The organism is Phenylobacterium sp., from assembly GCF_965284355.1.
Taxonomy (GTDB): Bacteria; Pseudomonadota; Alphaproteobacteria; order Caulobacterales; family Caulobacteraceae; genus Phenylobacterium.
Genome location: NZ_OZ260078.1, coordinates 4,149,190 through 4,260,312 on the forward strand (window position 1 = coordinate 4,149,190; position 111,123 = coordinate 4,260,312).

The window sequence follows — 111,123 nt, forward strand, 5'->3', positions numbered from 1 at the left end:
CCAGGTGCTCGAAGACCGAGATCGAGAAGATCGCGTCCACCGAGTTCGGCGCGAACGCCTCCGAGAGGCGATGGACGTCCAGAACCTGGTCCACGCCTTCGCCCGGATGGACGTCGCATCCGACATAGCGCCCCGCGCCAGGGAAGAGGCCACGGCGGGTGACGCCGGTCACGTTGCGCGAGCCTAGCTCGACGATCGTGGGCGCATCCAATGAGGCCACGGCGGCGATGAACTGCGGGAAGACCGCGTCGTAAGGATCGGGCCGACGTCGCCATAGCGGGGCATGCAGCAGATCGACCACCGCCGCATGCGCCAGCGCCAGCCTGCGCTTGATCCGTGACATCGCGTCGGTCCCCCGATTCTGCCGGGGCAGAGTAGCGACCCAGCCCGGGCAGACCAGGGACGGCCTCACGGAGCCTTTGTGAACTCGGTTTCGATGATGACCTCGATCTCGTCGCCGACGCCGATGGTCGTGCCCGGCGCCGGGAGCCCTGCGGTCAGTCCAAAGTCAGAGCGCCGGAACTTGCCCCGCGCGGAGAAGCCGACACGGGCGTTAGGGTCCATCGCGCTGGGCTTGTAGCCGCCGTTGAAGGTGGTCTCGAGTACGACGGGCTTGGTGACCCCCTTGAGCGTCAGGTCGCCGGTCACGCGGGCGGTGCGCGGGCCCGTGGGCTCGACCTTGGTGGACTTGAAGGTGATCTGCGGATGGGCGGCTGCGCCCAGGAAGTCGTTCTGGATCTGGGCGTCGAAGTCGAGCTGCTTGGGATCGGGGTAGTTGGTCTGGAACGAACGGACGTCGATCGTGGCCGAGGCGCTCTGCGCCGCCGGGTTCGCCGGGTCGAAGTCCAGCACGCCGTCCACCTTGGTGAACCGCGCCGTGTAGAACGACAGGCCCATGTGCGAGATGCGGAAGTTCACGCTCGTGTGGCTGAGGTCCATCTTGTACTGGCCCGCCGGCGCATCGGCCGGAGCCTGGGCGACCGGCGCGGCCGTATCGACGGGCGCGGCGGCCGCGTCGGTCTTGGCGGCCCGCTCGGGGCGAGGCGAGCATGCGCTGAGGGCCGCGACGGCGACAATGAGGGGCAGGATGCGGGACATGGGGCGCTCCGGAGCTTTGGGACCCGCAGGACGTACGGGGCGTCCGTGATCCGACAAAGGCGCAGAGACGAAACACGCGTCGCAAGTTCTGGAAAACGGCTCCGCGGGTGCTGCGCAACACGCGGCGGCCGGAAGGGGCTGCGAGCCGGATGAGGAAGCGTAGCCACGGGTGCAGAGTGGCTGTCTCCCCCATCCAGCCGGCTGCAACAGCCGCCCTCCCAAGGGTCGGGAGGGTTTGGGGTTCAGATCTCGTCCGCCACCACGCGGACCAGCTCTACGATCTTGCGGCGAACGGCGGGTTCGCTGATGCGCGGGAACGCCGACATCAGCTCGATGCCTTCGGCCGACAGCATGAATTCCTGCGCAGCGTCGCGTTGCGCGGCGAGCGCTTCCTGGTCGCCCAGGCCGTCATAGAAATAGGCCACCGGCGTCTTCAGCGCCGCGGCGATTTCCCAAAGCTTGGACGCGCTCACGCGGTTCGCGCCGCGCTCGTACTTCTGGACCTGCTGGAAGGTGATGCCCAGCGCTTCGGCCAGACGTTCCTGGCTGACGCCCATCTCTTTGCGGCGCATGCGGATGCGCAGGCCAACGTGCCGGTCGACCGGGTGGGGGCCATCGCCCCGACCGATCTCGGCGGCCAGAACCGGTGCGCCTTCGGTCTCTCGTTCCAGAATGTTCGTCATGGCCCCCGACCAGGTGAGGCGGGAGCCACGCCACCCCCCGATGGAGTAGCTCCCGCGCCTGTACCTCCCCCGAGGTACGTCCATAAGTTGAGGCAGCGTGCAGCGGTTTGAAAACCGATGCCTACCCATTTTGGGGGCGGGGCGTGTTCTCGTTTCGGTCAGGCCGCTCCGCGGAGCGCCTGAACCTCACGCTCCCACTCGAAAAGAACGCCATAATCCGACAGTTGGGCGTACAGCCGGTGCAGGTGCGACTGATTGTCCACCATGTGCCGAAAGAACGGCTCGCGCGCGAGAATCCGGGTCGTCACCACATAGCCGTCCCCGTTTCGTTCACATCGGTCGTCGCTATGCAACCGGCCCAGGTGACGACGAATGGTTTCATGGGGCATGCCCAGTCGCTCGGCGATCGCCGATGCCCGGACGGGCCGGCGCTGGCCGTCGAGCGCCAAGGCCGCGGCGACTGGATTCGCGTCGGCCTCTTCGCCCTCGTCGTCGGGCAGATGCTCGGTGTTGGCATGTATGACCGCCATCAGAACGATGCCCGTCACGAGGTCGCCGATGTGCTGGTTGATAGGCTCGGCCAACCGCAGGACGTAGTCGGACGACAGCCGGGTCACCAGTCGGACTGGCGGGTTTGCGGGGTCGTAGATCGAGGTCTCGGGCCGAGCCAGGTCCTCGAGCAGACCGATCCCGCGCAGGCGGAAGTACAGTTGGCGGACCAGTTCGTAGTGGGCGGCTGACGCCATTCGGTAGAACGGCGAGTTCATGGGCGCCGTCGGGATGGTCACGCCACGCGGGTGGATGATTACGATTCCCAGCTCGGCCAGCGCGGCGATCCGGCGCCTCGCGGTCTCGAACGGGATACGCAGGGAATTGGCGGTGGCGCTGATGCTGACCGGCCGGCGCAGGTCGTCGGGCGGCGGCTGGTCCAGGGTGGCGTAGCGGGTCTGGAGTTCGGGATTGCGCGTGATCTGGGCGACGTTGGCCTGGCTGATCGCGCACAAGAGCAGGGCGTCGATGACGTCGCGGCCAAAGCCGCCCAGCTTGACCAGGTCGAGGGCGAAGCCGTTCGCGAGCCGGGCGGCCACGCGGAGTCGTGGATGCGGAGTGTCTCGCGACATGCCGACTCCCAGCGGCGGCTCGTGTCCTCCAAATTAGAACACGTTCTGTGAATAAGCCATCACCACCGTATCGGCGGTGATGCGGTGTTACCGGAAGCGTTCGAACCAGGCGAGGATCGCGCCGGCCTTGGACGCCGACTGCGACGGCCGGGCGGCGATGCCGCCGTGGCTGGCGCCTGGAACCCGGACCAGGGCCGTCGGCACCCCGCGCAACTGGAGGGCGGCGAAGTACTGATCGGCCTCGGACGGCGGCGTGCGGTCGTCGTTTTCGCCCACCACCACGAGGGTCGGGGTCTTGACGTTGCCGACCAGCGAAAGCGGCGAGCGGGCCCAGTACCCCTGCGGGTCCTCCCACGGCATCTTCCCGAACCAGTAGCTGGCCATGAAGGTGTAGGCGTCGGTCGTCAGCACCTGGCTGGTCCAGTTGATCACCGGCTTCTGGGTGGCCGCCGCGCGGAAGCGATCGGTCTTGCCGACAATCCAGGCCGTCAGCGCGCCGCCTCCTGAGCCGCCGGTCACGTACAGGCGCTTGTCGTCGACGACGCCCTTGGCGATCGCGGCGTCCACCACGCTCATCAGATCGTCGTAGTCCTGGCTGGGATAGTTGCGGTCGATCTCGTTGGCGAAAGCCTCGCCGTAGGACGTGGAGCCCCGCGGATTGGAGTAGACCACAATGTAGCCGGCGGCGGCGTAGAGCTGGATGTCGGTGGCGAAGCTGGGGCCGTAGGCGCTGAACGGGCCGCCGTGAATCTCCAGGATCAGCGGGTACTTCTTCGACGGGTCGAACCCTGGCGGGTAGGCGATCCAGGCGCCGATCGGCTTCTTGTCGTAGCTGGATGTGACGGGCAGGGCTTCGACCCTGGCCATCTGCTTGCCGGCCAGTAGATCGGCGTTGAGATCGGTGAGCCGCTGGGTCTTGCCGCCGCGCCAGATGGCGAGGTCGGACGGCCGCTCGGGATCGGCGTCGGTGAACGCCACGAGGCCGCCCTTGCTCACCGAGAACTGACCGCCGGTGTAGGGCCGGTCGAGGCCGCCGCCGCCCAGGCCCGAGAACAGGACCTGTCGCTTCCCGTCCAGGCCGACCCGGGCCAGCTGCACGACGCCCTGGTCATCGTAGGCGACGTAGAGGCTCTTGCCGTCCGGCGCCCACTGGTGGGCGCTGATGCTGCGGTCGAGGTCGGCGGTCAGCACGCGGGCGTTCTTGCCGTCGCGGTCCATAACGTGCAGGCGCACGTTCTCGTAGCCACGGCGCCGTACGTCATCGAAGCCGACGTAGGCGATCTTGGAGCCGTCCGGCGAGACAGTGGCGCCCGCGTCCGGGCCCACGCGATTGGTCAGACGGGTCAGCCCGCCCGTGGCCACGTCGACGGCGTAGATTTCCGACTCCTGCGGGTCGCGCTCCCAGTTGTCGGCGCGGTTGGTCGCGAAGAGCACCGACTTGCCGTCGCGGGTGAACTCGATCGGGCCGGCGTCGTCGAACTTGCCGAAGGTTATCTGCCGCGGCTGGCCGCCGTCGGCCGAGACGGTGAACAGATGGCGGTAGCCGGGCTTCAGGAAGCCCTCGCCGTCGGCGCGGTAGGTGATCCTGTCGATGACCTTCAGCGGATCCGCCCACTTGGCGCCCTCGGGGCGCCTGATCGGCGGGACCAGCGCGCGGCCCTCGTCCAGGGTCAGCATCGTGAAGGCGAGCGTCTTGCCGTCGGGCGACCAGGCGATGTCGTTGGGCGCCTGCTCCAGGCTCGCGACCCGCGCCGAGCGGCCCGACGCGATCCAGCGGATGTAGATCTGCGCGCCATTGGGCCCTGCCGAGACGTAGGCCAGCCGCGATCCGTCCGGCGACCAGCGCGGCGCCAGGTTCGTGTTGTCATCGACAACCAGCGGGGACTGCGCGCCGGTATTCGCGTCCACCAGCCAGATCGAGCGTCGGGCGCGGTCGGTCATGATGTCATTGGCGGCGCGAACGTAGGCGATGGCGCCCCCGTCGGGCCGCACCTGGGGATCACCGGCTTGCTGCAGGCCGAACAGGTCGCGCGCGCCGAACGTGCGAGACGGGCCGTCGCTCACCTGGGCCGAAACCCCCCCGGCTGCGGAAAGCACGAGGGCCGCCGCCAGAACCGCCAGACGCATGCGTCAACTCCCAATGACTCTGGCCGCGCAGATGAAGGATGCCAGCGGCCTTTGTCCAGAACTGTACGCCACACGCGCGCGAGTTGCCGACGCGCAACCTCAGATCGCGTTGATTCTGTGCGACAATCAGGACGCCTCCGGGCGGTCCGAACCGCTGCGCTGTCGCGCCGACTCGCTGCATAACGACGTTTCCTGCTCGCGCCGCCTGGAGACGATTGGCTTTGGCCACGTACTTTTTTGACCGGATCACGCCCGAGGAGGCGCTGGCCTACACCCCAGCGACGGATCGCCTCGTGTTCGCGACCGGCTCCGGCGCGCAGGTCAGCGTGTCGTTCACGACCCAGCTGGTGAACGGCGTCCTGACTCTCGACCTCAGCTTCGGCGGCCGGACTGTCACTCTGAGCGACGCTTTCCGACTTGAGACCGACACGGTCTTCCCGGACGGATCGCTGCTTTACGCCGGCTCGACCGGCAATGACACGCAGGCGGGAACCAACTTCGCTGACGGTCTCTACGGCGGGCTTGGTAACGACAGCCTGACCGCGGGCGACGGCGCCGACCTTCTTCAGGGCAACCAGGGCAATGACACCCTGGCGGGCGGTCTCGGCGGGGACGTGGCGTACGGCGGCCAGGGCAACGATTCCATCGACACCGGCGCCGGCGGCAACTTCGCCCAGGGAAACCTGGGCGACGACACGATCACCGGCGGAACCGACGCCGACACGCTGTTGGGCGGCCAGGGGAACGACCGGATCACCACCACGGGCGGCGCGGACTTCGCCAACGGCAACCTGGGCAATGACACGCTCATCGGTTCGACGGCGAGCGAGACCCTGTTCGGCGAGGGCGGCATCGATTCCCTCAACGGCGGCGGCGGCAACGACGTCCTGAACGGCGGGGACGCCGGCGACACCATTACGGCCGCGGCCGGGGCGGACACCATCGACGCCGGCGGCGGAGATGACCGGGTGACCGCCGGCGACGGGGTGAACGTGATCCTGCTCGGCGCGGGGTCCGATACGCTGTCCAGCGGCACGGGAGACGACGTCATCGACGCCGGCGACGGCATCGATACGATCACCGACACCGGCGGCGCCAACGCCATCCAGGGCGGCGCCAGCGATGATCGGATCACCACGGCTGGCGGCGACGACACGGTGTCCGGCGGCGCCGACAACGACACCATCAGCGACTCAGGCGGCAACAATTCCATCTCGGGCGACGCCGGCAACGATACGATCGGCACGGGCGCCGGCGCCGACACGGTGATGGCGGGCGACGGCAACGACACCGTCAACTCGGGGACCGGCGTCGATCTCGTGGACGGCGGAGAGGGGCACGATGTCCTGACGATCACCGGCGGCACGCTGACCGGCGGCGGCGGCTCGGACACACTGAATGGCGGCGCTGTCGCCAGTACGCTCGACGGCGGCGCGGGTGATGATCGCGTCAACGGCGGCGCTGCGAACGACATGCTGGTGGGCGGCGACGGCGCCGACACTGTGGTCGACACCGGGGGCGCCAACACCGTCCTGGGGGGCGAGGGCGACGACACTATCAACACCGGCGCCGGCGCGGACACCATCGATGGCGGTTTGGGAGCCGACACGATCAACGCGGGGGCCGGGCGCGACGTGCTGCGCGGCGGCGCGGGCGAGGACCTGTTCGTCATCAGCACGGTGGGGCACTCGAGCACGACACTGGGCCAGAGCGATGTGATCTTCGATTGGTCGCCGGGCGACATCCTCGATGCTCCGGGGATCGTCGTGAACCCGTCGACCTATGCCGAAATCGCCGCCCCGGACGCTGCGACGGCACAAACGCTGGCCAACGCCGCGATCTCCGGCGGGATCGATGTCGTGGCGATCCAGGTGGGCGCCGACGTGATCGTCTTCTTCGACTCAGGCAACAACAACGCGACGGCCGATGACGTGGTGGTGCTGGCTGGGCGGACTCTCGCCGACGTCGACTTCGGCGGCTTCGTCTAGCTGGCGAGGTCGGATCGTCACATCCGTTCGCCCGGCAGCGCGGCCGCCTGCTTCACCCAGACCGTGAACCGCGCCTCGTCGGGCAGGCCGCTCTCGGGCACATCGAGATAGCGGACGTCCTTCTGCCTTGATGTCCCCGGGGGGACCGGATCGAGCGACGCCCCCCGGAAGAAGGCGACCTTGATGTACCGGTTGAAGGCGTGGAAGCTCATGAACCACGTCTGGTCGTCCGCGCCGTACAAGGGCGAGTTCCATTTCACCGCCTTGCGCACGCCGGGAACCGCGGCCGTGATCAGCTCATCCAGCCGGCGCCCGATATCCTGCTTCCAGCCAGGCAGGGCCGCGATGTAGGCCTGGACCGGACCGTCCCCATCGCCCTTCGGGATCTGCGGATTGCCGCCCGAAAGCAGGACGGGCTTCCCATCTGTCGGCGGTGGTGCTTTGCGGGCCATGGTCTAGCCCGCGGCCCGCGTTCGGCGCGCCTTCAGCACGTAGGGCAGGGCATAGAGACAGAGGCCGCTCACCAGTAGCAGGATCAGCGGAACGAGCGCGAAAAAGCCCAGCCAGTTCGGCGGCGCGCCCTGGGTCATGGCGATCATGTAAGCGATCACGCCCAGGGTGAAGGCGATGGACAGCCAGCGATGGAGCTGTCGAACCCAAGTGTTCATGGGATCTCCTTGTCTTTGGTCGTTGTGGCGCAGGCTCAGTCGAGCCGGTCGGTCAGTTGTTCCAGGCTGTCGAAGAACTGCTTCCAGCCCAGGTGGGCGCCGCCGAAGGCCTGCTTCTGGGTCGGGCGGAAGCCCGCCTGTTCCATACGCAGGTGCGTGCCGCCTGCCGTCGGCGTCAGTGTGAAGGTGACGACGCTTCGCAGGCTGAAGGCCGGGTCGTCGTGATCGAAGTCCCAGCGGTAGGCCAGGGTGCGCCCGTCCTCGATCTCGAGCACCTCGCAGTCGAGCACGCCGCCCCATTCGCCGGTGAGCTTGAAGCGGTGGCCGACCTGGGGAACGAAGTCGTTCTTCATCAGCCACTCGGCGATCAGGTGCGGCTGGGTGAGCGCCCGCCACAGCTTGCCGGGCGGGTGCGCGAACTCGCGCTCCACGACGACGGTGCGGGTTGCGGTGGTCGGGTCGGTCACTGGTCCATCCTCGTCAGGAGATCGTCGAGATCGTCGAACCGGCCTTCCCAGAAGCCGGCCATCTGGCTGGTCCAGTCGAGGAGGGGGGCCAGTGCGCCGATCCTGGCGCTGTAGTGGGTCTGGCGGCCTTCGGGGCGGTCGTGGACCAGCCCGGCCTGCTTCAGGACGCTGAGGTGTTTCGACACCGCAGGCTGCGAGACCCCCGCCTGGGCGGTGAGCGCCGCGACGGTCTGCTCGCCCTCGCGACAGAGGCGCTCGAACAGCGCCCGCCGCGTAGGATCGGCGAGGGTCCGGAAGAGCGTATCATGGGTGGTCGCCATCGGATCGATAACTCGTCAGCTATTGATTAATCCATAACTGCAGGGCTATGAGTTCGTCAAGAGATGAACGCGGAGCTTGGAAAACGATGAAGAAAGGCGGACCCACGGACGGCCGGTCGCCGGAACAGCTGATCGACGGATGCATCGGCGCGTTGGGCGATTGGCGCGGTGAGACGCTGGCGGCGTTGCGTCAGCTGATCCGCGAGGCGGACCCGGAAATCTTCGAGGAATGGAAGTGGGGCGGGCCGGTCTGGTCGAAGGACGGCGTCATCTGCACGGGCGAAGCCTACAAGAAGGTCGTCAAGCTCACCTTCCTGAAGGGCGCTTCGCTGGACGACCTGAAGGGCCTGTTCAACTCCAGCCTCGAGGGCGCCACGCGGCGCGCCATCGACGTGCCGGAGGGGGGAGCGATCGACGGCGACGCTCTGCAGGTCCTGGTCCGGGCCGCCGCGACCGCCAACGCGGCGGCGCGCAAGCGCTGAGGGCGACTTTCCCGTGCGTTCGCGGACGGCCGGTGTATGATTCCGAAAACAAGTACGTGGAAACGCTCCGGAGCTTCACCATGCGCTACGCCGTCGTCCTCGCGTTAGGGACCGCGCTCGTCACCACCGGCCTCGGATTCACCGCCGCCGCCCAGACAAAGGTCCAGCCGGTGTCGGCCGCCGCCGACTCGTCGATCCCGCCGCCCGGCTGGAAGCGGCCCAGGAATGCGATGGGCCAGCCCGACCTTTCCGGCTACTGGTCGAACGCCACGCTGACCCCGCTCACCCGCAACCGCCGCATCTCGGACAAGGCGACGCTCACCGCCGAAGAGGCCAAGGCGTTCGAGAAAATCTGGGCCCAGGCGCTGGCCGAGTCGGATGCGCCGACCGACCAGAACGAGTCGACCGCCGAGGTGCAGGCCAAGCTGACCAGTTCGAAGCTGGTGGAGATCCGGCCCGACTTCATCGCCGCCGGCGGCGACACGGGCGGCTACAACACCTTCTGGATCGATCCCGGCACGCACATGGTCGAGATCAACGGTGTCTACCGGACCTCGATCCTCACCACCGAGAACGGCCTGCCGCCCCCCCGCAAGGCCGGCGCGCCTGCGCCGCGCGGCGGCGGGTTCCGCGACATCTACGACAGCTATGAGAACCGTTCGCTGGGCGAGCGCTGCATCTCGGGCTTTGGCCGCAACACCGGCCCGCCGATGCTGCCGAACGGCTATTACAACAACAACTATCAGATCGTGCAGACGCCGGACGCGGTGGTGATCGAGGTGGAGATGATCCACGACGCCCGCATCATCCGGCTGAACGGCACGCATCGCACCGACGGCCTCCGGCCGACGATGGGCGACTCCATCGGGCGATACGAGGGCGACACCCTGGTGGTCGAGACGACCAATCTGCCCGAGAGCCAGCAGTTCATGGGCTCGTGGAAGAACCTCAAGGTCACCGAATGGTTCACCCGGCTGTCGCCGACCAAGATCCTCTACCGGTTCCAGCTGGAAGATCCCGAGATGTGGGACAAGCCCTGGGGCGGCGAGTACACCTTCAGCACCCTGAACGGCCGGGTGTTCGAGTACGCCTGCCATGAAGGGAACTACGCCCTGCCGGGCATCCTGGCGGGCGCGCGGCAGAAGGAAAAGGAAGAGGCCGAAGCCAAGGCCAAGGCCGCTGCGGACGCTGCGGCCGCCGCGGAGAAGGCCAATGCGCCGCCCGCTAAGGGCAAGGCGAAGGCGGGCGGTGACTGAGGGCGTTCGCCAGGCGCCCAATAGCGCCCAGCCCGGCGAACGCCGGGGCCCAGATCCCAAGGCTGGGCGGTGGGCGGGATGCACTCGGCGCGCCAGGAACGCACTTCTGAGCCACGCTGATGTCGGCGAGGCGCAACAGTAGGCCCATTGACGCCTGCGCCGAGGCGGCTTGCGACGAGCATCTTCTCTAGTCTCGATTGATACTGAGCTCCGGTTCTCGATCGAGCATCGCGTTCATCAATTCGATCAAGCGGTCGCGGTCAGCCTCATTCCAGTCTGCGAAGTGCTCTTCCATCTTCCGGCGCCTGACCGCGGCGACTTGTGCGAGCAGATTTCTGCCCGCGACAGTCAGCGTAAGTTGGCGGGAACGCTGATCGCTCGGATCACTCCTGCGGGTTAGCAGCCCGAGCTGTTCCAGCCTGACGATCTGGCGGCTGACGGTCGAGTGGTCACGGCCGACGAGGTTGGCCAATTCGGCGACGTTGAAGTCCGGGTTCAGCGCGAGCCGCGACAACAACGGGAAGAGCGCCCGATCGAGCTGTACGCCGGAGGAAGCGAGCAATCTCGCATCGAGATCCAGCCGATTTACCCGGTCGGAGATCCCAATCAGCGCGCGGTGCAGGCGGTCTGTCCAGTGCATAAGTATGCATTATGCATATTCTTGTTGCGGTTCAACGCAGGTTTGAATAGGAGTCGATATATGCAAAACCCATATATATAGGCAGAGCATGCCCCAGGTCTTGATTGTTGGCGCGGGAGCCACCGGGATGACTCTCGCGATTGAGCTTCTGCGTCGCGGCGTCGCCGTACGCATCGTCGACGTAGCGGCCAGTTACTTTGCTGGCTCCCGCGGCAAGGGGATTCAGCCGCGCTCCCTCGAACTGCTCGACATGGTGGGGCTGGCGAGTGAGGTCATGGGCAGCGGTGGGCTCTACCCAGTCATCAAGCTTCACTTCGGTCCCATCGGGATAAGGGCTTGGTCGCTGGGCACGCATCATGCCCCCACCGAGGATCGCCCCTTCCCCAACCTGGTGATGCTGGAGCAATGGCGCACCGAGGAGATCCTGAGGGCGAAGATCGCTGCGCTAGGCGGCAGGATAGAGCTCGGCGTTGGGATTGAAGCGCTCGCCCAAACCGACAAGCAGGTGACAGTAACGCTGACCAATGGCGAGGCTGTGACGGCAGACTACGTGGCGGCCTGTGATGGAGGGCGCAGCCCGACCCGCGGCCTGCTGGGGCTCGAGCTTCATGGCTCCACGGTGGACGAAAACACCAGCATCGTCGCGGACCTGGAGATCGAAGGCCTCGACCGGGCGTTCTGGCACGCATACCCGCTGCGGCGAGGCGGAATCCACTCGCTCGCGCCGCTCCCCAACAGCGAGCTTTTTCAGTTGCAGGCGCCGGAGCAGATCGCCGTCGCCGGGTTGGAGAAGGGGGTCGAAGGCCTCACCGGCCGGACGGTCCGGAGCGTCGCCTGGCAGTCGCGGTATCGCCACCAGGCCCGGATGATCAATCGCTACAGGGTCGGGCGCGTGTTCATCGCAGGCGATGCGGCGCACATTCATCCCCCTTCGGGCGCGCAGGGGTTGAACACGGGGCTTCAGGACGCGTTTAACCTGGGCTGGAAGCTGGTCTCGGCGATCCGGACCGGAAGTCCGTCGATCCTTGAGACCTACGAGGCCGAACGCCTACCTGTGGCAGCCGCTGTCCTCGACCTGACCAAGGAACTGCACCTGACCATATCCAAGTCGCGCGGCGACCTCACCAACCAGTTGGGCCTCAGCTACCGCGGCGGTACGCTGGCGCAGGATTCGACCGCCGTGGACGGGCTCAGGCCGGGCGATCGAGTCCCCGACCAACGCTTGGCCGATGGGCGTCGCCTCTTTGAAGTCATGCGCCACGGAGGCGCGACCCAGATCATGCGCGCCGACCGCAACCACCTCCTCGTGCGACCGGATGGCTATCTTGCCGAGATCTCTACGGTGCAGGTGTCGTCATATCACGGGCACGAGGTCGTGCCGGTGGACGGCGCGCGCTAGTCGCGGCTCCTGGCTGGCGGCGGGTTATCGACGTCCGCCTTCTTCTTGCGGATCGAAACCGCCCACCTCAGCACACGTCGATAGGCTGGGCCCGGCATTCGCCGGGACGAGCAGAGCGTTGGTCAGCGCTGGATCAGCTCGATGACGTAGCCGTCGGGGTCTTCGGCCAGGCCGATAATACGGTTGCCGAATTCGGGAGAGGCCACCGCGTCGCGGCTGATCGGCAGGCCCTCGGCGCGGATCTTGTCCATCACGCCCTTCGCATCGGGGACGTAGAAGACGATCTTCACCGGGTTCGCCCGGTAGTTCCGGTCGGACCCGTCGGTCCAGTGCATCAGCACCACCGACGTGCGGCCGGGGTGGCCCACGATGGTCTCGTCCATATACGGCAGCTTGATGCGCTGCTGCACCGTCATGCCCAGGACGCGGACGTAGAAGTCTTCGGCGCGGGCCAGGTCGGCCACCCCGATGCCGACGGCGGCGAGGACCTCGGCGGCCTTGGCGGGACGGTCTGTGGCGGCGACGCTCATGGCATACTCCCCTTTCGAAGTTTGCCGGCACCTTCTACGCCACCGGCGCTGAGATCAAGCCGGCAGGACTGGCCGACCGGGCGGGGCGTCGCTACATCAGCGCCATGGCCGAAGCCTTCAACGATGTCGTCCTGCCCGCCGAGAAGGCCCAGCGCTATGCCGCCGTGGCCGAGGAGATCGCCTCGGTCCTGGACGGCGAGCCGAACCTGACGGCGCGGATGGCTACGGTCAGCTCGATGCTGGCCAACAGCTTCGACAGCTATTTCTGGGCCGGCTTCTACGTGGTCGACCCCACGAAGGAGGCCGAGCTGGTGGTCGGGCCCTACCAGGGCACCCTGGGCTGCATGCGGATCGCGTTCGGACGCGGGGTCTGTGGGACGGCGGCCGCGACGCAGCAGACCCAGCTGGTGCCCGACGTTCACGCCTTCCCCGGCCACATTGCCTGCGACGGTCGTTCGGCCAGCGAGATCGTGGTCCCCGTCTTCGATGCGGACGGCAAGCTGATCGCGGTGTTCGACGTCGACTCCGACCGGCCGGCGGCGTTTGACGAGACGGACCAGCAATGGCTGGAGCGGATCCTGGCGGCGACCTTTTCGCAACGGTAGGTGACGCCCGCGTCACCCACATTGTCTTCCGCAGCGGCGCCCCTCTTAGAACTCCCGGCGAAGCGCCGGGGACGGCGCAGACCTGCATTTGGGAGCTTTAAGATGGCCGAGGCCTATATCGTCGCCGCAACCCGCACCGCCGGTGGCCGCAAGGGCGGCCGCGTTCGTGGCTGGCACCCCTCCGACCTGGGCGGCGTGGTCCTGAACGACCTGCTGGACCGTACGTCGATCGACCCGGCCGTGGTCGAGGACGTGGTCATGGGCTGCGTGATGCAGGTGGGCGAGCAGTCGACCAACATCGCGCGCAACTCGGTGCTGAGCTCGCGCCTGCCGGAAAGCGTGCCCGGCACGTCGGTGGACCGCCAGTGCGGGTCGTCGCAGCAGGCGCTGCACTTTGCCGCCCAGGCGGTGATGAGCGGCACGATGGACGTGGTGATCGCCTCGGGCGTCGAGAGCATGACCCGCGTGCCGATGGGCCTGTCGGTGTCGCTGCCGGCCAAGGAAGGCTTCGGCATCCCGAAGAGCCCGCGCCAGGAAGAGCGCTATCCGAACATTCAGTTCAGCCAGTTCATGGGCGCCGAAATGGTCGCCGAAAAGTACGGCCTGACCAAGGACCAGCTGGACGAGTACGGCTACACCAGCCACCAGCGCGCCATCGCGGCCACGCAGGGCGGCGCCTTCAAGGACGAGATCCTGGCCATCGACGGCCTGGACGCCGAAGGCAACACCATCCGTCACGATAGCGACGAGGGCATCCGCTACGACGTCAGCCTGGAGGGCATGCGCGGCGTGAAGCTGCTGCGCGAGGGTGGCCGGATCACCGCGGCGACCTCCAGCCAGATCTGCGACGGCGCCTCGGGCGTGATGGTCGTGTCGGAGAAGGCGCTGAAGGAACACAACCTGACGCCGCTGGCCCGCATCCACCACCTGTCGCTGCTGGGCCACGACCCGGTGATCATGCTGGAAGCCCCGATCCCGGCGACCGAGCGGGCGCTGAAGAAGGCCGGCATGTCGATCGACGACATCGACCTGTTCGAGGTGAACGAAGCCTTCGCTTCGGTTCCGGTGGCCTTTATCCAGAAGCTGGGCGCCGACCCGGAGCGGGTGAACGTCAACGGCGGCGCGATCGCACTGGGCCACCCCCTGGGCGCCTCCGGCACCAAGCTGATGACCACGCTGCTCTACGCGCTGAAGGCGCGCGGCAAGAAGTACGGCCTGCAGACCATGTGCGAAGGCGGCGGCATGGCCAACGTCACGATCGTCGAGCGCCTCTAGCGTTCTGCGCAGAATTGCGGTTCTGAGGAGCGGCCCCCGGGTCGTGCCGCTGGCGCGACCCGCCCGGGGCAGGCTCGGGAGACCCCGGCCGTTTCCGTTTGCAGGGGTTGGACATGGCCGGACGGGTGATCGCGATCACGGGCGCCTTCGGGGTGCTGGGCCAGGCGGCGGCGAAGGCCGCGGCCGGGCAGGGGGCCAGGCTGGCGCTGATCGACTTCGCCAAAGACGCGCCGGCAGGGCTGCCCAGCGGATCAGACGTGTTGGTCCTGGGCGGCGTGGACCTGACCGATACGGTGCAGGCCGGCGCGGCGATGGACGCCGTGGCGGACCGGTTCGGCGGGATCGACGCGCTGCTCAACATCGCCGGCGGGTTCACCTGGGAGACGCTGCAGGACGGCTCGATCGCGAGCTGGCCGGCCATGTATCGGCTGAACGTGCTGACCGCCGCCAACGCCTGCCGTACGGCGGTCCCTCATCTGAAGCGCAGCCCCGCAGGGCGGATCGTCAATGTGGGCTCTGCGGCGGCGCTGAAGGCGGGGATGGGCATGGGCGCCTATGCCGCGGCCAAGGCCGGCGTCCACAGTCTGACCCAAGCGCTGGCCGAGGAGCTGAAGGGCGACAACGTGACGGTGAACGCCGTGCTGCCCTCGATCATCGACACCCCGACCAACCGGGCCGACATGCCGGACGCCGACTTCGCCGCCTGGGTCGCGCCCGACGACCTCGCCTCTGTGATGCTGTTCCTGGCCAGCGAGGCGGCGCGCGCTGTGACCGGTGCGCTCGTGCCCGTCACGGGGCGGGTCTGACCTCTGCAGCCTCCAACTCGCGGAGCCAGGCCAGGACGCGCGGCGCCGCCGCCAGCATCGAGGCGTCGTGGCCCAGCGGCCCCACGTCGATAGCCGTTACGTCAGCCCCTCGCGCCCGCATCGCGGCCGCCGCGCGGCGCGATTCGTCGGGCACGACGTCGATATCGCGCGAGCCGTAGTACATCCGCACGGGCGACCTTGGGGTCATCGTATGGACGCTGTTCCTGGCAAAGGACTCAGCGAGCCAGTGCGTCCCGTGACCACCGGCGGCGGCCAGGAACGCCGGGGCGAACATTTGCCGTGGGTCGCGAGGCAGGGTCTCAAGGATTTCCTTCGGGGGCGCGCCCGCGAAGAGGCGCTCGACGGTGGCGGCCATGTCAGGGGTAAGGGCGCTGTCGAGCCGCTGACCCAGATACGGGGCTTGGCCCCAGGCGGCGTACGCCAGGTACAAGGAATGCGATGGCGCGCCGCCTTTGAGCGCCGCCGGCACTGACAGGCCCATCAGATCAAACGCACCTGCCACAGGGGCGGCCCCGATGACCGGCCGACCCTCGCTCTCGAGCTGCTTGAGGGTCGCCATGGTGGCCCATCCACCTTCAGAAAATCCGGACAGGAAGACCGGTGCGTCAGGCGCCCCCTCGATCCGCTGCGCCGCTGAGATCATGGCCGTCACCGCTGGGGCGATGGCCTCAGCGATGTAGTAGGGATGGCGGCCGGGTGAGGCGCCCATGCCGGGATAGTCCGGCGCCACCATGGCGTAGCCGTTGCCGGCGAAGAGGATTGCCGCGGCAAGACCCGTGCCGTCCGGCTTGGATGGAACCGCCGACCGCGTGGTCGCGGTGCCGTGCAGAAACGCGGCAACCCGGCGGGCCGGCGCTCCCCTCGGCAAGGCCAGGAGCCCGCTCAGCGGGGCAAGGCCGGCATCGGGTCCGGAATAGGTCATCCGGTAGCAGTCCACCGCGTGCTCGACACTCATGCCCTTGACACCGGCCAGTGCGAGAAGCGCTCGGGCCTCGACGCGCGAGATCGTCAGGAGCGGCGTGAGTTCGACTCCAGAGGGCGCGGTCAGCGGCGGCGGACGGGCGCAGGCGCTCAGCATGGCCGTGAGTCCGAACAAGACGACGAGTGCGACCATCCGCATCATGGCCAAGTTCCCGAGCCAACATGGAGATCATGGCGAAACCGTCGACGGAGTCCAGGCGACTGACGGTCGGCCACAGAGGGGCGCTACGACCGTCATGTCACGTGAAAGCCGCACCAGACTTTCGAAATCGGAGCGATAGGTGAACGCTGGTAGCTTGAGCGCGCGAACCCTGGAAAGGTAGCGCTCTGGGAGGAAACCCCGAAGATGGGTCCTTGGCTAATCATCACCGCTGCGGTCGTGCCGCAGGCGGCAGAGGCGCAGGTTGCGCCTCCGTCCACTCAGCAGGCGGCGGCCGCACCGCCCGAGCGCGGCGTCATCTCCTATCCGCCGGCCTTCTTCGCCGACATCCGACCGGTCAGCGCTTACGACATGGTGATCCGCGTGCCGGGATTCACTTTCGACAAGGGCTCGACGGTCCGTGGCCTGGAAGGCTCGGGCGGCAACGTACTGATCGACGGCCATCCGCCGCTGGCCAAGAACGACCCCCTGGAAGACATCCTCAAGCGCATCCCGGCCGACTCGGTGGCGCGCGTGGAGTTGATCCGCGGCGGCGCGCCGGGCATCGACATGGAAGGCCGCTCGGTGCTGGCCAACGTCGTACGCAAACAGGTGGCCGGCTTCCGGGGCTCGGTGCAGCCCTATTTCGACGCGGTCTATGACGGCCGCTTCCTGCCCGGCGTCCGCTTCGAGGGGCAGTGGACCCTGCCGGGCGGACGGACGGCGGAAGTCAGCCAGACGTTCAGCACCGGCCACTTCCCGAACGACGAGAACGGCGACGGAGACCGCATTCGGTATGCGCCCGACGGCCGGACCCGGCTGATCGACTCCGAAGTCGACGCCGACCAGCACGGCCACCGCATCCAGAGCACAGGCGCCTTCACGACCCCGTTCCTGGGCGGGCTGCTCAGCCTCAACGGCGCGCTCCAGTTCAACTACGGGGCGCTGGAGCTCTATGACACCGACCGGATCTCAGGCGGCGTCGAGTACGAGAAGTCGCCCAACAAGCGGGGTCAGCACGAGGCGGGCATGCGCTTCAGCCGCCGGCTGAGCGATGCCGTCGGCCTCGAGGCCGTCCTGTTCCAGCAGGTGTTCATCCAGGACCAGCGCTCGCATTTCCAGGCGCCCACCCTGACGCGCGACTTCGCCCTCGATCGCAAGAACTACGAGACGGTCGGGCGGGTGCAGTTCAACGTCACGCCCAAGCCCGGCATGAAGATCGAGGTGGGCAGCGAGGGCGCCTACAACCGGCTGGACAGCCAGACGCGCCTCAGCGTCAACGGTCGGGCCGTGGCGCTGCCGGCGGGCGACGTCCTGGTTGAGGAGCTGCGCGCCAACGCGATCCTGCGCGGGACCTGGCAGGCGACGCCCCAGCTGACCCTGGAGGCCGGCGGGCGGCAGGAGGTGTCGCGGGTGACGTCCGAGGGCGACGTCACCCTGGAGAAGTCGCTGCATTTCCTCAAGCCGCGGGCGGCTGTGACCTGGAACCCGAATGCGCTGACCCAGGTGCGCATGCGCGTCGAGCGCGAGGTGGGCCAGCTCAACTTCGACGACTTCGTCGCTTCGCCGAATGTGGCCTCGACGGGCGTGGTCGTGGCCGGCAATCCCGACCTGACGCCACAACAGGCGTGGGTCTATGAGGCCACGGTCGAGCGGCGCTTCTGGAAGGACGGCTCGATCGTCCTGACGTATCGCCGGTTCGACCTTTCGGACGTGGTCGATCGGCTGCCGATCGTAAATTCGGCCGGCGTGGTGCTGGCCGACGCGCCGGGTAACATCGACTCCGGGTCAAAGAACGAGATCGCCGTCGGCCTTACCGCGCCGTTGGACCGCCTCGGCCTGAAGGCGGCGCAGCTCAAGGGCCAGGTGACCTGGCGCGACACCAAGGTGCTGGACCCGCTGACCGCCTCCAACCGCCAGATCTCCACGCTGCATCCGGTCGACTGGGAGGTCCATTTCAGCCAGGCGCTGCCTGAGTGGAAGATGACCTGGGGCCTCGACCTGCTGGGCGGGTTCCGCGAGCGTGTGTTCCGGCTGACCGAGATCGAGACCAAGAAGGTCTCGCCCTATCTGATCCTGTTCACCGAGCATCGCCTGGCGCCGGACCTGACTCTCCGCGTGGAGGCCAACGGCATCAACATGCGCGCCGCCAAACGCATACGCGAGGTCTATGCCGGACCTCGCAGTCTGGGACGCCTCACCTACACCGACGTCCGCGACCTGGAATGGGGCGGCAACCTGATGGTGCGGCTGCGCAAGACCTTCAGCCGATAGGCTTCGCGGTCAGTCCTGGGGGCTCAACGCACCGGCTCGGCTGAGCCCCCGGTCTGGCGCGCATCGTGGCCGCCGAACATCGTGGCCCCCGCCAGCGGACGGTTGCCCAGCGACAGCACCCGGCCGGTCGCCTGACCCGGCGCCTGGAGTGTCGGCGCGCCGGTGACGATGCCTTCCGCGATTCCCCACGGCCCCTCGTCGCTCAGTCGGTGGCCGCGGGCTTCCAGCAGGCGGCGCGTGTCGGGCGAGAGGCCGAACGGCTCGACCGAGATCACGTCCGGCAACCACTGTGCGTGGATACGCGGCGCATCGATCGCGGCTTGCACGTCCATCCCATGATCGATCATGTTGAGGATGGCCTGGAGCGTGATCGTGATGATCCGCGACCCGCCCGGACTGCCGATGATCAGCGCGACCTTGCCGTCCCTGGTGAGGATCGTCGGGCTCATCGAGCTGAGCGGGGTCTTGCCCGGCGCGACGGCGTTGTTGGCCCCCTGGACCAGTCCGAACATGTTGGGCTGGCCGATCTTCGCCGTGAAGTCGTCCATCTCGTTGTTCATGACGATGCCGGTGCGCCCGGCGACGCGATGGGCGCCGAACCAGTCGTTCAGGGTGTAGGTGACCGACACCGCGTTCCCTTGCGCGTCGAGCACGCTGTAGTGGGTGGTGTTACGTCCCTCGGCCGGCTGGGCCGGCGGGCCCAGGGCCGAAGACGGCGTCGCGCGCTCCAGGTCGATGCCGGCCCGCAGGCGCGCCGCATAGGCCGGGTCCAGCAGTTGCGCGACCGGGTTGGCCACGAAGTCAGGGTCGCCCAGCTTGTTGTTGCGGTCGTAGAAGACGCGCCGCAGCGCCTCGACCAGCACATGCACCTCGGCCGCCGAGCGGAAGCCCATGGCCGAAAGGTCATAGCCCTGCAGGATATTCAGCGTCTGGCAGATCGCCACGCCGCCTGAGCTGGGCGGTGGCGCCGAGATCACGTGATAGCCGCGATAGTCGCACTCGATCGGCTTGAGCTCGCGCACCTTGTAGGCGGCGAAGTCTTCGCGTGTGATGATCCCGCCGCCGGCCTGGCTGGCCTCGGCGATCGCCGCCCCGATCGGGCCCTTGTAGAAGGCGTCGGGGCCCTTGGACGAGACCAGCGACAGGGTCGCCGCGAGATCGCGCTGCACCAGCCGGTCGCCCTTGGTGAGGGGCTTGCCGGCGGGCAGAAAGATGCGCCGCATCGCGGGGTCTCGACCCAGTCGGCCGGCCTCCAGCGCCATGATCCCTGCGTCGCCCTGGCCGAGAACGAAGCCGTCGCGGGCCAGTCGGATCGCGGGCGCCATCAGGGCCGCTCGCGACATGGTGCCGTAGCGCACCCGGGCCGTCTCAAGGCCCATGACGGTGCCCGGCACGGCGACAGCCTTCCAGCTGTCGGTGGACAGGCCGGGGATCAGGTCGCCCTTCGCGTCCTGGAACATGCCCGCCGTCGCGGCGAGCGGCGCCTTCTCACGGAAGTCGAGGAAGGTGGTGCGGCCGTCGGCGAGGCGCACCGTCATGAAGCCGCCGCCGCCGATGTTGCCGGCCTGGGGGTAGACCACCGCCAGGGCGTAGCCCACGGCCACGGCCGCATCGACGGCGTTGCCGCCGCGTCGCAGGACGTCGGCGCCGACCTGGGAGGCGAGGTGCTGGGCGCTGACCACCATGCCGCCGCTGCCGGCGACCGGGGCGGGGGAGGCGGCCTGCGCGACGCCGGCCAGGAGGGCGCCGATCGAGGCGACCAGGGTCGCCGCCCATCGGCGGAGGGATGACGCTTGGAGGACCAGGGATCGCATCGGGGTTCCTACGGCGCCGGCGTCAGCTTCATCACGACGCCCGCGTCGCCCTCGACGGCCGCGCGGCTGAAGCGGAGCGGCACATAGGCGCCGGAGGCCCAGAGCGGGAACAGGTCGCGGTAGTGGACGCTCATGGGGTCGCCCGACTGGCCGGGGGTGTTGATGGCCATGGAGTTGTCCCAGGCGCCGACGTCCAGCACCACCCGCACCGACGCGCCTGAGGTCTGACGGAAGTCGTTCGGGCTCCAGGTCGCCGCCCGCGGCGTCGAAGACGAACCGGGAACCTGCTGCGGCCCCACGCTCATCTGGGCGGCCAGCTGAGGATCGGCCAGACCTGCCGCGGCGGGGACGAACCGGGCGTGGTGCAGGCGGCCCCACGTCCACGTAGACATGTCGGGCCCGAGGCGCCCTTTCAGCTCGACGATTGCGGCCTTCAGGCTGGCCTGCAGCACGGGCGCGCGAGCCTCGGGCGACTGGCCTTCCAGCCAGGTGAGCAGCGGGTCGGGCGAGCTGGCGCCGATCAGCGGCCGGGCGGCCTCCTTGGCGGCGACGGCCGAGACTGCGGCGCCCAGGTGCTTCACCGCCCAGGTCTCATAGAGGCTGGCCGCGACACTGTCGGTGGCCTCGTCGCCGTTCCAGGACTTCAGGTAGGTCAGCGCCTTCGTCACGTCGGGATCGGTGGACGTCAGCGGTTGCAGCAGCGCCACGCCGCGGCGCGCCTGGGGGCTGACGCTGTCGGTCTGCAGCGCCATGGAGTCGCCCAGGCTGATCTTCGGCAGGCCGTTCAGCACTTCATGGATGCGAATCGAACGGCTGGGGTCGGCCCATTCAAAGCCCAGCTTGCGCGCGGCGCGGGGGTACTCGGGCTCGGCCGGGATGTTCATGGCGTTGGCGGTGGCGAAGAAGCCCGCGGCGGGGTTCTTCACGACGGGCAGTTCGCCGTCCTTGCGGAAGCCAGCCCACTCGTAGCGGCCGTCCCCCGGGACCGGCGTCAGGCCATCCCAGTTGGGCCGGATCGGCGTGCGGGCTGCGACGGCCCACCCGATGTCGCCCTTCGTATCGGCATAGACCAGGTTCAACGGCGGGGCGCCCCACTTGTCGCGGGCGGTCTGGAAGTCGTTCCAGTCCTTGGCCCGCCACATCCGCGACGAGCCGAAGTAGCCGGCCAGACCCGGCTCGTTCCAGACGGTGCGGATCGCGAACGCGCGCGTGGCGTCCTGCCAGATCACCGGGCCGTGCCGCGTGAACCGGAGTTCGGCCGTCTGCGGAGCCCCGCCCTTGACCTCGATGGTCTCGCTGACCGTCCGCATCGGCTCGAAGCCGGCCTTGTAGCGATAGGCGTTCCCCCGCACCTCGTAGGCGTAGAGGTCTTCCTGATCGACGTAGTTGATGGTGATGCCGAACGCGGTGGTCCCGTTGTGGCCGAAGGAGACGCCGGGCAGGGCGGGCTCGCCGGCGCCGATGATCGACAGGCCAGGCGCCTCCAGGTGGGCGATGTAGCGCAGAGCCGGCGCGCCCACCGGGCGGTGCGGGTCGTTGGCCAGGATCGGGCGACCGGTGGCGCTGCGCGATGCGGCGATGGTCCAGTTGTTCGAGCCCTCGGCGGCCCGCTCGTCGATGACCTGCGCCAGTTGCTTGGGCGCTTCGGCCTGGGCGCTCTTGCTCAGCGGGGCGAAGCTGACGGGGTCGGTGGCCAGGACATAGTCGTTCAGCACGCCGGCCGGGACCGAACACGGGTCGAGGCCCTTCGGCATGACCAGCTTGCGCGCGGGCTCGAGTTTGCGGCGCAGGGCGTCGGCTTCGGGTCCGCCGGCGCACACGGTCAGGGCCCGGGCGACCTCGGAGGTCACGTTGCTGACCAAGGCGTGGCTGCGGATGCGCAGGATGTCTTCCGGGTTCCAGTCCTCGGGCTGGCTCTGGGTCAGCTCAAACTCGACAGGCAGCGGGCGCTGGCCACTGCGGACTTCGCCCACATAGGCGTTCACGCCGGCGGCGAAGGCCTCGACCGCCTCGCGGCCGATCGGATCGTACGACGCCCACTCGGCCGCCATGTCGCCCCGATAGAGGAAGAGGCGCGCCGCGCGGTCCTGGGCGACGTAGGCGGGGCCGAGGCTGGCGGAGAGGCGGCCCAGTCCGCGCTTGCGCCACAGGTCGATCTGCCAGAGCCGGTCGCGCGCGGCGTTCCAGCCCTGGAGAAAGAAGGCGTCGCGGGTGGTGGCCGCGTAGATGTGGGGAACGCCCCAGCGATCGACGATGATCTCGGCAGGCTGGGCCAGGCCGCGGACGGGCGCGGTTTCCTGGCGCACGGCGGTGGTGATCTCGGCATGGGCCGCGCCCGCGGCCAGCAAAACGGCCGCACCGGCGGCCAGACCCTTCAACATCCCCACGCTCCCCTGTTCGTTGCGGCGATTGTGGACCGGCCCGGGCGCATCCGTCCAATGGGACTCGCGTCGAAAGGCCCTCATGCTCAAGCTGGCCCTTGCGTTGCCGCGCGGGTCATCCGCTAGGGTCCTCTCCTCATCAGGAAGGAATACCCATGATCGGCTACGCCACTATCGGCACGAACGACCTGGAACGGGCCACCAAGTTCTACGACGCGGTGCTGGCTCCGCTAGGCGGCGCGCGCACGTTCGCCAACGGCGACCGCATGCAGTTCTACGGCAGCAAGGACACGCCCGGCATGATCGCCGTGAGCAAGCCTTACGACGAACAACCGGCGACGGCGGGCAACGGCTCGATGTTCGGCCTGCCGGCGGCGTCGAAGGAACAGGTGGATGCGGCTCATGCCGCCGCGATCGCGGCGGGCGGCACCTGCGACGGCCCCCCCGGCCAGCGTCTGCCGACGTTCTACGGCGCGTACTTCCGCGACCCGGACGGCAACAAGATCTGCGTCTTCAAGATGGGCTGACGCATGATCGGCTACACCACTCTCGGTGTCTCGGACCTCGAGCGGGCGCGGGCGTTCTACGACGCCGTGCTGGCCCCGCTCGGGGGACGCAGGACTCTCACGTACGAGCGCTCGCAGTACTATGGCGGCCCGGGCCGGGGCGCGATGCTGGGGATCACCCTGCCGTTCGACGGCGCCCCGCAGAGCGTCGGCAACGGCGTAATGGTGGCGATGTCGGCCGAGACCCCGGAGCAGATCCACGCCACCCACGCCGCGGCGATGGCGGCGGGCGCGGTCTGTGAAGGGCCGCCCGGCGATCGGGGCGGCGGCTTCTACGGGGCCTACTTCCGAGATCTCGACGGCAACAAGCTCTGCGTCTTCAAGATGGGCTGACCCGCCAGACGATGCCGCCGACGTCGTCGGCCACCAGGAGGGCGCCGCGGCCGTCGATGGCGACGCCCACAGGCCGGCCCTGGATCTTGTTGTCGGCATTGAGGAAGCCGGTGAGGAACGTCTGCGCCGGCATCTGCGGCCGGCCCTGCGCGAACGGCACGAAGACGACGCGGTAGCCGTTCAAGGGCTGCCGGTTCCACGACCCATGCTGGCCGATGAAGGCGCCGCCACGATAGGCCGCCGGGAAGGTCTCCCCACGATAGAACGTGAGACCCAGAGAGGCGGTGTGCGGCCCCAGGCCATAGTCCGGCCGGATCGCACGGGCGACCATGTCGGGCCGCTGCGGCTGCACGCGCCGATCGACGTTTGCGCCCCAGTAACTCCAGGGCCATCCGTAGAAGCCGCCCTCCTTCACGCTGGTGAGGTAGTCCGGCGGGACGTCAGGGCCGATCTCGTCCCGCTCGTTCGCCACCGTCCACATGACGCCCGTAGCCGGATCGAAATCGAGGCCATTGGGATTGCGCAGTCCGCTGGCGAAGATGCGGGTTCGTCCGCTGGCGATGTCATGGGCCCAGATGGCGGCGCGGCCTTCCTCGATGGCCATGCCCTTTTCGGCGATGTTGGAGTTCGAGCCCACGGTGGCGAACAGCTTGGCGCCGTCGGGGCTGGCCACGACGTTCTTGGTCCAATGGTGATTGATCCCGGCGGGCAAGGCGAAGACGGCGGCGCCGGGGCCGGTCACCGAGGTCTGGCCGGGCTGATAGGGGAAGCTCACGACGCCGTCCGCATTGGCGACGTAGAGCGTGGTTCCGACGAGGGTCATCCCGAAGGGGCTCTTGAGGTCGGTCGCGAAGACCGACTTGGTTTCGGCGACCCCATCCCCGTCAGTGTCGCGCAGCAGGGTGATGCGATTGGCGCTGGGGACGACCGAGCCCACCTTCTTCATCAGCATCTTCTGGAAGAAGGCGCGGACGCCCTTCTCTTCGGTTCCTGGCGGTTTGGGCGGGGCCGCGGCCTCGGCGGCCAACACGTCGCCGTTCGGAAGGACCAGCAGCCAGCGGGGATGGGCCAGCCCCTCGGCATAGCGGGTGACGGTGAATCCGTCCGGCGCCCTGGGCGCCGCGCCAGCGGGCCAGCGCACCACGTCCGGCACGCCGATGGAGGGGATCAGGCTGGTCTTCGGCGGGGGCAGCTTCGGGTTGGGGCCGAAACCCACGAACGGGTCGTCCGATCCAGGGGCGCTGCAGGCCGTCAGGCTCAGCGCGGCGGCAAGGGCCGGCCAGGGATGTCGCATCGGCGTCTCCAGGGATCGAACGAGGAGCAAACGCTTACGCCACGGCGCCGTTGCCTCACCCGGCGAAAGGGTGGTGCAGTGGGCGGAAAGGGGAGTGACATGGACCTGACGCTGACGCCGGAACTGGCGGCCTTCCGCGACGAGGTGCGGGCCTTCCTCGAAGCCCACAAGGATCACCACAAGGACGGCGCGCCCAACGATCCCAAAGCCTGGCAGCGCACGCTGATCGAAGCCGGCTATGCGGCGCGGACCATTCCGAAGGCCTACGGCGGATACGGCGCCGAGCCCGACATCCTGAAAGGCCGGATCATCGCCGAGGAGTTCATCGCCGCCGGCGCGCCCCGCGGCATGGCCGGGCAGGGCATCTCGATGCTGGTGCCGACCCTTCTGGAGGTCGGATCCGAGGAGCAGAAGCGGCAATGGATCGGCCCGACCCTTCGCGGCGAGGTGATCTGGTGCCAGGGCTACTCGGAGCCGGGCGCCGGCTCGGACCTCGCCAACCTGCAGACCAAGGCGGTCGAAGATGGTGAGGATTTCCTCATAAGTGGCCAAAAAATATGGACAAGTACGGCCGCGCAAGCAGACATGATCTTCTGTCTGGTCCGCACCGAGCCTGATGCGCCGAAGCATGAAGGGATCAGCTACATCCTCTTCCCGATGACCACGCCCGGCATCGATGTGCGGCCGCTCAAGACGATGACGGGCCATGCCGAGTTCAACGAGGTGTTCTTCACCGACGTGCGGGTGCCGCAGAAGAACGTCGTGGGCGGTCGCGGGCGGGGGTGGTTCGTGGCGAACACGACGCTCAAGCACGAACGCGGCATGCTGGGCGATCCGAACGCCACAGAAGCCCGACTCAAGGCGTTGATCGAGCTGATGAAATCCGAGACGGTCGACGGCCATCGGATCATCGACAATCCGATCTTCCGCGACCGGCTGATGCAACTGCAGGCCCGTGTCCTGTCGATGAAGTTCAACGGCCTGCGGACCCTGACCGATGACACGGCGGGTCTCGCGCGGCTGGTGGTGAAGCTGCAGGGCTGCGAACTGAACCACCAGGTGGCGGCGTTGGCGATCGATGCGCTGGGTGAGCTCGGGATCCTCTACCACGACGGCCCACACCTGCGCGCCAAAGGCGGCTGGCAGCGGAACTACATGTTCGACCTCGGCCTGATCATCGGCGGCGGCACGGCCCAGATCCAGAAGAACATCATTTCGGAACGCGGGCTGGGCATGCCGCGCGAACCCAAGACGGTGGGGGCGTAGATGCGGTTCGCATTGTCGGAAGACCAGACCCTGCTGCAGGACAGCCTGACCAAGGCCCTGGCCGACCTGTCGCCGCTCGAGCGTGTGCGGCGGTTTGCCGATGGCGGCGAGGAGACCGCGCCCGACATCTGGGCCGGCCTTTCCGAGCTGGGACTGCCGGGCCTCTTGGTTCCCGAGGAGCACGGCGGGTTGGGACTGGGTCTGCTGGAGGCTGCGCTGGCGGCCGAGGCGCTGGGGCGCGTCGTGGCGCCGACGCCGTTCCTGGGTTCGGCCGTCCTGGCGCCGCTGGCGCTGCGACTGGGCGGGAGCGATGAGCAGAAGCTCGCGTGGCTGCCGAAGCTGGCGGCGGGCGAAGCGACGGCTGGCGTGGCGATCTCCGAACCCATCGCCGGCGCCCGTGACGGCGCGGGCGTCACGGCGGATGGCGGGAAGCTGACCGGCACGGCGCTGTTCGCCCTGGACGCTGTGGGCGCCGACCTTCTGGTCGTCGCCGACCGCTCGGGCGGGCTGCACCTGGCGGCGAAGGCCGATGGTGTCGCGGCGCTACCCAGCATCGACGCGACGCGGCGGCTCTCGGAGCTGACGTTCAAGGGTGCGTCTGGCGAGGCGCTGGCCTCGAACCAGGCCCTGGAGCGGCTGCGCAACGCGGCCTGGGTCATGATCGCCGCCGACACCCTGGGGGCCTGCCAGACCATGCTGGATCGCGCCGTCGAGTACGCCAAGGAACGCAAGCAGTTCGGCCGCACCATCGGCAGCTTCCAGGCCGTGAAGCACCTTTGCGCCGAGATGGCCGCCGAGCTGGAGCCGGCCCGCGCGCTGGTCTGGTACGCGGCCTACGCTTTCGACAACGCGCCGGAGGACGCCTCGCTGATGGCCGCCCACGCGAAGGCTCATACCTCGGAGATCGGCCGCTTCATCGCGCGGACGGCGACCGAAGTGCACGGCGGCATCGGCATGACCGACCTCCTGGGCCTGCACTACTGGTTCAAGCGCATCGGCCAGAACCGCCAGCTGCTGGGCGGCCCCGAACGCGTGCGTGAGCTGGCGGCGCGGATGCAGGGCCTGGCGGCGTAGCGCGAGCTACCGCTTCACATGCTCGGGCTTACCCTTGCGCTTGGTCGAGGCCATCTCCTCGAGCTGCTTCTCCGACATCGAGATCATCGACTTCGACGCGCCCTTGAGCTGGCTCTTGGGCGTGTCGCCGCGCTTGGCCGACAGCGCGGCGCCTGCAGCCTTCTGTTGGGCTGCGGATTTCGCGGGCATCGGGCACTCCTTGATTGTAGGGACCCCCGATGAACCCCCACACTGCCGCGCGGGTTCATGGCGCAGGCTGCGGGGAGACAAGGGTTGGCCGATCCGGCGGAAACGACAGGCGAGCGGGCGCGGATACCGCGGCTCAGGGTGCGTCTGCGCGAACTCTACCACGGCGACAGCCCGGGCGCGGTGCGGTTCCGCCTGTGGGTGATCGCCATCGACCTGCTGCTGATCGCCTTCTTTGTCGCCGCGCCGTTCCTGCGCGACTCTCCGGCCTATCTGGTGGTGGACTACGCCGTGGCGCTGGTGCTGGCCATCGAGCTGGGCGCGCGGGCGCTGGCCGACACCAGCGTCAAGGCGTTCGCGCGGCGCTTCAGCGTCTGGGTCGACGTGTTCGTGCTCGTCACCCTGCTGTTCCCGCTGCAGCTCTTCAACCTGGCGTTCCTGCGGGTTCTGCGCCTGTGGTCGCTGTTCCACAGCGAGATCTTCTGGGACACGATCGGGCGGCGATACGACGACACGCGGGTGGAGGACGTCACCAAGTCGCTGGCGACCCTGGTCACCTTCGTCTTCATCGCGACCGGATTCGTCTACGCCAGCTTCGCCCGTTCGCACCCCGGCCTCGGCGGCTATGTGGACGCGCTCTATTTCACCGTGACTACGCTCACGACAACGGGCTTCGGTGACATCACACTGCCAGGCACCTACGGGAAGCTGCTGACGATCGTGATCATGATCAGCGGGATCACGCTCTTCGTCCGCTTCGCGCAGACCCTGATCCGCCCCTACAAGGTCAGGTTCCCCTGCCCAGCGTGCGGCTTGCAGCGGCACGATCCGGATGCGGTTCACTGCAAGGCGTGCGGCCTGTTGCTCAACATCCCCAACGAGGAATGATGACCGCCGGCTGATGCCCGCGGTGAAGCGCATCCCACGTGGAGCGCCCCTGCTCAAGGCGATCAACGATCTCCCTGCCTGGGGCGACAAACACGCCGAGGCGACCGCGGTCTGACGACCCGCTGAGGGCTGTCGTGCAACAAGTGCTGGCGAATGTTACGTCACAGGTGCACGTTGAGCGCACAACCTGTGGGAGTTTCCCTCATGCGCCTCACCCGAGAGTTCAAACCCCGGATCAGCGCCGCGGCCAGGGATGTGACCGCGTGAGGGTCACCCGGGCCGTCTGCGTCGCCTACGCCGCGACGTGCCTCGCCGCACTGATGTTGATCGGCGCCGGGGCCTTGGGGTGGTTTGGTCTCTCGCGCGGCTGGGCGGCCACCGTTGCAGACCTGCTGAGCATGCCCTGGAGCCTGCTGGTGGCGCAGATGTCCGACCCCGGTGCGGTCGGCAGGGTGGTTCTGGGCGCCGCGGCCATGACGTTGAACCTGGCGATCATCTTCTCGGTCGGACGCTGGCTGGCCGACCGCAGAGCCTGAGGCCAGCGCGACGGCCGGGCTGCAATAAACACGAACAAAACCACCGTTATCAGGTCGCGAGGATGGGGAGAGACAGTATGCGGCGGATCGTTGCGACGGCGTTCGTGCTGGCGGTGGGTGGAATGGCCCTGGCCGGCTTCGGTGGCGGCGCGCTGCAGGCCGCAGACCCGGCTCCGCAGACGGTCGACGACTTCCAGCTGACCGATCACACGCGCTTGGCGCACCGTCTCTACTACTTCGGCTATGCGCCCGCGATCGTGCTGATGACCCGCGAGAACGGTTCGGCCGCCTCGAAGGCCGGCGCGGCCGAGCTGCAGAAGCTGGCGGATCAGCACGGCGGCAAGGGCGTGCTGTTCTACCTGCTGGACTCCAAGCTTGGAGACAGCCGCGACGCGGCGGCCGCCGAGGCCAAGGCGCAGGGACTCAGCATCCCGATCCTGATGGACGAGCAGCAGCTGGTGGGCGAACAGCTGGGCGTGACCCGCGAGGGCGAGGTCTTCGTGATCAATCCCAAGACGTGGACCGTGGCCTATCGCGGCCCGGTCTCGGGCGCTGGAGCCGCGATCGCGGCGGTGGCGGCCGGCAAGCCGGCGCCGCAGGCGCGGGTGGCGATGACCACGGGGCGCGTCATCGCCTTCCCCGAGCGCGACCGGGCCGCGTCATTCGCCAGGATCTCTTACGCCAAGGACATTGCGCCGATCCTCCAAGACAAGTGCGTCACCTGCCACCTGAGCGGCGGCATCGGGCCGTTCGCGATGGACAGCTATGACGTCGTGAGGGGCTTCGCCCCGATGATCCGCGAGACGGTGCGCACGCGCAGGATGCCGCCTTATTTCGCCGACCCCCACATCGGCGCCTTCAAGAACGACCAGGGCCTTACCGCTCAGCAGACCAAGCTTCTGGTCCACTGGATCGAAGCCGGCGCGCCGCGCGGCGAGGGGGCCGACCCGCTGGTGGTCAACAAGACCCGCGTGGCGTCCGAGTGGCCCGAGACCCTGGGTAAGCCCGACGTGATCGTCGACCTGCCGGCCTTCAAGGTGCCGGCCAGCGGCATCGTCGACTACCAGAACATGCGGGTGGCCAACCCGTTCAGCGAGAACACCTGGCTGCGCGCCATCGCCATGAAGCCGGGCGACCGCCGCGTGCTGCACCACGTGGTCTCGAACCACCGGCCGACGCCGGGCACGCGGCCCACCATCCCGGGCGGCTCGGTGGGCTCGTACACGCCGGGCGCCCAGCCGCAGATCATGGGTGACAACTCGGGCGCGCCGGTGCCGGCGGGCGGCGAACTGAACTTCCAGATGCACTACACGACCATGGGGGCCGAGACGACCGACCGGAGCCAGGTCGGCTTCTACGTGCTGAAGGAGCAGCCCAAGTACGTGAAGCGCTCAGCCGTGATCGGCGACTTCGCGCTGATGATCCCGGCGGGCGCGGCGCGGCACAGGGAGACGGCGTACCTGACCTTCCCGGCCGACGCCTACCTCTACACGCTGTACCCGCACTCGCACTATCGCGGCTATCACGTCGAGCTGAAGGCCATCCTGCCCGACGGCAAGGAGACGATGCTGCTGTCGCTGCCCAAGTACGACTTCAACTGGCAGCGCGACTACGACCCGGTGAAGCCGATCCTGGTGAAGGCTGGAACCAAGCTGGTGGCCACCTGGGTCTACGACAACTCGGTCCACAACACGGCCAATCCCGACCCGAAGCGCAACGTCACCTGGGGCGAGCAGAGCCACGAGGAGATGATGTACTTCCGCGTGAACTATCGCTGGGCCGACGAGACGGTGACCAACCTGCGCAACGACCTGCAGCAGAAGCTGATGGGCTCACTGATGATCGGCGCGCTGGACGACAACGTCGACGGCCTGGTCCAGGCGGGCGAGCTGCGCGGCCGGATGGGCGCGATGCTGAAGGCCCGCTTCGCCGAGCTGGACCGCGACAAGAACGGCGGCCTCGACAACGGCGAGCTGCTGGCCATGGGCGGCCGCCGTGCGATGCGCGATCCGGTCGAGGTGCCTGACCTATAGGCGCGCCCAACGCAGGCGTCAGTAGTAGTCGCGCAGCACCAGGTTCACCGTTTCGCCGGTCTGCACCGTTACAGCCAGCGAGCTTCCCGCCGGCCCGTTGCGCAACGCCGTCAGCCCTGCGACCCCCAGCTCGGCGGAAGGCTTACCGTTGATCGCGGTGATCACCTGGCCGGCCTTGAGGCCCGCGGCTTCGGCGGGGGAGCCGGGCGCCACGAGGCCCAGGGTGAAGGCGCCCGCGGCGAAGCGGGTGACCAGGCCCGAGCGGTCCTTGGGGAACGGCTGGGTCACGACATCGGAGCGGGGGGTCAGCAACAGACGCTGGTTGGCGTAATCGGTGGTCAGCCGGAAGCGGCTGAGGATGGGCATGCCAATGTTGCCGGCGGTGCGGGTGTTGCCGAACGCCGAGCCGTCGTCCTCGCCGAAGATGGCGGGGATGTCGTGGAAGGTGACGCCGGCGAGCGTCAGCGACTTCACGGTCGCCACATCGCGGGTCTTGAGGCCGCCGACGGCCCCCGACAGGCTCTTGGATGATAGGCGGCCCTCCAGCATGCGCTGGGCCTTCCAGTGGCCCGGGAAAACCAGCAGCGGCGAACCGTTGCCCAGGTCGAAGTCCATGAGCACGGTCTTCCCCCCCTCGATCGTCGCCGGGATGGCGTGGATGCCGCCGACGCTGGTGACCGGCACCCGCACGGCGCCGGGCGCCGGCCTGAAGCGGGCCGGGTCCTGGAACGCGATCGTCTTGCCGGCGAAGTCGAGATCGACGGTGAGGGCGTTGAAAACCTCCTTGCCCAGGATCACCGGCAACGGCCTGCCGATCATGGCGCTGATCGGTTTCAGGTCGATGAGGGCCACGGTCACGTCGCGCAGTTCCACCTCGCCCAGCCGGATCGTCACGCCGCTGGCCAGTTCGGCGACGTCTCGCCCGCCGGTGCCGACGGCCGGCACGATCGCGGTGGGCTTGATGCCGATGTTCTCGGCGTAGGCCTTGTCCAGCACCGTGGCCTCGGCGCCGCTGTCGAGCAGGACATGCGTCTCGTGGCCATTCAGCGTGGCCGGGATGTAGATGCGCGAGCCCAGGTAAAACTCGAAAGGCAACGGCGACGTCGCCGCCTTATCGTCAATGAACGCGAACACCTTGCGCGACGCGGGGCGGGCGAAAGCCCTCGTGTCGGCTTTCGGGTCGATGTCGACCGAGGTGAGCGTGATGGTGGTCTCGATCGGGTCCTGCGCGAGCCGCTGAACTTCCTTGAAGGCCACCTTCACCCCTTCTACCACGCGCCAGTCGGCGTAGCGGGTGGTGATCACGTCGCCGTCCTCGGTCGTCCGGTCTGCGATCAGCGCGCCGGTGGCGGGGTCGAGCAGCAGATCCTGGCCGTTTCGATCATCGAAGGTGATGCGCAGCACCTGGACGGCTTTCCCGTCGAAGGTCTCGTCGGGCTGAAGCGTCAGCTTCGCGCCGCCCTGGCCCTGCAAGGCGTCGTCGAAGGCAGTGAGGCGGCGGCGGGCTGCGGCCTTGGCGGTGGCGGCGTCAGCGGTTTCCACCTGGCCGCTGAGGCTGATGGTCCAGCCGGTGTCGCCGATCAGGGCGCGGTGCGTGGCCGCCGAGCCCATGTTGAAGCGCTCAAGCGTGCGGCCGGGCTCAATTCGGCGCTCGATGGCGCCCCGGAAGCGGCCATTGTCGGTCGTCCCGCGCACAAGCAGGCCACGGGCCTTTTCGAAGGCGGGTCCGCCGCGCCAGGCGACATAGCGGGCGGCCGCGTCGCCCGCGGGATCGGCGCAGGCCGCTGTGGCGAAGAGCGTCAGGGCCGTGGCTGCGGAGAGAAACAGGGTCTTCATGGCGTATCTCGGGGGAGGCTAGGGGGAGGTTCAGTCGGCGAAGGCGGGGCCGGTCAGGTCGTCGAGGCCAGGCGGCCGCGAGCCGAACAGCGTGGGCTCGAAGGGCAGGGCCTGACCCAGTCCCTGGGCGCCCAGCACGATCTCGGCCGCCAAGCCCGAGTGTTGGACGCAAGCGAGGTACACGCTGTCGCTCCACACGCCGTGGCGACACCGCTCGCCGTCGCGCGAGATGAGCGCCGTCAGGTGTTCGCGCGCATCGGCCACGACGGTGACCTGCAGACCCGGCCAGGCGGCCAGCTGCGAGGGCGCGGTGTCCTGCAGCACGGTGGCGACCCCCGTGGCGTGCGGGGCGTAGATCTGGCCCACCACGCGCACGCCTCGAGCCGTGGCGAGGGCGAGTTCCGGCTCCAGCGCGGCGAACGGCTGAGGAAACAGGTCGAACAGCAACACCTCTCGGGCGGCCGCGATCATGGCCCGTGCGCGGGCCAGGACCTGCCCGGGGGTCTTGAGCGCATAGAGCCGGGCTTCGGCCTCAGGCGCCTTCAAGGTCATGAGCGCCGACAGCGCCGCCTGGCTGCGGTGTTCGAAGCGGGCCTGCAGCGCCGCGATCAGCTCCCCGGCCGGGACGGCGCGCCAGGTTTTCGCCTCGCCCTCGTCCACCAGCACCGCGCCCTTCTGCGAGAGCGTGTCGAGGGCCTGGTAGGTGTTGGCCGCCGCCTTGCCCACGGCCTTGGCCAGCCGGTAGCCGGTGGACGGCCCCAGGCGGGTCAGCTCACAGAACACCAGCGCCTCGATTTCGGTGAAGCCCAGGTCCAGCAGCGCTGCGGCGGGAGTCATAGTAGTCATGGCTACTACTATGCGAGCGCCGGTCGACGCGAGCCAGTTAAGCTGTCGTAATGTGGCGCTAGCGGTTCAAGCCGAGCGCCTTGTCCATCGCCGGGTCGGCCAGCGAGGCGGCCATGTCGCGGACGGATCGGCCCTCGTGGTTCTTGAGGTCCAGGCTGGCCCCGCGGCGGCGCAGGAAGGCGGCGGCGTCGAGTTGGCGCGCTTGCACGGCCTTCATAAGGGCGGTCTCCCCGTCGTCGTCCACGGCGTCGATGGGCACATCGCGCGCCAACAGGATCGCGAGCTGCCGTGGCTGGCCGGCGGCCGCGGCCTCGCGCAGTTGCTGGGCCACGGCTTCCGGCGAACTCGCGGACGCGATGCGCGCCCCCGTGACCACGACTTCCTCGATTTCCGACTTGCCCGCGGTGTCCGACGTCTCGGGGCGGGCTCGGGCGCGGGCGGGCGCCGTGATCTGCCTGGCGGCCTGGGCTGGGGCTACCCGGCGTTCCATCGCGGCGGCCGACGGGGGAGGTGGCGGTGGCGGCGGCGCCGCCGGCAGGGCCGCGATCTCGGGCTCGCGAGGTTCTGCGCTCGGCGCCACGGGCGCGATGCTGGGCGACGGTGCGTTCGGTTGGGGGACAGGTTTGGGAGCGGCGACCGCGGGCGGAACCGACGCGCCCCTCGGAGGCGTGGCCTCGGCCGCAGGCGGTGACTCGAGCGCGGCGGGCTGAGCTGGAGTCGGCGCGATTGGCGGCGCGATCGGCGGCGTGGTCGGCCGCTCGAAGGCCGGAGTCTGGTTGATCTGTACGGCGACGAACACGCTCACCGCCGCCACGCTGGCGGCGACCAGCCAGCCGCCATGACGCCAGGCTGTGCCGCGCGGGGCCGGCGCGGCGTCGGGTTCGGCGCCGGCTTCGGCCACGGCGGCCAGCACGCGGGCGCGGCGGGCGGCGCGGGCGTGATCGTCGTCCAGCATCGCCTCGGCCCGCACATAGGCCTGATCCATCGGGTCGTTGTCGCGCTCAGACATGGGCCGACCTTTCCCCCGCCAGGGCGTCCCGCAGCTTGGCCCGTGCGTACCGCAGGCGGCTCTTGACGGTCTCGAACGTCGCGCCCGTCACCTGGGCGATCTCCTCCAGCGACAGTCCCGACTGAGCGAACAGGATGAACACGCCGCGCTGTTCCAGGGGCAGCGCTTCGACGGCGGTGATGATCTCCTGGGCGAGTTCACGGGACTGCACCTGCTCCAGCGGCGACTGGCCGGGGTCGGGGACCATCATGGCCGCGTCCTCCTGGGCCGACGACAGGACGGCCACCTTCTGGCGGCGGAAGTGGTCCCAGACCTTGTTGCGGGCGATCGTGTACAGCCACGGAGGGAATGCGGAGCGGGCGGCGTCGAACGAGGCCGCGTTGCGCGCCACGGCGATCCAGGTTTCCTGGTGAAGGTCCTCGGCGGCGTCGGCATGGGCTGCGCCCAAGAGACGGCGGATGAAGTGGAAGCAGGCGCGGTCATGACGATCGTAGAGGCGGCCGAACGCCTGCGCGTCTCCCGCTCGGTGCGCGCGAAGCAGGGCGCCGTCGTCGGGTTCGTCCAGATCCATCAAGGCTGAGCCTACCCGCCCCATCGCCTCCCGTCCTAGGATCCACCGGCGGGATTGGGCGGATAGCCGTCCGCGGGGAGCGGTCGCGGTCGGCGGGATCTGACCAGTCTATCTATCGTCACCATGCACGGCTCCTGGGCCTCACATGACCAACTACGCAGCCCGTCGGCGGACGGGGTTGAGCGCCGTCGAACTTTCTTTGAATCAGGCGGCCGCGCGGAAGCGGGGGCTGCGGCCGGTCCAGCGCTTGAAGGCGCGTGAGAAGGCGCTGGGCTCGGAGAAGCCCACCAGGTAGGCGGTCTCGTTCACCGACACCTTCTGGCCATCGAGATAGTGCAGCGCCATGCGGTGACGCAGGTCGTCCAGCAAGCCTTCGAACGTGACGCCCTCGGCCTTGAGCTTGCGATAGAGTGTCTGGCGCGACAGCCTCATCTTCGCGGCGATGACGTCGACGCCCAGTTCGCCGGTGTGCAGCATCGGGATGGCGTGGGCCTCGACCTGGCCGCGAACGGTGCGCGCGGTCTCCAGTTCGGCCAGCAGCCGTTCTGCATGCTCGCTGAAGATGCCGAAGACATAGCGGCTGGCGCGGGCGACCTTGAAGTCCTGCCACACCTCATCGACCAGCATGCTGTTCTCGTGAGAGTCGAAGGTGACGGGCGCCTGAAGGATGCGCTGGTACTCTTCGACATGGGCGGGGCGCGGGTGGGTGACGCGGACCGCCTTCACGAAGGGACGCGAGCCGTCACCGAACTCCCGGCTGCCGCAGATCATCCGCGCGAAGGTGCTTTCGGTCAGTTCCGGGAATTCGTTGGCGTTCTTGCGCGTGTCGACGAGCCAGAGACCCTCGGCGTCCTTGCGCATCTGGAAGCGGTTTTCGAACCCGATGCCCTCGACCTCGACGACCAGTCGGCCATAGCGGTTCAGCTGGGCGAGCGCCTCGGTCATGGTGTCGGAGGCCCGCGCGATCAGGCCCACGACGGACAGCTCCGAGAGGTCCATCGCCTCGCCATAGAGCAGGGCCAGCGCCGGCTCGGCCGCGAGTTCCTGCCCGCTGCGCATCAGGGCCACGTAGTTGCCCATCGGGATGCGATTGTCCTGGTCCTCGAGGTCGTCGGCGCGGATGCCGGCGCGGGCCAGCAATTGCGCGCGATTGGCGCCCTTCGCGACGGCGAGGTTGAGGAGCCCCAGGGCATAGCCGGCCCCGACCGTGGTTCGGCTGACGGCGTCGGCGTTCTTGATGTTGGTTATCAGCATGGCCGCGCCTGCAAGGTCCCTCGTGACCATGGGTAAGCCACAGCTATGGTACGACGCAAGGTAGCTTGCATTAATCGTTCGTAACGTGACCGGGCATGACCCGCTAGGGCGCTGCGGGACAGTCACTCGGGGCAGGGCCGGGCGCGGCCTTGCGCCGGACCCACCACTCCACGCCCAGAACCAGCGCGCCCGTCGTACCGATCTGCAGCGCCACCGACAGCGGGTCGAAGGGTTCCGGCTCGGACACCGTCAGCAGAACGGGCTGGGCCAGGAGCGCGATGCCCAGGTTGTTGGCCAGATGGGCCCCCGCCGTGAATTCCACGCCGCCCAGGCGCAGCACGATCCAGGCCCAGCCGGCGCCCAGGGCCAGACGGGTCACGAAGCCGCCCAGGGTGAGGTCGCCATGGGCCAGCGAGAAGGCCACGGCGTTGATCACGATGACGGCGATGAGGCTGCGGGTCAGCGCCCGCGTCTGCTGCATCAGCCAGCCGCGGAACAGGATCTCTTCGGCCAGCGCCGCGCACCACAGGAAGCCCACGGCGGCGGCGATGTAGACCAGCCTGTCCCGGAACGAGGCGCCTGGGGTCGCCAGCGGCGACGTGTCGTCGGAGGGGTTGACCAGGCCGGACAGCCAGATCTCGGCCGCGACGACCGGTAGAAAGATGGCGAGGCCCACAAGCGCGTGCCGCCAGCGGAAGCGGGGCGCGGCGGTCAGGAAGGTGCGGATCGGCCGTCCGGCCCGCCGCGCGGCGATGGCGATGAACGCTGCCGCGGCGGCGATCGAAGCCCCGCCCACCATGGCGAGTTCGTAGGCGTAGGCGCCCAGGGTTCGCGCCGGCCACTCGCCCTTTGCCAGGAGGTCGACGGCGGTGGCGTAGCCGAGGTCGCCGGAGCCCGAGGCGACCCCCGCGCCGACCAGCGTCACCAGCAAGGCGACGACGAAGGCGGCGGCCAGGCCGGCCAGCCCGCCCAGCACCAGCGTCACGACGGCGTGAGGCAGGCCGCGCTCGACCGCGCTGGTCGTTTCCAGGAATGCGAAGCTTGTGGGACTTGGGAGCGCGTCAGCCATGTCGCGCCACCATAGCGCAGGCTTCCTGCAAGTTTCCTTACTGACGAGGCGTCAGATCAGTTTCAGGCCCAGCGTTGCGACGATCACGGGCAGGAGCAGGGTCAACTCGACCAGCGCCACCGCGTACATCGCCGCCAGCACCGGACGGCCTTCGCGTAGGTTGAACACGACACCGGCCGTGAGCGGGCCTGTGATCGGTCCCAGGAGAAGAAAGGGCGCTACTCGTTTCCAGCCGGCCAAGGCCCTGTCTCCATTCGACGCAACAGGCCCGAAGGCCTGCAAGATGCGGGCCTGCGCGGGCGGGCGACGACTAGCCTGTCACCGCCCGGAGCGCAGCCAGCGCGGTCGAGGCGCGGCCGGCCACCTCGGGCGATCTGAAGGCCAGCCCAATCCGCCGCCGTGGGCTGAAACCCGCCAAGGGGACAATGGCCACCCCGTCGTCGGCGTAGCTTTCGGCGGCCACGGTGATCCCCAGGCCGGCGCGGACCAGGGCCATCACCCGCTCGTCGTTGGTCGAGCGGAAGGCGAAGCGCGGGCGCACGCCGCGCTCGGTGAAGTAACGGCTGGTCTCGGCCAGCACTTCACACTGCCGCCGCACCATCATTGTCTCTCCGGCCAGCATCTCGCCGCGGATCTCCGCGCGACCGGCCAGCTCGTGCCAGACCGGCAGCGCGACGCCATAGCCCTCCTCGAACAGCGCTTCGGTGGCGAAGCGGGTCTCGCCGTCGCGCACGATCGTCAAGGCGACGTCGATGCGGTCGCGCTGCAGCCGGGCGACCAGATCGCGCTCGGCGCCTTCCACCAGCTCGATGGGCTCGGGCGCGTCCGAGGCGCGGATCGCCGCCACCAGCTGGCCGGCGACGCGGCCGGGGAGGGTGGACAGCACGCCGATCCGCAGCAGCGGCGCGGGCCGCGCATCGGCGAGCCGGGTCTCCAGCGCGTTGAACTCGCCTTCGATGGTGCGGGCATGCGCCAGCAACGCGACCCCGTCGGCGGTAAGCTGGACACGCTGGTTGTTCCGGAGGAACAGTCGTGTCCCGAGGCTGGCCTCCAGCTTGGCGATGCCCACCGAAAGCGTCGGCTGGGTCACGTTCACCTGGCGGGCGGCCTTGGAGAAGTTGCCGGCGTCGACCACAGCCAGGAAGTAGCGGAGGTGGTGCCGATCAATCATAGATCATGTCTATTCACTGCGTTTCGAGAATACAATTTTTCCGAATGTATGGCGCGGCCTAGACTGGCCGCCCCACAAGGCAGGACGCCCATGATCCCGAACCACGGACCGACGCTGGAGTTTGGCCTCGGCGAGAGCGCGGACATGATCCGCGACACCACGGCGCGGTTCGCGTCCGACCGCATCGCCCCGCTGGCGGCCGAGATCGACGCGACCAACACCTTCCCCCGCGAGCTGTGGCCCCAGATGGGCGAGCTGGGCCTGCATGGGATCACGGTGGAGGAAGAGTTCGGCGGGCTGGGCCTAGGCTATCTCGAACATGTCGTGGCGATGGAGGAGGTCTCGCGCGCCTCGGCCTCGGTGGGCCTCTCCTACGGCGCCCACTCGAACCTCTGCGTGAACCAGCTGCGCCGCTGGGGCACTCCGGAACAGAAGCGCCGCTACCTGCCCAAGCTGATCAGCGGCGAACATGTGGGCTCGCTGGCCATGAGCGAGGCCGGCTCGGGCTCGGACGTGGTGTCCATGCGCCTGCGGGCCGAGAAGCGCGGCGACCGCTACGTCCTGAACGGCACGAAGTTCTGGATCACCAACGCGCCGCACGCCGACACCCTGGTGGTCTACGCCAAGACCGACCCCGACGGCGCCTCGCGCGGCATCACCACCTTCCTGATCGAGAAGGGGATGAAAGGCTTCAGCGTCAGCCAGAAGCTGGACAAGATGGGCATGCGCGGGTCCGACACCGCCGAGCTGGTCTTCGAGGATTGCGAGGTCCCGGAAGAGAACGTCATGGGCCCGGTCGGCGGCGGCGCGGGCATCCTGATGAGCGGCCTGGACTATGAGCGCACGGTGCTGGCGGCGGGACCGCTGGGCATCATGCAGGCCTGCCTCGACGTGACCTTGCCGTACGTCCGCGAGCGCAAGCAGTTCGGAAAGGCCATCGGGTCGTTCCAGCTGATGCAGGGCAAGATCGCCGACATGTACGTCGCCCTGAACTCGGCGCGAGCCTACGTCTATGCGGTGGCCAAGGCCTGCGACGCGGGGATGACCACCCGCTTCGATGCGGCCGGCGCGATCCTGATGGCCAGCGAGAATGCGGTGAAGGTCAGCCTGGAGGCCATCCAGGCCCTGGGCGGCGCGGGCTACACCAAGGACTATCCGGTGGAGCGTCTGCTTCGCGACGCCAAGCTGTATGACATCGGCGCCGGCACCAACGAGATCCGGCGCTTCCTCATCGGTCGGGAGCTGGTCGGCGGATGAGAAAGCTGGACTCCCGGATCGACACCGGCTCGGCGGCCTTCGCAGCCAATGCCCAGCTGAACCGCGCGCTCGTCGACGAACTGCGGACGAAGTCGGGGCAGGCGGCCCTGGGCGGCTCGGCGCAGAGCCGCGAGCGACACACCAGCCGCGGTAAGTTGTTGCCACGTGACCGGGTGATGCGCCTGCTGGACCCCGGCGCGCCGTTCCTGGAAGTGGGCGGTTTGGCCGCCGACGGCCTCTACGACGACGAGGCGCCGGCCGCGGGCGTGATCACCGGCATCGGCCGGGTCTCGGGCCGCGAGGTCCTGATCATCGCCAACGACGCGACGGTGAAGGGCGGCGCCTACTACCCGATGACGGTGAAGAAGCACCTGCGGGCCCAGGAGATCGCGCTGCAGAACCGCCTGCCGTGCGTCTACCTCGTGGACTCGGGCGGCGCGAACCTGCCGCACCAGGCCGAGGTGTTCCCCGACCGCGAGCACTTCGGGCGCATCTTCTACAACCAGGCCCGGATGAGCGCCGAGGGCATCGCCCAGATCGCCTGCGTCATGGGCTCGTGCACCGCCGGCGGCGCCTATGTGCCGGCGATGAGCGACGAAACGGTGATCGTGCGCGGGCAGGGGACGATCTTCCTGGGCGGCCCACCGCTGGTGAAGGCCGCCACCGGCGAGATCATCTCGGCCGAGGAACTGGGCGGCGCCGACACTCACGGCCGCCGCTCGGGCGTGGTCGATCACGTGGCTGAGAATGACGAGCACGCGCTGACCATCGTGCGCCGCATCGTGGCCAACCTGAACACCACCAAGGTTCACGACCAGTACCTGGAGGCCCCCGAGCCCCCGGCCTACGATCCGCAGGAGCTGTACGGCGTCGTGCCCCAGGACGTGCGTGCGCCCTACGATGTGCGCGAGGTGATCGCCCGGGTCGTGGACGGCAGCCGGTTCGACGAGTTCAAGGCGCTGTACGGCACGACGCTGGTCTGCGGCTTCGCCCGCATCTGGGGCTATCCGGTCGCGATTCTGGCCAACAACGGCGTGCTTTTCTCGGAAAGCGCGCTGAAGGGCGCTCACTTCATCGAGCTGGCCTGCAAGCGGAAGATCCCGCTGGTGTTCCTGCAGAACATCTCGGGCTTCATGGTCGGCGGCCGCTACGAGGCCGGCGGCATCGCCAAGGACGGCGCCAAGCTGGTCACCGCCGTGGCCTCGGCCGAGGTCCCCAAGTTCACCGTCCTGATCGGCGGCTCGTTCGGGGCCGGCAACTACGGCATGTGCGGCCGGGCCTACTCTCCGCGTTTCCTGTGGACCTGGCCCAACAGCCGCATCAGCGTGATGGGCGGCGAGCAGGCCGCCTCGGTGCTGGCCACCGTCCACCGCGACGCCGACAAGTGGACGAAAGAAGAGGAAGAGGCCTTCAAGGCCCCGGTCCGCCAGCGCTACGAGGACGAGGGCAATCCCTACTTCGCCACCGCGCGGCTCTGGGACGACGGCATCATCGACCCGGCCCAGACCCGCGACGTCCTGGGCCTCTCCATCTCCGCCGCGCTGAACGCGCCGATCCCCGAGACGCGCTTCGGCGTGTTCAGGATGTGAGGCGCGATATGTCCATCGCCTTGCACGCCCTAGGCGCAGTTCGATTCAACCACGAAGCACACGAACGGACTCAGCCAGCCGTCCGCCCCCGCCGAAAATTGCTCGTCCGTGTGGTTCGTGTTGTTCGTGGTCAATCTATTGCGGCGCTGACGCGTCGCGGAGTCGCCTGATGTTCCGCTCCGTCCTGGTCGCCAATCGCGGTGAAATCGCCCGCAGGGTGTTCGCCACTGCGCGGCGTCTCGACATCGAGACCGTCGCCGTCTTCTCGGAAGCTGACCGCGACGCCGCCCATGTGCGCGACGCCGACAAGGCCGTGCTGATCGGGCCCGCGGCGGCACGTGACAGCTACCTCAAGGGCGATCGCGTGATCGCCGCCGCCAAGGCCGCCGGCGCCGAAGCAATCCACCCGGGCTACGGGTTTCTCAGCGAGAATGCGGAGTTCGCCGAGGCGGTGATGGCCGCAGGCCTGATCTGGATCGGGCCGCCGCCCAGCGCCATCCGCGCCATGGGCCTGAAGGACGCCGCCAAGGATCTGATGCAGAAGGCCGGCGTGCCGGTGACCCCCGGCTATCTGGGCGAGGACCAGTCGCCCGCGCGCCTCAAGAAAGAGGCCGAGGCCATCGGCTTTCCGGTGCTGATCAAGGCCGTCGCCGGCGGCGGCGGCAAGGGCATGCGGCTGGTCGAGAGCGCCGAGGCCTTCGACGCCGCGCTGGCCTCATGCCAGCGGGAAGCCGCCGCAAGCTTCGGCGACGACCGGGTGCTGCTCGAGACTTACGTCACCCGCCCGCGCCACATCGAGGTGCAGGTGTTCGGCGACAGCCAGGGCAACGTCGTGCACCTGTTCGAGCGCGACTGCTCGCTGCAGCGCCGCCACCAGAAGGTGATCGAAGAGGCGCCTGCGCCCGGCATGAGCGAGGAAGCCCGCGCCGCCGTCACCGACGCCGCCGTGAAGGCCGCCAAGGCCGTGGGCTATGTGGGCGCCGGCACCGTCGAGTTCATCGCGGATGCGTCGGATGGTCTGAAGGGCGACCGCATCTGGTTCATGGAGATGAACACCCGCCTGCAGGTGGAGCATCCCGTCACCGAGATGGTCACCGGGCTGGACCTGGTGGAGTGGCAGTTCCGCGTCGCCGCCGGCGAGCCGCTGCCGCTGGCGCAGGACGAGATCACCCTGAACGGCCACGCGGTCGAAGCGCGGCTCTATGCCGAGAACCCGGCCACCGGCTTCCTGCCCTCGATCGGGCGGCTGGCCAGCTTCAGCCTGCCCACCAATGTCCGCGCGGACTCGGGCGTCGACGAGGGCGACCACATCACGTCCTTCTACGACCCGATGATCGCCAAGCTGATCGCGCACGCGCCCACCCGCGACCAGGCGATCGCCGACCTGGCCGAGGCCTGCGCCGACGTCGAGGTGTGGCCGGTGAAGACCAACGCCGGTTTCCTGGTCCGCTGCCTGGAGACCCCGGCCTTCATCGCTGGCTCGGTCGACACGGGCCTGATCGGCCGCGACATGGAAGCCCTGACGGCGCCCGCCGAACCCTCGGCCGAGGCGCTGGCCACCGCCGGCTGGGCCTTCCGCGAGGCGGTCGAGCGCCGGGCGGGCGAGACCACGCCCTGGGTGGAGCTCAAGGGCTTCCGCCTCAACGCCGACCCGGTCACGACAACGCGGCTGTTCCACGGCGACAAGGCCCTCGAAGTCGAGATGCCGGTCGAGCCCAGCCGCTTCATCCACGTCGAAAGCGACGAGGCGATCGTGGTGTTCGAAGGCGGCGAGGCCTTCACCTTCCGCGACCACCCGCCTGCCGCCGACGGCGAGGGCGGCGCGGCCGGCGACGGGGCCATCCGCGCGCCGATGCCGGGCAAGGTGACGGGCCTGTCGGTCAAGGCTGGCGACAAGGTGACCAAGGGCCAGCCCCTACTGATGGAGGCCATGAAGATGGAGCACGCCCTCACGGCCCCCTTCGACGGCGTCGTCGCCGACCTCGCCGCCGAGCTGGGCGCGCAGGTCAGCGAGGGGACCGTGCTGGTGAAGCTGGATGCCGCCTGACGCAGGCCCTATGTTGCGGCGCGAAGGCGTCGACCTGACTGGGTCGGCCGTGGATATCGACAAGCCCTTTTCGTGACCCAGACCGCCCACCCGCCGCACCGCTTCAGCGTCGCGCCCATGATGGACTGGAGAGGTTCTTTCGGTATTTCAGGTGGTTAGAGACTGGCGTGTGCAGAATTTGCACACGGATGTTCGCCATCGTTTCCGTATCCGTTCCTGCGACGGCCTTCGCTGAAGCACCACCTTCAGTCAGGTGGCCGCGCGCTTGTCGGCTGCTACGCGCAGCGATGGATCGTGACGCTGGTCCTACCCATCCTCCTCTAACTGCGGCTCGCGCGAAGGGTCGGTATTAAGAGGCCATGCTGGATCGATCTCACCCGAGCGAGGCCGAGTCCCCCGTCGTCCCGTGGGACGTAACAGCCGCGCCTGCGCTCGGATTGGCTGACGCTGACCTTGGCAGGCGTCGGACCCGCCGCAACCCCCGGCCCGCACCGGACCGGGTTGGGGGTTGCGTCGCGCCCTGACGACGCCTGCCGGCCGGTCGCCTCGCCCCAATCCCGGGGTCCACAGGAGGCGACCATGCCACTCTTCTCGGACAGCAAACGTGCGCGCTTGCTCGCAAACGGCGTTCACGCCGCGCGTAGCGAGGCGTTCGATCCGGTGCCCGTCGTAAAGCTCATTACACCGAACGCGAACGCAGCCTGGCTGCTGAGCGAACTCGACCCGCGCGACCCGGACCGTGCCTTCGGACTCTGTGACCTTGGGCTCGGGACGCCCGAACTGGGCTACGTCTCGCTGGCGGAGCTGGAGACGGCCGCCAGGTCTTCCGGCCTCACAGTTGAAGAGGATTCAGGCTTTCGCCCGGACCGAACGCTGTCGGGCTACGCACAGGCGGCGCATGCCGCGGGCCGCATCGTGACTTGAAGTTGAACGGAGGAGCGCGCCGCATCACCGGCGCGCTCTTCTATCCCTTCGGCTAGGCGGCGAGGCGAAGGCGCAGGCGCGCCACCCGAAGCTCCACGGCCTTTTCCGTGAGCCCGGCGGCCGCGCCGATCTCGCCATACGTGAATCCGAAGCCGACCTGCTGCAGGAGCCGCTGCTCGACTCGCGTCGTCTGTCCGCAAACGCGCTCCCACTCGAAGAGCGCGTCGGCGCGGGCCTCAGGCGACGCCGTCACGAACTCCTGAAGCGGCGCGTAACGCGCCAGCTCGATCGCCTTGCGCCGCCGCTCGGTCGCGGCGAGGTTCCGCCGCAAGTTGCGCGCCATCTTCCGGACGGCTTGCGGCGAGATCGGCGTCACACCGGCTTCGGCGAGGTCGAGGATGCGGTCGGCGGTCTGGTCGGCGGACCAGTAGTTCGGGCCAACCTGTTTGCGGTCAGCGCGTTTCTGGGCGTCCAAATAGGCGTCCCAGACAAAGGCCTGCGCCTTCGTCATCAGCAGTTCTCCATAGGTTATCCGGCGATTGGGCCGGCGGGATTTTGCGATCCGCCGATCGACTCCTGAGCACCGGCCCAAGCCCACGGACGCTGTTGTCCGCGAGGAGGGTTGTCCGGCGCCGGGGAGACTCCCGACGTATCGCCTTAACTATAGCACGAACGCCGCGGCTGCGCCACGGCTCAGCCCCGGGGCGCGAGCCCCGGGGCGTTGGTCGTCAGGCCGTCCGCATCTGCGTGCGGAGGTTTTCCGTCCACTCCTTTTGCAACATGGCGAACACGTCACGCCGGTCGTCACCTTCCGGCCCGCTGCTGAGCTGGCTCTGCGCGCGTGCCAGGCTGAGCAGTAGCAGCTGCAGCATGATCACCAACTCGGAGTTGCAATCGGCCGACCCGTCTTCAGCATCTTCGCCCGCCGCACCCGGATGGCCCGCGAGCTCCACCAACGGCTTGTAGAGCCGGTCGTAGAACGGGTGGTCGGTATTGATGGTCAGGATGACTTTCCCGAAGCGGTAGTCGACGTTGTAGAACGGCCAGAACTGGTCGTGGACAAAGTGTGTGACGAAGGTCGACGCCTTAATCCGTTCGAAGGCTTGGTCCTCGGTCTCCGCGTCCCGCCGCAGCGTCATCGCCAACGTGCGCAGGTTGTTGTCCAGCGCCTGCTGCTCTTCCTCGGTCTGCGGCGACGGCGCCGGGAGCGGCTTCGCCTGCAGCGGGTCTGCCGCATTGGCGCGACGCTCAGCCTCCGTAAGCGGGCCGCTCGCCGATTTCTTGATCCGCTCCGGCCGAGACTGAGCAATGCTCTGGCGTGTCGAGGAGACGTCGGCCTCGATCACCTTCGCGATGGCGTCGAGCACGTAGCGCTTGGGGCGGACGCCCTGCTTGTTCATCGCCACGCCCATCGCCTCATCGAGCTCGGCAGGGAAGTCGATCTGGATGCGCAGCCAGTTGTTGTTCTGGTGAGACTTGCCGTTCAGCGCTGCGATGCTGCCGGCGTGTACCTCGCGGTCGGCGCGCATGAACGAGATGATGTGCCCGCTATAGACGTGAAGGTTGTTGTTCAGGACCTTCCGCCCGAGCTTCTCCCAGTCCTCGATCGGCAGCCGATAGAGCCGCACGGAGACCGGTGCCGTGCGCGTCTCGCCTTCCTGCACGGGGATCTCGATGCGCTCCCAGTGCTGAACGAGGCGGCTCCTTTGCTCGGCCAGTTCGGCGACGTAGCGGACGTGGCGGCTGCCCAGCGACCAATAGGTCGGGTCGAACGCCTGGACCTCGCGGTTGTTGACGTAGATCTTCACGCCCCTCTCAAGATAGCGGCGGTAGATCCGTGCGATGTCGTCGGTCGCGTGCTCCACCAGGGTCCGGGCGGACTTGTAGGTAAGCCGGTCGCAGTCCGGCATGAACACAATTGTCCCGGACGGGCCGAGGGCCTCGTGGAGTTCTGGCAAGCTGTCGGCGACGAGCGTCTGCGACTCCTGGGGGTTCTTCGGGAAGACCAGCGGCTTGGTGAGGATCCGAACGACCTCGCTAGGAAGGTCGGCCATGAACTCCGGCTCCGGCAGCTCAATCAGGTTGCGGCGGTCGTTGCTGATCTCGAAGACGTCGAGGGTCATCTGATAGTAGGCCCGCGGCTCCTGCCACGAGTAGATTTCCAGCACCGGGCTCATGCTGAGCGCCGCCGCCTTCATCCCGACCCCGAAACGGCCGATGCCTTGTCGGTTCTGATAGACCATCGAGCCGCCGAACGCCGTTGCGACCTGCAAGACCGCAGGCGACATGCCCTGGCCGTCGTCGAGGACTAGAACGTCGACGGCGCTCGTGCCGCGATCCTTTCGCTCATTGAAGTAGACCCGCACGGACTTGGCACCCCACTGCAGCGCGTTGTCGATGTGCTCGCAGACCGCCGAGGTCGTGTCGTTGTAGCCCACGTCGCGGAGCGAGTTGACGAGGGTCTGTCCGAGGAAGAGCGGGACTTTCGAGCCTTCCTTCAGCACGCGTTGCAGGACGGTCGTGGGGGCGCTGGTCCCCCACTTCGCGCCGTTCGCCGCCTTCGCGTCGGTGGGTTTCGGTGAGGCATAGTCAGACATAGTCGTGGTTCCCTTGGTTATGACGCAGCTGTTGCGTCGGGAGCCGCCGAAACGGCGCACTCATCTCCTATGGTGGATTGGAGGGCCGTTCCCCCTCACCTTCGCGCAAATTTTTTTGAGGGCCCACGGGGCGGGACCGTCGGGAGTGCTCGCGTGGAGCTTCTTGATCCGCTTAGTCGCCAGCTCGTCCCCTACTTCGAGACTTGGCGAGGCCGACCTGCCACCGGCCAGCGCGGCGACCCACGGGCGGCCCATTTCGGCTTCTGAGGCCGGCCGGCGCGGGACAGCGTTTACTTCCTCGCACATGCCCCGCTCAGCCGTCCGGTCGCCGGTCCGCTGCCGGGGTGCCGCAGCTAGGCTAGCGGCTTTGGCGCCCGGTCCAGCGTGCTTTCGAGAGCAGCGATGTTGCCAGTAAAGCGCGCCCAGACGGCGATCATCGCCAGGGTGTCGAGATGGCAGTAGCGGCGCAGCTGGTCCTCAAGCGCCGCTTTGCGGTCGGGCGCGCACTCGGGGTGTGTGAGCTCCAGGTAGGCGTCGATCGCCGCCGTACCGTTCTGCACGCCGTCGAGCAAGTCGTAGCGAAGCTCAGGCACGAGGCAGGGAAGCACCTTCTTGATGCTCCAGCTGCCTTGTTGGTCGGGGTGATAGTAGTGGGCCTGGGCGACGGGCTGTAGGTCGACCATCCGGTCATTGATCGCCGTGAGCTGCGAAGCGAGGTCGCCAAAGTCTCTCGCGAGCTCTTTGACCCGCGTCCGTTCGAAGCTCGCATTGTAGACGATGATCGACCCTGCGCTCCCGCACGCCCGCACCAGCGCCTCGGCGAAGGCGCCGGTTGGGTCTTCGCCGTCGGTGAGCAAGCAGTCCCGGTGGGTCAGCGCCCCGTTGGCATCCAGGATATGCAGGCTGAACTGGAAGGGCTTCTGCGTGTAGGGCCGCGTGCCCGCCCAGAGCGGGATCGGCGCCACAACCGTCTCGAAATCCAGGAAGTGCAGCGGGAAGACACACGCCGCAAGTTGGGCCGCCGCACCGCGCTGGTCGAAGTGGATTTCACCGGCCAGGGTCTGAGCCTTCACGCGGCGTTGGGTCAGGTTCAGGACGTCATCCGGAAACTCAGCCATGTCGCGGGCGCCCGCCCCTTCCAGCGCCTGGGCCGCCGCGCTCCGCCGCCCGGGCAGCCAGGCGGCCGGATGGGCGACCTGCGGCTCCTCCGTGGCGCAGCGGTCGTGAAACGGACACGGGTAGGGGGTCTCGCAGTGGTCGCCCGTGCCACGCTCCGGAGGCGACGCCGCCGCCAGGACCTCGGCGGCGGCCTCAGCCCATCCGTCTACCGCCTCGATGAGCTCCGCGACATCACCCGTCACATCCTTGACGGTGAACAGGTCGCTATAGTCGCCGCCGCCGCGGTACGGCTTCTTCGTGTTGAGGTGACTCACGCTGACTCGCTTCAGGGCGAGACCGGCGCGTCGAGCGGCCGCGGCTTGGATGGCGACGTCGTCGAGGTGATGCGGCTTCACCTTGCTGGCGTCCTTGATCTCCACAAGCTCCCAGCCGCCGGCGTGCGGACGCGCAAGGTCGGCGTAGGCCGTCAGCTCGTCGTCGCCGAAGGCCGCCTCAAAGAGGGTGCACCCCAGGGCCATCATCTCTGCCGTCTGCGAGCGCGCGACGGCAGCGCCATTCCGCGTGCGGTCGATCATCACCGCGTCCGGTCCCCCGAAGACGAGCCGGGCGACCTCGCCGACGGTCTGTCCGCGCCGCAGGGCCTCGGCGTTCGCGGGGGGCTCAGTCGGGCTATGCCTCTCCAACCAGAGCCGCTTGGGGCACTGGCGCCAGGACATCAGCTGCGATTTTGTCAGCACGGCACGCCTCCGACGCAGAGCATGGCGCCGCAGCTCAGGGTCAAAAAATGTTGGTCTTCGCTGTTGAGGGCGAGCCTCCTATGGCTCGCGAACGACGACCGTCCGCCAGGAAACCCCAGTCCGGCCGAGGAGGTCGGGCGCCTCGCCCAAGTCGTCGACGACAAGGCCATGCGGCTTCGCCAGGCCGCGAAGCTCCGCGACGGTCGTGGGGAACATGGCCCGTTCAGGAGTCCTGGGTCCGTTCCGAAGCGTCATGTAGATGAGGCCGCCGGGTGCCCTTAGGGCTTCGAGACGGTCGAATGCTTCGCTGCGTTCCTGCGGATGGACGTGCATCCAAACCGCGCTTAGGGCGACGACGTCGTAAACGGTCCCTGCCTTGATCGCCGCCAGCTCCGGCAGGCTGCCCTTCGTCCAGCGGACCAGGGCCTGCGGATGCAGTTCACGCGCCAAGCGAAGCATGCCGTCAGATGGCTCGACGGCGGTCACCGTGTGGCCGGCCTCGGCCAGCCAGGCCGCGTCACGGCCGGTGCCGGACCCGACGTCGAGGATCCGCAAGCGCGTACGCCCCTGAAGTTTGGCGACGAGTGCGGGATGCGCCTGTTCGAAGGGCAGACCTTCGTAGCTGTCAGCAAGGTCACGCGCCTGCCGATCGTAAAACCCGACCGAGGCTTCGCTCTTCGATTGGGGCAGGAGCCCCAGTTGCTTGGCGGGCGCAATCATAAGGATAAGACTCGCAGCTGCCGCAAGACTTAGCATGATTTGGAACACCCAGCGAACGCTCAAGGGACGGTTCAGAAGGTGGGTGCCCGGTGCGCTCACGAAGCCCTCGGTGTAGGTCGCTTCTAGCCAATTGAGGTAGCACTCCATGATGTAGCGCAGCCGAGAGAGGACAATGGCGAGACCGACGTTTCCGGCGAAAGCCAAGAGCAGTAGGCAGAACTGGAATGTGGGTGTCGCCTCTGCCTTCGACACGCCAAACCACAGGCCGCCGGTCAAGGTCATGGCAATCAAGGGGATCTGCCACATCAGCTGGTTCAGCGAGCGGAACGTCTGCGAATTTTGGTCGTAGAGCGCGAGGGTCTTCGTCAGCTCTTTCTCTTCCGCATCCACGGTCGCAGCCCTCAACTTGGCGCCCGGTCGCCAGATGACGATCTTGGCTGAAGTCGATCTTCAACTCAAAGCCGCGTGCGGCCTCGTTTCATCCCGGCGTGGCGCCTAGGATGAAGTCAGACGGCAGCATGGAGTTGGCGATGATCGGCGCCGAGCTCGGCAAGAGGGTGGGGCATCACGTTTACGCGCACCGGGACGCCGCGGCGGACTGGCCGGCGTCCGTCGCCGAGCGCGTATTCGCGGCCGAAGCGCTCGCGGGGACACAGGCGTGGAATGTCGTGAAGTGGTCCGAGCTCGATGAGCGGCGGCTCACGCTGCTGACCTACGAAGACTTTGAGGAATCCTTCCCGGCGCTTCTCGAGAGCCTGACCGTGGACCTTGGCCGGCGCGCGGTGCTTCGGCGGTCCTATCGTCTGCGAGCAAACCCGCCGGTCCTGCATCGCAAGGAGCTCTTACTGAGCGCGGACGACCCGCGTCGCGACCGCTTTGCCCATTTGACGGCGCAGCTCGAAGGCCTGGGCCTCCTGAACGCCACCACGACCATCGGTACCCGCCTGGGCTGGGCTCGGCGGCTTAAGGAAGCAGGCGTCCGTGTTGTGGACCATGACGTATTGTCGGCCGCGGACGATGAGCCGCCGGTTGTCGTGCGTCGGCACCTTGCGGCGCTTCAACGCTCCAGTTTGTCGAGTCCCACTCAAGCCTTGCTGAAGTACGGGTTGATCGGCGCCGGCGACCGCGTATTCGACTACGGCTGCGGCTTCGGCTCCGACGTGGAGGGTCTGCGGGCCGCGGGTCTCGCCGCGACCGGCTGGGACCCCTACTACGCGCCGGACACCCCGAAGACGTCGGCCGAGGTCGTCAACCTCGGGTTTGTTCTCAATGTGATCGAACGTCCGCTCGAGCGCGCTCTGGCGCTCCGCGAAGCGTTCGGTCTGGCTCAGCGGTGCTTGGCCGTGGCCGTCATCACGTCGAGCCGCGCGTCGCTGGCCTCCTGCCGACCCTACGCGGATGGCCACCTGACCCGCCTCGGCACCTTCCAGAAGTTCTACCTGCCCGAAGAGCTGAAAAGCTTCATCGAGACCACTCTGGGCGCCGAAGCCCATCCGGCCGGGGCGGGGCTGATGTTCGTTTTTCGCGATCCAATCGCCGAGCAAGCCTTCTTGGCGGCGAGGCAGGCGCGTCGCACCTCCTCTCCGCTGGCCGCCCTGGCGCAACGCCGCGTTCGTGCGGCCGCCCGGATGGAAGCGGTCCGCGGCGAGGTGGAAGACCTAGCGAGGCTCAGCTACGAGCTCGGCCGCCCACCAGCGCCTGCCGAGTGTGACCCAGACCTGCTCGTCCGTCTGGCGGAGGCGAAGGTGACGCTCGTCGCAGCGGTGCGCGAGGCGCTGGGGGTCTGTGACGCCGAAGGTCTCAATCGTGTACGCCTGCAGCGGACGGAGGATCTCACGGTCTACTTCGCGCTCAACCTGTTCAACGCCCGGCAAAGCTTCGGAACTCTGCCGGACCGGCTTCAGCGTGACGTGAAGGCGTTCTTCGGCTCGCTTGCGGCGGCGGAAAGCGCAGGCCGGTCCTTGCTGCAATCCTTGGCGTGCGAGGAGACCGTCGCCGCCGCGGCCGACGCGGCCGACGCGGCCGGTCTGGGCTGGCGAGACCCTGAGGGAGACCTTTGGGCGGGGATCGCCAACCTCCCTCATCTGCCGCCGCCGCTCCGCTGCCTAGCCGGCTGCGCCGAGCGGTTTGCCGGCGGCCTCGACGCCGCGCAGGTCCTCAAGTTTCATGTCGGCCGCAGCAAGGTGAGTGCGCTTCGCTACGCCGATTTCGGGACTGCGATGCTCCCCAGGCTAGAGACCCGAAGCAAGGTAGACCTGCGCGCGCTCCGCATCCGGCGCTTCGACCACTATGCCGAAGACCAGCGCCTGGTGTTCAAGTCGCGGCTGATGGCGCGGGACCACCCTGACTATCCGCGCCAGGCGGAGTTTGACGCACGGCTCTTCGCGACCGGCTTCGTCGCCGATGGCCTTCGCGCACATTGGCCAGACATCGTGAGCGCCGTGCGAACTCGGAGCTAGACCGCGGCGTCGCGCGGCCGAAAGGCATACGGCCGCCAGGAACAGCGCTGCCTCGCCTAGGGCTTCGCGGGATCGTAGCGCCATGACCCCGCGAAGCCGGCGTTCAGGGCTGCGATGAGGTGGGGTCGAAAGCGGTCTTCGAACCGTTCGCTGAAGTCCGTCTGGGGGAGGTTGCGGAGGGCGCGCGGCTCCTCCAGACCAAGGAATTCCGCGTGGTCGATGAGCAGATCCAGCGCCGTCCCCGGCTGCGCCTGGAGCGCCTCGAACTGCCAGCGGGCGAGTCGCTCAAGATAGAGGTCCGGGTCAGGGACGCGGGCGGATTTGGCGATGTTGATGGCCGAGGTGGTCGGCACGAGATTCCACAGTAGGTCGTGCGCCACGAAGGCCCAGGGCAATACGTGGTCGTAGTGCGCGTCGCCCGGCTCGAGCGCCGCCTCTGCGTAAAAGTCGCGCAGGCCGGCGGGCTGCGAAATGATCGGGGCCCAGAAGCGTCGGGCTCGCGCCAGATTGCGGCGGGTCTCGCCGCGAATCTTGCGCAAGACGGCCGGTGACCCGGGGTTCCGATCCTGCAGGAAGTCGGCGAACTCGCGCTCCACATACGCCCGCAGGAAGGTCATGTGGGCCCTGGCCCAAAGGCTCCAGACCGGATCGAGGATCACGCGCGGACCCGTGCCGTCGAGGGTGTAGGGCGCCGCTCGCTCCGTCTCTCGGTGCCGGGCGGCGAGCATCGCGATCGCGCGGTGCTTTTTCCCCTCGGGTACGCCGCGCAGCTCGCGCTCGAACCAGGGCGCCAGAAACCGCTGCGGGACGTAGCGCGCCAGCGCTCGGGACTCCGCGAGGAGCTCCGGATCCGCCCGCAGTCGGCGGACGACCTGAATCGGCGCCGCGTTCGGCGGGAGGCCCGTGCGTTCAGCGATGGCGCCGCAAAGCCCTTGGAGCTGATCATAGTGACCCAGCCGGAGTCGGTGGAACTGGGTGAGCTTCCAGGCGCGAGCCACCATCGCCACCAGCAGATCGTCGAGCGCGACCTGTTTCAGCTGCTGTTCGGCCGTGTCTAGGAGGGCTTGCAGCCATAGGAACTTGTAGGAACTGGTGGTGTGGGTAAGGGCGCGGGCCAAGGGGCGGATTTGGTCCGGCTGCAGCAAGGTAGGCGGCTCCCATACGCGTTCCGAACGGTCGCTCGGGAGGGGAGTCGTGCAATGCTTGGCGTCGGCCGCCAAGGCCAGATGTGGGTAAGGTGAGCGACTACCCGGCCATCTGTCCAAGCGTCGCCAGCGCGAGGGGCCGCGGGACGAGCCGCTCATTGCGAAGGCGAAGCTCGACGATCTGCCGCGCATTTTGCGGGCCGACGCTGACGTGCAACGGCCGGTCGTCTCCATAGAAGTAGATCCGATCGAACGCGGTGGTTTCGGCGAGATGCAGGGCGAGGCGGCTGGCCGGAACGCCTGTGACCTGGAAGTCGGCTGCTTGGCCGCCGCGAGAGCAGACGAGAGCGCCTGTCCGGTTGCGCTCATGGCCGGCGTGCTGGTCAAGGCGCGGCGCGATCCGGCGATGGATGAGACGGGTCAGCGCCGGTCCGGCGAAACCGTAAGTGAGTTCGAGCGGACCGAAAGCGGCGAGGGCCGGCTCGAGGATCACTTCGCACAGCTGGCGGAGCGCAGCGTAGGTCTCGGGCTCGCGCGGCGTGTTGGCGACTTCCGTTCGTCGCCAGGTGTCGCTGCAATGGCAAAGGTCGGCGAAGGTGAAGTTTGTGCTCGCCCGGGCGTCCAGGTCGGGCGTCGCCATCACGCGGCCCGCGGGGTCTCGTCGAGCCTTCGGGCCAGGCCGCCGATCGAGCGGATCGATTTGTCGGCGGCGAGGTAGCCTAGCCCGCGGTGAAGATGCAGGCGGAACTGCTCATGCAGCGTCGCATCATCGACGGGGAGCCCGTCGTGGACACAGCGCTGCTTCAGCAGCGCGAGGTAGAGATCGTGGTGAGCCCCGCCGAAAACCCGCCAGGCGATCTCAAGGGCCGGCTCGCCTTTGAAGAGCCGCATGGGGGGACGGGTGGGCTCCGCGAGCGAGGCGCACAAGGCCCATCGCGCGAGCACATTGAAGTGCTCGATCCCAGTGTGCCGCTTTAGCCGGATGAGTTGTTCACGGCCCTGCTCGTCGATGCGGACGGTCTCGATGGCCACTACGCTGCCTCCAGCTCGTCGGGAGCCGCGAAGGCGTAGCCCGGAAGAACGCGGCTGCCGTGCGTCTCGGCGTCATAGGCGATTGTGAAGCTCCGGGTCAGCCAGGGCTCCAGGCGTGCGTAGAGCTTGGCGTCGATCTCCTCGTCGGTGGAGAGCAGGATCACCTGCTCGCCGGCGCGGCCGAAATAGCGCTCTACCAGGCGCTCGCGGTGGGTGGAGTCCAACCGACCGAGCGGCGTGTCGATGACGGTCGGAGCAGCCTGCCCCGAAGCCTTCGCCAGCGCCCACAGTAGCGCCACCGCAAAGAGCTGACGCTCGCCTGCGGAAAGCTGCTCCGGCGGCAGAGGGGCCCAGCCGCCATCCCGCAGCGTAATGGCGAAGGTCTCGGGATCGATCTCGACCGTGGCGACCAGGTCGTCCTTGCGCAGCAGCTCCTGCAAGGCATCCAGAATGAGGCGTTCCAGCCGATGGACGTGATGGCGCACGACGTCGCGGCGAAACTGCGCCAGCGTCGCGCGCGCCCGGGCGGCGTGCTCGATGGTTCGTTGCGCGTCCTCTTCCTTGAGCCGGTGCTGGACGTGCTTGTCGAGCAGGCCCTGGTAGGCGGAACGCAGGAACGCGACTTCGCGGAGCGCCGTTTCGTAGGCCGCCTCCGCATCCTGCCGCGCCGCTTGCGCGGTCTTCAGCTCGGCTTCCGCGTGCGCCACGGCGCTTAGCAGCGGCGCGATCGCCTCTGGCGCCGGGATCGCGGCCAGCTTGCGCTCGACGATGTCGAGAGCGGCTTGCAGCTGGTCCAGCTCGCCGAGCAGCTCGGCTTGCTGGGCCCGGGCGGCCGCGAGGCCATCGGTCATCAGGCCCTGAAGCTGCCCATAGGCGGCACTCGGCAGGTCAAGATAGCCGCTGACCTGGGCCTGCGCAGAGAGGCTGGCGCAGTCTTCGGCGAAGAAGGCGCCGAGCGCCGCGATCAACGCGGGCGAGGCGCCCTTGCTATGCATGGCCTCGAGCGTACGCGCATCCCGCTCGGCCAGATGGCCCAGGATCGTTCGCGTATCCGCCGAGGCCGCTTCTTCCGCCCCTTGCTCGGCGACGCTGGCCATAAGCTGGGGCGCCAGCAGCATCGGCGCGCAGTCGGCAGCCCAGGCCCGGAGGGACTTTTCGACGCCGTCGATGGCGCCCGCGAGCCGCGCGCGTTCAGCGGTGAGCTCTTCGCGCGCCTTGAATAGGTCGCCACCCTCTGCGGCAAAGGCCTGGCGGGCGCGAACGGCCTGGGCCTCGCGACGCTCGGCGAGCTGTCGCGCCGCGCCGACGGCGCCGTAGGCGGTCTGGGCAGCGTCCTCAGCGGTATGAACCGCGCGCTCGGAGTCGGTGAGAACGGCGCGGGCCTGCTTGTTCACAGAAGCCGCCTTCTTGCGGCGTTCGAGCACCTCCAGGTCGAGGGTCAGGCGCTCGACGAGGTCGAGGCCCAGGAGCGCATTGACTGCCGTTTCGATGACCGCGGCGGACCGGTCGAGGTCCGCAAACTGTTCGATCCGCTCGCCGTCGAAGAAGAAAAGGGGAGCGATGCGCGGCGGCAGCATCTCTTCCACGAACTCGGCCCAGCTATCGACGAGGACCCGGTCGAGCTTGCCGTCGACGACGACTTCGAAGACCTCCTTCAGCCGGTCCTTTTGGACCGACCAGGCGCGGCGGATGCAGAAGACCTGCTCCCGGCCGGAGACCACGCGGCGGAAGGTGACCTGCACCTCCGCGCCGTCCTCGGCGGGGACATTGCGGTTAATGCTGCGGCGCAGGTAGTCCTCATAGCTGACGCTGCCTCTCAGCCCCGACTGTGCGAGCGGCCCGAAGAAGGCGAGCTGCAGGCCTTCCAGGAAGGTGGTCTTTCCCGACCCATTCTGCGCGCCGATCAGCACGATCGGCCGCTCCGGTGACTGCGGCGTTAGGTCGAAGCGCTGGCGGCCACGATAGACCCCGAAGTTGTGGAGGACGAGCTCGTCGAGGATCACGACCGTTCTCCGGCGTCGAGTTCGTTGAGGAGGTCTGTGGCCGCGCGCGTGACGTTCGCGTTGGTGGCGCCCACCTTCTCGACTAGCCCACCCAGGGTGCGCTCGCGGACGGCCCGCTCGGTGGCGTCTTCCACGCCGTCGTAGAAGCCGCGCTTGAAGGCGTCCTCCAGGCGCTCGTGCAGCTTGGCGCGACGCGAGGTGGTGCGGTAGCTGCGCTCGACCTCGAGCAGCTCTCGGACGAGCTCGAAGTGCAGCTGGTCGTCGCCGGCGCACGCCTTCAGCAGACGCATCTCGGCGGGGCCAAAGGGTTGGGCGTCGTCGAGCTTCTTGGTCGGGAACGGCTGGCCGGTCTCCTCCTCGAACAGCGCGGGGAGGAGGTCTTCGATCTCGTACTTCTCGACCACCCAGATGCGCCTGATCTCGTGCAGCTCGTCCATCGTGATGAGGTCGAGCCCGCGCACTTCCGGCGGCGCCTTAGGGTGGTTGCGGACGATCTGCTGCGCGCGAAGCAGACGCCGCAGCCAATCTTCGCGTGACGCCTGGGTGTAGGGGCCTGGGATCGGCTTGTCGGCCTGGTTGAACAGTTGGACGTGGCCGCCCATCCGCCGGAAGTCGCGCTTCTCGTGGTCCGGCTCATCGAGTGCGTTGCGCAGTTCGAGAAGCGGAGACATCCACTCCTTCTCCTCGTCGTTCTGGATCATCGCCGACATCGACTTGTCCTGCGTGACCAGTGTGCAGACCCAGCAGCCGAAGCGGCTGTCGCCGCAGCTGGGCGTGGAGGTGTCGAGAACGATCGGACACTCGGCGTCGGCCGAGGCGCCCTGGTACATGTTGAGGAGCGCCTTGTTGTCGTAGCCCCAGGGGTTCTTCACCTGCATGAGGAAGAGCCACACGTCGTCGTTCGACCAGTCGGCGATCGGGCTGTAGACGAAGGCGTTCGGAAGCGAGGCGTGAGAGCTCAGGTTCTCTCGCACCTTGCCGGCTTCGTTGGCGTTCATGCGCGCCGCGCGCACCGTACTTTCAGCTTTGCGGGTGCCAAGGACGACGATCGCCTCGCCGTTCTTGCGGACCACGTCGCCGATGAAGGCGTCGGCGGGCCGGATCTTCATCCGCTCCGTGCACCAGCGGAACTTGGGGCGCGGCGCCGGATAGCCTCGCCCGATGAGGTTGACCCAGAAGGTGCTCCGGATGTCCGGCGTCAGCTTATGCGGGAAGATGGGCAGTCCCAGCTTCTGCGCCGCTTGACCCATCACCTCGTGGGACCGGTCCACCCAGGCGGCCACGACTGGGTTCTCCACCAGCGTATCGGTCGAGATCACGTGCACGTCTTTGCGCGCCGTCCCCTCCGGAAGCTGTGCAAGCGCGAGCCACACCAACTGCAGAACCGCGGTGGAATCCTTGCCGCCGCTGTACCCCACCACCCAGGGGATTTCGTCGGCGAGATAGGTGTCCTGGATCCGCCGCAGGAGCGCCGTGAGCGTCGGCTTGAACCCGACCTCGGCGAAGGCGGACCGCCGCGCCGGTTTATCCGTCTCGCTCATAGTCCCCTCGCAGGAAGGCGTCCTCAACGCGCTGGTCTTCGGGGGTGAGCTCGAGGCCGATGCGCTGCTTGATGTAGTTGGCGGTGAGAAGCACGTTGGTGGTCGCCTTGGACAGGCGACCTCTCACCACAGCGCGCCCCGACCAGGCCGGATTGTTGCGAGACCAGTCAATGTCGGACAAGCCGGCGAGCCGCTTTTTCCACGCATTTGGCTCAGCCCTCAACAGTGCCGCGCCGACCTTGCCCAAGGCATGCAGGACGACGCCGTGGGAATGGATCAGATCCTGGCGGACCTCGCTCGCCGCGAGCCGGCCGCGGCGCACCTGCTCCCACTCGGGGAGCTGCTGTGCGACGTCCGTCCAGAACTGGGCGGCAAGGGCTAGGTTGGCGTCGAAGACTTCGTCGCTCGTGTCACCGAGCAGCGCGCTCGTGGCCTGGTAGATCGCGCTGAAGGTGAAGAGGCGGCGCGACCGGAGCGAGAGGTTGCTCCGCTCCATCTCGACAAGGTCTCGGAACGGCGGCGCTTGCTGGATGAGCTGACGGACGAGCTCGGCGCTGCGATCCCTGTGGTCGTAGAGGATGGAGATCGAGGTCGCGGGGCGGATCGCATAGCGGTTCAGGTCCGCAAACATCTGCTGCGACCGCGCCAAGCCGATGTCGCTGAAGAAGACGACGGCGATGCTTTCGTCGCCGAGGCGGGGGTTCTCCCGCAGAGCGACCTCGATCGCCGCGCGACGGTGCTGACCGTCATTGATGATGAACTGGCCGGACATGGGGATGCGCAGCAGCCCGAGGCTCGCGTTCTGCTCGGACGTGCGCTCGAACTCGAGGTCCGCATCTACCGACGCGGTCAGGGCGGAGAAGACGTACCCTTTGGGATTCTCCGTGATGTAGCGCGCGATCTCTGGGACCCGGCCCTTGTTCAAGGTGCGCTGCGCTCGCAGCTCTGGCGTCAGCTCTTCTTCGTTGAAGAGGAAGATTTTTGGGATGAGCCGCAGGGGGCACATCGACACGTAATATTCCCGGCCGGCCTGGACGCCCCGGATCGCCGGGAACACATATTGGAAGGCGTCGTCCATGCGCCGCGGGCGTCCTTTTGCAAACTGTTTGTCAATCGGGATAACAAACAGATAGCGTTCTAGACGCACCTTTTTGAGTCGGCAAATGCCTGTCTATCTCGACAACAACGCCACCACGCCCCTCGCGCCGCAGGTCCGCGAGCTCATGTTCCGCTACTTCGACGAGGAGTACGGCAACGCTGCGAGCCGCACCCACGAGTTCGGCCTTCGCGCCAAGCAGGCTGTGCAGCGGGCGCGAGTTGAGGTTGCCGCCGTGGTGGCGGCGGACCCTGCAGAGGTCGTCTTCACGTCAGGGGCGACCGAGGCCAACAACCTTGCGATCCTCGGCTTGGCTCCGCACGGCGAGGCGCAGAACAGGCGTCATCTGATCACGACGACAATCGAGCATAAGGCGGTCCTGGAGCCCATTGGTGAGCTTGAGGCCCGTGGCTTCGAGGTCACCTACGTCCCCGTGGATGCGTCCGGGCGTGTGAGGTCCAAGGATGTCCTATCGGCCCTGCGACCCGATACGCTTCTGGTTTCAGTCATGCAGGCCAACAACGAGACCGGCGTGCTGCAGCCGATCGCCGAGATTGCCGGCGGTCTGACGAGCCATGACGCGCACTTCCACGTGGACGCCGCCCAAGGATTTGGAAAGTCGATCGCCGAGCTCAAATCGGCGCGTGTCGACCTGATCTCGATTAGCGCTCACAAGATCTATGGCCCCAAAGGCGTGGGGGCCCTCGTCGCGCGGCGCCGGCAAGGCCAACGCGCGCCATTGACGCCGCTGATGTACGGAGGCGGCCACGAGATGGGTCTGCGCCCAGGCACGCTGCCAGTTCCACTGATCGTCGGGTTCGGGGCGGCGGCGGCGCTGGCCCACCACGAGCACTCCAGCCGCCAGGCCGCCTGTGAGATGCATCGGGCCGCGGCGCTCGCGGCCTTCGCTCCGCTCGGCGCCGTCTTGATCGGCGACCAAGCCCACGTGATGCCTCACGTGCTAATGGCCGCTTTTCCCGGCGTTGATTCCGAAGCTCTGATGCTCGCCGCAAAGGATGTGGCGGCGATGTCCAACGGCTCGGCCTGCACCTCGGCCAACTACGCGCCTAGCCATGTCCTGACCGCGATGGGCCTACCGGACGACGTAATCGAAGGCGCGGTGCGGCTCTCCTGGAGCCACCTGGGTGAGGCCCCCCCGTGGCGGGAGTTGGCGGACCGGGTCGCTGACCTCGGTCTAGTCGAGAGCTAGACCAGGTGGTGGTGCAGGTCGTACCGCTCGAGAATAGGTTCGAGCGTTCGGATCGCGGCGGCGGAGTTTCGCGCCAGGCGCGCGAACTCCGCGACCCGTTTCAACTCGTTCACCAGCAACTGTCGCTCGATCGGCGAGTCCTCGGCTACGTCGTCCGGGATCCGAATTACGAAGTCGACGATCCGGGCCGATGTCTTACCGGGGGCGCGGCGCAGGATCCGGCCTCGTCGCTGGATGAACTGCTTTGGATTGCGGCCGCTGGCGAGGATGTACGCGCTCCGACAGGCGGGCACGTCGATGCCCTCATCTAGGCAACGGATCGCGACGAGCGCATCGACGAGGCCTAAGCGGAAATGGTCGAGAATCTCGACGCGCGCGACGCGACTTTCGCGCGACGTGAAGTGAGAATTCGACCAGCCGAGCTTGTGGATCTCCTTGGAGACGAGCTCGATCTGCCGCATCGCGACACCCGTATCGTCGTCTTCGGTCTGCCCGTCCCCGCAGTAGAAGAGCGTCATCGGTTCCGGCTCGCGCTCGACGAGCAAGCTGCGCAGGGCGGGGATCTTGTTGGCGGCGGCGCCGAGCAGACGTGCGCGGCGCATCAGCAAGGTTTTCAGCCTATCGTCGCCAGGAGCGTCCGCGTTCTTCTCCCCCGTCTGCGCCATCAGCCGGGAAATCTGGTCGCTCAGTTTGCGGTACTCGTCGACCTCCTCGTCGGTGAGGTCGACCAGCACGACATCATAGTCGTAGGGCGTGAGCACGCCATCGCGGAGGGCGTCGGCCAAAGTGTAGGTGTCGACGATCTGGCCGTAGTAGCTGAGCAATCGGTCGGTCACCTCGACGTCGAGATAGTGCTCAGGCGTGGCCGAGAGCCCAAGCCGCATGGCGGCGTGCTCGGGCAGCGCCGCGCGAAGGCCCGCACTCGAATGGTGGTGACACTCGTCACCCACCCACAGGAGCTGGTCGCCGGGGATCTGCGCGAGCATCTGTTGGAAGCGCTCAGATTGCAGCGTGCGGTTCACGACCACGATGCAGGCGAAGCTGATGGCGCCGGTCTCGTAGAGGGTCACGAGGCGGCTCATCTCGTCCGACCAGTCGGCTGAGTTGGCGTAGCAGCGCAGGGCCGTAATGTTGAAGTCGCGCAGGGTGGCGACCCATTGGTCGGCGAGGTTCTGGTACGGGACCGCGACCACCAGGAACATGCGTCGGGTCTGTTCGTAGAGCTTCACTGCACCGTAGATGGACGTGACGGTCTTGCCGGCGCCTGTGGCGAGCGCCAGCACACCCGTGAGCCCCGCGGCCTTCCACTTCTGCAGAGCCCCGCGTTGATGCTCCATGAGCTGGAAGGGCGCGCCGCCGAAAGTCACGGGGATCTTCGGGTCTTCGATCTCCACGTGTGACCGGTCCGCCCGCGTATGCTTGCGCCAGAGATCGATCTCAACCTCGGGCGTCGGAAAGCGCACGTGGGTGGCAATCCGTACGAGCCGGTCCCTTGCGGCCTCGGGAAAGTCGAGGACGAGGGTGTTGCGAGATTGATTCTTCCAGAGCGTCTCGAAGCCTTGGACGTACGGCTGGAAGTGGTCGGCGAGTTCCGGCTGCCAGGTCTTAAAGACGTTGACGGACTCGAAGTTGAAGTCCGGCACCAGGGCGTTGGCCGTCTCGTTCGCCGACCCCTGAAAGACGACGCCATCGCCGCTGCGGTCGCGCAGAATGCCGATCTTCTCGTGGTACATGCCACGTCGCTTCAGCGCGAGCTTCACGTCCAACCGACCGCTGGCGATGAGGAAGGAGAGCACTTCGAGGCGGCGTTCAAAGAGCCCATCCGACACGCTGTCAAAGGTGCGCAGGATCAAGTCGCCAAATTTCGCGACCAGTGCGCGGGTGTCGTAGCCCTCCTGCATGGCCTCGGCGTCTTCTGGCGCGAGTTCGCCTCCGATGATGAGGCGCATCTTGCCTTCGTTCTCGACGAACGCGCTGAGCCCCTGCGCGGCGTAGGAGATCATGCCGGCCGAGAAGTAGCCCACCGCTCGGTCGTAGGTGACCGCCTGGCTGAGCGCTGGGATATAGAAGTCCTCCAGGATGCTGTCGGACTCGGTCCGATAGACGGCCTTCAGCGGAAGGTCGCGCAGCACGTCAGAACTCGACGTCGGCCAGGACGTCCTCGGGCTTCTTCTCCAGCTGCAGGAAGCCATGCTTCTGAAGGGCGGCCAGGATTGCGCGGTCGCCGTTCAGATCGTCCGGCTTCTCGTTCATCCAGCCCTTGAGAATCTCGAGGCCGCCGTTCGCATAGTTCTCGAAGATCTCCGTCATCTCGTCCTCGGCGTCCTCGCGCAGAATGTCGGCGGATTGCCGGTGCGCCAACGGAATGAGGAAGAGGAGGTCGAGAGCCAGTTCGCTATTCTGCCAGATGCGGTAGTCGATCTCGAGCGTGTCTCCGTTCAGCGGAACATGGGTCTCCTTCTCGAACCCCAACATCGCGGCGAAGCAGATCAGCTCCCGCATGGTTGGAAAAATCGACTTCTTGCTTTGCGGATGCGGCGTCTCGGCCAGCCGCCGCACCATCGTCTCGTAGGACTTCTGCCACTTGATCGATCGCATCAGTGCACCCGCTCGATGCGCGTAAGGGTCCGTGGTTGATTGTAGACCGAGGCGAAGTGCTCGCGGTTGCGCAACACGATCCGATCGTCCGGCTTCTCGCCACGGTCGCCCTTGTTCTCGGACACCAGAAGATATTCGGCGCCGATGTAGGGCTCGAGCGCGCGCATCACGGTGTCGTCGCCCTGGCTGCTAGAGACCAGAAGCACGACCTGGGAGGCCATCGCCGGCACGAAGCTGGCGGTCGCCTCGCGATACTTCGCGTCGAGCTGGCCGAACGGCGAGTCGAGAACCAGCGGCGCGACCGTGCCCGGTGTGAGGATCTCGCCGCTCGCGCCGCTGCGCAGTCGGCTGTACTCGATGAGCGCCGAGGTGAAGGCCAGGCTCATCAGCTGGTTTTCGCCCCCGCTCCGCGGCACGGCATGGCCGTCCGGGTAGAGCAGCTCCATCGAGAAGTCATCGCCGAACCGGAAGCGGTACTCGCGACGGGCAACCGAATTCAGCACCTTGTTGATGCTGCGCTCAATCTGCTCGCGAGCGCTCTTCTCGTAGTCGGCCAGCAGCAGCTGCAGCATCTCCTGGCCGCGGCGGGCGAGGTCCCGGCGAGCGAAAAACCGTTGAGCCCGTTCGTTTTGCCCGACGAGCTTCGCCACCTTTGCCTCGTTCTCTTTCAGCGTGCGTTCCGCTTGGCGAATGCGGTCAATCGCCGCTCCAACCTGACGGTGCGCGTCCGCGATCTTGGCCTTAAGGGCCACTCGCGCCGCCTCGCGCTCCTTGATCTCCTGGCTCGGGATCTCAGCCATCTTCTTGTCGAGCTCGGAGAGTGTTTGCTCGAGCCGCATGCGCTTCTGGTGGAGGCGCCCGGAGCGGGCCTGTGCGCTCTCCAGAAGCTTGGCGGCGTCGCCGGCCGTCTCCTTGAATTGGCTCACGCGCGACCGTGCGCGGATGACTCTTTTGAGCGTCTCAGCGGTGGAAGCTGTCTTCGTGAGCGCTAGGACGGCTGCGTAATGTGTCGACCCCGGCTCTAGGCAACGCTCGCATATGCACTGCTGTGCGGTGAGTAATCCCTGGATGAACGGCTGATTGTACGGCTCAGGAATTTTGCCGCGCAGCGCAGCCTCGTCGACGAACTCAAGGGTGAGCTGCGAGGCGCGGCGTGAGATCAGGTTGAGCGCACGACCGCCGATCCATTTCAGGACCTCCTCGTCGGCCGCAGCGATATCGTTGTTGTTCTGTCGGAGGTCGGCGGCGGCGCTGTCACGTAGTCGCTGAGTTTCCTTCGCGCCCTCGGCAGCCCGGAGGTAGGCTTCGATCTTGTCGAGCTGGTCGTCCCAGGCCTCGATTTCCTCGGTCAGGCGAGTCTTGGCCGCTTCGTCGTTCGCAACCGCCTGTTCAAGCCGTGCGGTCTCGGTCTCTAGCTGCTCTAACTGCTGATTGCCGGGTACGTGGCCAGCTTCGCGATTAAACTCAGCTGCGATCGCCTTCAGATCAGCTACCGCAGTGTCGGCAACCTCGCAGCCGAGCATCGCTCGAACCGCCGTAGCGACTACCTTCTGATTTCCTTGCGCAGCGAAGGCTTCGGCGTGTTCGCCGTCAAAGAAGAAGTAGCGTGCCATTTCCCAGGGCAGCACGGAGTTGATGAAGGTCTCGGCCGCCGGAATCGAATGTGTAACGCCAGAGACGATCTTTTGGGCGATCAGCTTCGAGGCTGCCCTTCCGCCTTCCATCTGCAAATGCCGTTGGACCACGAAGCTGTCGTCTTCATGCTCGAATCCTACTGAGACCGTGCCCGTCGTCAGGCCCTCGCGAGCGGCTTCGAAATTGAGGATCTTGTCCTTGTGCTCGAAGCGGTTGGTGGTCCTCTCGTAGAAAGCCCACAGGATAGCATTCAGCAGGGTAGTCTTGCCGACGCCGTTTTCAGCGTGGATGACAGTGACATTCTTGTTCGGGTCGGTCCCGAATTCGATGACTTGGTCGCCGTAAAACTGCCGAAAATTCTTGAGCTTGATGTAGTTGAGCTGCATCTACTTGGCCGACGCGTCGAGCTTGGACCCAGCGAACTCTTCGATGACCTGCCGTACACGGGCGCGACGTTCGCTCTGCTGATTCTTACGTTCGTTAGCGAAGCGGCGCTCGACCTCCATCACTTTGCCGAGCAAGGCCTCAAGGTCTTCTGGCTTCACGCATTCCCCCATTGCATGCCCCTGGCTGCACTCTAGCAGTCAACCTCAGGACGTCGGCAATGCGAATTGTTGAGTTCGAGCGCTAGGAATCCGGATCCTTCACGCCTCCGCAGTCACACTCGTAGGGGCGTTCCATCCCGCAGTCGCAACGTTCGTCGCAGCCGTAGGGGGCCTCGGCGGCCTCGTGTAGGACCGCCAGGCCTCGCTTCACCGGGTCGATCGCGTCCGCCTCGGCCAGCGCCCAGGTCTGCCACGCTGCGATGCGCGGGTTGGCGCCGGCGCCGGCCTCGGCGATGACGCTGGCCACGAAGCCGCGGATGTCTTGGGCGGTGCGCCAGTCGCTGGCCTGGGCGAACAGGTGCTCACGGCGTTCCTGGGCTTCGCGCTCCTCCTCCTCGCGCCGCTTGCGCTCCGCCTCAACGCGTCGGCGTTCCAGCTCGGCTTCGTTGTCGGCTCGGCGCTTGACCAGCCAGACGTGGTGGTCGGCCTGCCGGGCGCGATACTGCGCCTCGCCGACGATGATGAAGCTGACCACGATCTCTGTGAGGCGCTCCTCGAGCTTGCCGTCTGCGCCGTCTGCCCAGACGCCGTCGATACCGGCGTCCGGGAACTTCGCGTCCATCTCCAGCCTGAGCGTGTCGATGGGCCCCGGCCGGGTCTTCCATTCGCCATGGATCGTCGGCTTTGCGGCCGGATGGTCGAGCTTGAACCCGAGGCGCTGGCTGCCGACCACCACGTTGAGCTCGCGGGCGACCTTGCCGCGCAGTTCGAGCTTCGCGCCGGCCTTCGCGAACCCGTGGGCCAGCGAGTTCAGGATGCGCAGCCGCCGCCGTTCGAAGGGCGAGTCGAAGTACGGCGCCCACCAGTCGCTGCTCCAGGTCTCCGTGGCCTGCTTGGCGCGGCGTCGTTCGTCCTCCTCCAGCAGCTTGCGGACCGCGCCCCAGGGCGAGTCGAGACTTCGGACGTGGGCGATCTTCCCGACGCGCTTCTCGACGCGGGCGCGGACCTCGGCGATGGGTTCGTCGAAGACCGGCGGGTCGGGCAGCGGGACGGCCAGCTCGGCGGCGGGGTCCCAGCGCCAGTCGTGGGTCGCCTTTGAGATCGAGAAGGTCTGCGGCGCGCCCGGCTCACGAGGCGGCAGCTTGACCTTGATGGCGGGCTTGCCGGCCTGCAGCTTGGCCCAGTAGCCGCGCTGCGGCACGGGCACATTCGCGCCGGCGCAGACCTTCTTCAGCCAGACATCCGAGACGCCGAAGGTGGTGGCGACCGTCCGCACGGGATCGGTCCAGACGAGGTCGTAGAGCGCTTCGCGCGTGATCGTGGCCATGGTCCGACTCGGCGTGCTGTGGAGAACCGGCGCTTTAGCCGGTCTCGGCGGGATGCGGCGAGGCTCGTTGGGCTGGGGAAGCCGGCGGCGCATGCGCCGCCGGCCGTACGCATCACCAATAGTACCGATGCGGCCGCTTCTCAGTCGGCCAGGCGATGGCGTCGGGATCGAGTCCCGACTTGATCGCCTGCGCGAGCTTCGTGTTCAGCCGGCGACGGGGACGGGAGTGGTGGAGGATGTTCCAGCCCGAGGGCGTGGTCGACATCCGTCCCGGCGCAGTGCGCCAGGTCGTGTGGGGATAGCCCCGCTTGAAGTGGGCCATGTGAGATAGCTCCGAATGTTGAGTCATCTCATGGCGGCCTCCTGACTTCCGTGGCTGGAGCTTCGTAGATGTCGGCGCGTCGCCAGCTTGGCAAGTGTTAGGGCTTCGAGGGGAACGGCTTCACCTGCGGCCGAGCCCCAAGTCCTGGCCGACCCCTACGAGCGAGAGGTCCCCGCAACGCCTCCGGAGAGGCGTCGGAGAGCGGCCGGCGGGCGCGCTCGATCCCGCCGCGTTCCGCGGCTCCTGCGGGCGCGCCCCAAACGGGCGGCCAAGGCCGCCGCCGGCCGCTCGACGGCGCGTCCCGCCGTGCAGCGCCTTCCGGCGCGCAGGCTCCTTGCGGCCTTCTCCTGGGCGAGGGGCGCTTAGGGCTCCGCCCTCGGCGCGCTTCGGAGCAGCTTCCGCCCAGCTTCGGTCCCCCTTCGCCGGGTGTCACAGGCTGAGTGCGGGGCAGGGGCCCTGCAGCCGGTTCCCCGCGAAGCCGCCCCTCCGCTTGCACACCCGGTCTCGCCGACGGGCAAGGCTGCAGGCGCGGCGTGCGCCTGCAACCTGGCACAAGGAGCAAGACCATGAACGCAGTGACCGTGATCGAGTCCGGTTCGGTGCTCGAAGTCCCCCTGAACAAGCTCAAGAAGTCGCCCCGAAACGCGCGGAAGACACCGCATAGCGAGGCGGCGGTGGAGGCCTTGGCCGCGTCCATCGCGGCTAAGGGCCTCTTGCAGGCGCCCGTCGTGGAGCCGGAGGTAGGCGAGGACGGCCAGCCGACCGGCGCCTACCTCGTCACTATCGGGGAGGGGCGTAGACTGGCGCTGCTGCTGCGCGCCAGGCGCAAGGAGATCAGGAAGACCGAGCCGGTGCGCTGTGTGGTGGACACCGCCAACGACCCCCATGAGATCAGCCTGGACGAGAACGTCACCCGCAGCGACATGCATCCCGCCGACCAGTTCGAGGCGTTCCGGCGGCTAGCTGAGGAGAAGGGTTGGGGCGCCGAGGAGATCGGCGCGCGGTTCGGAGTCTCGACGCACGTCGTGCGCCAGCGGCTGCGCCTGGGCGCCGTGGCCCCGAGGCTCATGGGCATCTACCGAGAGGGCGGCCTGACCCTGGACCAGCTCATGGCCTTCGCGGTGACCGAGGACCACGCGCGCCAGGAACAGGTCTACGAGCAGCTGTCGTTTAACCGCTCGGGCTCGGCGATCCGGCGCGCGATGACGGAGGCCAAGGTCCATGCCGGCGAACGTCGTGCGGCTTTCGTCGGCGCTGAGGCCTACGGCGAGGCGGGCGGGACGGTCCTGCGCGACCTCTTCACCGAGGACGGCGGCGGCTGGTTCGAGGGCGTGGGCCTGCTGGAGCGGCTGGTCGCAGAAAAGCTGGCGCGGATGGCGGCCGAGGTGGCGGCGGCGGAAGGCTGGAAGTGGGCCGACGGCGTCACGGAGTACCCGCACGGCCACGGCTTCCGGCGCGTCTACCCGAGCCGGGTGACACGGTCGGCCGAGGACGAGGCATTGAAGGCGTCCCTGTCCGAAGAACTGGAGGCCTTGAGCGACCGGTGGGCGGCGGTGGAGGACCTGCCCGCTGAAGTCGAGGCGCGAGTGGCCGAGCTTGAAGGCGAACTGGCGACGTTCGGGGAGGACTACGCCTACGACCCCGATGACATCGCCCGGGGCGGCGTGTTCGTCGTGCTGGGGTATGACGGCGAGGCGCGCATCGAGCGCGGCCTGATCCGGCCGCAGGACGAGGCGCCGGCGCCAGAGGTGAAGGACGAGTCTTCCGAGGATGCCCCGGCCACCGGGGAGGATGGAGCGCTTGATCCCGAGGAGCAACATCCCGAGGCGGCCGAGCGCGAGGAGGATGACGCCGCGCCGCTCTCGGAAGGGCTGGTCCTCGACCTCAATGCGTACCGCACCGTCGGTCTGCGCGACGCCCTGGGCGCCGACCCGAACCTCGCCTTGGCGGCGCTGGCCCACGCCCTGGCGGTGAAGACCTTCTACCCGCCCTACGAACAGGCCTCCTGCGTCGATGTGAAGGTGGTGTCGTCCTATCTGGACGGCCATGCGCCCGGCGTCAGCGAGAGCCCGGCCGGCCGGCGGATCGCCGAACGGCACGAAGCTTGGGCCAAGCGCCTGCCGCAGGAGGCGGCCGAGGCCTGGGCGTTCGTGATGGGGCTCGGGAGCGGCGACCTGCTGGGCCTCCTGGCCCACTGCGCCAGCTTGGGCGTCAGCGCCGTCCGCAACGCGATGGACCGCAAGCCTGCCGCTTGGGCGCACGCCGACGCCCTGGCCGAGGCCGTGGGGCTGGACATGACCCGGACCTGGGCGCCGACCGCAGCGAGCTACCTCGGCCGAGTGACCAAGGCGCGGATCGCGGAGGCGGTGACCGAGGGCGCGGGCGCCGCGGCCGCCGAGCGGCTGGCGGGCCTGAAGAAGCCGGAGATGGCCGAGGCGGCGGAAGCCGCGTTGGAGGGAACCGGCTGGTTGCCGGAGCTGCTGCGGACGCCGAAATCCGAAACCGAAATCCCGTCTGAGGCCAGCGTCGAGTCCGCGGCCATCGCCGCGGAATAGCCGTTCACATGACAGGCCTTGGAGCCCGCGCAGGCGTGACCTGCGCGGGCTTCTTGTTGCGAACTACTCGGACGGTTCATCTTCCGCATCGTCTGAGCGCCTGTCTCCGGTCGCTGTCAGTTCGGCGAGGCGGTCGCCCAGTTCCGCCTCTGAGCGGGCATCGGCGATGTGAAGCAGAAGATCGGCGGCAGACATTGGCGGCAGGCCCATGGGATCATCCTTTCGGGTTTGGTACCGCTTGGATGATGCCGTCACGACGGCGGAGAGCGCCGAGCTTTTGGCCCTTCAGCGGGGGTTTGCGAGCGAGCGGACTAGGAGGGCGCTGGCGCTGGCGAACAAGCGCATTGAGGCCGCCCTCGCTGTTCACAAAGCGCTTTTGAAGCATTTCCGGCGCTGCCTGGTGTCGCTTTGGGGCAGGGCGGCCGGGCGCCACGTCCGTGTTGAATCAGTCCAGGCATTAAGGCGCGTAGCAGGGGGCGTCCCACTTCGGCGCGGCGCGAAGCCGCCACGCGAGAGTCTCCGGTGCTGGACGAGCCGCGCACGCGGTCTCTCGTCTGGCTGATCTGGGCGGGGCCGGGCCGCCCTCTAACCGCGCGCCACGGGTTTCTTCCCCTGAGGCCTGGGCCTCATTCCTCGCGAGGCAAGAAACCCGCGGCGCGCAGTCCTCCGCTCACGCTGCGGGCCTGCGGCTGAAGGGCGGCCTGGCCCCGCCCCGGTCGATCGCCATCGAGACCGCGAAGGGCGCGGCTCGGCAACGACCGGAGAACCCCAATGGCCACCATCGGCACCTTCCACAAGCAGGACGACGGCTCCTACACGGGCGCCATCAAGACCCTGACGCTCAACGTCAAGTCCGCCACCTTCCGGCCCGTCGAGGCCGAGACCGACAAGGCGCCCGACTTCCGCATCTTCGCCGGCCAGACCGAATTCGGCGCAGCCTGGAAGAAGACCAGCCGCGAGAACCGCGAGTACCTCTCCGTGAAGCTCGACGACCCCAGCTTCCCGGCCCCGATCTACGCCAGCCTGGTCGACGCCCCGGAGACCTCCGAAACGGGGGGCTACAGCCTGATCTGGTCGCGCGCCCGCGCCGCCGACTGACGCCCCCGGTCGCCGCCCCGGCCCCACCGGGGCGGCGGACCTCACGCAAATCCGAAACCTAAAGGAGCCCGCGATGCCGCGCGCCCACAGCGAAACTCGCCCTGATCTCTACAGCCGCGTGACCAGCCTGATCGTCGAAGATCTCAAACGCGGCGTTCGTCCTTGGACCCGGCCTTGGTCCGCCGAACACCTCGCCGGACGCATCACCCGGCCATTGCGCTCAACGGGCCAGCCGTACAGCGGCATCAATGTCATCCTGCTCTGGGCCGAAGCCGTCCAGCGTGGCTTCACAGCGCCGATCTGGATGACCTTCCGCCAGGCGCTGGCGCTTGATGCCCACGTTCGCAAGGGCGAGCGCGGTGCGACCGTAGTCTACGCCAATCGCTTCACGCGCACCGAGACCGACGCCCATGGCCAGGATGTCGAGCGTGAGATTCCGTTCCTGAAGGCCTATACGGTATTCAACGTCGAGCAGATCGAAGGCCTGCCGCCGCACTTCCACGCTTCCGCGGCGCCGACGCTGGAGCCGACACAGCGCATTCCCCAAGCCGAGGCCTTCTTCTCCGCCCTGGGCGCCGACATCCGACACGGCGGCAATCATGCCTACTACGCCCTCGAGGCCGACTATGTGCAGGTCCCGCCCTTCGAATGCTTCCGCGATCCCGAGGCCTACTACGCAACCCTCGCGCATGAGTGCACGCACTGGACGCGCCATCGGAGCCGCCTGAACCGCGACTTCGGTCGCAAGCGCTGGGGCGATGGTGGCTATGCCCAGGAAGAACTGGTCGCCGAACTGGGCGCGGCGTTCCTGTGCGCCGATCTCGGCCTTGAACTGACCCCGCGCGAGGACCATTCGGCCTACATCGAGAATTGGCTGCAGGTGCTCGAAGGCGACAAGCGTTTCATCTTCGCGGCTGCCGCCCATGCGCAGCGGGCATGCGACTTTCTGCACCATTTGCAGCGCCCACTCGAGCCGGGGTAGGCGCGAGACAGTGCTTTGTCGAGTATACTCCGTAGTAGTATATTCCGCGGCCACGCCCCTTGCTGTGCATGTCCATACGCACAGTGGTGGCCAAGAACCTGCGACGTCTGCGGCATGACCGCGGCTGGTCACAAGAGGAGCTTGCCGATCGTGCGTCGGTCGATCGAACCTACGTTTCGAGCCTTGAGCGCGAGCAATATTCGGCCTCCATCGACATGCTGGCGAAGTTGGCTAATGCGCTGGAAGTGGAGCCAATCGAGTTCTTTCGAGGCGAAGACTCGGGCGGTTAGCTGGAGACGTGCGAGAGCAGGAGGCGTTCTCGCACCTGACACTTGTTCGAATTTGACGCACCACAATCGGCTAGTCTGGGGGGCTGCCGGATGACCTCCTTCATTGCCGACCAGGCGCCGTCCGACGCTCACCTGACCGACTACGATCGCGCGCACCTGACTCTGTACTTGCGCCTCCTGGACGCCCACCAGGAGCAAGCAGGGTGGAGTGAAGTCGCCTCGATGCTGCTCGCCGTCGATCCCGACCAGGAGCCTGAGCGCGCCCAGGTTCGCTACGAGACGCACCTCGCGCGGGCGAAATGGATGGCCGATCAAGGCTACATGGACCTGCTGAAGTCGCGTTGACCGCCAGCTATGCGCCCGGCGCATGGGGGTCTGTCCTGGCGCCGTCTTGAACGTAGGCTCCACAAGCTAAGATGTTGATCGGATAGATTGCGCGCTGGAGGTGTTCCGGGCGCACCAGCCCCGGAGACAGCAATGCCGCCGCGTGACTGGCGCGTAGCGTCCGACTATGCGGCCCTTGGCGGCCTGGACCCGTCCAGTCTCGCCTGGGAGTTCCTCAGGCGCAATCCGCAGTACCAAACCGAATATCGGCTCGCCGTTGGGGGCTGCGAGCCGCACACGCCCGGCCCGGGAGGCGGGCTTGCGCCCCGCTGGGGCCTGCGGTTTCCCGGTCGATCCGGAGCTCGACGCTTTCCAGGCCCAGCCGTTCTGGCGCGCTGACATCGCGCCGGCGGTGGTCATACAGCTGGCGCCGGCCGCGGCATCCGTCAGCCGGCCGATCGCTCCGATTAACATCTCAACGGCTCCGAGGCTGGCCGAAGAGGGCGCGTACGTCCTGCTGCGGAACGGGTTGCAGGTGCTGCTGACGTCCGGCGCCACCCTGGCCGATCCGCTCGCGGTCGTGCTGCCGCTCGATTCCGACTTCTCTGTGCGAGCGGCCGCTGCGCACCACCTGTACCGATCCCTTGCCGGCGAGCACGGTGGGCCTGATCCACTCACGGCGCAGCGTCGCGGGCGCCTGGCGCGGATGCTTCGCACGCTCGATGCTCGCGCCGAGGGCGCCAGCTACCGCGACGTGGCCGAGCATGTCCTTGGCGCGCCATCGGTTGATTCACTGCAGTGGCGGACGTCCACGTTTCGTGACGTGGCCATCCGCTTGAGCCGCGGCGCGCTCGCCCTCATGCACGGCGGCTATCGCGCGCTCCTTCGCAGGCGGCGCTAGGCGGCCGGGGTGGCGATTCCCCGGTCCCAAAGTTCGCCATCAGCCCCGCGGGCGCGTCTCCGCCAGGGTCGCCCATAGCCGCTCGGTCCAAGCCCGGGCGCGATGGCATCACCTGGAGACGCACCATGTCCGACCCGCTTGCCGGCTTCCCGCCGCGCTACCTGCGCACGCCTGAGGCTGCGCGCTTCCTCGGCCTTTCCGGTCGCACCTTGGAGAAGCACCGCACCTACGGCACCGGCCCGACCTACCGGAAGATCGGCGGGCGTGTGGTCTATGCGCTTGAGGACCTGCAGGATTGGGCAGGCCGCGGCAGCAAGACCTCCACGAGCGACCCCGGAGCCGGCTCCGTCTCGCCGGCCAAGCGCCACGCGGCCGTGTCGCCGGCCTATGGCCGCCGCGATGAACGCTGAGCGCAGCAGCATGCAGACGGAAGTCGAACTCCTCTGGCAGGAAGGCCAGATCGAACGCTGGATACGGTTCGGCAAGACGGCCGGCGAACGGATCATCGATCGCCGCCGGCGCGTCGTCGCCTTCGCGCCGGGCGCCATGTTCGCGCTGGTGCGCTGGCAGGCGAACGACTTCGGGACGGTCGCATCGCGCATCGACATCCTGCGTGCGGTCCGACCGGGCCAGGGCTTCACGACGGTCCCTTTCGTGGCGCCCGGCGGGGAGTCGTTCCTTCACATCGGCGGCTGGATCAAGGTGCAGCGCGTGCTCGAGGCGATCGACGCCGTCGAGCAGGCGGGCATCGATCCGTGCGAGGCCGATCCCGACCACTGGCGCCATGTCGCAGCGCGGCTGGAAGGCGGCGAGACGGCGCGACCCTACACAGTGGCTCGCCATCGGGCTTGGCTGCTGCGGCGGGGGATTGCGCCGTGAGGACCCGATGGAAACCGGTCGCGATCGCCTTCGGTGCGGCCATCCCTTTGGCGCTGACGGCGGTCTGGGCGCCGCGCCCCCTGATCCTCTGGAACATTACGGCGAGCGCGCCTGAAGGCGTCTACTGGCTGAGCACGGCCGAGCCCTTGCGCGGCGGCGAACTTGTCGTCGCCCTTCCGCCAGCAGCTCTCGAGACTTGGCTCGACGCCGCGGGGTTCCTGCCGCGCGGCGTGCCGCTGCTGAAGCGGGTGGCGGCGCTGGAGGGACAGCGGGTCTGCAGCGGGGAGTCTGAGATCCTGGTGGACGGTCGGCCCGTCGCCCGCCCCAGGAGGGCCGACCGTTTCGGTCGCCCACTTCCCAGCTGGTCGGGCTGCCGGACGCTGCGGGCCGACGAGGTCTTCCTCCTCAATCCTGCCGCCCGAGAAAGCCTCGACGGACGCTACTTCGGGCCGAGCGCACGACGCGACGTGGTCGCCCGGGCGAGGCCCCTCTGGACCTTCGAGGGACGCTGAGATGTCGAGCTCCCTGCGTTCAAAGGCCATTTACCTGTTCGGCTGGAGGTGGGGCCATTTCCCCGTCCCGGCCACCTTCCTCGCCGCCGCGGCGCGCAGCGGCGGTCCAGGGCGGCGCGTCGCGCCGGCGCCATGGCGCCTTGCACTGGCCGGCCGCGAGCACCGCGGCAGGCTGACCGTAGGCGGGCGTCGTCTCCACAGCATGCTGGCGGCCGGGGTGATGCTGGTGATCGTCGCTATCGGCGGCCAGGAGGCCGGCGCGCAGCCGATGGATCGCGTCGACGCCGCTCCGCCGACGGCCCTGCGCGCGGATTCGGCGGCAAGCGTTGACGCGGCCATCGCGTCCGCCGCGCAGCGATTTGGCCTGCCGCCGGCCTGGATCCGCGCCGTGATGCGAGCGGAGAGCGCCTTCGAGCCGCGCGCTCTCTCGCACGCCGGCGCCATGGGGCTCATGCAACTCATGCCCGCGACCTGGGCCGAATGGCGTGGGCGGCTCGGGCTCGGCGCAGACCCTTTCGACGTCAGCGACAACGTCATGGCCGGCGCAGGCTACATGCGGGAACTCTTCGACCGCTTCGGCTCTCCGGGCTTCCTGGCCGCCTACAATGCGGGACCGCAGCGCTACGCCGATCACCTCGCCGGTGTCGGTGGGTTGCCGGCCGAGACCCGCGCCTACATCACCCGGGTCGCGCCCCATCTCGACGCAGGGGCAGTGGCGCCCAGCGCGGCAAGGGCGCCAGACTGGCGCGCATCCAGTCTGTTCGCGGGCGCGCGCCCGCCATCCGGCACGCCGTCCGATGGAGGCCTCTTTGTTCGGCCGTCCTCCGGGAGCGACCGCCGATGACGACGCAGTCTGGTTGGGGCGGACGCGCTGTCGTGGAGGGCGTTGAAGGCGGCCGAGCTGGCCCTTTGAGTACTCCAAGGCGATGGCAAGATAAAAGGCGTGGGCCGGATCGGCCGCAACGCATTGATGGTGTTGAGGGTTTTCCCGGCCTGCGGCCGCTGCCAGGTCTTGCTGCGCGGGATTACCCCAACTCTTTCAACGCCCTTCGCAGGACCACGGGCGTCGGAGGCGGCCGTGGTCGATGACGACGACTTCTGCCCCCGGCCGGGGCGCATCCGCCATGGCGGGCGGCGTGCGGCAGGCCGGCCCCGCACCTTCGTCGGCCAGGCCCTGCGCGCCGCCACCCGGGCCGGCCTGGGCGCTCGAAGCGGCGGGGCAGGGAGCCGGGCCCGCGCGGGAAGGTTCGGTCGCGGCCGGGCTGCAGCGCTGGCGGCGAGCCTACGGCAGCCGTCGCGCCGGGTGGCGGTCAAAGCCCGGATCGTGCGCCACCGGGGCGGGCGGTACCGGGCCGCGCCATTGTCAATGCACCTCCGGTATCTCAAGCGCGACGGTGTCGACCGGGACGGCGGCGAGGCCCGGATGTTCGACGCGCGTTCGGACGACGCCGACGACCGGGCCTTCGCGGCCCGTTCGGAGGACGACCGCCACCACTTCCGCTTCATGGTCTCGCCGGAGAACGCCGCGGACCTTGAGAGCCTGCGGGCGACGACGCGGGACCTCATGGCCCAGGCCGAGCAGGACCTGGGAACGCGGCTGGACTGGATCGCGGTCGACCACTGGAACACGGACAATCCCCACGTCCATGTCCTCGTCCGCGGCGTCGCGCAGGACGGTACGGACCTGGTGATCAGCCGCGACTACATCAGCCATGGCCTTCGTGCCCGCGCCGAGGCTCTCGTCTCCTTGGAGCTCGGGCCGCGCACCGACCGCGAGGTCGCCGAGGCGCTCCGGCGCCAGGTCACCACGGAGCGGTGGACGCGGCTCGACCAGACCCTCCATGCCTTGGCGGGCCACGGCGTGGTCGATCTTCGTCCTGGCGGGCCGATGTCCGACCGGCAAGTGCATCAGCTCCTGGTAGGCCGGGCTCAGGTCCTGGAGCGGTTCGGGCTCGCCGAACCCCAGGCGCCCGCCACCTGGAAGCTCAAGCCCAACCACGAAGCGTCGTTGCGGGCGCTGGGGGAGCGGGGCGACATCATCAAGGCGCTGCACCGAGCCGCAGCCGACCGGCCGCCCGCGGACCTGGCGGCCTACGGCGAACAGTCGGGTGATCCGCTCCTCGGGCGATTGCTGGCGCGCGGGCTGCACGACGAGCTCCGGGGCGAGGCCTTCGTGGTGATCGATGGTGTCGACGGGCGCGTCCACCATGTGCGCCTGCGTGGCCTGGAGGCTGCGGGCGATACCCCCGTGGGCGGGATCGTCGAATACCGCGCCCAGTCGACGGTGGGGGGCGCCAAGGGCCTCCTGCACCGCAGCGACCTTGGCCTTTCCGACCAGGTGACGGCGGATGGCGCGACGTGGCTCGATCGGCGCCTGATCGCGCGAGAACCTGCCGCTCTGGCCTCGCAGGGGTTCGGCGCTGAGGTCCGCGCCGCCTTGGCCGCGCGCGTCGACCACCTGGCCGCTGAAGGGCTCGCCCGACGGACCGGTGGCGGCGTGCTCCTCGCCAAGGATCTGCTGCAGACGCTGCGCGCACGCGAACTCGCGTCTGTGGGTCGAGTGTTGTCGACCGAGATCGGCCTCGAATGGCGTCAGGGTGGGGAAGGGGACGCCGTCACCGGCCGCCTCCAGCGCCGGCTCGATCTCGCGTCCGGCCGCTTCGCCATGATCGACGACGGCCTCGGCTTCCAGCTCGTCCCCTGGTCCCGCCAGCTGGAGCCGCACCTCGGCAAGCCCGTCGCGGGCGTGCTCACGCCCGGCGGGGTCGATTGGGCGCTCGGCCGCAAGCGCAGCCTCTCACGGTGAATGGAGTTGCAATGCCTGCCGCCAAGATTCTCTGGGGCCAGGTGCTGGTCGTCGCGCTCGTCGTGCTCGGCTTCGTCTGGGCCGCGACCGAGTGGACGGCTTGGCGGCTCGCGTTCCAACCCGAACTCGGAGAACCATGGCTGCGCGTCTTCGGCTGGCCGGTCTATCCGCCGCCTGCCTTCTTCTGGTGGTGGTTCGCCTTCGACGCCTATGCGCCGCAGGTCTTCGTGGAAGGCGCCTTCGTCGCCGCCAGCGGCGGGCTCGTCGCCATCGCGGTGGCGATCGCCATGAGTGTCTGGCGGGCCCGGGAAGCGGAAAATGTCACCACCTACGGCTCGGCGCGCTGGGCCACCAAGCCGGAGATCGCAAGCGCCGCCTTGCTCGGCCCCGACGGGGTGGTGCTCGGCCGACTTGGCCGCGACTACCTCCGGCACGATGGACCCGAACATGTGCTCTGCTTTGCGCCGACCCGAAGCGGCAAGGGCGTTGGGCTCGTTGTGCCCAGCCTCTTGGCCTGGGCCGGCTCGGCGATCGTCCACGACATCAAGGGCGAGAACTGGACGCTCACCGCCGGCTGGCGGGCGCGGTTCGGCAGGGTGCTGCGGTTCGATCCGACCAGCGCGGACAGCGCGGCCTACAATCCGCTCCTGGAGGTCCGGCGCGGTGACGCCGAGGTCCGCGACGTCCAGAACATCGCCGACATCCTGGTCGACCCGGAGGGCGCGCTGGAGCGCCGGAACCATTGGGAGAAAACCAGCCACTCGCTGCTGGTCGGGACGATCCTGCACGTCCTCTACGCCGAGACCGACAAGACCCTCGCGGGTGTCGCAGCGTTCCTGTCTGACCCGCGTCGCCCCATCGAAGTGACCCTGCAGGCCATGATGGCGACGCGGCACCTGGGCGATCGAGCGCACCCGGTCGTCGCGTCGGCGGCCCGGGAGCTCCTCAACAAGAGCGAGAACGAGCGGTCGGGCGTCCTCTCCACGGCCATGTCGTTCCTGGGCCTTTACCGGGATCCGGTGGTCGCCCAGGTGACGTCCCGCTGCGACTGGCGGATCGAGGACCTGGTGGGCGACGCGCGACCGGCGACGCTCTACCTCGTGATCCCGCCGTCGGACATCAGCCGGACCAAGCCGCTGATCCGCCTGATCCTCAACCAGGTCGGACGAAGGCTGACCGAGGACCTGGCGGCCAGGAGCCGCCGGCACCGGTTGCTCCTCATGTTGGACGAGTTCCCGGCGCTGGGGCGACTGGACTTCTTCGAAAGCGCGCTGGCCTTCATGGCCGGGTACGGGCTCAAGGCTTTCCTGATCGCCCAGAGCCTGAACCAGATCGAGAAGGCGTACGGGCCCAACAACGCCATCCTCGACAACTGCCATGTGCGGGTGGCGTTCGCGACCAACGACGAGCGGACGGCGAAGCGCGTCAGCGACAGCCTCGGTACCGCTACTGAGCTGCGGGCGATGAAGAACTATGCGGGGCATCGGCTCTCGCCGTGGCTGGGCCACCTGATGGTCAGCCGGCAAGAGACCGCGCGACCGCTGCTCACACCGGGCGAGGTGATGCAGCTGCCGGCAGGCGACGAGCTCGTCCTGGTGTCCGGGTGCCCACCGATCCGGGCGAGCAAGGTTCGCTACTTCGAGGATGGACGCTTGGGGGAGAGAGTCCTTCCCCCGCCGGGGCCGGGCAGAACTGCTAGTCCGGCCATCGACCATCCTTGGGGCGGCGGCACACCGACCGCGCATCCGTCTCAAGTTCACGGCTCCGCGGACGACGGGGAGGGCGGGCTGCGCCGCGAGCCTGAACTCGAAGCCCCGGACACCTTGTCCGAGCCGGCAGCCGTCGCCGCCGATCTTGATGCCGACAGTGACGATGGCGATGCCGAGGCGGTGGCCGCGGCGCGACTGCGCAGTCGGCTCCGACAGGTGGCGCGCCAAGCGTCGCTCGATCCCGATGACGGCATCCCTTTGTGAGGCGAGCACGATGAAGATCGAGACGAAGGTCTATCTTACGGCGGACCTGGCGCGGGCGCTGGACGAGATGGCGATCAGGACGCGCCGGCCAAAGTCGGAAGTGGTTCGGGCGGCGGTCGCCTCATTCCTCTCGCCGGACGGCTCTGAGCGAATGGAGGCGGCGGTGACCCGCCGGCTCGACCGCATGAGCCGCCAGATCGAGCGGCTTGAGCGCGACATTGGCATTAGCAACGAGGCGCTCGGTTTGTTCATCAGGGCTTGGCTTACGGCGACGCCTCCAATGCCTGACGCGGCTCAGGCTCCAGCTCAAGCCAAAGGGCGCGAGCGGTACGAGGGCTTCATCGAGGCTCTCGGGCGGCGACTTGCATCAGGGCAATCACTCGCGCGGGAAATCACTCAGGACCTTGAAGGTCAGAGAGACTAGCCGCTGGCCCACCACGCCCAAGGGGGCGGGCGGGTCACATTGGATTTGGCTTGGAGCCAGACATCGCGCGCTGGTGCATGTGCCCTAGAGGGTCCGACCTGCACACGCCGCTGCCCTCATTGAGGCGGGGTTGACGGCAACCACGTGTTCAATGCCTGCCCGGACGCCGGCGCTTAGGCGCGCTCGGCTCAACAGCGCCGCCCGTACCGAGGTTCGACCACAACTGTTCGCTGTCTCCGCTTTCCCGACGGAGCCGGCGCTCAAGGCGCTCCAAGATGGCCCCGTCGCGGAGGATGACGCCGACGCTGAGCGCCCCGTTGCGAAATGGGATGTAGATTGAGACATGGGCCACGACGCCCGGGACCAGCAGTACCTCCATGTCACTCGGGAGTTGGCCGGAGGGAGCCAACAACCCTCGATCGAACGCGCGTCGCCATGCGCGTCGCAGGTCAGCGGGCACCGCGCGAGGGACAACCAGTAGAGTCTCGACGTCTGGCGCGCCCTTGAGCCGTAGAGCGTCGCGTATGGCGTTCAGGGACTCGCCGACGCGCAGGGAACGTCCCCACAGTTCTCCTCCCGGACGGGCCCAGATCAGGCTAGCGGACGCGGCCTGATCGGCAGTCAGCTTCCGCCCCTCGGCGATCGCCCGGCAGATGCTCTCTGTGATCTTCGGCACATAAGGCGGACCCAACGTAGGACGCGCGCCCGACGACATGCGCTCGTTTACCAGGGACAGCCATGTGTCTGGGTCTTTGGTCTCTGCAAGTTGGGCCGGCCTACGGTCACCCGTGAGACGTTCATACTCCACCAAACCGCCCGCCGATGGGCTTGGCGCACGAAGGGCGTCCCAGCGATCCGCGCCGGCGCTCGAGAGTGCACCGAATTTCAGTGGGTTCTCGGCGAGCGACGGAAAGACAAGGCGCTGTTCGATCGCGTCGCGCACACCGATCTCCACCTCGGCTCGCATCGGTTGATAGGCGAAGCCCGCCGGTAGGACGTCCGATACCGAATAGATCGCCAAACGGTCAGCTTCCGGGTGCCGCATGACGCGCACGGCGAAGTCGCGGAAGTTGGTTTCGAAGGCTTCCCGCGCGTAGGCCTCCGGAAGCGCGCGCGCGCGCGCCTGCTCCTCCAGCGCGATCAGGTACGGCGCCGGTCGAAAGCTTGTCCCCACCATGATGTTCTTGCTGATGAGATCGAACCAAACATTCTCCTCGCGCACTTCGATCTCCGCGAGACGAGGCGCTCCATCACCCTGCGCGTGCTTGAAGAGTTCGTGGCCAGTAGGCGTTAAGCTGATGTCGTCGCCGTTGAGGGCAATGAGCCCATGCTCCTTCAGATCGAGCAGCACTGCCTCGGCCTCTGAGGCGCTGAAAGCGAAGAATCGACGCAGCCGCGGGACTGAGATGGAGTCCGCGGTGCGCACGAGACGCAAGACGAACTCGTCCACCACTGGAAGTTGCCGGTCGAGCGTCACGTTTGCCTTGATGAAGAACCGGCGGCACGGGACGAGGAAGTCTACGACCTCGACAAGGAGGCGGTCCGGTTCGGGCTTGCTCATCCCTCAAGTTCCCCCGCCGGGATAACCGCGGAGGCACCGCCCTTCCCTGCCGCAACTCGTTCGAGCACAGCGCGCATGGATGACCGACAACGTTCGCTACGCCACATGTCGGCGGCGCCAACGATGACGAGCCGCTCCTGCGCACGAGACAGGGCGACGTTGCAGCGATTGTTTGATCCCACGTGCCCCGGACGACGCTCGCGATTGTTCCGCACCAAAGAGACGATGATGATCTTGTTCTGTTTGCCCTGGTAGGCGTCGACCGTGTCGATCTTTACCGAGCGTCGGAAAGCCTCCGAGAAGGGGTGTTCGGCGAAGGCCTGCTCCAGGCGATGCTTCTGTGCCTTGTACATGCAGATGACGCCGATGGCCGGGTCCTCACTTCGCGTGAGCGGCTCAGCGAAACTCTTTGCGCCGTGGATCTGATGGAGGATTTTGAGAATGGCCTCTACCTCCGCATCATTCCAAGTGTCGCGGTTTCGGTTCTTCCGTCCTTCCGTGGCATTGGAATTCTTGGAGGTGTCGACCCAGGTAGTTTCCGTCTGCAGCGCTTGCGGTAAAGCAGTTTGGAAGCGCGTGTCGGGCTCACGGTCCTCGGACGTCTCCAGTTTGACGCCCTGGGGTGCGTAGTAGACCTCTGACACCAACTGGCAGATGCCCTCGGGCATCCGGTATTGCTCGTCGAGAATCCTACCGACTTCGCGACCGTACGAGGATGTGAAGGCGCGCTCGAAGTCGCTTCGTTGGCGTTCTTCGTCACTCAGCTCCGACAGTTCCTCGCGCAATACGGCCTGCAGGTCGTGCGGGATGTGGGGCGGCAACTGCAGGTGGTCGCCTACAAGCAGGATGCGGCGGCCAAGCTGCAGGGGAACTGCGAGTTCGCTGGACGTGCATCGTGCCGCTTCGTCAACGATGACCCAGTCGAAAGAGGTAGCCTCGAGCCGCACGCGCGTTTGGCCCAGGCCTACGCAGGTGCCGGTAACGATCGTACGCGTTTTGGCAAGGAACTCGTCGAAGTTTCGATGCCCCGAGCGCAGCGTGTCCACCCATTCGTTGCCGAGTTCGATGACCCGGAGGGCGGCCTCAACGTCCGCAGGAGAGGACAGAGGATGCCGATCTATGCATCGGAGTTGCGCTTCTGACACGACGCTCGACGGCGTCTCATCGGCGGCAACCTCGCGGCCAAGGCGGCGAGTCGCGTTCATCAGGAACGGGCGCGTTTGAGTGCGCCGGGCCTGTCGGAGTCTCTGGAGCTCGCCTGCCTCGATGTCGGGCTTGGTGAGCGTCTCGTCGATACGCTCGAGACGCCGCGCCGGCGCCACGAGATCGATCTCGATGTCAACGAGGTCGTGGACAAGGGCTCGGCTCACTCCTATGGCGGTCGCGACGGCCGCCAACCTCGCCTTCAGCGATACGATAAACCGCTGCTCAAACCCCTCCCGTAGCGACGTCGTGTGATATGGCCGAAGCCGATCCGTCAGACCACGCGCACCGATGCGCAGGAGATCAAGGCGTCCGCCGTAGCGGCCGAAGAACTTGATGAGCTCCTCCGCGGCATTGTTCACCGCTTCGTGGGATTGGCTCGCCAACAGAATCTTGCGCGCGCCTCCCTTGGTTACCAACCAATGCGCCAAAGCAGCGATGAAGCGGGTCTTGCCGGTTCCGGGCGGCCCCTGCAGGAGGCCCACTGGCCCGGTCGCTAGGACGTCGCGAAAGGCCCGACGCTGGCCGGAGTTGAGCTTATACTTTTCGAGGTCTTCGTTGGAGACCGAAACGTCGAACATCGTCGCCGTCTTTGCGACGCCCGGTTCGAAGTATTCAAGAAGGTCGGGAACGGCGCTTTCGCGCCGCATGATACGCATCACCGCACGCCTTCGACGATCGAGCGAAATTCGCGCGAGACGATCCACCAAGAAGATTGTTTCGCCCGCCATTAGCGGTCGGGTGCCGCGCAGCACAACTAGTACGCTGTCGCTCAATCGCCCGACGTCCAGGCGACCGATCGTTCGCATGCGCCCCTGTACGAGGGCCCGTACTTCGACGTCGGCCTCCCCGTCAAAGTCGAAGGGTCGCTCCGCCTCATACGTGTAGGCACCTTCCATCCCCAATTCGGCGGCGCGCCCCGTAATCACGACCTCGGGCGCGAGGTCGCCCTCCACTTCGATTGATCGCTGCCAAAGCTCACCAACGGCGAGCGACATCGATGGCGAGGGCGGCGGCGCCGACGACGCGGCGGCTGCCTCGAGCCGACGCGCCAGGACGTCGAACCCGTGAGGGCTCGCGCCTCGTCTAAGGGATAGCCGAAGCGGGATCTGAACTTGGCGGCGAACCGCCGAAAGATCCCAGAAGGAAAGCTGGTCGAACCGGCAGTCCTCCACCACGCCATTGCGCAAGTGGAACGTGAGGCGTCGGTCCAACGACGTCACCGTGTACGTCCGAACGCCGCGCGCGCCGGACGTCACGTTCGTCCAAAGCAGTCCGTCGTCGCCCGAGAGTTCGGACATAGCCAAGTTCGGCGCGAAGACCGTGATGTGGTCGGCGGGCGGTTGTTCGCGTCGCCGCAGTACTGCGCGGGCTGCATCTAGGAGCGGCTCAAGCGTTTCAATGGTGCTCCGCTCCAGCTCGGCTGTGCAGAGATCGAACAGCTGCCGATCGCCTGCGACGGCGACGCTCTCCAAGACGCACTTTGCAATTTTGCATACCGCAAACCGATCGATTTGAAGGTCGCTCTGCAGTTCCCAGTCCGCCGGCGCCCAAGCCAGGTTGCGGACACGACCGATGCCGGTGGGCGAGAGATCAAAGAGATCGATGACGGTGAGCTCAACAGGGTCAGATGTCGTCCGCACCAGGACGTTGCTGGGCGAAAGGTCGCCGTGCGTAGCGCCCAAATCATGCAGTGCAATGATAGCCTGGCAGAGCTGCTCGATGACTTGCGCTGCCGCAAACAGGTCCGGTGCCGTCCAGTCCGCCAGTGGCGTACCGTCTACATGGCGAGTGACCACGAAGGGGCCGATCGGGGACAGCGCCGCCGCTTCCACCATGGGCAAACCCGGAACAGGGCTGGTCTTGAGACGCGCCGCTGCCTCAAAGAGCGTGAGCATAGTCAGGTTCAGCGCGTCCGATGTTCCGCGCTGCAGGCCTGTCCACAACTTCACGTGCACCCGATCGTCGCTGGCCGAAAGACTTTCATAAGCGACCTTGCCACCCCGCGATGTAGTCGGTCCGGGAGGTCGCCAGGCGACGAGTGGGAGGACTTCGGTCTCGTAGGCGTCTAGCCGCGATGGGTCGTTGCCCTTCGGCGGATCTGAGAACACATCACCAAAGGCGGCAGCGAACTGCTGCGCATCCTCGTAGCGCGCCTTGGGATCCTGAGCCGTGGCCTTCGTGAGAACAGCGGACGCCATAGAGAGCGTATCGTTCGCGCCCTCCGGCACGCTGCCCGTCCAGGGCGTATCGAGCAGGACTTCGGAAGCGACCGCTCCCAGCAGGTAGACGTCGCGTTGTCGGGCCGACCCCGCGGTGTCAGGGGCCAGATCCTCAGGCAGGTCCGGCCCGTATCCTCGAAGTAGCGGCAGCCACTCGAAGACAGACGTATCCTGCGGAACCTGGGCGGACATGAGGCCCGTGAGCGCCAGTCGCGTAGGCGAGCCCACCCAGATGCAGGCCGCTCCTAGGTCGCGGTGAGCAATGCCCTTGGCGTGCAACTCGGCGAATATGTTCAGCAGCGTCGCAACAAGGGAGATGCGCTGATCTGCGGTGAGACTTTCCCTGTGTCGCTCGAGATAGCGACGCATCGGCGTCCACTGGCCCGGAAGGTCGAACAGCTCGAAGTGATCGGTGAGGATCTCGTCCTTCGGCGCGCCGGCGGGCGTAAGCACGCAACCGCGCTCCACGATCCAGCTTTCGCAGTCGCGCAAATGCGCGATCACCCGAATTTCACGATCAGCAACAAGCCGGCGCATCTCGCCGCTATTGAGGTTGGCGGGCAGCTTGTCGAAGCGCCAGCTTCGCAGCAGGGCCTTCATTCGCGCGTCTCGGGCCTGCTGGACTCGGTGATCGCGCCACGCGCCGCGGGGGTGGACAAAGAGGTTCTGTTCGTCGCGGACGTAGCCATCCCAGCTGTCCTCGCGCGCCGCGAACAGTCGTGGATCTCCCAAGAGACGTCCGAAATCCTGCTCCAACCGACACGGCGTGACCGATAGAAGCGTGCAAGTTCCGAGCAGGCGCTGACGGTTGGCTCGGGTGACGATCGAGCAAGCCTCCGGCAAGGTCCAGCAGTAGCGCTTGTCGGCATCCAGCAGGTTGTCTCGGGTCGCCGTGCCGGTAAGTACCACACGGAAGTCGACGCTGATCTTGGCCAGGGGGGCGATCCGGCCGCCGATCAGGCCCTTCACCTTGCGAGCCTTTTCCGCAAGCAGCGCTACTGGAGAACGGCCTCGCGGCGCGCCGTTCAGCAGCCACTTATCGCCCTTTGCAGTCAGGGTCCCGTTCAAGTCCTTCAGTTCGAGCAGCAACACGCGATCATCGGTAACCACAAAGACGTCGATCTCGATCGGATGCTGACGCGGCGGGTAGCAGGTCAGGCTGGCATACATCAGCCAGTGCGGCGGGAACGCGGCGGCGAGCGCGCTCACCCCCTTGATCTCAGCCGATTGAATTCCGGCGCTATTTAGATAGCGGATTTGACAGGCCAACCACAGTTCCCCCCGGAGCGCAGGCCGCGCATTCGTCCAATGGTTTGCGACCTGTGTCGACTCAATCCTCCCGAGCGGACAACGCCGGCGCTCGCCAGTTCAAGGTGCCTCACCAGGACCCGATCTCATGCACCCATGTTTGCGATTAGCGCCCCGGGACCATTCAGCCTCAATGAAGCTAGATACCGAGCGGACCTGTCTTTCCACGCTGCGCTGCTACTACGCCTAGCGGCTTGTTGATCTCGGGCCGATCCAGCCTTCTCTCCGTGTCTCCGCAGTTGCTGGAGACAATTCGTGGATCTCGCTCCCCAACACACTGAGAGCTTTGTGCGCAGCGCCCGGATGCTGCGGAGCGCCCTGGGCGGCGGCATCGCCGGGTGGCTTGAGGACCCGCAGGTCGTCGAGGTGATGCTCAATCCCGATGGCCGGCTCTGGGTCGACCGGCTCACCGGGGGCCTGATGGACACCGGCGAGCGGATGGGCCCGGCCGATGGCGAGCGGATCGTGCGCCTGGTGGCCCACCATGTGGGCGCCGAGGTCCACCCGAAAAGCCCACGGGTTTCGGCCGAGTTGCCGGGATCGGGCGAGCGCTTCGAAGGGCTGCTCCCGCCGGTCGTGCAGGCCCCGGCGTTTGCGATCCGCAAGGCGGCCGTCGCCGTCTTCAGCCTCGTTGACTACGCGGCCACGGGCGTCATGACGGCGGGCGAGGCTGCGGCGCTCGCCGAGGCCGTGGTTGCGCGGCGCAATATCTTGGTCGCTGGCGGCACCTCGACGGGCAAGACCACACTCGTAAACGCGCTCCTCGCGGAGGTCGCCGCGACGGGCGATCGGGTCGTGCTCATCGAGGATACCCGCGAACTGCAGTGTGCGGCGCCCAACCTGGTGACGTTGCGCAGCAAGGACGGCGTCGCGTCCCTCGGCGAGCTGGTGCGCTCGGCCCTTCGCCTGCGGCCGGACCGGATCCCGGTCGGAGAGGTGAGGGGCCCCGAGGCGCTCGACCTCCTGAAGGCCTGGGGCACCGGCCATCCGGGCGGCATCGGCACGTTGCACGCTGGCTCGGCGCTGGGCGCGCTCCGCAGGCTCGAGCAACTCATCCAGGAAGCGGTGATCACCGTCCCGCGGCCCCTCATCGCCGAGACCATCGACCTCGTGGCTGTCCTGTCCGGCCACGGATCCCAACGCCGCCTCGTCGAACTCGTCCGCGTCGAGGGCCTCGACCCCGCCGGCGACTACCGCCTCTCCCGCGCCATCCCGTCTCAACCCTGACCTCGGAGAACTCCCATGTCCCCTCGTTTCATCCTGCGGCGCGCACTCGCCTACTCGGTGGCGCTCAGCGCGCTTGTGGCCATGCCGGCTCACGCCGCCGGCGCCTCCATGCCCTGGGAGGCGCCGCTGCAGCAGATCCTCGAGTCCATCGAGGGCCCGGTCGCCAAGATCATTGCGGTGATCATCATCATCGTCACCGGGCTCACCCTGGCCTTCGGCGACACCTCGGGCGGGTTCCGGCGTCTGGTCCAGATCGTCTTCGGCCTGTCGATCGCCTTCGCCGCCTCCAGCTTCTTCCTGTCGTTCTTCTCCTTCGGCGGCGGGGCGCTGGTCTGATGGATGAAGCCGTCGACATCCCCGGGTTCACGGCGCCGGTCCACCGGGCGCTTACCGAGCCGATCCTGCTGGCGGGGGCGCCGCGCGCGGTCGCCATCCTCAACGGCACACTAGCCGCGGCCGTGGGCCTCGGCCTTCGGCTCTGGGCGATAGGCGCCGTGCTCTGGCTGGTCAGTCACGCCGCTGCGGTGTGGGCCGCGCGCCGTGATCCGCACTTCGTCGATGTCGCGAGCCGGCACGTCCGGCTTCCCTCCCACTTCGCGATCTGAGGTCGCCATGTTCGATCTCCGCGAATACCGGCGCAAAGCCACCCTGCTGGCGGACTTCCTGCCCTGGGCCGCCTTGGTCGCCCCCGGCGTCGTCCTTAACAAGGACGGGAGCTTCCAGCGGACGGCGCGCTTTCGTGGCCCGGACCTGGACTCTGCGACCGGCGCTGAGCTGGTCGCCGCGGCCGCCCGGCTGAACAGCGCCTTTCGCCGCCTGGGCTCGGGCTGGGCGATCTTCGTCGAGGCCCAGCGTGTCCCTGCGGAGAGCTATCCACAATCGTCCTTCGGCGACGCGGTCTCGCAACTCGTTGACGAGGAGCGCCGGGCGCAGTTCGAAGCCGCCGGGGCCCATTTCGAGAGCCGATACTTCCTGACCTTCCAGTACCTGCCGCCGGCCGAGCGCAGCGCCGCCGCCGAAGGCTGGCTCTACGATGGCCGTGAGACGCGGCGCGTCGACTGGCGCGAGGTGTTGCGCGGCTTCGCCGACCAGACCGACCGTATGCTTGCCCTGGTCGAGGGGTTCGCCGCCGAGATCGCCTGGCTCTCGGACGAGGAGACCCTCGGCTACCTGCACGCGACGATCTCGACGAAGCGCCAGAAGGTCCGCGTCCCCGAGACGCCGATGCAGCTTGATGCCTTGCTGGCCGACGAGCCGCTGGCGGGTGGGCTCGAGCCGCGGCTCGGAGCGGCGCACCTGCGGGTCCTTACCATCAACGGCTTCCCGGCGCAGACGTGGCCCGGGCTGCTGGACGAGCTCAACCGCCTGGCCTTTCCGTACCGCTGGGCGACTCGCGCGATCTGCCTCGACAAGGTCGACGCGACGCGGCTGCTGGGCCGCATTCGCCGGCAGTGGTTCGCCAAGCGAAAGTCGATCGGGGCGATCTTGAAGGAGGTCCTCACCAACGAGGCCTCCGCCCTCCTCGACACCGATGCGGACAACAAGGCCCTCGACGCGGACGCGGCCCTGCAGGACCTCGGCGCCGACCTGGTCGGCCACGCCTATGTGACCGCCACCGTTGTGGTCTGGGATGAGGCCGCAGCCACCGCCGATGCACGCCTGCGGCAGGTTGAGAAGGTCATCCAGGGGCGTGACTTCACCTGCATGGTAGAGACCGTCAATGCGGTCGAGGCCTGGCTGGGGTCGCTGCCGGGCCAAGCCTACGCCAACGTCCGCCAGCCCCCCGTCTCGACGATCAACCTCGCCCATATGATCCCGCTCTCGGCCGTATGGGCGGGGCCGGAGCGAAACGAACACCTGGGCGGGCCGCCGCTGCTCCACGGGCGCACGGACGGTTCGACGCCGTTCCGCCTTTCAACCTACGTCGGCGACGTCGGCCACACCCTGGTGGTGGGCCCGACCGGGGCGGGCAAGAGCGTGTTGCTCGCGCTCATGGCCCTGCAGTTCCGCCGCTATCCTGGCGCGCAGGTGTTCGCCTTCGACTTCGGGGGTTCGATCCGGGCGGCGGCGCTCGCCATGGGCGGGGACTTCCATGACCTCGGTGGCGCGCTCGCCGGCGCGGAGGAGGGCGGTGTCGCCCTGCAACCCCTCCTGCGCACAGACGGGCCGGCCGAGCGGGCCTGGGCCGCCGAGTGGCTGGCCGGGATCTTGGCCCGCGAAGGCGTGGCCGTGACCCCGGAGGCCAAGGACCATCTCTGGTCCGCGCTCGGCAGCCTGTCGTCCGCACCGCCCTCGGAACGCACCCTCACAGGCCTCTCCGTCCTGCTGCAGTCGTCGAGCCTCAAGCAGGCGCTCGCGCCCTATACCATCGCCGGGCCCTGGGGGCGGCTGCTCGACGCCGAGGCCGAGTGGCTGGGCGAGGCCGACGTCCAGGCCTTCGAGACCGAGGGCCTGGTGGGCTCGGCCGCGGCGCCGGCTGTGCTCGCCTACCTCTTCCACAGCATCGAGGCGCGCCTCACCGGCCGGCCGACGCTGGTGATCGTCGACGAAGGCTGGCTTGCACTCGACGATCCCACCTTCGGCGGCCAGCTGCGCGAGTGGCTGAAGACCCTTCGGAAGAAGAACGCCTCGGTGGTCTTCGCCACCCAGTCGCTCGCCGATATCGAAGGCAGCACGATCGCCCCCGCGATCATCGAGAGCTGCCCCACGCGCCTCTTCCTGCCCAACGAGCGGGCGCTGGAGCCACAGATCGCAGCCGTCTACCGGCGCTTCGGGCTCAACGACCGCCAGCTCGAGGTGCTGAGCCGGGCTACGCCGAAGCGCGACTATTACTGCCAGTCGCAACGCGGCAACCGACTTTTCGAACTCGGCCTAGGACCGGTCGCCCTGGCGTTTTGCGCAGCATCCGGCAAGGCCGACCAAGCCGCGATCGCCGCCGTCCTGGCAGAGCACGGCCATGCAGGTTTCGCCGCCGCCTGGCTGCGGCGGCGCAGCCTCGCCTGGGCCGCTGACCTGATCCCCGTTCTCACCCCCGCCTTGTCCTCGTCTTCAAGGGAGACTTCGTCGTGACTCCACCTCTTGCCCGCCGCGCCGTCATGGCCGGCGTCGCCGCCCTGTCCCTGGCGCTCGCCGCGCCGCCGGCCCAGGCCCTGGTCGTCTACGACCCCACCAACTACGCGCAGAACCTGCTCCAGGCCGCCCGCGCGCTGGAGCAGATCCGCAACCAGGTCAGCTCGCTCCAGAACGAAGCGACCATGCTGCTGAACCAGGCGAAGCACCTGCAGCAACTGCCGTTTTCGGCCCTCTCCGACCTGCAGCGCGACATGAGCGAGATCACCGCCTTGCTTGGCCAGGCGCGAAGGGTCGCCTACGACGTCGAGGCGATCCGGCGGGAGTTCCAGCAGAACTACCCTGCGGCCTTTGATGCGTCCGCGACGGACCAGGCGCTGACGGCGTCCGCCCGGGCGCGGTGGATGAACGCCATGGGGGCTTTCCGGCACGTCCTCGACGTCCAGGCGGGCGTGGTGGGCACGCTGGGCTCCACCCAGGCGCAGGCCGGCGAACTCGTGGGCCAGAGCCAGGGCGCCGCCGGCGCGCTGCAGGCCACCCAGGCCGGCAACCAGCTCCTGGCGCTGCAGTCGAAGCAGCTCGCCGACCTTACGGCCCTCCTGGCAGCGCAGGGCCGGGCTGTCGCCCTCGAGCAGGCGCGCCAGGGGCAGAGCGCGGCCGAGGCGAAGGAGCGCCTGCGGCGCTTCCTCGCGCCAGGGCAGGCCTACCAGGCCCAGCCCGTGCAGATGTTCTACCCATGAGCGGGCGCCTCACCCTCCGCCCTGCGCGGCTGGCCGCTATCGCACTCCTGGGCATGGCGGCCGTGGCCGCCGCCATCGCTGCGAGCCGTGTCTCGACTGTCGTCCCTTGGGCCGCGGCGGTGAGCGCCTCGCCGCTATCGGCCGAGCTCGCGCGCTGCCGAGCTCTCGGCATAGCGGCCCAGGAGGACGCGGCGTGCCGCCGGGCTTGGCGAGCCAGCCGCCGGCGCTTTCTCGGCCAACCCGCGGAGACGGCGTCATGACCGACACCGGCGTCGTCGACCAGTTCCTTGCGGTCTTCATCCGCTACATCGACTCGGGCTTCGGCCTGATCCGCGGAGACGTCGCGAACCTGGCGCAGGTCCTGGTGGCGATCGACGTTACGCTCGCTGCCCTCTTCTGGGCGTGGGCGCCTGGCGAGGACATCCTCGCGCGCCTGGTCAAGAAGACCCTCTACGTCGGCTTCTTCGCCTTCCTGATCGGCAACTTCAACGCGCTCGCCGAGGTCGTCTACCTGAGCTTCTCGGGCCTGGGCCTCAAGGCGGCCGGCGCGGGCATGTCGGCTTCCGACTTCCTGCATCCCGGCAAGATCGCCCAGGCGGGCATCGACGCCGGCAAGCCCATGCTCGAGGCGGCCGGCGAGCTGGCGGGCTTTCCCGGCTTCTTCGAGAACTTCGTCCAGATCGCGGTGCTGCTGCTCGCCTTCGGGGTCGTGCTGATCGCCTTCTTCATCCTGGCAGTGCAGCTCTTCGTGACCCTCATCGAGTTCAAGCTGACAACGCTCGCGGGCTTCGTCCTCGTCCCCTTCGGACTCTTAGGGCGCACCGCCTTCCTAGCCGAGCGTGTCCTCGGCAACGTGGTCGCCTCAGGCGTGAAGGTCCTCGTGCTGGCGATCATCGTCGGCATCGGCTCGACGCTCTTCGAGGCGTTCGTCCAGGCCTATTCCGGCGTGCAACCCAGCCTTGAGCAGGTGCTGGCCACGGCGCTCGCAGCGCTCTGCCTGCTCGGCCTCGGGATTTTCGGCCCGGGCATCGCCACGGCCCTGGTCTCCGGGGCGCCGCAGCTGGGCGCCGGCGCTGCGGTCGGCACGGCCTTGACCGTGGGCGGCCTCGCCGTCGCCGGCGGCATGGGGGTACGCGCGGTCGCCGGTGCAGCCGGCTCCGCCCGCGCCGCCGCCACGGCCGCAGCGGTCCGGCGCGGACCTGCCGGTGGCGCGCCGAACCCGCCGGGCGGCGGAACCTCGGGTGGTCCGTCGGGTGGCGGCGGCCCCCGGCCGGCAAGTGGCCCTGCGAGTCCCGGCGCAGCCGCGCCTGCGCTCCCCATGTCCCCGGCGGCCTCGGCGGAAGAGGGCGCGCCTTCATGGGCCAAGCGGCTCAAGGCCCTCCGGGGCGTCCGCCACGGCCTTCAGACTTCTGCCCATGGCGTGCGGTCCGGGGACCAGGCCGGTGGCTCCGGCGTCGTTTCCCTCAGCGAGGATTGAGATGAGTTTCTTCAAGCGAAGCGAGGCGCGCTATGGTCGCACGCCTCAGCCCGAGACCCCCTACCAGCGCGCCGGCCAGGCCTGGGACGAGCGGATTGGTTCCGCCCGCGTGCAGGCCCGCAACTGGCGATCGGCCGCCTTCGCGAGTCTGGCCCTGGCAGCAGGTGCGGTCGGCGGGCTGGTCTGGCAGGGCGCCCGCGGGACAGTGACCCCCTGGGTGGTCCAGGTGGACCAGTTGGGTCGCGCCGAGGCCGTCGCTCCGGCCGACCATGGCTACCGCCCAACCGATCCGCAGGTCGCCTGGCACCTCGCCCAATTCATCCGCGACGTCCGCTCCATCCCGGCGGACCCCGTGGTCCTGAGGCAGGACTGGCTGCGCGCCTACGACTACGCCACCGCCAAGGGCGCGCAGGCGCTCAACGACTATGCCCGGGGCGCAGACCCGTTCGGAAAGGTCGGGCGCGTGCAGGTGGCGGTGGACGTCTCCAGCGTCATCCGCGCCTCGCCGACCAGCTTCCGCGTGGCCTGGACGGAGCGCCGCTACCAGGATGGCGTCCTGGCCACCACCGAGCAGTGGACCGCGATCCTCACCGTCGTCCTGCAGCCCCCTCACGACGCCGACGGGCTGCGTCGCAACCCCCTCGGCGTCTTCGTCCATGCCCTCGACTGGTCAAAGGAGCTCAGCTGATGCGCCGCCCCCTCTCCATCGTGCTGGCCGCTACGGCGATGCCGGCGCTCGCCGCCTGCGCTTCGTTGCAGCCCGCCCCCGCGGCCGCATCGGAGATCGCCGCCGTCCGGCTGCCGGATCCACCCCGAAAGCTGGTGGTCATGCCCGTGCCGACGCCGCTGCCCTTGCCGGGCCAGCTGAAGCCCTTGGCGACAGCGCCGGCCCCGGACCTGCGGAGCCCTCCGACGCGCGTGGCGGCCGCCAACGCCGCAGCCCGCGTCGAGCCGAGCCAGGCTGGCTACGTCAACGGCGTGCAGGTCTATCCTTGGACCGAGGGTGCGCTTTACCAGGTCTATGCCGCGCCGGGCCGGGTGACCGACATCGCCCTGCAGCCTGGCGAGCAACTCGCGGGAACCGGCCCGGTGGCCGCCGGCGACACGGTCCGCTGGATCATCGGCGATACGGAGAGCGGGCAGGGGATCGGTCGGCGCGTGCACATCCTCGTCAAGCCGACGGATGCGAAGCTCGTGACGAACCTGGTCATCAACACCGACCGGCGGACCTACCACCTGGAACTGCGCGCCACGCCGGAGGCGTACATGGCGTCGGTGTCCTGGCGCTATCCGCAGGACGACCTCCTGGCGCTTCGCACTGCGGCCCAGGCGGACGCGGCGGCGCGGCCGGTCGCCCAGGGGATCGACCTCGACCGGCTCAACTTCGACTATCGCATCGAGGGGCGCGCGTCCTGGCGACCCATCCGTGTCTTCGACGACGGCCGGCAGGTGTTCATCGAGTTCCCCGGGGGCGTCTCCCAGGGCGAGATGCCGCCGCTCTTCATCCGCGGCGCCGAGGGCGCCGCCGAGCTCGTCAACTACCGGGTCAGCGGCCGGCGCATGATCGTCGATCGCCTCTTCCAGGCCGCGGAGCTTCGGCTCGGCGGCAGGAACGACCGGCAACGCGTGACCATCCGCCGGATCGGGGCGCCGTAGTCGCCATGATGCAAAGCCATGACGCCGAGAAGACGATCGCTGCGGAGCTACGCCTGCGCGGGGACCCCCCGCGGGTGACGCGGCTATCCCGCCGGGCCTTGGTGGTGCTGGGCGGCGGCGCAGCCGCCACCATCGCGGCAGCGGTCGCCTTCGCTGTCCATGAGCGGCCGGGACGGGCGGCCGAGCCAGAACTGGTCGCCACAAATTCGAAGCCGCCGACGGATGGTCTGGGGACCTTGCCGCAGGACTATGCGAGCCTGCCGCGCGACGTGCCACGGCTTGGGCCGCCGCTTCCGGGTGACCTCGGGCGGCCGATCCTTAACGCCCAGGGTGGCGCGCCAGGCGCTGCCGAGCCCTCGGCGCCGGCGACATCGGCGGCCGGGGACGCGGCGCAGCGGCTCCGGGACCAGGAGCGCCAGGCCGCGTGGACAAGCCGCCTGTTCGTGGCCGACACCGAGGCGGCGGTCCCTCAAGCGCCGGATGCCCTAGGCGCGCCCGCGGCCGGGGCGCTGGCGGCCACGTTGCTGGCAGCCGGGGACCCCAAGCCGTCGTTCCTCGCGGCTCCGACGGACCTGTCGACGACCAGCCCACACCGCATCGAGCCGCCGGCTTCGCCCTACGTCCTGCAGGCGGGATCGATCGTGCCGGCCGCCCTGTTGACCGGAATCCGGTCGGACCTGCCGGGCCAGGTCACCGCTCAGGTGACCGAGAACGTCTACGACAGTCCAACCGGCCGCATCCTCCTCATCCCGCAGGGCGCGCGCCTCCTGGGCGTCTACGACAGCCAGGTGGCGTTCGGCCAAAGCCGCGTGCTGCTGGCCTGGACCCGGCTGATCCTGCCCGGTGGCCGCTCGATCGTCCTGGACCGCCAGCCCGCTGGCGACGCCCAGGGCTTTGCTGGCCTGCAGGACGGCGTCGACCGCCACTGGAAGCAGTTGGCGTCGGCAGCGGTCTTGTCCGCGATCCTGGGCGTCGGAGCCGAGTTGGGGCAGGGGTCCGACGACAGCGACCTCGCCCAAGCGGTCCGGCAGGGCGGCGCCAACGCCGCCAACCAAGCCGGGCAGCAGGTGGTGGCGAAGACCCTGGACGTGCAGCCGACCCTGACCGTGCGGCCGGGCTTCCCGGTCCGCGTCCTGGTCACCCGCGACTTGGTGCTCGAGGCCCTCGGGAGCTGATCCATGCCGAAGCTGAAACTCTCCTCTGTCCCCGACGACAAGCCCGTGCGGATCACCGTCGACCTGCCGGCCGAAACCCACCGGATGCTGGTCGCCTACGCCGAGGCCGTCGCCCGCGAGAGCGGGGAGGCCGTCGAGCCCACGCGGCTGGTCGCGCCCATGCTCGCGCGTTTCATGTCGAGCGACCGGGCCTTCACTCGCGGGCGAGTCCGCGGCCCCCGCTAGCCAGCCTCTCGCGTCGCCAATCCCGCGCGATCGCCAGGAGCCGGCGCAGAGCGGGATTGTCCCGGTCGCGCCGGAAGACACTCGAGATCGGGGCGGCGGCGCCCGGCTCGTCAATGCGGGCGAACCGCACGCCGGGCCGACCGGTCCTCGCAAAGCTCTCCGGCAGGATCGCGACGCCCTCGCCGTCGGCGACGAGCGCCACCAGGCTCTCTCGCGACAGGTCGTGGATCTGCACCTCCGGCGGGGCGACCCTGGCCTCCGCCAGGGCTGCAGAGAGCAGGTCCAGCTCGGCCTCCGGCCGCGAGAGGAGGGTCTGGCCGGAGAGCGCATTCCAGCGCACCCGGTCCTCGCCGGGGCGATCCGCGGGCATCGCGAGATAGTAGGGCTCCGGCCAGAGCGGTTCGAAGACCAGGACCGGATCGGGCGAGCGCCAGGTCGCCACCCAGGCGCAATCCAACTCATGGGCCAGGACCTGGCGGACGAGCTCGCTCGATCCGAGCTCCGTCAGCTGAAGCTTGAGGTGCGGGTGGAGGGCCTTCAGCCGGCCGAGGATCTCCTTCGCGGGCAAGCTTGCGAAGGAACCGATGAAGCCCAGGCGCAGGCTGCCGGAGCGGGCGGTGCCGGCGTCGCGAGCCTCGGAGAGAGCCACCCGGGCGAGCCCGCCGATCTGGTCGAGCCGGTCCAGGAACTGGCGCCCGGCGTCGGTGACGCGAACGCCGGCTCCTATGCGCTCGAAGATCGACACCCCGATCCAGTCCTCGAAGCTGCGGACCTGTCGGCTGACCGTCGACTGGCGGACCCTCATATGGCGGGCCGCCCCGCTGAAGCTTCCCTCCTGGGCGACGAGCAGGACCGTCCTGCAGGCCTGCGAAAGGATGCGCTGGTCGCTGCCGGCGGAGTGCGTCCAGGCTTCTGCGTCGGGGGCCATCATCCGACAGGCCCGGCTGTGGGCCGATGGATGCGGAGCAGTCGGCCGGAGCCTGCCATGACACAGGCGCCGGCCGGGCTCACGGGCATGTCCTAGTCGCCCTTGGGGCCGAGATAGTTCGGCCCGTAAACCGCTGCGCGCAGGTCACGGTGCAGCGTCGCGTCGAACGGGTAGGTCTGGACGAAGAACACGGCCGTCAGCTTGTTGGCGGGATCGACCCAGAAGAGGGTGCTGTCGCGGCCGTCCCAGAAGAATTCTCCGACAGCGCCACGGTTCTCCGTCGGCGTCTGCGGCTGGCGATTGCGGACGGCGAAGTTGAATCCGAAGCCGACCGAACCTTTTTCCGGCAGGAACCAGCGCCGGGTCATGCTGGGGTCCAGGTGGTCGGTCGCCATCAGCCGCACGGTCGACGGGTTCAGGATTCTCACGCCATCTAGCGATCCGCCGTTGAGCAGCATGCGCGAGAAGCGGGCGTAATCGTCGATCGGGGCCACCAGGCCGGCGCCGCCCATGGTCAAGCGACGGGCCGGGTCGAAGTTCATCCGCCGGGTTTCGGCCGTGGCCTCCCGCGCCAGCTTGCCGTCGGGGCCCTTGTTGTAGACGGCGGCGAGGCGGGGGAAGTCGGCTTCGGCCCGTGTCCAGGCGGTGTCCTTCATGCCGAGGGGGTCGAGGATCTGGGCCTTCACATAGGGCTCGAACGGCTGGCCCGTGAGCTTCTCGACGAGCAGGGCCTGGACGTCCACAGAGGCGCTGTAGCTCCACTCCTCGCCCGGGTCGAAGAGCAGCGGCACGCCCGCGAGGCGGCGGCCCAGTTCGCTGAGGTCGTTCCTGAGATCCAGGGGTTTGGCGGCGTGGAAGGCTGCGTCGGCGGCGGTGTCCCGCATGCCGTAGGAGAAGCCTGCGGTGTGGCGCAGGATGTCCCGGATCAGGATCGGTCGGGCCGCGGGGCGCACGCCGCCGTGTCCGTCGATCACCTGCATGTTGGCGAACTCCGGCAGGTATCGCGACAAGGGCTCGTCCAGGCCGAACCGCCCTTGCTCCCAGAGCTGCATGAGGGCGACCCCGGTGACCGGTTTCGTCATCGAGAAGATCTGCACCAATGTGTCGCGCTGCATGGGCTTTCCGGCCTCGCGGTCGGCCATGCCGGCGGTCCCGAAATAGCGCTCTTGCCCGTCCTGCCAGACGAGCGCGGATACGCCAACGGCGCGGCCGCTTTCGACCATCGCCTCGAGGGCCGCGTCGATCCTCTTCTTGTCGATTTCGACCGGAGCCGACGCCTCAGCGCGCGGTACAGCAGGATGAGCGGAGGCAGGCGCGGAGGACAGGGTGACTAGAGTGGCGCCGAGGGCGGCGAGAAGAGTGATCCTGAGCAAGGCGTTTCCTCGTTTCTGAAAACGTTTCCAATAGCGAGTTCAGGAAACGTTATCAACGCGCTTGGCGGGCGGATTGTTGTCGGGGGAGGCGTGGCGTCGCCGGCTAGGCGCCTTTCGGGGCCGCTGCAGGCCCTGTCGAGTTCCGCACGACGAGTTCGGTGGGAAACACGCCGATCTCGTGGCCTTCGGTATCGCGCCTGATGAGGAAATTGGCGGCCGCGGCGCTCATCTCCATGATGGGTTGCCTCACCGTCGTGAGCGGCGGCCAGACGAGCTGCGCCGTCGGGCTGTCGTCGAACCCGCAGACGGACATCTGGTCGGGTACGACGATGCCTCGGCGATGGAGCACGGCGAGGACGCCTGCGGCCATGTCGTCGTTGGCCGCGACAATGGCCGTGAAGGAGCCTTTTTCAAGCAGGGCCTCGCAGGCCTGCATGCCGCTTTCGAACGTGAAGTCGCCCACCACGGTCTCGACGCAGGACGGATCCAGCCCATGTTCCCTAAGCGCAGACTGAAAGCCTGACTGGCGCCGGACCGAGGCCACGTTGCCGGGTGGCCCGGCGATCATGCCGAACCGGACGTGACCAAGCTCCAGCAGGTGCTTCGCGAGGGCCGCCGCGCCGCCTTCGTCATCGCACTCGATGTGGCAGGTTCCGGGGACTTCATTGCCGGGCGCGATCCGCGCCATCCGGATCCCGCGCGCAGACAACAGGTCGATGATCTTCGGGTGGTCGGCCACTGGAGGCGCAACGATGACGCCGTCGAAGCGCGCGGTCGCCAGGGTGCGCGCGAACGCGGTCAGGTCAGGATCGCGCACGAGGTCGAGTTGCTCGACGACCAGGAGATAGCCCGCCGCCCGGCAAGCCTCCATGGCCCCCAGTTGGAGATGCGCCAGGTAGAAAGGCGACAGCTTCTCGAAAATCGCGCCGATGATGAACGATCGGGAGCCCGGTAGTGAGCGCGCGGCCGGATCGGGCGTGAATCCGAGCGATGCGATCGCACGCTGGACCGCTTCGATCCTAGCGGGCCGCACATGGGCTTCGCCATTGATGACCCGCGAGACTGTCGACACGGAAACGCCGGCGGCCTTGGCGACGTCGATGATGGTTGGCTTGCCCCTGCTCACCCTTCGCTGAGTACAGTCCGCCAGCTGGACGATCAACGTTGTGGCGTGCTTGGCGCGATGCTTGATCACAGTCGAGAAAGTGGCGGCGGGTCACGCGATGCGACCCGCCGCGATTGGACTGGCGCCAGAACTAGAAGGAGAGGCGAGCTCCCGCGGTGAAGTAGCGGCCGATCACGTCGTCGTCTCCCGCTACCGGGTAGAAGAACCCGGGCGTCGCCGCCCAGCTCGGGTTGATGTAGACGGGGGCGTCCTTGTTGAAGACGTTCTGCACCGAGAGGAACAGGGTGCGGTTCCTGTCTCCGCCGGGATGGGCCGTCAGCGTCAGGTCGGTGAAGCCGACCGAGGGGACCTCCGGCGTGTCGAAGACAAGCGTGGGATCGCCGCTCTGCTTGAGCGAGGCCCGCCACCTGTGCTGGACATCCACGCCCCAGTAGTCGGTGCGATAGGACGCAAAGAGCGTCGCACGCCACTTCGGCACACCGCCCGCCGCCTGCTGGCCGGCGACACCGGCGTTGTCGATCGTCGTGCCGAACCTGCTGAGCTCGAACTTGGGCTGGTAGCTCAGGAGGCCACGCAGGGTGAGCGTGCCGTTCGCGAGCGGCGCCCAGTAGTTGATCTCGGTGTCGACCCCTTCGATCTTGTGCGATGCGATGTTCTGGACCTGCGCGATGACGGCGGTCGGGAAGTTGGTCACCGACGTATCGCTGAAAGGGAAGGGGCGGACGTAGAAGGCGCAGACGTCCGCAGCGCCGCCGCTGTCCTCGCAGGCCTTTTGGGTCGCCACGTCGGCTCCTCCGACCGAGGCGATCGCGTTGGCGATGTTGATCCGATAGTAGTCGATCGACAGGCTCAGCCTGGGCGCCGGCTTAATGACCATGCCGGCGGTCAGGGTCTTTGCCACCTCGGGCTTAAGGTCCGGATTGCTCCGCGTGAAGAGCCTCGTCACCGCGGTATTGGTGGTGTGGATGTCCGTGAAACCGGTCAGCGAGGCGGTTTCTGGCGCGAACAGCTCGTTCAGGTTAGGGGCGCGGATATCGCGCGAGCGCGTCGCGCGGAACGACAGGATGTCGTTCACTTGCCAGTCGCCGCCCACCTTCCAGGTCGTGACGCCGCCGCTCGTGCTGTAGTGGGTGTAGCGGACCGCGCCGTTCAGATCGAGCGAGCGCGCATATGGGGCGTCGCGCAGCAGCGGGACAACGGCCTCGAACGCCCCCTCCTTGACGCTTTGCCTGGCGTCGGCGTCTGCCGTGGTGTTGGAGAGCCACAGCGGCAGGAACGGATTGCAGAACTGGACCCCCGTGCAGTCGGGATGCTCGGATGGCTGCGCATTGCTGACGTTGCGCAGCGATAGGCGGCGATACTCGCCGCTCAAGGCGACTTTGACCGGGCCCGCCCAGGTCTCGAACGGCGTGCCTGTGACCGCCGCGCCGACATTGTCTAGCTTGTTCGTAAGGTCGAACGAGGTCGTGCCACGCACGTAGTTGATCGCGGCGGACGCTTCCCGGCCGGACACGAACGGGTTGTAGGGAAAGCAGCCCGCGTAAGGGCCCGTGTTCACGCGACATTGGATCGTGCCGCCGACGTTCACGGCGTCGAGCGCCGCGGCGAGGCGGCCCGTGTTGACGTTGCCGATGCTCGAGACCCGCGCCTTCGACCAGCCATGCGAGTAGAAGACGTCCCAGTCGAAAGCGTCGCCGAACCTGCCCTGCAGGCCGATGGTCCCCTGGATATTGCGGGTGACGGCTGCGGTGCGGTAGCCGGGGAGGTCGTCGTAGTAGCGTCCGATCGCAAAGGGAACGCCGCCCAGCTGAGCCTGGATGGCGGGCGACAGATAAGGGTTGGTGGGCGAGATGACCGCGGTGCCGGGATAGATGGAGTAGTTGAGCACGGTGTTGCTGTTCTCGCTCCGCGCCCAGCTCGCCTGCACGTAGGCCTTGATATCGTCCGTGAGCTCATAGTCGAAGCGGCTGAAGGCGCGGTCGGTCTCGAGGGCCGCCGTGAGCGCCGAAATCGAGTTGTAGAAGCCGTCGCCTCCGCTCTCGGCGCCGAAGGAGCCCGTGGGCGTGCCGTGGACGAACGGCACGAGCGTCGCGCCATCGCCGGCGAACTGCATGTCCGTGAGGGGGCTGTTCGGAAGACCGTACAGGAAGCCTGGAAGAATGAGGCCCCCGAAGGAGCCGAAGGTGGAGCGTGTATTGGCGACCAGCGTGAAGGGGTTCGACGCGGTGCCGGCGCCCTGCTGCGTATAGACTAGGCGTCCATTCTTGCGCCCGAGCTTGGTGTCGATGCCGTCCTGGTCGAAGTGCTCGTAGCTGACGAGAAGGTGGCCGCGGCCTTCGAGCACCTCGGCGCCCCAGGCCGCGCCGGCTCGCCACGATTCGCCGTCGCCGTAGTCCGAGACGCCGGCCTGGGCCTGCAGCTTGAGACCCGTGAAACGCTTGTCGATCACGTAGTTGACGACGCCCGTCACGGCGTCGGAGCCATAGACGGCGGACGCGCCGCCGGTCACGACGTCCACCCGCTCCAGCAGCATCTCTGGGATGACGTTGGTGTCGATCAGGCCCGTCGAGGTCGAGGGCGTCAGCCGCTTGCCATCGAACAGGACGAGCGTCCGGATCGCGCCGAAACCCCGCAGGTTGATGAAGTTGCCGACGTTGTTGGCGCCCGAGTTGTTGACTGAGGCGACGCTATTTGAGTTGCTGACGACGGGCAGCTTCCGGAGTGCATCCGCCACATTCGTCGGCGTCGTCTGGAGCAGTTGTTCAGCAGAGACGACCGTCAGCGGCGTTGGCGAGTTCTCGCCGCTCGTGATGACGCGTGACCCGGTGACCACAACTTCCTCAATGGTCTCGGGAGCGCTCGTCGACTGCGCGAGAGCCGGCGACGAAAGCATGAGCGCGATGAGGCTGCACCCCGCGCAATAGGTTGATGATTTCAACAGATCCTCCCCTCGTTTCCGCCGAGCCTCAGGTGCGCTCGCGGCATTTTGGAAACGTTTCCATCAAAAACTGAAAACGTTGTCAAATGAATTGGGAACGTTTCTAATCAGGGTCGGAAGCTAGACGGGGAGCGAAATCCAGATGCAGCTGAAGGCCCCGTCACGTCCGGTGAGCGACGCGGAACAGGAGGGGGGATCGGTCCCGCCCAATGCGGCGGACCTGCGATACTTCGTCTATGGGCTGTTCTTCGTGTTCGGCGGGATCACCAGCCTCAACGACGTACTGATCCCGAAGCTGAAGGACCTGTTCACGCTCTCCTATGCCGAAGCGATGCTGGTCCAGTCGGCCTTCTTCGCTGCCTACTTCGTCGTCTCGGCGCCAGCTGCCGCCGTCGTAAAGCGGGTCGGCTATATGCGTGGCGCAGTCGTGGGGCTGGCGACCATGTCGGCGGGGTGCCTGCTGTTCATTCCCGCGTCGCTATCCGCCGACTTCATTCCGTTCTTGCTGGCGCTGTTCGTCCTCGCCGCGGGGATCACCATGGTGCAGGTCGTCGCCAATCCACTCATATCGATGCTCGGTCCGTCGGCCACAACACACAGCCGGCTGACGTTCGCCCAAGCCTTCAACTCCCTCGGCACCACGGTCTTCCCGTACGTGGGCGCCCTGCTAATCCTCGGCACGCTGGCCAACGTGGATGCCGAAGGACTCAGCGGAGCGGCGTTGGACGCCTATCGGACGCAGGAGACCCGTACAGTCGTGGCGGCCTATCTCGGCCTCGCCGCCGCACTGGCGGTCATGGCGGCGGTCGTCTGGGTCCGCCGCCGCCGCCTTGTGGAGACGCTGTCTGAAGACGCCAATGCCTTCCAGTCCTTCGCTCTCCTGGGCCGTCCAAGGCTTGCCTTCGGGGCGCTGTGCATCTTTCTCTACGTCGGCGCCGAGGTCGCGATCGGCTCGATCATCGTCAACTACCTCATGCAATCGAATGTCCTGGCGCTCGGAGAGCGCGCCGCCGGGCAGCATGTCGCCCTCTACTGGGGCGGTGCGATGTTGGGGCGGTTCGTTGGTGCTTACATCCTTCGCGTTTCCCGACCAGGGATGGTTCTGGCGACAGCGGCGACCGCCGCCATTTCGCTCCTGTTGGTGTCGGCCAACAGCACTGGCGCCGTCTCCGCCTACTCGCTGCTGGCCATCGGCCTCTGCAACTCGATCATGTTCCCGACGATCTTCTCGCTGGCTTGCGAAGGCTTGGGCCGGAGGGCGGCCGACGGCTCGGGCATCCTCTGCGTCGCGATAGTTGGAGGCGCGATCGTCCCAGTCCTGATGGGACGCGCGGCAGACCTGGCAAGCCTACAGGTCGCGCTGGTGGTGCCTGCCTTCTGCTATGCCGTCATCCTGGCGTTCGGCATCTATGCACGGCGGCCCGCCGGCGTGGCCGCCGAATCCGTTAAGACGCCCTAGTTCTAGTGCGCTGATGCCCTCACGACTGTGCCGCGTAGACGGCTGGCGGTGATTTGAACGGATCCAGCACCTCTACGCCGAGGCCCTTGGTGTGCTGGACGTTCCGCGTCACCAGCGTGCAGCCGTGGCTGGCGGCGATGGCGACGATGCCCTTGTCCATCACGTGTTTGTCCTGTTGGCCGACCTGCAGGCCCCACTGCTTGGCGGCGTCCGCCTCCAACGACAGAACCCTGCCCGCAAACGCGGCTTCGACCGCCTCAACCGCCGCTTTCAGGCTCCCGTCCTTGTCCTTCCCCTTCTTCTGGGCGGCGGCCACGCCCTTCCACATTTCCTGAATGGTCAGGACGCTGATCGAGAGCTCATGGTCGTCGACGGACTTCAGCCATGTCGCGACGTTCGGGTGTCCGTCCTCGCCCAGGAGGATCTCGCGGACCACGTTGGTGTCGAGCAGATAGCGAGGCGCCACTAGGAGTCCAGGAACTCACCCAGCCGCTTCAGGTCCGCGTTCCGCAGGGCGGCCTTGGCGGTCTGGCCTGGGTAGGGGCGGCCGGGCTTCGGATTGGCGTCAGCGTAGGCCTTCGCCGCAAGCACCTGAGCCTCCGTGAGGGAGGGATAGTCGGCAAGCACCTGGTCAACAGTCATCCCACCGTCCAGGAGCGAAGCGATCCGATGCGCTTCGATCGTCGTACCCTTGATGAGGGCATCGCCGCCGGACTCGTCGATCTTCGCCGCGAGCGCGCCGAGTTCCCTGGTCTTCAGTTGGATGTAGGTCACATAGGGGCGTACCTTCACCGTCATCGGACCGAATGCGATGACGTCGATCTCCTCCAGCCGGGTGCGTGTCATCGCCTCGTAGAATGCCGGCCGGCTCTCCCGGCCAATCCAGCCCCTGAGCTCGTCGACCGCGCGCAGATAGACGAGATCGTGGAAGGCGAAGTACCGCACCTTTAGGCCTGCGCGACGCACCATGCGCGGCTTCACAGGGGACCGTTCCACGGCCTTCTTAAAGGCGTCCAGAGGCTCGCCGAGCAGAAAGGCGGCCTGGGCGATGGTCCAGCCTTCAGGTGCAGATTGGGACTGTGCAGGCATCGGATTTCCTAACCCAACCCCAAATTTAGGGTCGGGTTGCCTAATGGGCAATAGGTCACGAGGCCTCGGCGATTTCGCGATATTCACGCGTTCCGCCTTGCGACGAACTCGTGCAGCGATTCCGGCCGCAGATGGGTGTAGCGGCGCAGCATCTTCCAGTCCCTGTGCCCGGTGACGAGCGCCACTTGCTGGATCTCGAACTCGAACTCGAAGAGCCGGCTCGTCGCCTCATGGCGTAGGTCATGGAAGTGCAGGTCAACGATCCGAAGCGCGTGACAGGCCCGCGTGAAGGCGGCGCTGATCGACTTGTGGTTATAGGAGAAGATGCGGGTGTCGCGGTTCGCGCGGATCGCCCGTTGTTCCTCGATGAGGGCGACAGCGCTATACCCAGAGACATCAAGCAAGGGGATGCGCTGGTCGTTGCCCTTCTTCTGGCGAGGGTCCTTGCGGTCGCGGATCAGCAGCATCTTTACCCTGGGGTCGTAGTCCTCCCAGGTCACGCGGCAGATCTCTTCCTGGCGCATTGCGGTGGCGATCGCGAACTTCATGATGCGCGTCATCGGGATTAGCTGGCGGTCATTGCCGTCGAAGTGCGCGAACAACGCGGTGAGTTCTTCTTCCGTCGGTCGTCGGTCGCGCTCGACGCTCTTGCCGATCAATCCCAACCGCCGCAGGGCGATTCGAGCGAGGTCCACCGGCTCCACGCTCACAGGCAAGCCATGCACTGCGGCGGCGTGGGAGATCACGAGCTTGATGGCGCCGAGGTCCATTGCCAGCGTGAGCGGGCCGGCGCCCTGGTCCGCGCGCATGCGGCCAAACTGGAGGAGCCGCTCGCGATCCATGTCGACGATTCTTCTCGATCCGAGCGTGCGCTTGAGCATCGCCAGGGTCGCGGTCTTCGTGCGACCTGGCGCGCGGCCGACCGCCTTCATATCTGCTATATGCAGGTCGATCAGGTCGCCGAAGGTCCTTAGCCGGGCGATGCGCGACTTGGTCGGGCTCTGGCCGCGGTCGATCTGGCGTTCCGCGTCGACAGCCCATCGCTTGGCGTCTTCATGACTGACGAAGGTCTCGCTCAGTGAGCGGCCTTTGCGTCGGACTTGGACCCGCCAGCCGCCGGACTTTTGTTTACGGATCGAGGCCATTTTTCGCGTGCAAATCGGGTGCAGAGGGATTTCGAAACGTGGCGAACGGGGTCGTGAAACGTCGCATTCTGGCGACCCCGGAGGCTCGCGTTAGATGTTGAAAGATAACGAGAAGACATTGAAAAATCAACATCATTTACTGTGTATAGCACCCATGATGGACTGGACCGACCGGCACTGCCGGGTCCTGCATCGGACGCTGTCGTCGCGCGCGCTGCTCTATACCGAGATGCTGACCACCGGCGCCGTGCTGCACGGCGACCGGGCGCGGCTGCTTGCGTTCAGCCTGCAGGAGCATCCGGTGGCGCTGCAGCTGGGCGGGTCGGATCCGTCCGACCTGGCCGAGGCGGCGCGGATCGGCGAGGCGGAAGGCTATGACGAGATCAACCTGAACGTCGGCTGCCCGTCCGACCGGGTGCAGTCGGGCCGCTTCGGCGCCTGCCTGATGCGCGAGCCCGAACTGGTGGCCGAGTGCATGGCGGCCATGGGCGCGGCGGTGAAGGTTCCGGTGACGGTGAAGTGCCGGATCGGCGTCGACGACCAGGACCCCGAGGAGAGCCTGTTCCGGCTGGTCGAGCTGTGCTCGCAGGCGGGGGTGAAGCTGTTCGTGGTGCATGCCCGCAAGGCGCTGCTGAAGGGCCTGTCGCCGAAGGAGAACCGCGATGTCCCGCCGCTGAACTATCCGCTCGTGTGGCGGCTGAAGCGGGAGCGGCCGGACCTGACCATCGTCATCAACGGCGGCGTCGGGTCGCTGGACGAGGCCGAAGAGCATCTCCAGCACGTGGACGGCGTGATGCTGGGTCGGGCGGCCTATCACACGCCCGCGATCCTGGCCGATGTGGATGCGCGGATCTTCGGGGAAGGAGCGCCGGTCGATCCGTACGCGGCGGTCGAGGCCTACAAAGACTATGTCGCGGCCGAACTGGCCAAGGGCGCGCATCTGGCGGGCATGACGCGGCACATGCTGGGCCTGTTCCACGGCCGGCCGGGCGCGCGGACGTGGCGGCGGATCCTCACGGTCGAGGGCGTAAAGCCGGGCGCAGGCCTCGAGGTGATCGACGAGGCCCTGGCCGTCGTGTCAGGGCTGGAGGCGCAGCGTCTCGCGCGTGGCCTCGAAGCGGGTGAGGCGGCCTAGGTAGCTCATCCCCAGGAGCGAGACGTCCAGGCCGTCGGCGACGACCAGCGCCTGCACGTTCTCGAGCCGGGCGCCGTTGATCGACACCGAGTCCAGGGTGACCGCCGCGGCGCGCGACGAGCCGCCGGCGGTGGTGACGTTGTAGCCGTACTTGAGGTCGGCGGCCTTGAAGCCCAGCTTGGCGGCGTCGGCGGGGGTCAGCGCCACGGCGGTGGCGCCGGTGTCGACGAGGAAGTGGACCTTGCCCGCGCCGCCTTCCTGGCCGGCCACGTCGGCGTCGGCCCAGAAGTGGCCGTCGGCGGCCTTGGTCACGGCGCCCGTGCCCGACGGTTGCGGACCGATCGCGAAGCCTTGCGCTTCGAGCCGCGCGATGCGCATCGGCGCCGGGGCCATCGCCTGGACGGCGCAGGCGCTGCAGAGCGCCGACACCACCGCCACGGCGGCAAGCTTGCCGAGTGAAGACACCTCAATCACCAAAGAAAGCGGCCTTCTGGCCTGTCTCGTTGGGTGGAGGCTAAGGCGGACGAGGTTCGAATCCCGTGAATCGACACGGTTTCCGGATTTAAACCATGAGTAGAAGGCGCGGCGCGCCCGCGATGTGCGCACCCGCCGCACGCTGATATGACTCGCGCAAATCCAAATGTTCTGGTTTTGTTCATCCAGGGGTGAGCCATGACCAAGATGACGTATACAGGCCTGATCGACCCGGCGCGCGAGTTCGAAGCCCTGCGGCCGGCCTACAATGTGACGGTGCGGATGATGATGAAGTGCCGGCCGTCCAGCGCCGACTACCTGGTGCTTCTGGCCGTCACAGACGCGATGAACGCCGCCGCGGCCCACTTCATGCCGCAACCGGCCGTGACGTCGTTCTTCGGCGCCAAGCCGACCGGCTAGCGAGGCCAGGGCCTCAGAACATCGCCAGCTTCTCGGGGCGGATCAGGCTTCGACGGTCAGGGAGCTCGGCCAGGATCGCATCGCGCTCGGCGTCGGTGAGCCGGGCCCAGCCGGCCACCTCGTTCAGGCGGCGGTAGCAGCCCATGCAGAGCCCGCTCTCGCCATCGACCACGCAGACCTTGATGCAAGGCGTCTTGATGGGAGGAGGGGGGCCGCTCATGCGCCCAAGGTAGGCGACGTTCGCCCGTGCCGCCAGCCGACCCAGCGGAAGGGGCGGCTAGCCGGGGATAGCGTAGGTGACGCCCGCCTGGGCGGCCAACCGGTCTGGCCCCTCCGTCCACAGGCGCACGTCCATCACCGCCAGCCGGCGGCCCAGGCGCAGCATCTCGGCCTCGGCGTGCAACTCGCCAGGCTGGGCCCCGCGCAGGAAGCTCATGTTGAGCTGGGACGTGACGGTCATCAGCTGATCGCCGATGTGGGCCAGGACCAGGGCGTAGGCCGCCGTGTCGGCCAGCGACATCAGGGTAGGCCCGGCGATCACGCCGCCCGGCCGCAGCATCTCGGACCGGTAGGGCGACACCAGCCGGACCCGCCCCGGCGTCACCGAGGTCACCTGCGGAAACCCCTGTTGCGGCGACTGCGGGAAGGCGCGGCGGAGCAGGGCGTTGACGCCTTCGGCATCCAGAACGGGTTCGAGCTTGGCCATCCCCTGTTCTGGCCCGTGTTACAGGAACATTACAAGCCGTTTATGTATCCATGTAACAGTTACGATTTCTGACCTAATATTAATCCGCAACTACTGATCATTGCGGCTTGTTCATTTGAGTTTACCGCCCTTGGCCGTCAGCATTCGTGCAGGTTTTAGGGAGACACCCCATGAAGTACGCGATTGTCGCACTGGCTATCACCGCTTTCGCCGCCCCGGCCGTCGCTGCCGGCAAGATGACGGACGTCGACTACCTGCGGGCGAACCGCTGCAAGGGCCTGGCCACCACCATCGAAGGCGTGGTCGACCCCGCCGCCCTGAACAGCGTGATCAAGGCCGAGCGCGGCGCGCGGGCCACCTACGTCGTCGACCGCGGCGAGGAAGAGTTCAACAAGGCCCGCAAGGAGGCCAAGGGCCAGGATCGCAAGGAACGCCTGACCGCCGAACTGACCGGCGCCTGCCAAGCCTATCTGGGTGGCGCGACCAGCGTCGCCAAGCAAGGCAAGGACGTCGCGAACCCGTAAGCCTACCCAAGCCCAACTGGCTCCTCGCCAGCGCGCCGACCTCCGGTCGGCGCGCTTCTTTTGCCTTTGGGAGGGGCGCCTCCAGTCGGCGCGCTAGTCGGCCATCTGGGAGGGGGCGCCGACCTCGGTCGGCGCGCCTTTTTCGTGCAGCACGGGCGAAAATCCGGCTCTCGCGGGAACCGGAGCTTGGCCATAGGGTTGAGCCCCCTGTGGTGAGGGCGAGCCCGATGAGCGTACTTAGACCGGGCGAGACCTGCTGGCGCACCGAGCCGGCGGATCGCTGCGCGTTCCTGATCGACAACGAGGCCTACTTCACGGCGCTGTACGAGGCGTTCCAGAAGGCGCGGCGCTCGATCCTGATCCTGGGCTGGTCGTTCGATCCCCGCACCCGGATGTTCCCCGACGGCTACGACGGCCCCGACGATCCGGACGAGGTGGGCCATGTGTTGCTGCGGCTGGCGCGCGAGCGGCCGGAGCTGGATGTCCGGATCCTGATCTGGAAATCGTCGCTGCCGATCGCGGCGACCCAGGAGTTCTTCCCGCACAAGGCGCGCAAGTGGTTCGAGGGCAGCCGGGTGCGGTTCCGCCTCGACGACCAGGTGCCGTTCGGCGCGAGCCACCACCAGAAGGTCGTGGTCATCGACGACCGGCTGGCGTTCTGCGGCGGGGGCGACATCGCCGTCGATCGGTGGGACACGCCCGGCCATCTGGACATCGACCTGCGCCGGATCATGCCCGACCAGGAATACCATGACCCGCGTCACGAGGTGATGATGATGGTCGACGGCGCGGCGGCGCGCGCCCTGGGCGACCACTTCCGCGAGCGCTGGCAGGCCGGCTGCGACGGCGACGTGATGACGCCGCCCCCGACGCCGGCGGCGACCCCTGGCCAGATCACGTCCCGGCCCACCTGACGCAGGTGGACGTCGGGATCGCGCGCACCCGGCCGCCCTGGCGCGGGCAGCCCGAGGCGGACGAACTGCTGCGCCTGGCGCTGGCCGCCATCGCCAGCGCCAAGGAGACGATCTACCTCGAGAACCAGTACTTCACCTCGCCGGTGATCACCGAGGCCCTGGCGCGGCGGCTGCACGAGCCCGACGGCCCCGAGGTGGTGCTGATCTCGACCGGGTTCTCGCCCAGCTGGTTCGACAAGCTGGCCATGGACAACGCCCGGGGCGCCATGGTCTGGCGGCTGCGGGTGGCCGACGTGTTCCACCGGTTCCGGGCGCTCTATCCGCGGACGCCGGCCGGCTCGACGATCATCGTCCATTCGAAGACCAGCTTCTTCGACGACCGGCTGGCGCGGGTGGGCTCGGCCAACCTGAACAACCGCTCGTTCGGCTTCGACAGCGAGATCGAATTGGCCGTGGAAGCCCACACCGACGAGCACCGGATCATCCTGGGCGCCATGCGCGACCGCCTGATCGGCCACTTCCTGGGCCACACGGGCGACGCCGTGGCGAAGGCGCGGGCCGAGCATGGCGGCAGCCTGGTCCGGGCCATCGACGCCCTCAACCGCGAGGGCCGCCTGCGCGAGATCCACCCCGGCCGGCAAACGCCGCTGTCCGAGTTCGTGGCCGCCTATCACCTGGGCGATCCGTCCAGCCCCGCCGACTCGATGCGGCCCTGGCGGCGGCGCGAGCGGCTGTTCGAAGAGGCCCGTACGCTGCACGCCCGGCCCCCGGCGGCGATCTAGAGCCTGTCCGGTTCAGATGGAATCATCTGAACCGGATGAACAGGCTCGCTCTCTTTGATTTAGAGCGCGTTTCGGGGCGAAACCGGCGTCCACTTTCGCCCAACGCGCTCTAGCTCAGGACAGCGCGAAGTCCATCGCCAGCGGCAGGTGGTCGGACGCCACGCGGGTCAGGGGCGTGAACGGCGCGGTGACGTCATGCACCTCCACGCCTGGGCTGACGAACAGGTGGTCGATGCGCAGCACGGGGAGCTGCGAGGGGAAGGTCGAGGTGGGCGACTTGCGCGGCGCGAGCTGGCGGGCCGGCTGCAGGCGCTTGACCAGGGTGCGGTAGACCACCGAGCTGGCGGTGGCGTTGAAGTCGCCCAGCAGGATGGCCGGCCCATGGCAGTCGGGATGTCCCAGCCAGCCGGGACCCGCCAGGGCCGCGGCCTGCAGCTGCTGCTCGCGGGGCACCAGACCCAGGTGGGTGTTGACGATCTGCACCGGCCGCCCGTCGATCTCGACCTCGACCCAGAGCGCGCCCCGCGGCTCCAGCCCGCGCACACGGGGCAGGCCGGGAAGGGAGCCGGCCTTCACCAGCCGCTCGGGATAGA

General features: G+C 67.9%; 106 protein-coding genes (2 of these 106 cut by a window edge). 53 read left to right on the forward strand and 53 right to left on the reverse strand.

What is annotated here, in order from left to right; genetic code table 11:
* The 5 genes from ACQ66R_RS20415 to ACQ66R_RS20435 form a co-directional block, all read right to left on the reverse strand.
* A protein-coding gene (locus tag ACQ66R_RS20415) for a methyltransferase domain-containing protein (protein WP_430424992.1) crosses the window boundary here: on the reverse strand, positions 1 to 343 show its 5' end (the start). It extends 368 nt beyond the left edge of the window; 343 of the gene's 711 nt are visible here — the first part of the coding sequence; its start codon is at positions 341 to 343; its stop codon lies beyond the left edge, outside the window.
* A 65-nt stretch (positions 344 to 408) separates the two neighbouring features.
* Complete coding sequence (locus ACQ66R_RS20420; RefSeq protein WP_430424994.1) at positions 409 to 1,098, reverse strand: YceI family protein; 690 nt, start codon at positions 1,096 to 1,098, stop codon at positions 409 to 411.
* Positions 1,099 to 1,340: 242 nt separating this feature from the next.
* Entirely contained in the window at positions 1,341 to 1,781 is a 441-nt protein-coding gene (locus ACQ66R_RS20425) for a helix-turn-helix domain-containing protein (protein WP_430424996.1), read from the reverse strand.
* Between the two features lie 158 nt (positions 1,782 to 1,939).
* Positions 1,940 to 2,902 carry a hypothetical protein gene (locus tag ACQ66R_RS20430; RefSeq protein ID WP_430424998.1) on the reverse strand — a complete coding sequence of 321 codons (963 nt, stop codon included), beginning with the start codon at positions 2,900 to 2,902 and terminating at the stop codon, positions 1,940 to 1,942.
* 87 nt (positions 2,903 to 2,989) lie between these two features.
* Complete coding sequence (locus ACQ66R_RS20435; RefSeq protein WP_430425000.1) at positions 2,990 to 5,029, reverse strand: prolyl oligopeptidase family serine peptidase; 2,040 nt, start codon at positions 5,027 to 5,029, stop codon at positions 2,990 to 2,992.
* Between the two features lie 13 nt (positions 5,030 to 5,042).
* Here ACQ66R_RS20435 and ACQ66R_RS20440 point away from each other — a divergent pair, with 13 nt between their 5' ends.
* Both ACQ66R_RS20440 and ACQ66R_RS20445 read left to right on the forward strand, forming a co-directional pair.
* The gene (locus ACQ66R_RS20440; protein ID WP_430425002.1) at positions 5,043 to 5,270 is read left to right on the forward strand and encodes a hypothetical protein; all 228 of its coding nucleotides are present in this window, start codon (positions 5,043 to 5,045) and stop codon (positions 5,268 to 5,270) included.
* A complete protein-coding gene (locus tag ACQ66R_RS20445; protein ID WP_430425004.1) occupies positions 5,251 to 7,017 on the forward strand; it encodes a calcium-binding protein in 1,767 nt (588 codons plus the stop codon). Before ACQ66R_RS20440 ends, ACQ66R_RS20445 begins: the two co-directional genes overlap by 20 nt.
* 17 nt (positions 7,018 to 7,034) lie before the next feature.
* Here the strand turns inward: ACQ66R_RS20445 and ACQ66R_RS20450 are convergent, their stop codons facing one another.
* From ACQ66R_RS20450 to ACQ66R_RS20465, 4 genes are read right to left on the reverse strand one after another with little or no spacing between them, the layout of a single operon-like run.
* On the reverse strand, positions 7,035 to 7,469 hold the full coding sequence (locus ACQ66R_RS20450; RefSeq protein ID WP_430425006.1) for a DUF1801 domain-containing protein: 435 nt from the start codon (positions 7,467 to 7,469) through the stop codon (positions 7,035 to 7,037).
* 3 nt (positions 7,470 to 7,472) lie between these two features.
* Positions 7,473 to 7,685, reverse strand: coding sequence for a hypothetical protein (locus ACQ66R_RS20455; protein WP_430425008.1), 213 nt, complete (start codon positions 7,683 to 7,685; stop codon positions 7,473 to 7,475).
* Positions 7,686 to 7,720: 35 nt separating this feature from the next.
* Positions 7,721 to 8,152 (reverse strand): SRPBCC family protein, encoded by a 432-nt coding sequence (locus ACQ66R_RS20460; protein ID WP_430425010.1) that lies wholly within the window; start codon positions 8,150 to 8,152, stop codon positions 7,721 to 7,723.
* The gene (locus ACQ66R_RS20465; protein ID WP_430425012.1) at positions 8,149 to 8,472 is read right to left on the reverse strand and encodes an ArsR/SmtB family transcription factor; all 324 of its coding nucleotides are present in this window, start codon (positions 8,470 to 8,472) and stop codon (positions 8,149 to 8,151) included. The genes ACQ66R_RS20460 and ACQ66R_RS20465 overlap by 4 nt, the downstream gene beginning before the upstream one ends.
* An 86-nt stretch (positions 8,473 to 8,558) precedes the next feature.
* On the opposite strand from ACQ66R_RS20465, the gene ACQ66R_RS20470 reads away from it, so the two are divergent.
* Both ACQ66R_RS20470 and ACQ66R_RS20475 read left to right on the forward strand, forming a co-directional pair.
* Positions 8,559 to 8,954, forward strand: coding sequence for a DUF1801 domain-containing protein (locus tag ACQ66R_RS20470; protein ID WP_430425014.1), 396 nt, complete (start codon positions 8,559 to 8,561; stop codon positions 8,952 to 8,954).
* A gap of 80 nt (positions 8,955 to 9,034) precedes the next feature.
* Positions 9,035 to 10,210: a hypothetical protein gene (locus ACQ66R_RS20475; RefSeq protein ID WP_430425016.1), complete on the forward strand. Its 1,176-nt coding sequence runs from the start codon at positions 9,035 to 9,037 to the stop codon at positions 10,208 to 10,210.
* 187 nt (positions 10,211 to 10,397) lie between these two features.
* Here the strand turns inward: ACQ66R_RS20475 and ACQ66R_RS20480 are convergent, their stop codons facing one another.
* Positions 10,398 to 10,850, reverse strand: coding sequence for a MarR family winged helix-turn-helix transcriptional regulator (locus ACQ66R_RS20480; RefSeq protein ID WP_430425018.1), 453 nt, complete (start codon positions 10,848 to 10,850; stop codon positions 10,398 to 10,400).
* Between the two features lie 88 nt (positions 10,851 to 10,938).
* Here ACQ66R_RS20480 and ACQ66R_RS20485 point away from each other — a divergent pair, with 88 nt between their 5' ends.
* Positions 10,939 to 12,249 (forward strand): FAD-dependent monooxygenase, encoded by a 1,311-nt coding sequence (locus tag ACQ66R_RS20485; protein WP_430425020.1) that lies wholly within the window; start codon positions 10,939 to 10,941, stop codon positions 12,247 to 12,249.
* A 122-nt stretch (positions 12,250 to 12,371) separates the two neighbouring features.
* Here ACQ66R_RS20485 and ACQ66R_RS20490 read toward each other — a convergent pair whose 3' ends face one another.
* Entirely contained in the window at positions 12,372 to 12,779 is a 408-nt protein-coding gene (locus ACQ66R_RS20490) for a VOC family protein (protein WP_430425022.1), read from the reverse strand.
* 104 nt (positions 12,780 to 12,883) lie between these two features.
* Here ACQ66R_RS20490 and ACQ66R_RS20495 point away from each other — a divergent pair, with 104 nt between their 5' ends.
* The 3 genes from ACQ66R_RS20495 to ACQ66R_RS20505 all read left to right on the forward strand — a co-directional run bounded on the left by ACQ66R_RS20495 (position 12,884) and on the right by ACQ66R_RS20505 (position 15,465).
* A complete protein-coding gene (locus tag ACQ66R_RS20495) occupies positions 12,884 to 13,384 on the forward strand; it encodes a GAF domain-containing protein (protein WP_430425024.1) in 501 nt (166 codons plus the stop codon).
* Between the two features lie 102 nt (positions 13,385 to 13,486).
* A complete protein-coding gene (locus ACQ66R_RS20500) occupies positions 13,487 to 14,659 on the forward strand; it encodes an acetyl-CoA C-acetyltransferase (protein ID WP_430425026.1) in 1,173 nt (390 codons plus the stop codon).
* 113 nt (positions 14,660 to 14,772) lie between these two features.
* Positions 14,773 to 15,465, forward strand: a complete 693-nt coding sequence (locus ACQ66R_RS20505) for an SDR family NAD(P)-dependent oxidoreductase (protein ID WP_430425028.1) — start codon at positions 14,773 to 14,775, stop codon at positions 15,463 to 15,465.
* Here the strand turns inward: ACQ66R_RS20505 and ACQ66R_RS20510 are convergent.
* A complete protein-coding gene (locus tag ACQ66R_RS20510; protein WP_430425030.1) occupies positions 15,449 to 16,609 on the reverse strand; it encodes an alpha/beta hydrolase family protein in 1,161 nt (386 codons plus the stop codon). The genes ACQ66R_RS20505 and ACQ66R_RS20510 overlap by 17 nt on opposite strands.
* Before the next feature lie 204 nt (positions 16,610 to 16,813).
* Between ACQ66R_RS20510 and ACQ66R_RS20515 the strand changes: the two genes are divergently transcribed.
* Positions 16,814 to 18,880: a TonB-dependent receptor domain-containing protein gene (locus tag ACQ66R_RS20515; protein ID WP_430425032.1), complete on the forward strand. Its 2,067-nt coding sequence runs from the start codon at positions 16,814 to 16,816 to the stop codon at positions 18,878 to 18,880.
* A 23-nt stretch (positions 18,881 to 18,903) separates the two neighbouring features.
* Here the strand turns inward: ACQ66R_RS20515 and ggt are convergent, their stop codons facing one another.
* Entirely contained in the window at positions 18,904 to 20,694 is a 1,791-nt protein-coding gene (gene ggt, locus ACQ66R_RS20520; RefSeq protein ID WP_430425034.1) for a gamma-glutamyltransferase, read from the reverse strand.
* Between the two features lie 8 nt (positions 20,695 to 20,702).
* Positions 20,703 to 23,075, reverse strand: coding sequence for a penicillin acylase family protein (locus tag ACQ66R_RS20525; protein ID WP_430425036.1), 2,373 nt, complete (start codon positions 23,073 to 23,075; stop codon positions 20,703 to 20,705).
* 155 nt (positions 23,076 to 23,230) lie between these two features.
* On the opposite strand from ACQ66R_RS20525, the gene ACQ66R_RS20530 reads away from it, so the two are divergent.
* Complete coding sequence (locus ACQ66R_RS20530; RefSeq protein WP_430425038.1) at positions 23,231 to 23,602, forward strand: VOC family protein; 372 nt, start codon at positions 23,231 to 23,233, stop codon at positions 23,600 to 23,602.
* A gap of 3 nt (positions 23,603 to 23,605) precedes the next feature.
* Positions 23,606 to 23,974, forward strand: a complete 369-nt coding sequence (locus ACQ66R_RS20535; RefSeq protein WP_430425040.1) for a VOC family protein — start codon at positions 23,606 to 23,608, stop codon at positions 23,972 to 23,974.
* Here the strand turns inward: ACQ66R_RS20535 and ACQ66R_RS20540 are convergent.
* Positions 23,961 to 25,268, reverse strand: coding sequence for a PQQ-dependent sugar dehydrogenase (locus tag ACQ66R_RS20540; protein ID WP_430425042.1), 1,308 nt, complete (start codon positions 25,266 to 25,268; stop codon positions 23,961 to 23,963). The genes ACQ66R_RS20535 and ACQ66R_RS20540 overlap by 14 nt on opposite strands.
* Before the next feature lie 99 nt (positions 25,269 to 25,367).
* Here ACQ66R_RS20540 and ACQ66R_RS20545 point away from each other — a divergent pair, with 99 nt between their 5' ends.
* Both ACQ66R_RS20545 and ACQ66R_RS20550 read left to right on the forward strand, forming a co-directional pair.
* Positions 25,368 to 26,534, forward strand: coding sequence for an acyl-CoA dehydrogenase family protein (locus ACQ66R_RS20545; RefSeq protein ID WP_430425044.1), 1,167 nt, complete (start codon positions 25,368 to 25,370; stop codon positions 26,532 to 26,534).
* Complete coding sequence (locus tag ACQ66R_RS20550) at positions 26,535 to 27,608, forward strand: acyl-CoA dehydrogenase family protein (RefSeq protein ID WP_430425046.1); 1,074 nt, start codon at positions 26,535 to 26,537, stop codon at positions 27,606 to 27,608.
* Positions 27,609 to 27,614: 6 nt separating this feature from the next.
* Here ACQ66R_RS20550 and ACQ66R_RS20555 read toward each other — a convergent pair whose 3' ends face one another.
* Positions 27,615 to 27,797, reverse strand: a complete 183-nt coding sequence (locus tag ACQ66R_RS20555) for a DUF3008 family protein (RefSeq protein ID WP_430425048.1) — start codon at positions 27,795 to 27,797, stop codon at positions 27,615 to 27,617.
* 84 nt (positions 27,798 to 27,881) lie between these two features.
* Here ACQ66R_RS20555 and ACQ66R_RS20560 point away from each other — a divergent pair, with 84 nt between their 5' ends.
* The 3 genes from ACQ66R_RS20560 (at position 27,882) to ACQ66R_RS20570 (ending at position 31,251) form a co-directional block, all read left to right on the forward strand.
* Positions 27,882 to 28,682, forward strand: a complete 801-nt coding sequence (locus tag ACQ66R_RS20560; RefSeq protein ID WP_430425050.1) for an ion channel — start codon at positions 27,882 to 27,884, stop codon at positions 28,680 to 28,682.
* Between the two features lie 263 nt (positions 28,683 to 28,945).
* Positions 28,946 to 29,218 carry a hypothetical protein gene (locus ACQ66R_RS20565; protein ID WP_430425052.1) on the forward strand — a complete coding sequence of 91 codons (273 nt, stop codon included), beginning with the start codon at positions 28,946 to 28,948 and terminating at the stop codon, positions 29,216 to 29,218.
* 77 nt (positions 29,219 to 29,295) lie between these two features.
* A complete protein-coding gene (locus ACQ66R_RS20570) occupies positions 29,296 to 31,251 on the forward strand; it encodes a hypothetical protein (protein WP_430425054.1) in 1,956 nt (651 codons plus the stop codon).
* Between the two features lie 18 nt (positions 31,252 to 31,269).
* Here ACQ66R_RS20570 and ACQ66R_RS20575 read toward each other — a convergent pair whose 3' ends face one another.
* From ACQ66R_RS20575 to ACQ66R_RS20605, 7 genes are all read right to left on the reverse strand, one after another.
* A complete protein-coding gene (locus ACQ66R_RS20575) occupies positions 31,270 to 33,087 on the reverse strand; it encodes an aspartyl protease family protein (protein ID WP_430425056.1) in 1,818 nt (605 codons plus the stop codon).
* Between the two features lie 30 nt (positions 33,088 to 33,117).
* Positions 33,118 to 33,933 (reverse strand): TrmB family transcriptional regulator, encoded by an 816-nt coding sequence (locus ACQ66R_RS20580; protein WP_430425058.1) that lies wholly within the window; start codon positions 33,931 to 33,933, stop codon positions 33,118 to 33,120.
* A gap of 58 nt (positions 33,934 to 33,991) precedes the next feature.
* A complete protein-coding gene (locus ACQ66R_RS20585) occupies positions 33,992 to 34,942 on the reverse strand; it encodes an ankyrin repeat domain-containing protein (RefSeq protein ID WP_430425060.1) in 951 nt (316 codons plus the stop codon).
* Positions 34,935 to 35,513: a sigma-70 family RNA polymerase sigma factor gene (locus ACQ66R_RS20590; protein WP_430425062.1), complete on the reverse strand. Its 579-nt coding sequence runs from the start codon at positions 35,511 to 35,513 to the stop codon at positions 34,935 to 34,937. Before ACQ66R_RS20590 ends, ACQ66R_RS20585 begins: the two co-directional genes overlap by 8 nt.
* A 204-nt stretch (positions 35,514 to 35,717) precedes the next feature.
* The gene (locus tag ACQ66R_RS20595) at positions 35,718 to 36,767 is read right to left on the reverse strand and encodes an AraC family transcriptional regulator ligand-binding domain-containing protein (RefSeq protein WP_430425064.1); all 1,050 of its coding nucleotides are present in this window, start codon (positions 36,765 to 36,767) and stop codon (positions 35,718 to 35,720) included.
* A 103-nt stretch (positions 36,768 to 36,870) separates the two neighbouring features.
* Positions 36,871 to 37,836: a CPBP family intramembrane glutamic endopeptidase gene (locus ACQ66R_RS20600; RefSeq protein ID WP_430425066.1), complete on the reverse strand. Its 966-nt coding sequence runs from the start codon at positions 37,834 to 37,836 to the stop codon at positions 36,871 to 36,873.
* A 310-nt stretch (positions 37,837 to 38,146) separates the two neighbouring features.
* Positions 38,147 to 39,007, reverse strand: coding sequence for a LysR family transcriptional regulator (locus ACQ66R_RS20605; RefSeq protein WP_430425068.1), 861 nt, complete (start codon positions 39,005 to 39,007; stop codon positions 38,147 to 38,149).
* A gap of 90 nt (positions 39,008 to 39,097) precedes the next feature.
* On the opposite strand from ACQ66R_RS20605, the gene ACQ66R_RS20610 reads away from it, so the two are divergent.
* The 4 genes from ACQ66R_RS20610 (at position 39,098) to ACQ66R_RS20625 (ending at position 44,824) form a co-directional block, all read left to right on the forward strand.
* Entirely contained in the window at positions 39,098 to 40,264 is a 1,167-nt protein-coding gene (locus tag ACQ66R_RS20610) for an isovaleryl-CoA dehydrogenase (protein WP_430425070.1), read from the forward strand.
* Positions 40,261 to 41,853, forward strand: coding sequence for a carboxyl transferase domain-containing protein (locus ACQ66R_RS20615; RefSeq protein WP_430425072.1), 1,593 nt, complete (start codon positions 40,261 to 40,263; stop codon positions 41,851 to 41,853). The genes ACQ66R_RS20610 and ACQ66R_RS20615 overlap by 4 nt, the downstream gene beginning before the upstream one ends.
* Before the next feature lie 169 nt (positions 41,854 to 42,022).
* The gene (locus ACQ66R_RS20620; protein ID WP_430425074.1) at positions 42,023 to 43,900 is read left to right on the forward strand and encodes a biotin carboxylase N-terminal domain-containing protein; all 1,878 of its coding nucleotides are present in this window, start codon (positions 42,023 to 42,025) and stop codon (positions 43,898 to 43,900) included.
* Between the two features lie 579 nt (positions 43,901 to 44,479).
* Positions 44,480 to 44,824, forward strand: a complete 345-nt coding sequence (locus tag ACQ66R_RS20625; RefSeq protein WP_430425076.1) for a DUF2958 domain-containing protein — start codon at positions 44,480 to 44,482, stop codon at positions 44,822 to 44,824.
* Between the two features lie 52 nt (positions 44,825 to 44,876).
* On the opposite strand, the gene ACQ66R_RS20630 is transcribed toward ACQ66R_RS20625, so the two are convergent.
* From ACQ66R_RS20630 to ACQ66R_RS20645, 4 genes are all read right to left on the reverse strand, one after another.
* Positions 44,877 to 45,335, reverse strand: a complete 459-nt coding sequence (locus ACQ66R_RS20630; protein WP_430425078.1) for a hypothetical protein — start codon at positions 45,333 to 45,335, stop codon at positions 44,877 to 44,879.
* Between the two features lie 217 nt (positions 45,336 to 45,552).
* The gene (locus ACQ66R_RS20635) at positions 45,553 to 47,421 is read right to left on the reverse strand and encodes an ATP-binding protein (protein ID WP_430425080.1); all 1,869 of its coding nucleotides are present in this window, start codon (positions 47,419 to 47,421) and stop codon (positions 45,553 to 45,555) included.
* Positions 47,422 to 47,774: 353 nt separating this feature from the next.
* Positions 47,775 to 49,277, reverse strand: a complete 1,503-nt coding sequence (locus ACQ66R_RS20640) for a DUF2779 domain-containing protein (RefSeq protein WP_430425082.1) — start codon at positions 49,275 to 49,277, stop codon at positions 47,775 to 47,777.
* A 78-nt stretch (positions 49,278 to 49,355) separates the two neighbouring features.
* Complete coding sequence (locus tag ACQ66R_RS20645) at positions 49,356 to 50,387, reverse strand: class I SAM-dependent methyltransferase (RefSeq protein ID WP_430425084.1); 1,032 nt, start codon at positions 50,385 to 50,387, stop codon at positions 49,356 to 49,358.
* 110 nt (positions 50,388 to 50,497) lie between these two features.
* Here ACQ66R_RS20645 and ACQ66R_RS20650 point away from each other — a divergent pair, with 110 nt between their 5' ends.
* Positions 50,498 to 52,456, forward strand: a complete 1,959-nt coding sequence (locus tag ACQ66R_RS20650) for a DNA phosphorothioation-associated putative methyltransferase (RefSeq protein ID WP_430425086.1) — start codon at positions 50,498 to 50,500, stop codon at positions 52,454 to 52,456.
* A gap of 56 nt (positions 52,457 to 52,512) precedes the next feature.
* On the opposite strand, the gene ACQ66R_RS20655 is transcribed toward ACQ66R_RS20650, so the two are convergent.
* The 6 genes from ACQ66R_RS20655 to dndB all read right to left on the reverse strand — a co-directional run bounded on the left by ACQ66R_RS20655 (position 52,513) and on the right by dndB (position 59,255).
* A complete protein-coding gene (locus ACQ66R_RS20655; RefSeq protein WP_430425088.1) occupies positions 52,513 to 53,601 on the reverse strand; it encodes an HNH endonuclease domain-containing protein in 1,089 nt (362 codons plus the stop codon).
* 100 nt (positions 53,602 to 53,701) lie between these two features.
* Complete coding sequence (locus ACQ66R_RS20660) at positions 53,702 to 54,241, reverse strand: hypothetical protein (RefSeq protein ID WP_430425090.1); 540 nt, start codon at positions 54,239 to 54,241, stop codon at positions 53,702 to 53,704.
* Positions 54,241 to 54,633 (reverse strand): DNA sulfur modification protein DndE, encoded by a 393-nt coding sequence (dndE, locus tag ACQ66R_RS20665; protein ID WP_430425092.1) that lies wholly within the window; start codon positions 54,631 to 54,633, stop codon positions 54,241 to 54,243. The genes ACQ66R_RS20660 and dndE overlap by 1 nt, the downstream gene beginning before the upstream one ends.
* A complete protein-coding gene (dndD, locus tag ACQ66R_RS20670; protein ID WP_430425095.1) occupies positions 54,633 to 56,636 on the reverse strand; it encodes a DNA sulfur modification protein DndD in 2,004 nt (667 codons plus the stop codon). Before dndD ends, dndE begins: the two co-directional genes overlap by 1 nt.
* Positions 56,633 to 58,177, reverse strand: coding sequence for a DNA phosphorothioation system sulfurtransferase DndC (gene dndC / locus ACQ66R_RS20675; protein WP_430425097.1), 1,545 nt, complete (start codon positions 58,175 to 58,177; stop codon positions 56,633 to 56,635). The genes dndD and dndC overlap by 4 nt, the downstream gene beginning before the upstream one ends.
* A complete protein-coding gene (dndB, locus tag ACQ66R_RS20680) occupies positions 58,161 to 59,255 on the reverse strand; it encodes a DNA sulfur modification protein DndB (RefSeq protein WP_430425099.1) in 1,095 nt (364 codons plus the stop codon). The genes dndC and dndB overlap by 17 nt, the downstream gene beginning before the upstream one ends.
* 85 nt (positions 59,256 to 59,340) lie before the next feature.
* Here dndB and dndA point away from each other — a divergent pair, with 85 nt between their 5' ends.
* Positions 59,341 to 60,483 (forward strand): cysteine desulfurase DndA, encoded by a 1,143-nt coding sequence (dndA, locus tag ACQ66R_RS20685; protein ID WP_430425100.1) that lies wholly within the window; start codon positions 59,341 to 59,343, stop codon positions 60,481 to 60,483.
* Here dndA and ACQ66R_RS20690 read toward each other — a convergent pair.
* The 6 genes from ACQ66R_RS20690 to ACQ66R_RS20715 all read right to left on the reverse strand — a co-directional run bounded on the left by ACQ66R_RS20690 (position 60,480) and on the right by ACQ66R_RS20715 (position 66,910).
* Positions 60,480 to 62,615 (reverse strand): DEAD/DEAH box helicase family protein, encoded by a 2,136-nt coding sequence (locus ACQ66R_RS20690; RefSeq protein ID WP_430425102.1) that lies wholly within the window; start codon positions 62,613 to 62,615, stop codon positions 60,480 to 60,482. The two genes, dndA and ACQ66R_RS20690, sit on opposite strands and share 4 nt — an antisense overlap.
* A gap of 1 nt (position 62,616) precedes the next feature.
* Positions 62,617 to 63,081: a hypothetical protein gene (locus ACQ66R_RS20695; RefSeq protein WP_430425104.1), complete on the reverse strand. Its 465-nt coding sequence runs from the start codon at positions 63,079 to 63,081 to the stop codon at positions 62,617 to 62,619.
* A complete protein-coding gene (locus ACQ66R_RS20700) occupies positions 63,081 to 65,102 on the reverse strand; it encodes an AAA family ATPase (protein WP_430425106.1) in 2,022 nt (673 codons plus the stop codon). Before ACQ66R_RS20700 ends, ACQ66R_RS20695 begins: the two co-directional genes overlap by 1 nt.
* Positions 65,103 to 65,261: a hypothetical protein gene (locus tag ACQ66R_RS20705; protein ID WP_430425107.1), complete on the reverse strand. Its 159-nt coding sequence runs from the start codon at positions 65,259 to 65,261 to the stop codon at positions 65,103 to 65,105.
* A gap of 82 nt (positions 65,262 to 65,343) precedes the next feature.
* Positions 65,344 to 66,588, reverse strand: coding sequence for a hypothetical protein (locus tag ACQ66R_RS20710; RefSeq protein WP_430425109.1), 1,245 nt, complete (start codon positions 66,586 to 66,588; stop codon positions 65,344 to 65,346).
* A gap of 112 nt (positions 66,589 to 66,700) precedes the next feature.
* Positions 66,701 to 66,910 carry a hypothetical protein gene (locus tag ACQ66R_RS20715; RefSeq protein WP_430425111.1) on the reverse strand — a complete coding sequence of 70 codons (210 nt, stop codon included), beginning with the start codon at positions 66,908 to 66,910 and terminating at the stop codon, positions 66,701 to 66,703.
* A 566-nt stretch (positions 66,911 to 67,476) separates the two neighbouring features.
* On the opposite strand from ACQ66R_RS20715, the gene ACQ66R_RS20720 reads away from it, so the two are divergent.
* Complete coding sequence (locus ACQ66R_RS20720; RefSeq protein WP_430425113.1) at positions 67,477 to 69,465, forward strand: ParB/RepB/Spo0J family partition protein; 1,989 nt, start codon at positions 67,477 to 67,479, stop codon at positions 69,463 to 69,465.
* Positions 69,466 to 69,528: 63 nt separating this feature from the next.
* Here the strand turns inward: ACQ66R_RS20720 and ACQ66R_RS20725 are convergent, their stop codons facing one another.
* A complete protein-coding gene (locus ACQ66R_RS20725; protein ID WP_430425115.1) occupies positions 69,529 to 69,675 on the reverse strand; it encodes a hypothetical protein in 147 nt (48 codons plus the stop codon).
* Between the two features lie 561 nt (positions 69,676 to 70,236).
* On the opposite strand from ACQ66R_RS20725, the gene ACQ66R_RS20730 reads away from it, so the two are divergent.
* The 13 genes from ACQ66R_RS20730 (at position 70,237) to ACQ66R_RS20790 (ending at position 79,654) form a co-directional block, all read left to right on the forward strand.
* The gene (locus ACQ66R_RS20730) at positions 70,237 to 70,563 is read left to right on the forward strand and encodes a DUF736 domain-containing protein (RefSeq protein WP_430425117.1); all 327 of its coding nucleotides are present in this window, start codon (positions 70,237 to 70,239) and stop codon (positions 70,561 to 70,563) included.
* A gap of 73 nt (positions 70,564 to 70,636) precedes the next feature.
* A complete protein-coding gene (locus tag ACQ66R_RS20735) occupies positions 70,637 to 71,545 on the forward strand; it encodes an ArdC family protein (protein ID WP_430425119.1) in 909 nt (302 codons plus the stop codon).
* Between the two features lie 86 nt (positions 71,546 to 71,631).
* Positions 71,632 to 71,835 carry a helix-turn-helix domain-containing protein gene (locus ACQ66R_RS20740; protein ID WP_430425121.1) on the forward strand — a complete coding sequence of 68 codons (204 nt, stop codon included), beginning with the start codon at positions 71,632 to 71,634 and terminating at the stop codon, positions 71,833 to 71,835.
* Between the two features lie 90 nt (positions 71,836 to 71,925).
* On the forward strand, positions 71,926 to 72,180 hold the full coding sequence (locus ACQ66R_RS20745; protein ID WP_430425123.1) for a DNA -binding domain-containing protein: 255 nt from the start codon (positions 71,926 to 71,928) through the stop codon (positions 72,178 to 72,180).
* Positions 72,181 to 72,312: 132 nt separating this feature from the next.
* Positions 72,313 to 72,558: a transcriptional regulator domain-containing protein gene (locus ACQ66R_RS20750; protein ID WP_430425125.1), complete on the forward strand. Its 246-nt coding sequence runs from the start codon at positions 72,313 to 72,315 to the stop codon at positions 72,556 to 72,558.
* Positions 72,479 to 73,060, forward strand: coding sequence for a DUF2285 domain-containing protein (locus ACQ66R_RS20755; protein WP_430425127.1), 582 nt, complete (start codon positions 72,479 to 72,481; stop codon positions 73,058 to 73,060). Before ACQ66R_RS20750 ends, ACQ66R_RS20755 begins: the two co-directional genes overlap by 80 nt.
* Positions 73,061 to 73,185: 125 nt before the next feature.
* Entirely contained in the window at positions 73,186 to 73,470 is a 285-nt protein-coding gene (locus ACQ66R_RS20760) for a helix-turn-helix transcriptional regulator (protein ID WP_430425129.1), read from the forward strand.
* Complete coding sequence (locus ACQ66R_RS20765; RefSeq protein WP_430425131.1) at positions 73,448 to 73,939, forward strand: DUF2840 domain-containing protein; 492 nt, start codon at positions 73,448 to 73,450, stop codon at positions 73,937 to 73,939. Before ACQ66R_RS20760 ends, ACQ66R_RS20765 begins: the two co-directional genes overlap by 23 nt.
* Positions 73,936 to 74,451: a S26 family signal peptidase gene (locus tag ACQ66R_RS20770; protein WP_430425133.1), complete on the forward strand. Its 516-nt coding sequence runs from the start codon at positions 73,936 to 73,938 to the stop codon at positions 74,449 to 74,451. The genes ACQ66R_RS20765 and ACQ66R_RS20770 overlap by 4 nt, the downstream gene beginning before the upstream one ends.
* A 1-nt stretch (position 74,452) precedes the next feature.
* Entirely contained in the window at positions 74,453 to 75,295 is an 843-nt protein-coding gene (locus tag ACQ66R_RS20775; protein WP_430425135.1) for a lytic transglycosylase domain-containing protein, read from the forward strand.
* A 234-nt stretch (positions 75,296 to 75,529) separates the two neighbouring features.
* The gene (locus ACQ66R_RS20780) at positions 75,530 to 77,257 is read left to right on the forward strand and encodes a relaxase/mobilization nuclease domain-containing protein (RefSeq protein WP_430425137.1); all 1,728 of its coding nucleotides are present in this window, start codon (positions 75,530 to 75,532) and stop codon (positions 77,255 to 77,257) included.
* An 11-nt stretch (positions 77,258 to 77,268) separates the two neighbouring features.
* Complete coding sequence (locus tag ACQ66R_RS20785) at positions 77,269 to 79,230, forward strand: conjugal transfer protein TraG (RefSeq protein WP_430426364.1); 1,962 nt, start codon at positions 77,269 to 77,271, stop codon at positions 79,228 to 79,230.
* Between the two features lie 10 nt (positions 79,231 to 79,240).
* Positions 79,241 to 79,654, forward strand: a complete 414-nt coding sequence (locus tag ACQ66R_RS20790) for a ribbon-helix-helix protein, CopG family (protein ID WP_430425139.1) — start codon at positions 79,241 to 79,243, stop codon at positions 79,652 to 79,654.
* 148 nt (positions 79,655 to 79,802) lie between these two features.
* Here the strand turns inward: ACQ66R_RS20790 and ACQ66R_RS20795 are convergent, their stop codons facing one another.
* Both ACQ66R_RS20795 and ACQ66R_RS20800 read right to left on the reverse strand, forming a co-directional pair.
* Positions 79,803 to 81,215: a hypothetical protein gene (locus ACQ66R_RS20795; RefSeq protein WP_430425141.1), complete on the reverse strand. Its 1,413-nt coding sequence runs from the start codon at positions 81,213 to 81,215 to the stop codon at positions 79,803 to 79,805.
* Positions 81,212 to 85,849: an AAA domain-containing protein gene (locus ACQ66R_RS20800; RefSeq protein WP_430425143.1), complete on the reverse strand. Its 4,638-nt coding sequence runs from the start codon at positions 85,847 to 85,849 to the stop codon at positions 81,212 to 81,214. The genes ACQ66R_RS20795 and ACQ66R_RS20800 overlap by 4 nt, the downstream gene beginning before the upstream one ends.
* Before the next feature lie 402 nt (positions 85,850 to 86,251).
* Between ACQ66R_RS20800 and trbB the strand changes: the two genes are divergently transcribed.
* The 11 genes from trbB to ACQ66R_RS20855 are packed head-to-tail and all read left to right on the forward strand — an operon-like array spanning position 86,252 to position 95,517.
* Positions 86,252 to 87,175 carry a P-type conjugative transfer ATPase TrbB gene (gene trbB / locus ACQ66R_RS20805; RefSeq protein WP_430426366.1) on the forward strand — a complete coding sequence of 308 codons (924 nt, stop codon included), beginning with the start codon at positions 86,252 to 86,254 and terminating at the stop codon, positions 87,173 to 87,175.
* A 15-nt stretch (positions 87,176 to 87,190) separates the two neighbouring features.
* Positions 87,191 to 87,511: a TrbC/VirB2 family protein gene (locus tag ACQ66R_RS20810; protein ID WP_430425145.1), complete on the forward strand. Its 321-nt coding sequence runs from the start codon at positions 87,191 to 87,193 to the stop codon at positions 87,509 to 87,511.
* On the forward strand, positions 87,511 to 87,780 hold the full coding sequence (locus ACQ66R_RS20815) for a VirB3 family type IV secretion system protein (protein WP_430425147.1): 270 nt from the start codon (positions 87,511 to 87,513) through the stop codon (positions 87,778 to 87,780). The genes ACQ66R_RS20810 and ACQ66R_RS20815 overlap by 1 nt, the downstream gene beginning before the upstream one ends.
* A gap of 7 nt (positions 87,781 to 87,787) precedes the next feature.
* Positions 87,788 to 90,244, forward strand: coding sequence for a conjugal transfer protein TrbE (trbE, locus tag ACQ66R_RS20820; protein ID WP_430425149.1), 2,457 nt, complete (start codon positions 87,788 to 87,790; stop codon positions 90,242 to 90,244).
* On the forward strand, positions 90,241 to 90,984 hold the full coding sequence (gene trbJ / locus ACQ66R_RS20825; RefSeq protein ID WP_430425151.1) for a P-type conjugative transfer protein TrbJ: 744 nt from the start codon (positions 90,241 to 90,243) through the stop codon (positions 90,982 to 90,984). Before trbE ends, trbJ begins: the two co-directional genes overlap by 4 nt.
* On the forward strand, positions 90,981 to 91,244 hold the full coding sequence (trbK-alt, locus tag ACQ66R_RS20830; protein WP_430425153.1) for a putative entry exclusion protein TrbK-alt: 264 nt from the start codon (positions 90,981 to 90,983) through the stop codon (positions 91,242 to 91,244). Before trbJ ends, trbK-alt begins: the two co-directional genes overlap by 4 nt.
* Positions 91,241 to 92,461, forward strand: coding sequence for a P-type conjugative transfer protein TrbL (gene trbL, locus ACQ66R_RS20835; protein ID WP_430425154.1), 1,221 nt, complete (start codon positions 91,241 to 91,243; stop codon positions 92,459 to 92,461). Before trbK-alt ends, trbL begins: the two co-directional genes overlap by 4 nt.
* Before the next feature lies 1 nt (position 92,462).
* On the forward strand, positions 92,463 to 93,149 hold the full coding sequence (trbF, locus tag ACQ66R_RS20840) for a conjugal transfer protein TrbF (RefSeq protein WP_430425156.1): 687 nt from the start codon (positions 92,463 to 92,465) through the stop codon (positions 93,147 to 93,149).
* On the forward strand, positions 93,149 to 94,117 hold the full coding sequence (gene trbG / locus ACQ66R_RS20845) for a P-type conjugative transfer protein TrbG (protein ID WP_430425158.1): 969 nt from the start codon (positions 93,149 to 93,151) through the stop codon (positions 94,115 to 94,117). The genes trbF and trbG overlap by 1 nt, the downstream gene beginning before the upstream one ends.
* Before the next feature lie 5 nt (positions 94,118 to 94,122).
* A complete protein-coding gene (locus ACQ66R_RS20850; RefSeq protein ID WP_430425160.1) occupies positions 94,123 to 95,292 on the forward strand; it encodes a TrbI/VirB10 family protein in 1,170 nt (389 codons plus the stop codon).
* A gap of 3 nt (positions 95,293 to 95,295) precedes the next feature.
* Positions 95,296 to 95,517 carry a DUF2274 domain-containing protein gene (locus tag ACQ66R_RS20855; RefSeq protein WP_430425162.1) on the forward strand — a complete coding sequence of 74 codons (222 nt, stop codon included), beginning with the start codon at positions 95,296 to 95,298 and terminating at the stop codon, positions 95,515 to 95,517.
* On the opposite strand, the gene ACQ66R_RS20860 is transcribed toward ACQ66R_RS20855, so the two are convergent.
* From ACQ66R_RS20860 to ACQ66R_RS20875, 4 genes are all read right to left on the reverse strand, one after another.
* Complete coding sequence (locus ACQ66R_RS20860) at positions 95,486 to 96,445, reverse strand: LysR family transcriptional regulator (RefSeq protein WP_430425164.1); 960 nt, start codon at positions 96,443 to 96,445, stop codon at positions 95,486 to 95,488. The two genes, ACQ66R_RS20855 and ACQ66R_RS20860, sit on opposite strands and share 32 nt — an antisense overlap.
* Positions 96,446 to 96,537: 92 nt before the next feature.
* Positions 96,538 to 97,818: a serine hydrolase domain-containing protein gene (locus ACQ66R_RS20865; RefSeq protein WP_430425166.1), complete on the reverse strand. Its 1,281-nt coding sequence runs from the start codon at positions 97,816 to 97,818 to the stop codon at positions 96,538 to 96,540.
* 103 nt (positions 97,819 to 97,921) lie between these two features.
* Entirely contained in the window at positions 97,922 to 98,980 is a 1,059-nt protein-coding gene (locus ACQ66R_RS20870; protein ID WP_430425168.1) for a LacI family DNA-binding transcriptional regulator, read from the reverse strand.
* Positions 98,981 to 99,074: 94 nt separating this feature from the next.
* A complete protein-coding gene (locus ACQ66R_RS20875; protein ID WP_430426368.1) occupies positions 99,075 to 101,837 on the reverse strand; it encodes a TonB-dependent receptor domain-containing protein in 2,763 nt (920 codons plus the stop codon).
* A 187-nt stretch (positions 101,838 to 102,024) separates the two neighbouring features.
* Between ACQ66R_RS20875 and ACQ66R_RS20880 the strand changes: the two genes are divergently transcribed.
* Positions 102,025 to 103,341: a sugar MFS transporter gene (locus tag ACQ66R_RS20880; protein WP_430425170.1), complete on the forward strand. Its 1,317-nt coding sequence runs from the start codon at positions 102,025 to 102,027 to the stop codon at positions 103,339 to 103,341.
* Between the two features lie 19 nt (positions 103,342 to 103,360).
* Here the strand turns inward: ACQ66R_RS20880 and ACQ66R_RS20885 are convergent, their stop codons facing one another.
* The 3 genes from ACQ66R_RS20885 to ACQ66R_RS20895 form a co-directional block, all read right to left on the reverse strand.
* A complete protein-coding gene (locus ACQ66R_RS20885; RefSeq protein ID WP_430425172.1) occupies positions 103,361 to 103,807 on the reverse strand; it encodes a PIN domain-containing protein in 447 nt (148 codons plus the stop codon).
* Positions 103,807 to 104,430 carry a DUF433 domain-containing protein gene (locus tag ACQ66R_RS20890; RefSeq protein ID WP_430425174.1) on the reverse strand — a complete coding sequence of 208 codons (624 nt, stop codon included), beginning with the start codon at positions 104,428 to 104,430 and terminating at the stop codon, positions 103,807 to 103,809. The genes ACQ66R_RS20885 and ACQ66R_RS20890 overlap by 1 nt, the downstream gene beginning before the upstream one ends.
* A gap of 83 nt (positions 104,431 to 104,513) precedes the next feature.
* Entirely contained in the window at positions 104,514 to 105,575 is a 1,062-nt protein-coding gene (locus ACQ66R_RS20895) for a site-specific integrase (RefSeq protein ID WP_430425176.1), read from the reverse strand.
* Positions 105,576 to 105,669: 94 nt separating this feature from the next.
* Between ACQ66R_RS20895 and dusA the strand changes: the two genes are divergently transcribed.
* Positions 105,670 to 106,710 (forward strand): tRNA dihydrouridine(20/20a) synthase DusA, encoded by a 1,041-nt coding sequence (gene dusA, locus ACQ66R_RS20900; RefSeq protein ID WP_430425178.1) that lies wholly within the window; start codon positions 105,670 to 105,672, stop codon positions 106,708 to 106,710.
* Here dusA and ACQ66R_RS20905 read toward each other — a convergent pair.
* Positions 106,654 to 107,175, reverse strand: a complete 522-nt coding sequence (locus ACQ66R_RS20905; RefSeq protein ID WP_430425180.1) for a TIGR02281 family clan AA aspartic protease — start codon at positions 107,173 to 107,175, stop codon at positions 106,654 to 106,656. The two genes, dusA and ACQ66R_RS20905, sit on opposite strands and share 57 nt — an antisense overlap.
* Positions 107,176 to 107,382: 207 nt before the next feature.
* Here ACQ66R_RS20905 and ACQ66R_RS20910 point away from each other — a divergent pair, with 207 nt between their 5' ends.
* Complete coding sequence (locus ACQ66R_RS20910; RefSeq protein ID WP_430425182.1) at positions 107,383 to 107,604, forward strand: hypothetical protein; 222 nt, start codon at positions 107,383 to 107,385, stop codon at positions 107,602 to 107,604.
* Between the two features lie 13 nt (positions 107,605 to 107,617).
* Here ACQ66R_RS20910 and ACQ66R_RS20915 read toward each other — a convergent pair whose 3' ends face one another.
* Complete coding sequence (locus ACQ66R_RS20915; protein WP_430425184.1) at positions 107,618 to 107,824, reverse strand: DUF1289 domain-containing protein; 207 nt, start codon at positions 107,822 to 107,824, stop codon at positions 107,618 to 107,620.
* A gap of 57 nt (positions 107,825 to 107,881) precedes the next feature.
* On the reverse strand, positions 107,882 to 108,310 hold the full coding sequence (locus ACQ66R_RS20920; protein WP_430425186.1) for a PaaI family thioesterase: 429 nt from the start codon (positions 108,308 to 108,310) through the stop codon (positions 107,882 to 107,884).
* A gap of 170 nt (positions 108,311 to 108,480) precedes the next feature.
* On the opposite strand from ACQ66R_RS20920, the gene ACQ66R_RS20925 reads away from it, so the two are divergent.
* The 3 genes from ACQ66R_RS20925 (at position 108,481) to ACQ66R_RS20935 (ending at position 110,530) form a co-directional block, all read left to right on the forward strand.
* Positions 108,481 to 108,834, forward strand: a complete 354-nt coding sequence (locus tag ACQ66R_RS20925; protein ID WP_430425188.1) for a hypothetical protein — start codon at positions 108,481 to 108,483, stop codon at positions 108,832 to 108,834.
* A 227-nt stretch (positions 108,835 to 109,061) separates the two neighbouring features.
* On the forward strand, positions 109,062 to 109,748 hold the full coding sequence (locus ACQ66R_RS20930) for a hypothetical protein (RefSeq protein WP_430425190.1): 687 nt from the start codon (positions 109,062 to 109,064) through the stop codon (positions 109,746 to 109,748).
* Positions 109,749 to 109,753: 5 nt separating this feature from the next.
* On the forward strand, positions 109,754 to 110,530 hold the full coding sequence (locus ACQ66R_RS20935; protein ID WP_430425192.1) for a phospholipase D-like domain-containing protein: 777 nt from the start codon (positions 109,754 to 109,756) through the stop codon (positions 110,528 to 110,530).
* Positions 110,531 to 110,644: 114 nt separating this feature from the next.
* On the opposite strand, the gene ACQ66R_RS20940 is transcribed toward ACQ66R_RS20935, so the two are convergent.
* A protein-coding gene (locus ACQ66R_RS20940) for an endonuclease/exonuclease/phosphatase family protein (protein WP_430425194.1) crosses the window boundary here: on the reverse strand, positions 110,645 to 111,123 show its 3' portion. 253 nt of this gene lie beyond the right edge of the window; the window shows 479 of its 732 coding nt (coding positions 254-732); the start codon falls outside the window, past its right edge; it ends in the stop codon at positions 110,645 to 110,647.

Bases quoted from the DNA above. Each gene is read 5' to 3' on its own strand.
- ACQ66R_RS20480 (WP_430425018.1), bottom strand. From the start codon at position 10,850: ATGCACTGGACAGACCGCCTGCACCGCGCGCTGATTGGGATCTCCGAC.
- ACQ66R_RS20730 (WP_430425117.1), top strand. From the start codon at position 70,237: ATGGCCACCATCGGCACCTTCCACAAGCAGGACGACGGCTCCTACACG.
- ACQ66R_RS20590 (WP_430425062.1), bottom strand. From the start codon at position 35,513: ATGGATCTGGACGAACCCGACGACGGCGCCCTGCTTCGCGCGCACCGA.
- ACQ66R_RS20510 (WP_430425030.1), bottom strand. From the start codon at position 16,609: ATGATGCGGATGGTCGCACTCGTCGTCTTGTTCGGACTCACGGCCATG.
- ACQ66R_RS20595 (WP_430425064.1), bottom strand. From the start codon at position 36,767: ATGCTGATAACCAACATCAAGAACGCCGACGCCGTCAGCCGAACCACG.
- ACQ66R_RS20615 (WP_430425072.1), top strand. From the start codon at position 40,261: ATGAGAAAGCTGGACTCCCGGATCGACACCGGCTCGGCGGCCTTCGCA.
- ACQ66R_RS20535 (WP_430425040.1), top strand. From the start codon at position 23,606: ATGATCGGCTACACCACTCTCGGTGTCTCGGACCTCGAGCGGGCGCGG.
- ACQ66R_RS20695 (WP_430425104.1), bottom strand. From the start codon at position 63,081: ATGCGATCGATCAAGTGGCAGAAGTCCTACGAGACGATGGTGCGGCGG.
- ACQ66R_RS20875 (WP_430426368.1), bottom strand. From the start codon at position 101,837: ATGCTTTCGTCGCCGGCTCTCGCGCAGTCGACGAGCGCTCCCGAGACC.
- ACQ66R_RS20635 (WP_430425080.1), bottom strand. From the start codon at position 47,421: ATGTCTGACTATGCCTCACCGAAACCCACCGACGCGAAGGCGGCGAAC.
- ACQ66R_RS20785 (WP_430426364.1), top strand. From the start codon at position 77,269: ATGCCTGCCGCCAAGATTCTCTGGGGCCAGGTGCTGGTCGTCGCGCTC.
- ACQ66R_RS20775 (WP_430425135.1), top strand. From the start codon at position 74,453: ATGTCGAGCTCCCTGCGTTCAAAGGCCATTTACCTGTTCGGCTGGAGG.
- ACQ66R_RS20745 (WP_430425123.1), top strand. From the start codon at position 71,926: ATGACCTCCTTCATTGCCGACCAGGCGCCGTCCGACGCTCACCTGACC.
- ACQ66R_RS20890 (WP_430425174.1), bottom strand. From the start codon at position 104,430: ATGCCTGCACAGTCCCAATCTGCACCTGAAGGCTGGACCATCGCCCAG.
- ACQ66R_RS20430 (WP_430424998.1), bottom strand. From the start codon at position 2,902: ATGTCGCGAGACACTCCGCATCCACGACTCCGCGTGGCCGCCCGGCTC.
- ACQ66R_RS20540 (WP_430425042.1), bottom strand. From the start codon at position 25,268: ATGCGACATCCCTGGCCGGCCCTTGCCGCCGCGCTGAGCCTGACGGCC.
- ACQ66R_RS20620 (WP_430425074.1), top strand. From the start codon at position 42,023: ATGTTCCGCTCCGTCCTGGTCGCCAATCGCGGTGAAATCGCCCGCAGG.
- trbF (WP_430425156.1), top strand. From the start codon at position 92,463: ATGAGTTTCTTCAAGCGAAGCGAGGCGCGCTATGGTCGCACGCCTCAG.
- ACQ66R_RS20880 (WP_430425170.1), top strand. From the start codon at position 102,025: ATGCAGCTGAAGGCCCCGTCACGTCCGGTGAGCGACGCGGAACAGGAG.
- ACQ66R_RS20475 (WP_430425016.1), top strand. From the start codon at position 9,035: ATGCGCTACGCCGTCGTCCTCGCGTTAGGGACCGCGCTCGTCACCACC.
- dndB (WP_430425099.1), bottom strand. From the start codon at position 59,255: ATGGACGACGCCTTCCAATATGTGTTCCCGGCGATCCGGGGCGTCCAG.
- ACQ66R_RS20495 (WP_430425024.1), top strand. From the start codon at position 12,884: ATGGCCGAAGCCTTCAACGATGTCGTCCTGCCCGCCGAGAAGGCCCAG.
- ACQ66R_RS20515 (WP_430425032.1), top strand. From the start codon at position 16,814: ATGGGTCCTTGGCTAATCATCACCGCTGCGGTCGTGCCGCAGGCGGCA.
- ACQ66R_RS20530 (WP_430425038.1), top strand. From the start codon at position 23,231: ATGATCGGCTACGCCACTATCGGCACGAACGACCTGGAACGGGCCACC.
- ACQ66R_RS20700 (WP_430425106.1), bottom strand. From the start codon at position 65,102: ATGCAGCTCAACTACATCAAGCTCAAGAATTTTCGGCAGTTTTACGGC.
- ACQ66R_RS20765 (WP_430425131.1), top strand. From the start codon at position 73,448: ATGGCCGCCGCGATGAACGCTGAGCGCAGCAGCATGCAGACGGAAGTC.
- ACQ66R_RS20720 (WP_430425113.1), top strand. From the start codon at position 67,477: ATGAACGCAGTGACCGTGATCGAGTCCGGTTCGGTGCTCGAAGTCCCC.
- ACQ66R_RS20750 (WP_430425125.1), top strand. From the start codon at position 72,313: ATGCCGCCGCGTGACTGGCGCGTAGCGTCCGACTATGCGGCCCTTGGC.
- ACQ66R_RS20915 (WP_430425184.1), bottom strand. From the start codon at position 107,824: ATGAGCGGCCCCCCTCCTCCCATCAAGACGCCTTGCATCAAGGTCTGC.
- ACQ66R_RS20550 (WP_430425046.1), top strand. From the start codon at position 26,535: ATGCGGTTCGCATTGTCGGAAGACCAGACCCTGCTGCAGGACAGCCTG.
- ACQ66R_RS20485 (WP_430425020.1), top strand. From the start codon at position 10,939: ATGCCCCAGGTCTTGATTGTTGGCGCGGGAGCCACCGGGATGACTCTC.
- ACQ66R_RS20605 (WP_430425068.1), bottom strand. From the start codon at position 39,007: ATGATTGATCGGCACCACCTCCGCTACTTCCTGGCTGTGGTCGACGCC.
- ACQ66R_RS20850 (WP_430425160.1), top strand. From the start codon at position 94,123: ATGATGCAAAGCCATGACGCCGAGAAGACGATCGCTGCGGAGCTACGC.
- ACQ66R_RS20715 (WP_430425111.1), bottom strand. From the start codon at position 66,910: ATGGCCCACTTCAAGCGGGGCTATCCCCACACGACCTGGCGCACTGCG.
- ACQ66R_RS20580 (WP_430425058.1), bottom strand. From the start codon at position 33,933: ATGACTACTATGACTCCCGCCGCAGCGCTGCTGGACCTGGGCTTCACC.
- ACQ66R_RS20650 (WP_430425086.1), top strand. From the start codon at position 50,498: ATGAAGTCAGACGGCAGCATGGAGTTGGCGATGATCGGCGCCGAGCTC.
- dndA (WP_430425100.1), top strand. From the start codon at position 59,341: ATGCCTGTCTATCTCGACAACAACGCCACCACGCCCCTCGCGCCGCAG.
- ACQ66R_RS20895 (WP_430425176.1), bottom strand. From the start codon at position 105,575: ATGGCCTCGATCCGTAAACAAAAGTCCGGCGGCTGGCGGGTCCAAGTC.
- ACQ66R_RS20910 (WP_430425182.1), top strand. From the start codon at position 107,383: ATGACCAAGATGACGTATACAGGCCTGATCGACCCGGCGCGCGAGTTC.
- ACQ66R_RS20450 (WP_430425006.1), bottom strand. From the start codon at position 7,469: ATGGCCCGCAAAGCACCACCGCCGACAGATGGGAAGCCCGTCCTGCTT.
- ACQ66R_RS20455 (WP_430425008.1), bottom strand. From the start codon at position 7,685: ATGAACACTTGGGTTCGACAGCTCCATCGCTGGCTGTCCATCGCCTTC.
- ACQ66R_RS20505 (WP_430425028.1), top strand. From the start codon at position 14,773: ATGGCCGGACGGGTGATCGCGATCACGGGCGCCTTCGGGGTGCTGGGC.
- ACQ66R_RS20570 (WP_430425054.1), top strand. From the start codon at position 29,296: ATGCGGCGGATCGTTGCGACGGCGTTCGTGCTGGCGGTGGGTGGAATG.
- ACQ66R_RS20660 (WP_430425090.1), bottom strand. From the start codon at position 54,241: ATGGCGACGCCCGACCTGGACGCCCGGGCGAGCACAAACTTCACCTTC.
- ACQ66R_RS20735 (WP_430425119.1), top strand. From the start codon at position 70,637: ATGCCGCGCGCCCACAGCGAAACTCGCCCTGATCTCTACAGCCGCGTG.
- ACQ66R_RS20545 (WP_430425044.1), top strand. From the start codon at position 25,368: ATGGACCTGACGCTGACGCCGGAACTGGCGGCCTTCCGCGACGAGGTG.
- ACQ66R_RS20625 (WP_430425076.1), top strand. From the start codon at position 44,480: ATGCCACTCTTCTCGGACAGCAAACGTGCGCGCTTGCTCGCAAACGGC.
- trbG (WP_430425158.1), top strand. From the start codon at position 93,149: ATGCGCCGCCCCCTCTCCATCGTGCTGGCCGCTACGGCGATGCCGGCG.
- ACQ66R_RS20710 (WP_430425109.1), bottom strand. From the start codon at position 66,588: ATGGCCACGATCACGCGCGAAGCGCTCTACGACCTCGTCTGGACCGAT.
- ACQ66R_RS20600 (WP_430425066.1), bottom strand. From the start codon at position 37,836: ATGGCTGACGCGCTCCCAAGTCCCACAAGCTTCGCATTCCTGGAAACG.
- ACQ66R_RS20555 (WP_430425048.1), bottom strand. From the start codon at position 27,797: ATGCCCGCGAAATCCGCAGCCCAACAGAAGGCTGCAGGCGCCGCGCTG.
- ACQ66R_RS20815 (WP_430425147.1), top strand. From the start codon at position 87,511: ATGGATGAAGCCGTCGACATCCCCGGGTTCACGGCGCCGGTCCACCGG.
- trbB (WP_430426366.1), top strand. From the start codon at position 86,252: ATGCTGCGGAGCGCCCTGGGCGGCGGCATCGCCGGGTGGCTTGAGGAC.
- ggt (WP_430425034.1), bottom strand. From the start codon at position 20,694: ATGCGATCCCTGGTCCTCCAAGCGTCATCCCTCCGCCGATGGGCGGCG.
- ACQ66R_RS20525 (WP_430425036.1), bottom strand. From the start codon at position 23,075: ATGTTGAAGGGTCTGGCCGCCGGTGCGGCCGTTTTGCTGGCCGCGGGC.
- ACQ66R_RS20760 (WP_430425129.1), top strand. From the start codon at position 73,186: ATGTCCGACCCGCTTGCCGGCTTCCCGCCGCGCTACCTGCGCACGCCT.
- ACQ66R_RS20425 (WP_430424996.1), bottom strand. From the start codon at position 1,781: ATGACGAACATTCTGGAACGAGAGACCGAAGGCGCACCGGTTCTGGCC.
- ACQ66R_RS20860 (WP_430425164.1), bottom strand. From the start codon at position 96,445: ATGGCCCCCGACGCAGAAGCCTGGACGCACTCCGCCGGCAGCGACCAG.
- ACQ66R_RS20855 (WP_430425162.1), top strand. From the start codon at position 95,296: ATGCCGAAGCTGAAACTCTCCTCTGTCCCCGACGACAAGCCCGTGCGG.
- ACQ66R_RS20790 (WP_430425139.1), top strand. From the start codon at position 79,241: ATGAAGATCGAGACGAAGGTCTATCTTACGGCGGACCTGGCGCGGGCG.
- dusA (WP_430425178.1), top strand. From the start codon at position 105,670: ATGTTGAAAGATAACGAGAAGACATTGAAAAATCAACATCATTTACTG.
- dndC (WP_430425097.1), bottom strand. From the start codon at position 58,177: ATGAGCGAGACGGATAAACCGGCGCGGCGGTCCGCCTTCGCCGAGGTC.
- ACQ66R_RS20470 (WP_430425014.1), top strand. From the start codon at position 8,559: ATGAAGAAAGGCGGACCCACGGACGGCCGGTCGCCGGAACAGCTGATC.
- trbL (WP_430425154.1), top strand. From the start codon at position 91,241: ATGACCGACACCGGCGTCGTCGACCAGTTCCTTGCGGTCTTCATCCGC.
- ACQ66R_RS20795 (WP_430425141.1), bottom strand. From the start codon at position 81,215: ATGAGCAAGCCCGAACCGGACCGCCTCCTTGTCGAGGTCGTAGACTTC.
- trbE (WP_430425149.1), top strand. From the start codon at position 87,788: ATGTTCGATCTCCGCGAATACCGGCGCAAAGCCACCCTGCTGGCGGAC.
- ACQ66R_RS20630 (WP_430425078.1), bottom strand. From the start codon at position 45,335: ATGACGAAGGCGCAGGCCTTTGTCTGGGACGCCTATTTGGACGCCCAG.
- ACQ66R_RS20420 (WP_430424994.1), bottom strand. From the start codon at position 1,098: ATGTCCCGCATCCTGCCCCTCATTGTCGCCGTCGCGGCCCTCAGCGCA.
- ACQ66R_RS20610 (WP_430425070.1), top strand. From the start codon at position 39,098: ATGATCCCGAACCACGGACCGACGCTGGAGTTTGGCCTCGGCGAGAGC.
- ACQ66R_RS20725 (WP_430425115.1), bottom strand. From the start codon at position 69,675: ATGGGCCTGCCGCCAATGTCTGCCGCCGATCTTCTGCTTCACATCGCC.
- ACQ66R_RS20925 (WP_430425188.1), top strand. From the start codon at position 108,481: ATGAAGTACGCGATTGTCGCACTGGCTATCACCGCTTTCGCCGCCCCG.
- trbK-alt (WP_430425153.1), top strand. From the start codon at position 90,981: ATGAGCGGGCGCCTCACCCTCCGCCCTGCGCGGCTGGCCGCTATCGCA.
- ACQ66R_RS20575 (WP_430425056.1), bottom strand. From the start codon at position 33,087: ATGAAGACCCTGTTTCTCTCCGCAGCCACGGCCCTGACGCTCTTCGCC.
- ACQ66R_RS20810 (WP_430425145.1), top strand. From the start codon at position 87,191: ATGTCCCCTCGTTTCATCCTGCGGCGCGCACTCGCCTACTCGGTGGCG.
- ACQ66R_RS20465 (WP_430425012.1), bottom strand. From the start codon at position 8,472: ATGGCGACCACCCATGATACGCTCTTCCGGACCCTCGCCGATCCTACG.
- ACQ66R_RS20490 (WP_430425022.1), bottom strand. From the start codon at position 12,779: ATGAGCGTCGCCGCCACAGACCGTCCCGCCAAGGCCGCCGAGGTCCTC.
- ACQ66R_RS20435 (WP_430425000.1), bottom strand. From the start codon at position 5,029: ATGCGTCTGGCGGTTCTGGCGGCGGCCCTCGTGCTTTCCGCAGCCGGG.
- ACQ66R_RS20920 (WP_430425186.1), bottom strand. From the start codon at position 108,310: ATGGCCAAGCTCGAACCCGTTCTGGATGCCGAAGGCGTCAACGCCCTG.
- ACQ66R_RS20930 (WP_430425190.1), top strand. From the start codon at position 109,062: ATGAGCGTACTTAGACCGGGCGAGACCTGCTGGCGCACCGAGCCGGCG.
- ACQ66R_RS20440 (WP_430425002.1), top strand. From the start codon at position 5,043: ATGACTCTGGCCGCGCAGATGAAGGATGCCAGCGGCCTTTGTCCAGAA.
- ACQ66R_RS20500 (WP_430425026.1), top strand. From the start codon at position 13,487: ATGGCCGAGGCCTATATCGTCGCCGCAACCCGCACCGCCGGTGGCCGC.
- ACQ66R_RS20585 (WP_430425060.1), bottom strand. From the start codon at position 34,942: ATGTCTGAGCGCGACAACGACCCGATGGATCAGGCCTATGTGCGGGCC.